A 114,683-nucleotide genomic window follows, 5' to 3' on the forward strand; every position below is an offset into this window, starting at 1 on the left:
GATCACCGCCAGCAGGTTGTCCCAGCCACCACGGATGCCGCCGCAGTGCCGGTCGATCAGCTCGCGGAACGGGATCGACATGCTCTCCTCGACCACACACGGCTTGTTCACGTGGCCGCTGATCTGGAAGAGCTTGGTGCCTTCGTTCTTGGGATTGCCGAAGCCGGCGAACCAGGCGGCGCCGCGACGGAGGATCGTCGGTACGACCGCGATCGATTCCACGTTGTTGACGGTCGTCGGGCAGCCATAGAGGCCAGCGCCGGCGGGGAACGGCGGCTTCAGGCGCGGTCGGCCCTGCTTGCCTTCCAGGCTCTCCAGCATCGCGGTTTCTTCGCCGCAGATGTAGGCACCGGCGCCGCGGTGAACGAAAACGTCGAAGTCGTAGCCCGACTTGGCCGCATTCTTGCCGAGCAGGCCGGCAGTGTAAGCCTCCTTGACCGCTTTCTCCAGCGCCGCCGCCTCGACGATGAACTCGCCGCGGACGTAGATGTAGGCCGCGCGGGCGCGCATGGCGAAGCCGGCGATCAGCGCGCCTTCGACCAGCTTGTGCGGGTCGTGGCGCAGGATTTCGCGGTCCTTGCAGCTGCCGGGCTCGGATTCGTCGGCGTTGATGACGAGGAAGTTGGGCTTACCAGGCTTGGGCTCCTTGGGCATGAAGCTCCACTTCATGCCGGTCGGGAAGCCCGCGCCCCCACGACCGCGGAGGCCCGAGGCCTTCACCTCGTCAATGATCGTGTCCTGCCCGCGCGCCATTAAGGCGGCGGTATTGTCCCAATCGCCACGGGCCTGCGCCGCCTTCAGGTCGGGCGACTGGAAGCCGTAGAGATTGGTGAAGATGCGGTCCTTGTCCGCGAGGGGCGTCACGCTGCCCATCAGATCCCACCCTGGCTGAGGAAATAGATGACCGCCAGCACGATCAGCGCGATCACGCCGAATTTCACGAGTCCGGCGATGAAGCGGAACGCGAGGAAGGCGGCGACGACGGCGATGATGATCAGGACGACGTCGCTCATGCGTTTTCGCCCGCCGCCGCATTCCATTGCGGACGATAGTCGTAGTTGCGCTCGGCCATCTTCTTGAGCGTGGTCGGTCCGCCCTCCGGGCAGCTGGTCTGCCGGTCGATCTGCGGGCCCGGCTTCGGCTTCTCCCCGCGAGCCAGCGCGTCGAGGATCGCGCCCATACTCTCCTCGGTGAGGTCCTCGTAATTGTCGTCGTTGATCTGGACCATCGGCGCATTGGCGCAGGCGCCAAGGCACTCGACCTCGGTCAGCGTGAACAGCCCGTCGGGCGTCGTGTAGCCCTTCTTGATGCCGCGCTTCTCGCACGCCGCGAGCACGTCGTCCGACCCGCGCAGCATGCACGGCGTAGTGCCGCACAGCTGGATGTGGTGACGGCCGACCGGCACGAGGTTGTACATGGTGTAGAAGCTGGCGACCTCCATCGCCCGCATCGGCGCCATTTGACACTCGGCGGCGACGAACTCGATCACCGGGATCGGCAGCCACCCTTGGGTGCCCGTCTCCTCCCCGACCTGCCGCTGGGCGAGATCGAGCAGCGGCATGACGGCAGAGGCCTTGCGGCCCTCCGGGTAACGCGCGAGGATCTCCGCCGCGCGGGCCGCATGCTTCTTGTCCCAGGTGAATCCACCCCAGCGCTCACGCAGCTCGGGGACGTCCGGGGCGAAATGACGCTCGGCCATTAGCGGTCACACTCCCCGAACACGATGTCCATCGCACCGAGCACGGCAGTCGCGTCGGCCAGCATGTGGCCCTTCATCATGAAGTCCATCGCCTGCAGGTGGCTGAAGGCCGTCGGGCGGATCTTGCAGCGGTACGGCTTGTTGGTGCCGTCGCTGACCAGATAGACGCCGAACTCGCCCTTGGGGCTTTCGGTCGCGACATAGACCTCGCCGGCGGGCACGTGGAAGCCTTCGGTGTAGAGCTTGAAGTGGTGGATCAGCGCTTCCATCGACTGCTTCATCTCCGCGCGGGCCGGCGGGAAAACCTTGCGATCGAGGGTTCCGATCGGGCCTTGGGGCATCTGCTGCAGGCACTGCCGGGCGATGCGCCAGCTCTGGCGGACCTCCTCCACGCGGACCATGAAACGGTCGTAGCAGTCGCTGTTGGTGCCAACGGGGATGTCGAAGTCAATGCGGTCGTAGACCTCGTAGGGCTGCGCCTTGCGGATGTCCCACGGCAGGCCGGTCGCGCGGATCATCGGGCCGGAAAAGCCCCAGGCGATCGCGTCTTCGCGGCTGACCACGCCGATGTCGACGTTGCGCTGCTTGAAGATGCGGTTGTCGGCCACCAGGCTGATCGCGTCCTCGAACAGCTGCAGCCGGTTGTCGAGGAAGTCGCCGATGTCGGCGAGAACGCTCGGAGGGATGTCCTGGTGGACGCCGCCGACGCGGAAGTAGTTGGCGTGCATCCGCGCGCCGGACACGCGCTCGTAGAGCTGCATCAGGTCTTCGCGAATCTCGAACAGCCACAGGTTGGGTGTCATTGCGCCCACGTCCATGACGTGGCTGCCGAGGTTCAGCATGTGGTTCTTGATGCGGGTGAGCTCCGCCATCATCGTGCGGATGTATTGCGCACGGATGGGGATCTCGAGGCCCATCAGCTTCTCGATCGCGAGCACGAAGCTGTGCTCCATGCACATGGGCGAGCAGTAATCGAGCCGATCGAAGTAAGGGATCGCCTGCGCGTAGGTCTTGTACTCGATCAGCTTCTCGGTGCCGCGGTGGAGCAGGCCCACGTGCGGGTCGACGCGCTCGACCGTTTCGCCGTCCAGCTCCATGATCAGGCGCAGCACGCCGTGGGCCGCCGGGTGCTGCGGACCGAAGTTGATCGTGTAGTTGCGGATCGCCTCGTCGCCGAGGTTCTGGTCGCCCATCTCGGGCAGGACGCTGACCTCGACGCGGCGAGTCTGCTTGCCCTCGCGAGTGATCTCGGTGGCGGCTTGGGTCGTGGTGGTCATCACTGGGATTCCGGGCCGCCCTGAGAGGCAGGCTTGTTGTTGCCGGGCAGCGGCTCGGGAACGTCGGTCTTCACGCCGCCGAGTTGCGCTTCCTTGGCCTCATTGGGCTTGCGCGCCTCGGCCTGCGCCTGACCAGCGCCCTTGCGGGCGCCTTCGTCATGGTCGGTCGTGTACGGCTTGGGATCGCGCTTTTCGGTTGAGGCCTTGGCTTCCACGCGGGGCGCCTGCCCGGTAGCCGGCGCCGGGGAAGGCGCGCCTGCGGCCTGAGGCTCGGCTTTCTCGTCTCCGGGCAGCCGATACTCCGGCCCGTTCCACGGGGTGAGGAAGTCGAACGCGCGGAAATCCTGGGCCAGTTGGACTGGTTCGTAGACGACGCGCTTTTCGGCTTCCGAGTAGCGCATCTCGACATGCCCCGTCATCGGGAAGTCCTTGCGCAGCGGATGCCCCTCGAACCCGTAGTCGGTGAGGATGCGCCGCAGGTCCGGGTTGCCAGCGAAGCCGACGCCGTAGAGATCGAAGACCTCGCGTTCGAGCCAGCCTGCGACCGGCCACAGGGTGGTGACCGTCGGCACGGGCGTAACCTCGTCGGTCATGACCTTCACCCGGATGCGGCGGTTCCGCGTCAGCGAGAGCAGGTGGTAGTTGACCTCGAACCGCTCAGGCCGGCTCGGGTAGTCGACGCCAGCGATCTCCATCAGCGACTGGTACTCGAGCCCGGGAGTGTCGCGGAGCAGGCGGCAAGCCTCCTCCACTCCGTCGCGGCGGACGGTGACGGTGATCTCGCCGACGTGATCCTTCACGTCGAGGATCAGCGCGCCGAGCGCCGCCTGGACAGCCTCGATCACGCCGTCGTCGGACGCGGTCTGGGGCACGTGGGGGGCGAGTTTCTGGGTCATGTCAGCAAACCCCCGACGCGCTCACGCTGAGCTTGTCAAAGCGTGGCTCAACACCCTTGCCCTTACGGTCTCTTCGATCCGACAGGCTCAGGGTGAGCGCAAGAAGCGTCCTGAACATCACCGCTCGATCGTCCCTTCGCGGCGGATCTTCCGCTGGAGCTGGAGGATTCCATAGAGCAGCGCCTCCGCCGTCGGCGGACAGCCCGGCACGTAGATGTCGACCGGGACGATCCGGTCGCAGCCGCGAACGACGGAGTAGCTGTAATGGTAGTAGCCGCCACCGTTGGCGCACGACCCCATGGAGATGACGTAGCGCGGCTCGGCCATCTGGTCGTAGACGCGGCGCAGTGCCGGAGCCATCTTGTTGCACAGGGTGCCGGCGACGATCATGACGTCGGACTGACGCGGGGAGGCACGCGGGGCGACGCCGAACCGCTCGAGGTCATAGCGCGGCATGTTCACGTGGATCATCTCCACGGCGCAGCAGGCAAGGCCGAAGGTCATCCACCACAGCGAGCCGGTGCGCGCCCAGTTGAACAGGTCCTCGGTGGACGTGACGAGAAAACCCTTCTCGTTCAGGTCCTTCTGCATCTGCTCAAGCTGCTGGTGCTGGGGCGAGCCAGGGACGAGGCCGGCCGCGCGGGCCAGTTCCTCTTCCGTCGGGTGAGGATTGGCCGCCGGATCGAGCATCACTCCCATTCGAGCGCTCCCTTCTTCCAGGCATAGGCCAGACCCAGTGCCAGCTCGGCAAGGAAGATCATCATGGCGCCCCAGCCGACCCAACCGGTCGTGTCGAGCGTCACGGCCCATGGGAACAGGAACGCCGCCTCGAGATCGAAGACGATGAACAGGATCGCGACCAGATAGAAGCGCACGTCGAACTGCGAACGGCTGTCCTCGAAGGCTGGGAAGCCGCACTCATATTCGGTCAGCTTCTCCGGATACGGGCGGTCCGCACCGGTGAACTTGGACGCGATCATCGGCAGGACGACGAAGGCGACCGACAGGCCCAGCGCGACTGCCAGGAACAGCAGAATGGGCAGGTAATTGGCAGCTACGGCGGCCAAGGGAGACTCCCGGGATAAAGGCTTGGCGGCGCTCTAGAGCAGCGCCGCCGCAGAAACAACAGGGTCGAAAGGCGGCTTGTTCCCGTTTTTGCCTATCGCAGGGCCCCGGCGAGCAGCTTGTGCAGGCGGCTGTGCAAATCCCCGTTCGCCGCCAGATACTCGCGCCGCTCCACCATCCGGTCCTGGCCACGATAATCGCTGACGAACCCGCCCGCTTCCTTGACCAGCAGCAGCCCGGCTGCGCTGTCCCACGGGTCGAGATCGTCTTCCCAGAAACCATCCATTCGCCCCGCGGCCACCCAGGCGAAATCCAGAGCGGCGGAGCCGAAGCGCCGGATGCCCGCGACCTCGGGTGCGATCGCGTTGTAAATCTTGGTCCAACGGGGTGCATCCGACCGGCCAAGGTGCGGAATGCCGGTTCCGATCACCGCTTCGTCGAGATAGCGCCGCGCGGACACTCGCAGGCGGCGGTCATGCAACCAGCTGCCCCGCCCCTTCTCTGCCCAGAAGCTCTCGTCGGTCAGCGGCTGATAGACGAGGCCGTGCGTGATCTCCGCCTGCCCGTTCGGCTTGCGATCCTCGACGGCGATGGAGATGGCAAAGTGCGGAATGCCGTGGAGGAAGTTGGTGGTCCCGTCGAGCGGATCGACGATCCAGCGGGGCTTGCTGGGATCGCCCTCGACCTCGCCGCGCTCTTCCAGCAGCATGCCCCAGTCCGCACGCGCGTTCCGAAGCTCCTCCACGATCGACTGCTCGGCGCGCTTGTCGGCCATGCTGACGAAGTCGCCCGGGCCCTTCTTGCTGACCTGCAGCTGCTCCACCTCGCCGAAGTCGCGGCGCAGACGCGGTGCGGCCTTGCGAGCCGCGCGCGTCATGACGGTGATCAATCCTGAATGACTTACCAAGGCTTCCTCTCGCGCTCACCCTGAGCTTGTCGAAGGGTGCACCCACGCTTCGACAGGCTCAGCGTGAGCGCGGTAGGATTTAGTCCGCCCGCCGGACATATTCCTGGTTGTAAACGTCGACCACGATCCGCGTTCCCGACGAAATGTGCGGGGGGACCATGACGCGAACGCCATTGTCGAGGATCGCGGGCTTGTAGGACGACGAGGCCGTCTGGCCTTTCACGACCGCATCCGCCTCCACGATCGTGGCTTCGATCTGGTCGGGCAGCTGGACGCTGATCGCCTCGTCCTCGTAGAGTTCCATCACGACGTCCATGCCGTCCTGGAGGAACGCCGCGGCGTCACCGAGCAGGTCGCGTGGCAGGCTGACCTGGTCGTAGGTCTCCTTGTCCATGAACACCAGGTTGTCGCCCTCGGCGAACAGGAACTGGAAGTCCTTGGTGTCGAGGCGGACGCGCTCAACCGTCTCGGCGGAGCGGAAGCGGACGTTGTTCTTGCGGCCGTCGCGCAGGTTCTTGAGTTCCACCTGCATGTAGGCGCCGCCCTTGCCCGGCTGGGTGTGCTGGATCTTCACCGCGCGCCAGATGCCGCCTTCGTACTCGATGATGTTGCCGGGACGGATGTCCACGCCGCTGATCTTCATGGGATCGCCTGCTTCCGCTTGAACTGTGAAAAGAGCCACGCCGGGCGCGCCTGGACGCGTCCGAAACGATGGCCGCCCCTAGCGCGAAGCGGTGCGACCGGCAAGCAGCGGGTAGGGGTTGATTGGCTCGCCCTGGTGCCAGCGCCATCCCGGCTCCATCCGGTTGATGGCGAAGTGGAGGTGCGGGCCCGACGGATTCGCGTTGCCCGAGATGCCGACCGTTCCGAGCGGGGTGCCCCGGGTAACCTGCTGGCCTTCCTTCAGCCCTGGGGCGTAAGCATCGAGGTGCGCGTAATAATATTGCCAGCGCTGGTCGGGGGAGCGGACGTAGACCGTAATGCCTCCGCCCCCGTTCGAGTAGTAGAGCTTCTCGACGGTGCCGGGGGCGGCAGCCACGACCGGCCGGCCTCGGGGAGCCATGATGTCGATCGCGTTGTGCACGCGCGCGCCACCCGCGCGGGACTGGGTGTAGGTGTCCACCAGTTCGGTGGGACGAACGCCGTCAACCGGCACGGCCAACCCGGTCGGACCCACGGTCACCTGTGCGGGCCGGAGCTGACCGGCTCGCGGGGCTCTGGCGGCGCGGTCATATCCGACCTCCTCTGCGGCATCCGCCAGCACGGCTTCGGCCGAGGATGGCTTGTCGGCGGATCGGGTGGCGTTGCTCCAGACAAGCCACCCGCCCCCCGCGACCACTCCCAGGACGACCAGGTTGCCGGCGATGCTGAGACGACTGGCCAACCCGCCCCCTCTAGGCCTGGAATATGGCCGTGAAGCCCGGCTTCAGCATGCGGGACAGTCGGATCACATCCCAGTTGGCCAGCCGAATGCAGCCGCTCGACTCCGCCCGGCCGATGGTGCTCGGCTCGTCGGTGCCGTGAATCCCGTAATGCTCCTTGGTGAGGTCGAGCCAGGCGACGCCGACCGGGCCGTTCGGCCCGGGCGGAAGCATCTGCTCCTTCTCGTCCTTGCTCTTGTTGATGAGAATGTCGGGCTGATAATGAAACGGCGGCAGGAACGCGTAAGTGGTCGCTTTCCAGCGGCCGATCGGCAGCGGGTATTGCTCGGACCCCATGGTCACCGGGAACTGGGCGACGAGCTTGCCGGCAGTGTCCGGCAGGCGCGGGGCCGGGCCAGCATCGGCGTTCGTGCTCTCGCGGCCTTCGGGCACCTCGCCCTCATAGACCTTGAGGACGCCTTCGCTCTTGTCCACCACGACGAACGTTCCCTGCGGCTGCTGCGCGTTCACGTTGAACAGGTTGAGCAGCTGCGCCTGCTTGTCATCGGCCGTGTCCCCATAGTCCCGCGACGCCGGGAGCACGTTCGGCAGGCGGAGGGCCTGCCCGCGCCCGATCAGCTTGTCGGGGCCGTTCAGGGCCACGATCGTCCGCGGGGTCGTGTGGAACCGTTCGGCAAGCTTCTCGAGCATGTTGCGGTAGTGGAGGCCGTTGAGCTTGGCCTGCTGCTCCGCATCTTCGGGAAATGGGTAGACGAACGGCCCGCCCACGTCCTGCTCCGTCAGCTGGAGCATCCGCGTGGAGGGGCGCTTGTCCTGCAGCAGAGCTGCCCGGGTGGGTCCGTCGAGCTGGCCCGTGACCTTCAGCCCGCGCGCCTGCTGGAAGCCGCGCAGCGCCTGCTGGAACACCATGCCCTTCTTGCCGTCGATCACTCCCGTCGGGAACCCGGCGACGTCCAGCAGCACCTGCGCATGGAAGATCTCGCCGTTGATCTCGGAGCCTGGCGTTCCAGGCGGAACCCAGCGCTGCTGCTGTTGCTGCTGCTGCTGGGCAGGTTGGGGCTGAGCCGGTGCCTGCGCCATGGCCACCGCTGCTGTGGTAACCAGCGCGGTTCCGACCGCCAGCGACATCATCTTCTTCGTCACGCAACTCTCCATTGAGCGAACTGTTGGGTCCGTAACGATGGAAACGGCGCTTCTTTCCCGCGAGCCCCGACAGACCGTTCATGTCGGCTGCTCGGGCTGGGTGTACCGGCACTGGAAGGAAATCTTCTACCCGGTTGGTCTGCCGCAGAAGCGCTGGTTCGAGCATTACGCAACCGAGTTCGACACCGTCGAGATCAACGCGAGCTTCTACCGTCTGCCCCTGCCCAGCACCTTCGAGGGCTGGCGGATGAAGGCGCCGCCGGGGTTCCGCTATGCGGTGAAGGTCAATCGCTTCATCACGCACAACAAGAAGCTGCTCGACTGCGAGGAGCCGCTCGAGCAGTTCATTGCGCTGGTTCGACCGCTTGGGCCCGCGCTTGGTCCATTGCTCTACCAATTGCCGCCAAGTCTGCACCGGAACGACGGGCGGCTGGCCGCCTTCCTAGAACGGCTCCCTTCCGACCTCGAGCACGTAGTCGAGTTCCGCCATGCCAGCTGGTACGACGAGGAGGTCCTGTCCTTGCTGGATCGCCATGGCATCGGCTTCGTGGCGCATGACCTCGCCGGGCTGATCTCACCGAAGTGGGTGAGCGGCCGGACCGCCTACGTGCGCTTTCACGGGACCGGGGGCAAATATTGGGGCCGCTACTCACCAGAGCAGATGGGAGGATGGGCGGAGTGGCTGCTTCGGCAGAGCGAGGCAGGACGGAGCTGCTGGGCCTATTTCAACAACGACATCCATGGTCATGCGCTGGAAGATGCCCGCACCCTGAAAATCGCTCTGGGGCGGCTGCAAGCGGGCGCTGGGACCTGACCCGCAACGCGGGCGTTGGGCTTGCCATGCCTTATACCGCCATCCTGTTCGACATCGACGGCACGCTCGTCGACAGCAACGACTATCACGTGCTCGCGTGGGACCGGCCGTTCCGCGAGGCAGGTCATGATTTCAATCGCAAGACGCTGCACGATCAGGTCGGCAAGGGATCGGACAATTATGTGCCGTCCTTGCTGCCGGGCATATCGGACGCTGAAGCGGAGCGGCTCGGCGACGCGCACGGCCGCATCTACAAGCAGGACTATCTTTCGGCCGTGCGCCCGTTCCCCGGTGCGCGGGAGCTGTTGCGACGCTGCAAGGACGAGGGCATGAAGGTCGCCCTGGCGTCATCCGCGTCCGGGCCGGAGCTCCAGCACTACCTGACATTACTGGACTGCAAGGACGTCATCGACGGCTACACGAGCGCGGACGACGTCGGCTGCAGCAAGCCGTGTCCCGACATCTTCGAAGCAGCGCGCGAGAAGCTGGGAGTGCCGGCGCCGGAGGCGCTGGTGATCGGCGACACACCGTATGACATCCAGGCAGCGTGCCGTGCGGGCATGCAGGCGATCGCGGTTCGCTCGGGAGGGTTCTCGGACCCGGCATTGCAGGGCGCGATCGCCATCTATGACGATGTCGCAGCCCTGCTCGCGCGGTTTGATGCTTCGCCGCTCAGCCGCATCGAGGAAGCCGTATAGGCCACCTACTCCGTCGGCGAGTTCGGGGTCCCGGTCGGCTGCTCCTCACCGAGCTGGCCGCCGCCGTGGTAATCAATGCGGGTCTGTCCACCGTGTCCGCCGAACTTGTCGGGACCGTCCGGATTGTCACCCTTGCCTGTGTGCGGATTCGGATAGGCTCCGCCGCCGGACTCACCGGTATTTTGCAGGCCGCCAGCCTGATCGTCATCGCGGCGGGACGCGAGTTCGCCATTTTCGTCCGCCATCTCTCGACGGGTCGCGCCGCCATCGGCCTGCATCGGCTGCTTGGTCATGAAAACCTCCATGTCTGAACGACTTGAAGGCAGAACCCGAGGAGAGGCCTGGCTGTTCCCCTAGCGGGCGAGCAGCGGGCCGAACCGGGCGACGGCGGCGGCGGGATCGTCCTCTCCCCACACTGCCGAGCAGGTGGCCAGAAAGTCCGCTCCGGCTTCGACCAGCGGCCGGGCGTTGGCCGGGGTGATGCCGCCGATTGCCACGCAGGGGATGGTGAACAGGGTGGACCACCAGCTCAAGATGGAGGGCTCCGGCCGATGCTCCGTCTCCTTGGTGCTGGTCGGATAGAAAGCCCCGAACGCCACATAATCGGCGCCGGCCTCCCCCGCTTCCATGGCGAGGTGGCGACTGTCGTGACAGGTCACGCCGATCTGGGCGGAAGGGCCCAGGATGGCGCGGGCTTCGCGCGGGTCGCCGTCACCCTGGCCGAGGTGAACGCCATCGGCCCCGATCCGCTTGGCGAGGGCTACGCTGTCGTTGACGATGAACGCGACCTCCCGCTCGGCACAGATCGCCTGGAGCGGCTCCGCCAATCGGGCGAGCTCATGCTGGTCAACGTCCTTCACCCGAAGCTGGAAGGCGCTGACCAGCCCGGGTTCGAGCGCGGCGCGTAGCCGGTCCGGAAACGCGCCGCCCACCTGCTGAGGGCTGATCAGGTAGAGCCGGCAGGGGCCCTGCCCGTCCGCTTCGAAGCGCTCGGCAAAGCCGGAGAGGTCGGGAAGGTCGGTGTCGTCAGTCATGGCGGTGACCCCCGCGAAGGCGGGAGTTCGTCTCCCAGCCGTCGGCGCCGCTGGAACGTCCAGAGCTGGATTCCCCCCTGCGCGGGAATAAGGGCGTGGTTCCGCACCAGGTCAGGCCGGAACCTTGTCGGTCGAAGCTGCGTGGATCTCGTCGATGGCGCCGCTCAATGAGGTGTTGAATTCCTCGTCGCTCATCTGGTGGCGGAGATCGGAGAGCAGCGCGCGGGAGAAGCTGGCGATCATGCCGGGGTTCTTCGCCAGCTCGCGGCAGGCCTCTTCGCGGCTGAAGCCACCGGACAACGCCACCACGCGCAGCACGCGGGGATGGTCCACCAGCGGCTGGAACAGGCCGGGCTCCGCCGGAATGGAGAGCTTGAGCATGACCTCGCTGCCTTCCGGCAGACGATCCAGGTGGCGCAGGATCTCGTCCTTGAGGATGCGGTCGGAGGCGGCGCGGTCGGCGCTCTTGATGTTCACTTCGGGCTCAATGATCGGCACCAGGCCGTGGCGCAGCACCTGGGTGGCGACCTCGAACTGCTGGCCGACGATCTCGGCGATTCCCGCTTCGTTCGCCTGGTTGATGACCGAGCGCTCCTTGGTGCCGAAAACGCCAAGGCTCTTGGCGCGGGTCAGGAGGGCGTCGAGGTCCGGCATCGGCTTCATCAGCTGAACGCCGTTAGCCTCGTCCTCCAGGCCCTTGTCGATCTTGATGAACGGCACGACGCCGCGCTCGATCAGCGCCTGCGGGGTCGGCTTGCCCTCGACTTCGCCGTCCATGGTGCGTTCGAACAGGATGGCGCCGATGACCTTTTCGCCCGTGAAGCAGGGCGAGGTGATGATCCGCGAGCGCATCTGGTGGATGAGGCCGAACATCTCCTCGTCGTTGCTCCACGCGCCGTCCTCGATGCCATAGCCCTTGAGCGCCTTGGGCGTGGAGCCGCCGCTCTGGTCGAGCGCGGCGATGAAGCCCTGCCCTGCCGCGATCTTCTCGCGCATCTGCTGGTTGTTCATGGTCATTCCCCTCAGTTCTGCATCAGGGCTGCAACGCCAGGCAGCGTGCGCCCTTCCATCCACTCCAGAAATGCTCCGCCTGCAGTCGAGACGAAGCTGAAGCTGTCGGTCACGCCGGCATGGTTGAGCGCCGCGACCGTGTCGCCGCCGCCTGCGACCGAGACCAGGCTGCCGTCCTGGGTCAGCGCGGCCGCGATCTTTGCCAGCGCTACCGTGGCAGTATCGAACGGCCGGGTCTCGAAAGCGCCGAGCGGGCCGTTCCAGACGAGCGTGCGGCAAGTCTTGAGCGCGTCGCCGAGCGCCTCGACCGCGGCCGGCCCGACGTCGAGGATCATCTCGTCAGGCGCGACTTCGTGCACGTTGACGGTGCGGAGGCTCGGCGGATTGGAGGCGAACTCCTTCGCCACGACCACGTCGTACGGGAGGTGCACGGTGCAGCCGGCCTGATCGGCACGGTCGAGGATGCTCTCGGCCTCGCCGGTCAGGTCATGCTCGCAGAGCGACTTGCCGACATTGACCCCGCGCGCGGCCAAGAAGGTGTTGGCCATGCCGCCACCGATGATCAGGTGATCGACCTTGCCGACGAGGTGCCCGAGCACGGCGAGCTTGGACGAAACCTTCGCCCCGCCCACGACGGCCGCGACCGGTCGTTCAGGGTTGCCGAGTGCCTTCTCGAGCGCGGTGAGTTCCGCTTCCATGGCCCGGCCGGCGAAGCTCGGCAGGAGATGCGCGACGCCCTCGGTTGAGCAGTGCGCCCGATGCGCGGCGGAGAAGGCGTCGTTGACGTAAAAGTCGCCGAGCGCCGCCATGGCACGGCTCAGCTCGGGGTCGTTCTGTTCTTCCTCGGCATGGAAGCGGGTGTTCTCCAGTACGCCGATCGAGCCGGCGGTCATGGTGGTGACGGCCCGCTCCGCGTCCGGGCCGGCGCAATCCTCGATGAAGCGCACGGAGCGACCGGTGAGGTCGGTCAGCGGCTTCACCAGCAAGGCGGTGCTCATGTCCGGGCGGCGCTGACCCTTGGGCCGGCCGAAGTGGCTGAGCAGCAGCACGATCGCGCCGCGATCCGAGAGTTCCAGAATGGTCGGAAGTGCAGCCTTGAGGCGGGTCGCGTCGCTGACGGCGCCGTCCTGCATGGGCACGTTGAGGTCCACCCGGACGAGCACGCGCTTGCGGGTGAGGTCCGGGGGGAGGTCGTCGAGGGTCTTGAAGTTAGCCAATCGTCGTTCCTGTAAATCGCTCGCCCTGAGCGGAAGGCCATTAGGCCTGCAGTCGAAGGGCGCCCTTCGACTTCGCTTCGCTCCGCCCAGGACGAGCGGATTTCAACTACCCTACCCCAGCTTCGCCATCGCGCAGGCGGTGTCGACCATGCGGTTGGAGAAGCCCCATTCGTTGTCGTACCAGCTGACGACGCGGACCAGCTTGCCCTCGAGCACCGCCGTTTCGAGGCTGTCAACGGTCGAGCTCGCCGGATTGTGGTTGAGGTCGATCGAGACCAGAGGCTCGTCCGTGTAGGCGAGGATCCCCTTAAGGGGGCCGCTTTCGCTTGCGGCCTTCAGCGCACCATTGACCTCGTCCAGCGTCGTGTCGCGCTTGGGCGTGAACGTCAGGTCGACGAGGCTGACGTTCGGCGTCGGCACCCGCACGGCCGATCCGTCGAGCTTGCCCTTGAGTTCCGGCAGCACCTCACCGACCGCGCGTGCCGCGCCTGTGGTGGTCGGGATGATCGACATGCCCGCAGCCCGCGCACGGCGCATGTCGCTGTGGATCTGGTCCAGGATCTTCTGGTCGTTGGTATAGGCGTGGATGGTGGTCATCAGGCCACGTTCGATGCCAATGACATCGTTCAGCACCTTGGCGACCGGCGCCAGGCAGTTGGTCGTGCAGCTGGCGTTGGAGACGATCGTGTGCTCGGCCGTCAGCTTGTCATGGTTCACACCATAAACCACAGTCAGGTCCGCGCCCTTGGCCGGGGCGGAGATCAGGACGCGCTTGGCACCCGCGTCAATGTGCTTCTGGCCGCCCTCCTTGGAGGTGAAGAAGCCGGTGCATTCCAGCGCCAGCTCGACGCCATGCTCGCGGTGCGGCAGGTTGGCAGGATCGCGCTCTGCGGTGACGGCAATGCGCTTGCCATTGATGACGATGTCGTTGCCCTCGGCGCGAACTTCGCCCGGGAATGGGCCATGGACGCTGTCCCGCTTGAACAGCAGCGCGTTCGACTTGGCGTCGGCGAGGTCGTTGATCCCGACCAGCTCCAGCCCGCAGTCCGGACGCTCCAGGATGGCACGCGCGACCAGGCGACCGATGCGGCCGAACCCGTTGATGGCAACTTTGGTCATCTCATCTCCCTTTGATCAAGGTGGCCGAGGATGCGATCGGTGATCGCGTCCGGCGTGAGCCCGAAGTGGGCGTACAAGTCCTTGGCGGGCGCCGAAGCGCCAAAGCCGTCGATGCCGATGCGCAGGCCATGCAGGCCCGTGTAACGCTCCCACCCGATGGTGCTGCCTGCCTCGATGGATACGCGCAGGATCTGGCGATTGGAGACGTCCGGGAGGATGTCCTCCCGGTAGTCCGCCGGCTGCGCGTCGAACAGCGTGGTCGACGGCATGGACACGACGTCCGCACCGATCCCCTGCGCTTCCAGCTTCTCGGCCACCCCCAACGCAATCTCCACCTCGGAGCCGGTGGCGAGCAGGATCACTTTCCGCTCGCCCGCAGCGTTACGGAGGCGATACGCTCCACGCGCGCAAAGGTTCTCGTCGGCCATTTCGGTCCGCACTGGCTTCAGATTCTGACGTGACAGCGCCAGCAGTGATGGGCCGTCGTCCTGCAGGGCGAGTGCCCAGCACTCGGCCGTCTCCACAGCATCCGCCGGGCGATAAACGTGCAGGCCCGGCATGCAGCGCAGCGATTGCAGGTGTTCGATCGGCTGGTGGGTGGGACCGTCCTCGCCCAGGCCGATGGAGTCATGCGTCATCACGTAGATGACCCTTGCGCGCTGAAGTGCGGATAACCGGATCGCGGGGCGGCAATAGTCGGAGAAGACCAGGAAGGTCCCGCCGTACGGGATCACGCCGCCATGCAGCGCCATGCCGTTCATGGCCGCGGACATGCCGAACTCACGGATGCCGTAGTAGATGTAGCGGCCGGAATAATCCTCCGCCGTCAGCGGCTGCAGTGCCTTGGTCTTGGTGTTGTTAGAGCCGGTGAGGTCCGCCGAGCCCCCGATGGTGGCAGGGATCGCCGTATTGATCACCTCCAGCGCCATCTCGGACGCCTTGCGGGTGGCGACGGTCGGCGGGTTGGCGATCAGCGCATCGACGTAAGGCTTGAGCCAGCGCTGGTCCGCCTTGCCACTGATGCGGGCGAGGAACTCTTCCTTGCGGCTGCTGGCGTTCAGCCGCTGCTCCCATGCCAGGCGGTCGGCCCGGCCGCGTTCGCCCGCCTTGAGCCAGGCCGAGCGCACGTCCTCGGGAATGGTGAACTCGGCGGGTTCGAGACCGAGCTCCTTGCGGGCGGCCTCGACCTCATCCTTGCCCAGGGCCGCCCCGTGCGTCGCGGACGTGCCCTGCTTGTTGGGCGCGCCGAAGCCGATGATGGTCTTGCACCGGATGAGGCTCGGGCGGTGATCGGCCAGCGCCTTCTCGATGGCCTGGCCAACCTTGCCGCCATCCATGCCGTCGCACTCGACGGTGTGCCAGCCCATCGCGGCATGGCGGGCCATCACGTCTTCGTTCCGGCTGAGGTCCGTCGAACCGTCGATGGTGATCTGATTGTCGTCCCACAGGACGATCAGGCGTCCGAGCTTGAGGTGCCCGGCAAGGCCGGCCGCCTCGTGGTTGATGCCTTCCATCAGGCAGCCGTCACCCGCGATCACGAAGGTGCGGTGATCAACCAGTTCGTCGCCATAGATGGCGTTGAGGTGGCGCTCGGCAATCGCCATGCCGACGGCGGTCGCGAGCCCCTGGCCTAGTGGGCCGGTGGTGGTTTCGATGCCGGGAAGCTCGAAGTTCTCCGGGTGACCGGCGCATGGGCTGTGCAGCTGACGGAAGCGCTTGATGTCCTCCATCGTCGGCCGCTCGTAGCCGAGCAGGTGCAGCAGCGCGTAGATCAGCATGGAGCCATGCCCGGCGGACAGGACGAAGCGGTCGCGATCGGGCCACTTCGGATCGGCCGGGTCGAACTTCAGGTGCCGTGTGAAAAGCGCCGTCGCGGCGTCGGCCATTCCCATCGGCATGCCCGGATGACCACTGTTGGCGGTCTCCACCGCATCCATCGCCAGTGCGCGGATGGCATTGGCAAGGCGGCGCTGCGTCGGCTGCATCGGGGCTCCAGAAATCGTTGCAGCCCTGCACCGGAGTCGGGGAGGGCCGATGGGAAGGCCCCTTTGGGCGGTGAGCCGAGAGGCGTCAACCTTCGCGCCGCTTGCGAGCGGCTGCGGACAGGCCTAGCTGCTTCATCATGACGCAAGAGGCACTGGAAGCCGCGCTGGTCCGCGCCGAGCGCGCACTGGCCCGGATCGAACGCATCGCGGAAACGGCGAGCCATGGCCGCGGACGGGACGAGGCTTTGCGCGAAAAGGTCCGGGCGGCGATTGCGCAGCTCGACGAACTCATCCAGAAGGCGGAGGCCTGAGCCATGGCCGAGGTGGAACTCAGCATTGCGGGTCGCAGCTATCGCGTAGCCTGCCGCGACGGCGAGGAGCAGAACCTCCGCCGCGCCGCCGAGATGGTCGACGCCAAGAGCCGGGAGGCGCTAGCCGGGCTGGGCGCCTTGTCGGAGGCGCGCCAGCTGCTGTTCGCTTCCTTGCTGCTGGCCGACCAGATGATCGAGAAGAACGGGGTTACTGCCCCGCCGCCGCCCCTGCCGCCCGATCCCCAGGTGGTTCGCCGGGTCGACGCGCTGGCGGAGCGGCTCGAACGGCTCGCGTCGCACCTTGAGAGTGAGGCCGCGAACGCCTAGATAGGCTCCGACGGGTACTGTCAGGCACGAGCTCTTCGATATCCCTGAGGCTATTCCCGATCCAAGGGAGCTGTCCCTGCCCGGACCCTGGTCCGGATCACATGGTTCCCACCTGACGTTGTTGGCGTCAGAGGATTTCTGAGCAACGACCTTATGGCGGTCCCGTCACCCTCCTTCCTTCCCGACAAGGCCGACTTGCGCAGCGCCATGCGCCAGCGGCGGCGCGACTATGCCGCAAGCCTTGCGCCCGAGACCCGCGAAGCTCTGGAAGCCGCTCTCGCGCAAGTGCTCGAAGCACTGCTGTTCAAGGCGACGGTCGTTGCCGGCTACTTCCCCATGAAGGACGAGGTCAGCACCCTGCCGGCCCTTCGCCGTGCCCAGGCGATCGGCAAGACCGCCGTCCTCCCCGCCTTCGTCGACCGGGACGCCCGCATGACGTTTCGGGCGGGGGAGCCGCTCGATCCGGGACCATGGGGCATCCTTCAGCCGGAGATGTCCGCACCCACCGTCTCGCCCGACCTCGTCCTGGTGCCGCTGATCGCGGTGGACCGCGCCGGCAATCGCATCGGCATGGGCAAGGGGCATTACGACCGGGCCTTGCCCGGTCTGCGACAGGCCGGCGCGACCCTGGTGGGGGTCGGCTGGGACTTCCAGCTGCTCGACGGAGCGCTCCGTCCCGATCCCTGGGACATTCCTCTCGATGCCTTCGCCTCGCCCGGCGGACTGCAGGAGTTCAAGGCATGAATTCACGGTGGCGGACGGTTGCGGGCATCTTCCTGATCATGGCCATCATCATCGTATGGGCCGGGCTGGTCGCGAGCCTGGCCGGGACGGTGAGCCGTTGGCCAGCCCTCGTTCAGGCACTTTTCTATACCGTCGCTGGGATCATCTGGGTGCTGCCGTTGAAGCCGGTCCTGCGCTGGAGCGAGACCGGCCGCTGGCGGGCAGATCGTACCCGGACTTGAAATCCGTTGGTGATTTGCCTAAGTAATACACCTCAGCTTATGACCTTGTCTGCAACTCTCACGCGGCCGGACGTGGCCCGGCAAGCGCTCCATTGGGTGCGCTCCAACCCGCGCTATTCTGCCGCGGGTGCCGTTGCCGCGCTCCTGCTGACCGTGACCGCTGCGGTTGTTGCGGATCCGGCCGGTTCGCTGCCGCGCCTGCTGACGCCGGAGGAGCGGGCGCTGGCCGAAGCGCCGCCGCCCACGCCCGAGCCGATGCTGGTCAAGGCGGTCGCGCCCGACCAGGCCCTGCAGATCAATGCCGCCATCCCGGTTGCCGGAGGACCGAACCCCGCCGCGAGGCCGTTCAACCTCTCGGCCGGCAACACAGCAACCTACTCCCGCGCGCTCGAATGCCTGACGGAGGCCATCTACTACGAGGCGGCGACGGAGCCGACCGACGGACAGCGCGCGGTCGCGCAGGTGGTCCTGAACCGTGTCCGGCATCCAGCCTATCCGGCTAGCGTTTGCGGGGTCGTCTACCAGGGGCACGAGCGCCCGACCGGTTGCCAGTTCACCTTCACCTGTGACGGGTCGTTGAACCGGGCGCCGATGCAGTCCTACTGGAACCGTGCGCGGGAGGTTGCCAAGGCGGCCCTCGACGGCTCCGTCTACGCGCCCGTCGGCAACGCCACGCACTACCACACCAATTATGTCGTCCCTTATTGGGCCTCGTCGCTGGTCAAGGCGGCGGTCGTCGGCACGCACATCTTCTATCGGTGGTCGGGCGGTTGGGGCCAGCCGGCGGCCTTCGGCCAGCGCTATGCTACTTCCGAAGCGGACCCGGCCGCGCTGCGCCGCAACGCGCTCGCCGCAGAGGCCCGTTACGCCGCTCTGGCTCCCAACGACACGGTGGCGGAAGCGAAGCTGAAGCAGGAGCTTCCGCCGGAACTTGCCAAGCTGGTTGATGCGGAGATCGGGCCTAAAGGTCAAACCCGGGTATCGCTGCGCGCATCGCCGGCCGCAAAGGTCGCGGCGCGCAAGGCGACCGAGAACCTCGTGGTGGAGCGGGAGCAGCGCTCGTCGAACCTCGACTGGGCCCTGACCGGCAGCGGTGCCGAGCAGAAGGGCCTGGGCGCTCAGCCCGCGAACACGTCCGCGCCGGCGACAGCACCCGGCGCGCAGTAGCTCTTACGGCTGTCCTCGCGCGAGCCGGTCTTCGGCCCGGCGAGCCGCCATCCGGATCCGGGCCTGCCCGAGCACATGCGTCCCCATCAGCGCGTCCGCGGCGGCCGAGTAGTCCGTAGGCTTGTCCTGCGCCCCGCCTTGCAGAAGTGCGAAAGCACGCTCGAAAGCGACGCAGTGGTCCAGCAGCGACCGCCCGCCGAGCCGCGCGAAGTCCGCGGCGCAAGTGGCGGCATAGCCCTCGGCATCCTTCCACTTCTGCGCCTCGGCATAAGCCACCGCTTGATCGACCGCAGCGGAGATCGCGTCCTCATCAACCGAACTCGGCGGCCCGGGGGTTTGCGGCGCGAGCGGAACCGCCGCACTGCCGCTCGGGCCCGCCGACAGTATCCGGGCGGCACCTGTGTCCCGAGGCAGCCACCAGAGGGCTGCACTCAAGACGGCTGCGACGATCACGACAGGGAGCCAGAAGAGTGTGCGTTTGCGTGCCCGGCGCTTGCGCAGCTGGATGGGACTGGGCGTCGCCGTGTCTCCCCGAAGCAGGGCGTAAGCGTCGTTGATCTCGGCAGCCCGGTTCGGGTCGCCACCCTCACGATCCGGATGGTGGCGCTTCATCAGGCGGCGATAGGCATCCTCGACCGCCTTGCGATCGGCTCCCGGTCCGAGCCCGAGCACGGCATAAGCGGATGCGACGTCCCCCACGCGGCCACCCTAGGGGCTCGCCCGGCACTCGCAAAGATGGGGAAAATGGCGCGAGTGACGGGGCTCGAACCCGCGACCTCCGGCGTGACAGGCCGGCGCTCTAACCGACTGAGCTACACCCGCGCTTTGGCGTGGCGCGGGCACTAGGGGAGGCAGCCGAGCCCGTCAACCGGCTTGTTGCGCGCCCCGTGGAGATTCTTCCTCCTCCCCGTCATCCTCCTCGCCCGCGTGCGTCAGGGTGCCGTGTTCGAACAGAAAGCCCGCGATATCGGGGGTGCCGGCTGCCGCGAAGATGGTCTTGAGGATGATCAGGAGCGGGATGGCGAGCAATGCGCCCGTAGTCCCCCACACCCACGCCCAGAAGCTCAGCGACAGGAGGATCAGCAGCGGGTTGATGTGCACCCGCTTGCCGACGATCAGCGGAGTGATCGCATTCGCCTCGATGGTGTGCAGGCCGATGAAGATCGCCGGCGGCAGGATGGCCTGCCACGGATCCGCGAAGGTAATGAGGCCGCCGACCGCCAGCAGCAGGGCGGACGCGATCGGCCCGAGATAGGGGATGTAGTTCAGCACCGCGACGATGCCGCCCCACATGAGCGGAGAGTCCATCCCCAGCCACCAGAGGATCGCCGCCATCAGCGCTCCTAAGCTGACGTTGATGAGGGTGATGGTGCCAATGTAGGTCGACGTGGCGGCCACGACCTGCTGGATGACCCTGGCGGTGGTCATGGCCCCCTCGAAGCTGCCGCGCCGGGTGATCGTGCTCTTCCGCATCGCCGTCCAGCCCGACAGGAAGAAGAAGATCACGAGCAGGGCGAAGAACAACTGGATCAGGGCGTGCGGAGCCGACGTGGTGAGCAGCCCGAGCATCGAGTTCGGGGTTTCGATGCGCACTGTGCGCCCACCGGTTTCGGACGACGGCAGCGCGGCGAAGATCCGGTCGATGAACCGCTCGAGCGACTGGTAGAGGTTCAGGACGGGCTCCAGCGCCTCGCGGACGCGGTGGATGCGTTCCGGAAGCAACGCGACCCAGTCGATGGCCGGAATGACGATCGAGAGAACCGCGAATGCGGTGATCGCCAGGAAGATGATCACGCACAGGCCGGCGGACAACGCGGACGGTACGCCGCGCCGCTCGAACCATTCCAGCAGCGGGACCAGCGCGATGGCGATCACCAGCGCCGCCGTCACCGGAAGGAAGAACTCCGCCCCGGCCCGCAGTGCGAACGGGAGCGACACGACGAAGCCGGCCCCCGCAATGAGGACCAGGGATGCGAGCAGGCGGTCGCGCTTGATGGCGATGGCTTCGGCAATCGCCGACGCCTCGTCGTGCAGCTCGTCGCTGTCCTTCCGGCTTGCGGGAACGTCCATGAGGAACGTCATATCACGCGCACGGCCGGGTGCCAGCGCTGTTCCGTGATGGTGCCCCCGGTCCGACTCGAACGGACACGTCTTGCGACAATCGATTTTGAGTCGATCGCGTCTACCATTCCGCCACGGGGGCCCGCCGCCTGACTAGCGGCGCGCGCCCGCGGCGGCAATGGCTTCGCTCAGGCGAAGACTTCGTGGAGGTTGTCGGGTCCGTACGGGTCAGGGCCGTAGCGGTTTGAGCCCTTGGTGCCGGGGAGGAGCGTGAACACGAACACCACGAGCGCCAGGATAAGGCCGATGCCGAAGAAGATCATGCCGACGCCGAAGCCCCCGCTGGCAGCAATGCCTTCCGGATTCGTGAAGACCGCAGTGCCGATCATTGCGAAGCCCAATGCGTAGGGCACGACGGGCGCGAGCAGCCACCAGCCGGTGCGATCGATGTCGTGCAGCCGGCGCACCCCGACAGCAATGAAGGGGATGATCAGCACCAGCGAGGCAAGGCTCAGAACCATCCCAAGAATGGCGCTGATGTTGGTTATGATGTTCAGCAGGACGGACAACACGATGTAGCCGAGGTAAAACCACCAATATTCGGCCCGCGGCGATCTGCCCGAAAACTCCGCGAAGCGCTTCAGCGGGCGCATCGCCCAATCCATTGGCGTCATTCCATTTCCCCCTTGTTGAGACGCGCGAAGCTAACACCTTCTTTCCCGACCGCAAGCCGGGGAAAGGACAACCGTGATCGCGCGTTGAACTGACATGCGCCTGATGGTCCTGCTTGCTCTTGTGCCCCTCTCCGGTTGTGCAACAGCCGTGCTGCTTCCGGCCGACAGCGGGTCCGAGTTCAGTCCTATCGACTTCTTCGAGAACTCGTCACGAGGCGTCGGCACCTTCCACCGAGTCTTCGCCGCACCCGCTCGCCTTGAGGTGGCAAGCACCGGTACTCGTCGCCCGAACGGAGAGCTCGTGCTCACCCAGCGCATTCGGCAGGGTGGAGACGCTCCTCGAACACGGACATGGACCATTCGTCCGGTCGGTCCCAACCGCTACACCGGAACCCTGACGGAGGCGGTAGGACCGGTGCACATCACCACCGACGGCCCGCGTGCGAGCGTGCACTATGCCATGAAGGATGGCCTGACAGTTCGGCAGCAACTCGCACTGCAATCGGACGGCACCCTGCTCAATCACCTGGAAGTCCGCAAATGGGGCCTTCGGGTCGCCAGGGTGAACGAGAGGATTCGCAAGCTTCCCTGACGCTTGCGCCTGCGAGCCGCGCCGCTATCCACAAAGCGGGCACAAGGGGGAGAAGTCATGCCGCATCACTCGACGGACAGACCATGGTCGATGGCGCGCGTGGTTACGGCATCCTCGGCCGGGACCGCGTTCGAGTGGTACGACTTCTTCATCTTCGGAGCGCTGGCGGGGGTCATCTCCAAGGTGTTCTTCACCGGGCTCGACAGCACCGCGGCCCTGATCGCCGCTCTGGGCCTCTTCGCCGCCGGGTTCGCCTTCCGGCCGCTCGGAGCGATCATCTTCGGGGCCATGGGGGACCGGGTCGGCCGCAAGGCCACCTTCCTGGTGACCGTCAGCCTGATGGGCGGAGCGACATTCGCGATCGGTCTGCTGCCGACCTATGAACAGGCTGGGATCGTCGCGCCAATCCTCCTGATCTTCCTTCGCATCCTGCAGGGCATGGCATTGGGCGGCGAGTATGGGGGCGCAGCGATCTACGTCGCCGAGCATGCTCGGGACGATCACCGCGGCGCCTCGACCGGCTGGATCCAGTCCTCCGCCGCGTTCGGCCTGCTCGCGGCGCTTGCCGTCATCTTCGCCACGCGTACCGCGCTCGGCGAGGCGGACTTTGCCGCTTGGGGCTGGCGTATCCCCTTCCTGGTATCGCTAGTGCTGCTGATCGCGTCGGTCTGGCTGCGGACCAAGCTGAACGAGAGTCCGGCATTCCAGAAGCTGAAGGAAGAAGGGGAAACGACCAAGACCCCGCTCCGCGAGGCTTTCGCCCAGCGGGACAACCTCAAGCTGGTGCTGATCGCCTTCTTCGCCATCATGTGCGCGCAGGGCGCGGTCTGGTACACCAGCTTCTTCTACATCCAGGTCTTTTTGGAACGCTCGCTGGCGGTTCCGGGAGCGACGGTGAACCTGATTGTCATGGTGATGACGATCGTTTCCGCGCCGCTCTATGTCTTCTTTGGCTGGCTGTCCGATAGGGTCGGCCGCAAGCCGGTCATGATCGTGGGCATGCTGATCGCCCTGGTCGCCTATTTCCCGGGCTTCCACGCCATTGCGGAAGCCGCGAACCCGGCGCTTGCCCGGGCGCAGCAGGTCACGCCCATCACCGTCTACACCGCTCCCGACAGCTGCGCGGTCCAGTTCGATCCGGCCGGCACGCGGCGGTTCGACAGCGCCTGCGACATCGCCAAGAGCCTGCTCGTGGCGAAAGGGCTCAAGCACCAGACCGCGACGTCGCCGGATGGCAGCACGGTTGTTGCGGTCGGGCGCGAGCGGGTGGCGATCCCCGGCGGCGAGCGCCTGTCGGACGCCGACCTGAAGGAGCTCAAGACCTCCCAGACGGAGCGCCTCCGGGCCGCACTGACCGCCGCCGGCTACCCCGCGGCAGCCGATCCCGGCCAGATCGACTTCGTTCGGCTGGCCTTCTGGTTGTTCGTGTTCGTGGCTTCGGCCTGCGCCCTGTACGGCCCGCAGGCGGCGGCACTGGTGGAGCTCTTCCCGACCCGGGTCCGCTACACCGCCATGTCCCTGCCCTACCATGTCGGGACCGGCTGGGTCGGCGGCTTCCTCCCGGTGACCAGCTTCGCGATCGTAGCCATCACGGGCGATATCTTTGCGGGCCTCTGGTATGCGGTGGGCTTCACCGCGTTGAGCGTCGTCGTCGCCCTGCTGTTCCTGCCCGAAACGCGGGGCCGCCGGATCGACTAGAAGTTCACCGGGCTCTGCACATAGCCATACCAGTCGACATATGGTCGGCCCTGATCGTCGCGCGCGGGCCGAAAGCGGACCTTCTGCTCGACCAAGCGGCAGGTCCACTGATCGACCACTGCGTCGCCGCTCGAGCGGTCAACCGTGCAATCCGTCGCTCGTCCGTCGAGCTGGACCCGGACCCGGACGAACACCGGCGCCCGACTGGGCCAGTTCTGGATGACCGCGCGGGGGTAGTCCCGGCCGCGCAAGGTCGTGCGTCGGATCACCGATGGACGCTGTCCCTCTCCGCTACCGCCGCCGCCCGGACCGGCACCGCTTCCGCCGCTCCCCGTGCCCGTGCCCACTCCGCCCGCGCCGGTGCCCGGCCCGGGTAGTGGCGCTGCACCCTGGGTTGCGTCGCTCCCTGCTCCAGGCGTGGGAGTCGCCACCACCGGAGTCTCTTGCGGGACCTCCAGGGCCGGCTCGGGCACGACGACCGGCGTAGCTTCGCTGCGGATGTTCGGCGGACTGGCTGCCCCTTCCTCCTCCGGCGACGCATCCTCCTGCGGTGGCTGCACCGGCGGGGGTGGAGGCGGAGGCTCCTCCACGTCGAAGATCTCGATCGGTGGCGCGCTGAGCTCGTCCACGCCCTGCCCGGAACCACCCGAGGCAAGGACGGCAAGCAGGATCAGCGCGTGAACCACCGCAACGCCGAGCATCGCCACGCCCCTGTCCCTGCCGCTGAGCGAGGATCGTTCCATCACCGAACCAACGCGATCCGCGCGCCGCGGCTCCCTAGCCGAAGATCCAATCCAGGCTCATCATCACGGCCAGCCCCACCATCAGGGCACCCGTTGCGACACCCTCCTGACGGTCGCGGTGAGTCTCGGGAATGATTTCGCTGGAGACGACCCAGATCATGGCTCCACCCGCGAAGCCCAGCCCCCAAGGCAGCAACTCGCTCGAGGCCGTCACGGCCGAGATGCCGAGGAACCCGCCGAGCGGCTCGATCAGGCCCGTCAGGACAGCCACCACGAACGAGAAGAACCGGCCATAGCCCACCGCGGCCAGGCTTAGCGCGACGGCCAGTCCTTCGGGGATGTTCTGCAACCCGATGCCCGTGGCGGTCGCGAAGCCGGCTGTCTGGTCCGGACTGCCGAAGCTCACACCTACCGCGAGCCCTTCCGGGAAGTTGTGGAGACTGATGGCGATCACGAACAGCCAGATGCGTGACAACTTGGACCTCTCCGCTCCGGCCATCGGTCCGGAGATGAAATGCTCGTGCGGTGCAACGCGGTTCAGCAGGTGGAGCGTGCCGGCGCCCAACAGGATGGCGGTTCCGACGATCAGGGCGGCGATGACCTTGCTGCCGTCGTGCAAGTCCCCCGCGGCTCGAAGGCCCGGAATGATCAGCGAGAAGAAGGAAGCCGCCAGCATCACCCCCGCGGCGAACCCCAGAAAAGCATTCTGCGTCCGGACCGACATTCCGCGCATGAAGAAGACGGGGAGCGCGCCGAGAGTGGTGGCCTGGCCGGCAAGGAAACTCGCAAGCGTGCCCGCACCGATCAGCATCCAGTCCATGCGGCCTCATAGCGGAGTCCCGGCTGCTGCCAAGACGTGGGACTCGTTGCCGTGCGCCCGATGGTCTAGGATGGCTTAACCCGAGGGTGGACACGCGATGGCACGCCAGCTTGTTTCCGAATGGCCCGGCCGAGAGACCGAGATGGCTCGCCGGGTGCGCGCATTCGACTGGAGCTCGACCTCGATCGGTCCGCGGGAAAGCTGGCCCTCGGCATTGCGCACTGCGGTGGAGCTAATGCTGGCCTCGCCCCAGCCGGCCTATGTCGGCTGGGGGCCAGAGCTCATTTCCTTCTACAACGACGCTTATGCGCCGCTGCTCGCGGGGAAGCGCCAACCCGTGCTCGGCCAGCCGTTCCGGAGTGTCTGGCCGGAGTTGATGGACCGTCTGGAGGAACCGCTTTCGCAGACTCTAGCGGGAGAAGGCTGGGCGTTCGAAGACGAACTCTTTCATCTCCCCGCGAGAGTCGACCGGCCCCAAGGCTGGTTCAGCGGAAGCTGGATCCCGCTGCGTGACGACGAGGGCGGCGTGGCCGGCTTCCTTTCCATGTTCATCGAGACCACGGGCCGCGTGCTCGCCGAGCGGCACCTGCGTGAGAGCATCGAGCAGGTTGAACGCACGCAGTCGGCGTTGGCCGCGAACGAGGAGCGGCTGCGGCTCGCGACCGAATCCGCGCAGATCCTGGCCTGGGAGATCGACGAGGCGAGCGGACAGGTGCGCTATTCGTCGACCATCGCCCGAACCTTCGGCTTCGAACCGAGCGGCACGTTCGACCAGACGCAGCTGATCGAGTTGGTGCACCGCGAGGATCGCGCTGCTGTCGCCGCAGGCATGAAGGCGGCAAGGGACAATTATGCCCGCTATGAAGGGGAATATCGCGCTCGAACGCCGGACGGGTGGATCTGGGTCGCCACCGTGGTGGTGCCGCATTTTGCACCTGACGGATCGGTCGAACGGTGGATTGGCATCTCGCAGGACGTCACGCGGCAGAAGCAGGCCGAGATGCGGCAGGCGACTTTGCTCGCCGAACTTCAGCACCGCGTCCGCAACATCCTGGCGATGATCCGCTCCATCGCCCGCCGCACGGGGGAGACCAGTCGCAGCGTCAGCGACTACGCCCAGCATCTGGAGGGGCGGATTAGCGCTCTGGCAAGGACCCAGGCGCTGCTCACCCGAGACCCCGGCACCGGCGTCGACCTGCGCAACATGATCCTCGAAGAATTGCACTCGCAGGCTCCGGGACGGGAGCGGGATGCCCGCATCTCCGGACCGGATATCCGCGTCGCGCCAAAGTCGGCCGAAGTGCTGACCCTCGCCTTGCATGAGCTCACGACCAACAGTGTGAAATATGGGGCGCTAGGGTCCGCCGAAGGCCAGCTGACCATCCGGTGGAAGCGCCGCTCTGCAGAGAGCAGCGACTGGCTTACGCTCGAGTGGGTGGAAGAGGGGCTCGAACTCGGCGACACACCCGTCCGACAGGGCTTCGGGACCGAGTTGATCACGCGCCGTGTTCCTTATGAATTGCGCGGAACAGGCGAGATGCAGTTCCACTCGACCGGTCTGGTCGCGCGCATCCGCCTGCCGTTGATCGAGGGGGAGTCGGTCCTCCAGACCTCCAGCCGGGAGGTCGAGCCCGCCTAGCGCGGCACGACGTCCAGTCGCATCGTCAGCTCGGCCTGCTGGCCAGGCTCAAGCACCTCGATCCCGAGGGTCGACCAATCCTCCTCCGGCGCGTTCAGCGCTGCATTGGCATGGCTGACGGGCTCGGCGACGAAGATTCCCCCACTTTCGGGAGAGTAGAGCTGGAAGAAGCGGGCCGCGGGTGAGGACAGGACCACGTCCGCCGGCCAGGCTGGGTCGCTCATTCGCGCCTCGCCCCCCCAGCCACCGAACCCATGATCGAGCCCTTGGCCGCAGACCTTTCGGTTCCGGAGGTCGAACCGTCCGCTGGCGGGGATCTGTTCCACGGGCAGCACGTGCTCGTCGATCGTCCAGACGGTTTGGACTTGAGTGTCCAGGCGGGTGTCCGGCCCGCAGGGAAAGTAGGGGTGCTGCCCAAGCCCGCACGGCATCGGCTCACTGCTCGTGTTGCGGCAGCGGAGCGACACAGTCAGTCCACCTTCGTCCAGCTGGAAGTGCTGGACGGCCTCGTAGGACCATGGCCATTCGCCTGCGGGATGAACGAAGCGCAGGATGGCATCGCGGTCACCCGCCGATTCGACGCTCCAGGGAGCCAGCCACCCCTGACCGTGCAGGGGGCTGATGTCGCCCGGCATGTTGGGGCTGAGTCGCACGTCCCGACCGCGGAAAGTGAAGGCGCCTCCGCGAATTCTGTTCACATATGGGACAAGTGGGAAGCTGGCCATGTCGAGCACCCCTGGTGCGTCCGCGATGCAGGGGCGGGTGATCGGCAGCCTGGCTCCATCGCCCTGAACAAAGTGGAAGTCGCGAATAGAGCCGCCGATCGATGGACTTAGAGTCAGCTCCAGCGAACCGGCGTGAAGAACAAGCTGCTCTGCTGACACCATAATCTGAACCCCGCGCTTCTGTTGCATTCAGGACGCGGCAAGATCGCCGCGTGCAAGGACCTTCATAAAGCGGTTGCGCCCGGAATTAGTCGAGCGCAATCACCCCGGACGGGTTGGGGAGGTCAGGATGCGGTCTCGCGTCAAGGATTTCATCGAGATCAGCGATCATACGTCGCTTGATCGACTGATTACGACATTGGTCGCCATTCGCGACAGCTTGCCGGACGATGCCGAGCCGGAACTGAAGATGCGCGGCGACGACGTCTTCGGTCGCCGTCTGTCGATCAGCTACTTTCGCGAGTTGAGCGCGCGCGAGGCGGAGCTGGAGGCGAAGTATAACGGCACCTCGCCCGATGCCGCCGAGATCGAGCGGCTCGCGAAGGAGCTCGACAAGGTCAAGTTCGAGCGAGCTCCGAAAAAGAAGCGAGCGGCCTAGCCCTTCTCGTCATCCCCGCGCGTTCTTTTTCATCCCGCGCGTACCTCGTCATCCCCGCGAAGGCGGGGATCCATCTCCGAGCTGTTCGTCGTTTGAAAGGGTGCGGGACGAACTCCCGACCAGGCGGGAGTGATGCACCCGGCTCTGCTGCGCCCACTCACCACTCGGCGAAGCTGCCGTCATGCTGCCGCCAAACCGGGTTGCGCCAGCGGTGCCCTTCCCTGGCGGCGTCCCGCACGGCCGCCTCGTCGATCGTGACTCCTAGTCCAGCCTTTTGCGGGATCGGCAGGTAGCCGTCCTGCGGGGTCAGCACCTCGGGATCGGTGATGAAGTTCAAGAGGTCGTGGCCCACGTTGTAGTGGATGCCGAGGCTCATTTCCTGAATGGCCACGTTGGGCGTGCAGGCTGCCAGCTGCAGGCAGGATGCCAGGGCTAGCGGTCCCAGCGGGCAGTGCGGCGCGACCGCTACGTCATAGGCTTCTGCCATCGCGGCGATCTTGCGGCACTCCAGGATGCCGCCAGCGTGGCTGAGGTCGGGCTGGATGATGTCCACCGCGCCCTTCTCGAAGAACGGCTTGAAGTCCCAGCGCGAGTAGAGCCGCTCGCCCAAGGCAATCGGCGTAGAGGTCAGTTCGGCGATCTGGGCGAGGCCCTCGGGGTTCTCGCTGAGCAGGGGCTCCTCGATGAAGAGCAGGCCCAAGGGCTCCAGCACCTTGGCGAGTTGCTTGGCCATGGGCCGGTGCACGCGGCCATGGAAGTCGAGGCCGACATCCATGCCCTGCGCCTGCGCCGCCTGGACCCGTCTGACGACGTCATCGAACAGCTTGGGAGTGCCAATCCAGTCCAGCTCCGCCGTGGCATTCATCTTCACCGCGGAGAAGCCCTGGCCCTTGCGGGATGCGGCCGCGCTCTCGATCTCGTCGGGACGATCGCCGCCGATCCACGCATAGGCTCTAACGCGATCCCGGACGCGGCCACCCAGCATCTCCCAGGCCGGCAGTCCGACCGCCTTGCCCTTGAGATCCCACAAGGCCTGTTCGAAGCCGGCCAGCGCGCTCATCAGCACCGGGCCGCCCCGATAGAATCCGCCGCGATAGGCGATCTGCCAGATATCCTCGATGCGCCGCGCGTCGTGCCCCAGGAAGCGATCGCGGATCGCCTCGAATGCGCCGAGGACGGCTTCGCCATGCCCCTCCAGGCTGGCCTCGCCCCAGCCGACGGCGCCCTCCTTTGTCTCGATGCGCACGAACACCCAGCGGGGTGGCACGAGGAAGGTCTCGATCCGGTCGATCGTCAGCTCGCCGATCATTCCGCGGCCTCCGAGTTGGCGGCCTGCTGTGGCGGCATGCTGAGTCCCTTGTCGATGGGTTCGGACGATCGATCGCCCCGCGGCGGCCAGCAGGCTTCGCCCGGCGGGACCACCGGCACGGCCAGGCACACCGAGGACGCCGGCAGCACGTCGCGCCAGTCCTTGATCAGCTGCTTGTAGGCCCGCCCGACGTTGCGGATGTTCCGGTCGAGGTCATAGAGGCCGAGCGGGTTCACGTTCCCGTTCTTCTCCCGAAGCGCAGTGTCCCAGTCGACCTGGTCGGTCAGCGAATACCAGGTGAAGCCTACCGTGGGGATGCCCACGTTGCGGAGCCGGAGCACGTTGGCCCATTCCTTCCACAGCCATTGCACTGCTTCCTGGCCGGTCGGGCCTTCGCGCAGGTTGGTCTCCGTGTGCATGATCGGGAGCCGGTAGCGGTTGTGGTACTGCCGCGTGATCTCCGAATAGCCAAACGTCTCGCCCGCCGCCTCCGTCCGCCCGTCGGCGTGTACCCGGTGCTCGTTCGTCCAATAATAATCGTTCCCGAGGATGCAGTGCTGCTTCAGGCGGTTGTGCAGGAAGAAGTGATATTCCTCCCGCGTCATCCCGTTATCCATCAGATATTCGTACATCTCACTGTCGACCCGCCGCCCGTAGTTGAGGTCGAGGCTGAGGAACCGTCGGGAGTTCAGAACCTCCGCTGGCCCGATCGCCGCCGGCGAGTCCGCGTGGAAGTATTCCGAGCTTTCCGACTGGATGAAGATGGCGTCCGACCGCCGCTTCAGAATTTCGATCATCGCCAGCACGTTGCCGCGGACGAGGTGCTTCAGCGCGGTGACGAACCCGCGGTCCGTCTTCATCTGCTCGTTCCACCAGCCGTACTTCGCGGAGAAGGCCGCGCAGATGAACATCTCGTTGACCGGCGTGTACAGCTGGATCCACGGATAACGCTCGGCGAAGGCGGAGGCGTAGCCGGCGAACAGGTCCGGGAAGTCGGGGTTCTGGAAGTTGCCGATCCAGTCCGGAACCCCGAAGTGGCACAGGTCGACGATCGGCGTGATCTCCCGCCTCCGAAGATCGTTCAGCGTAAGGTCGGCGAACTCCCAGTCGTAGCGGCCCGGCCCCAGAAACGTCCGGTGCAGCGGCGGACCGAAGCGGAGGTACTGGATGCCGATCTCCTCGACGCAGTCGAAGTCCTCCTGCCAGCGCCGATAGTGGTCGCTGGCCTCCATCTGGTCGACCCGGGTCTTGCCGTTGTGGATGGTCGGGATGCTGTTCTCAATCCCGGTGGCAAACATGAAATTAGCGATGACGGCCTCCTTGGGGCTCGTGCCTGGGTGGTGAAATCGTCAGCCGGCGAACGGGCGGTCGGCAATGCCCTGGACGCCAGGTGACAGTAGAAAGAGCCCGCCCGCGTTCGGTTGCGTCTCGAGTTCCTTTTCGGACAAGCCGATGCTTGCCGAGGTGACGTACAGCCGATCCAGCGACGATCCTCCGAACGCGCAGCTGGTGGGACGCGCCACGGGCACCTTCACCTCGCCGATGATCTCTCCATCGGGCGACAAGCGGCGCAGGCACCAGCCGTCCCAGAAGGCGATCCACAGGCAGCCTTCCGCATCCACGGTCATCCCGTCGGGATAACCCTGCCCGTCCTCGAACCGCGCAAACTCGCGCTTGGCGAGCGGTGTTCCATCCGGCGCGACGTGGAAGACGTAGGTCACCTGCAGCGCGCTATCGTTCGCGTACATCAGCTTGCCGTCCGGGCTGAAGGCCGGGCCGTTGGTTACCCGATAGCCGTCGTCGACCCGGGCACAGGTGAGATTCGTGTGGAGCCGATAGAAGGCGCCAGTCGCCTCCTTCTCCTCATCGTCCATCGTTCCGGCATAAAACCGCCCGTGCCGATCGACCTTGCCGTCATTGAAGCGATTGGTCTCCCGGTCCTCCTCGGGATCGAACATCAGCTCGAAATGGTCGAGCTCCGGGTGGATGTGGGCAAAGCCATGCTCCGTCCCCGCGATGAATCCGCCGCTCTCCCGCGGCGCGAGCGAGCCCACCCGCCAGGGGGCCAACCAGCTGGTCAGCTGCTCGTCCTCGCTCAGCCGGAAGATCTTCCGGCCCTTGATGTCCACCCAGTAGAGCGCGCGCTCCCGCACCACCCACACGGGCCCCTCACCCAGGATGGCGTGCACGTCGGCAACACAGCGCACTTGCGAGTCCGCGATCATGGGCGCGTGGAATAGCGACGTTCGACGCACAAAAACAGCGGAGCCAGTCGCCTCCCCGCGCTTTCTTGTGCAATGAGCGGCGGCATGTGGACTGGCAGCATCATCGCGGTGGATTGGGGTACCACCAACCGGCGGGCCTATCGGCTATCGCCGTACGGCATCTGCGAGGACGAGTTCGAGGACGACAAAGGCATCACCTCGGTCGAGCGCGGCGGCTTCCCGGTTGCAGTGGCGGAGATCCGGGCGAGGCTTGGTGACCTTCCGCTCCTGATGGCCGGAATGATCGGCTCCAACCGGGGCTGGGTCGAGGCGCCCTATGTGCCCTGCCCCGCCGGTGCCGACGCACTCGCCGCGCGTCTGGTGATGGTTGACGGGCAGCGCGCGGCGATCGTCCCCGGCCTGTCCTATCTCGCGCCGGGCCGCTCGGACGTGATGCGCGGCGAGGAGGTGCAGCTGTTCGGCGCGGTGGCCAAAGGCCTTGTCCCGCCGACCTGCCTCGTCTGTCACCCCGGGACCCACAACAAGTGGGCGACGGTCGAGGACGGGCGCATCCTGTCGTTCCGCACGGTGATGACCGGCGAGTTGTTCAACCTGCTGCGTGAAAAGAGCATCCTGTCGGACTGGCTCCACGAGCCGGTGGCGATCGGGCCCGCTTTCCTCGACGGCGCACGACGGGGACTCGAGGGCGAAGCGCTGACGGCGGAACTCTTTTCCGTTCGCGCGGGTGTGCTCCTGGGTCAGCGGAGCAAGGACGAAGCCGCGAGCTTCACCAGCGGGCTGCTGATCGGGGCCGATATCCGCACCGGGCTCCATGGTGAGGACGAGAAGGAGATCGTGGTGATGGGCCGCCCGGAACTGACGTCGCTGTACGCCGCTGTGCTGGGCGAGCTGGGCCGAACGGCGCGTGAGATCGACGGCGAACGCGCATTCATCGCCGGCATCCTCCAGATCAAAGGGCAGATCGCATGAGCGCTGTTGAAGACTTCCGCCGCTACCTCGCCGAGTGCCCACTGGTCGCGATCATCCGCGGAGTGACGCCCGGCGAAGTGGAGGACATCGGCGAAGCAATCCTGTCCGGCGGCATTCGCATCATCGAGGTTCCACTCAACTCGCCCGAGCCGCTGGAAAGCATTCGCCGCCTGTCGGCTCGCCTGGGCGAACGGGCCCTGGTCGGCGCGGGAACGGTGCTCAACCCGGCCCAGGTGGGTGACGTCAGGGGCGCGGGCGGGCGGCTGATCGTCTCCCCCAACACCAACCCCGACGTGATCCGAGCGACAGCCACAGCCGGACTGGTGTCCTCCCCCGGCTATTTCACGCCGTCCGAAGGCTTCGCGGCGATCGAGGCCGGGGCGCACGCGCTGAAGCTGTTCCCCGCCGAGGGCGCTTCTCCGACCGTGGTCAAGGCTCAGAAAGCCGTCCTGCCGAGGGACATCCCGCTGCTCGTCGTGGGCGGGGTGACGCCGGACAACATGACGCCTTGGCTGGAGGCCGGTGCGACCGGCTTTGGCCTCGGGTCGGGCCTGTACAAGCCCGGCCAGTCGGCCGACGAGACCGCCGCCAAGGCCCGCGCCTACGCGGCGGGGGTGCGCCGCTGATGCGCCCGCTGCGAACCGCCATCATCGGCTTCGGCAAGATCGCCGCCGACCAGCATGTGCCGGCGATCGAGGGGAACCCGCGCTTCGAACTGGCTGGCAGCGTCAGCCGCCAGGGCAACGGCCCGGCGCCGAATTTCACCAGCACCGAAGAGCTCCTGCGGACGGTCCGCGATCTGCAGGCGGTCGCCATAACCACTCCACCCGAGCCCCGCTTCGACATCGCCCGGGACTGCATCGCCGCCGGACTCCACTGCATGCTCGAGAAGCCGCCCACGGTCACGCTCGGCGAAATCCAGGAACTCCGGGAGCTTGCTGAAGAGAAAGGCGTGACCCTGTTCACGACCTGGCACGCGCAGCACAATCCCGCGGTGACGGCTGCGGCCGGCCTGCTCGCCGGAAAGCGCATCCGCGCCATGCAGATCACCTGGCATGAGTCGGTCCATAAGTGGCACCCCGGCCAGCAATGGATCTGGGAACCGGGTGGCTTTGGCGTGTTCGATCCCGGCATCAATGCCTTTTCCATCGCCACGCGGATCTTCCCCGGCGCCCTGTTCGTCAGCGATGCCGAACTGAGCTTCCCCGAGAACGCCCAGACCCCCATCGCCGGCGAGATCACCTTCGCCAGTCCGGCTGCGGACGGAGCCTTGCGTTGCAGCCTCGACTGGCGCCGAGAGGAGGGCGAGGAATGGACCATCGCCATCCAGACCGCCGAAGGGCAGGACATCCGGTTGGAAGCGGGCGGCTCGCGCTTGCTGGTCGACGGCCGGGAAGAAGGCGCCGAGGGCCCCGGCGAGTATCCGGACCTCTACCGGGCCTTCGCCGACCTCATCGACTGCCGGCAGAGCCTGGTCGATGTCGAACCTCTCCGCCTCGTCGCGGACACCTTGCTGGTCACGCGGCGAACGACGGTTGAAGCGGTCAGCGTCTGACGACCGGCGCCGGCTGAGGCGTGCTGCTGGGCGCCCTGCCCTCGACCTCCGGCCAGCCGTCGCGCCAGACCAGCCGGTCCATCAGCATCACTCGGCGCGTGTTCACGTCGTCCACCGGTTTCGAGCGGGGTTTCTGGCGGTCCACGGCGTGGTAGAAGAACCAGTCGGAACCTGCGTCGTCTCGGATCACGCTATTGTGTCCTGGGGCGTTCCACCGCTCGTTCGCCTCGACGACCAGATAGAGCGGCCGCGGACGCACCTCGAACGGCCCCGTCGCGCTCCGCGAACGCGCCACCATCGTCGCGTAATGGGCCTTGGGTCCGCAGCAATTGTCGCCTGAGAAGAACAGGTAGTACCACCCGTCGCGCAGCGTCACCCACGCACCTTCGACCAGCCTGCGATACTCCGCCTCATCCTCCGTTTTGATAACCGGAACGAGATCGATCGGCTTGCTCCCGGCAGCGAAGGACATGCGGTCGGCCGCAAGTTCCTGGACCTTGATCGGCCCGAAGCCCGACCCCCAGTAGAGCCACGTCTTTCCGGTCGCGGGATCGTCGAAGGCGAACGGATCGATGTTCACGAAGCCTTCCCCACACTGCAACGGCTCGCCCTTGTCTATGAACGGGCCCTCGGGCCGGTCCGCTGTGGCGACGGCCAGGCACAAGCCCCGGCTCTGGTTGGTCAGGGCGGCGTCCGGCTTGGCGCTATAATAGAGGTAGTAGCGGCCGCCCGCCTGATGCACGTCCGGAGCCCAGAAATCCTGCGTCTTGCTTGCCCAGGCCGGCTTTTCGGGCAGCGCATCCCCGAGGAGGCTCCAGCGCACCAAGTCCGAAGACCGGGCGACCTGGATGTTGCGGATCGGGTCGCCGCCTTGCGTCGCGTAGACGTAGAACTGACCGTCGGCGGCGCGGATCACGGTGGGGTCCGGCAAATCCTGATCAATGACGGGATTGCTGTAGAGGGCAACCGGCGGAGCCACCGGGGTGGCGCAGGCGGCGAGGCCCGCCAGGAGCGGCACGGCGAGGAGCTTCGGCATGGTCATCGGACACGTTGGTAGCCATGTTTCGGTGAAACAGCGACACAGGGGCGCAAACTCTTTGTAGGTGCCCTTCAAACGCGCTCGCGATGCCCTATCATGGGCTTCCATGACCTCCCCCGACACCCCCCCGTTCGTCGTCGACGCTACCGCGTCGGGCGAGGCCACCCGCTTTTCGGTCTCGGCCGGTGGCAAGACGCGCGACTACTTGGTGCGCAAGGGGGAGCAGGCGGACTACACCACCTTCTTCGGCGAACTTGCGGAGGATTTCGGTATGCGGCTCCCGCACGCTGCCGACATTCCGCAGATGGATCGGCATCCCGCGGAGTGGAAGCCGTTGATCATCCACAACCTGCATCCCGGAACTCACGCCGGCTATGGCGATCCAGCGGTCCTTAAGGTGGACGATGGCTGGGTTTTGACCGCCACCTCGAACGACGCGGCAGACGCCTTCCCGGTCCTCTTCTCGCCCGACCTGCAGACGTGGGAGCACCGCGCCTTTGTCTTCCCCAGCGGCCACGCGCCGGGCTGGACCGCCACGGGCCACCACGTCGGCGATTTCTGGGCGCCCGAGATGCAGAAGGTCGGCGACGAATACTGGCTCGCCTATACCGCGCGTGAGAAGTCGAATGCGCTCGCCATTGGCCTCGCAAGAGCACCGTCCCCGTTTGGCCCCTGGACCGACAATGGCGAGCCCATGATCACCGGCGGCAAGGTGCTCTATCCAGGCAGTTCCGCCAGTGGCGGGGTGATCGACAGCCATATCTTCAAGGATGCGGATGGCACGCCCTACCTGTTCTCGAAGAACGACAGCAACGGGCTTTGGCCCCGCCCGCTCGCCGGCCTGCTGCGCGAACACCCACAGCTCATCCCCGAACTTTACGCGCGCGAAGAGGACCGCCGGTCGGCCGCCTTCGCCGCGGCGGTGCAGCCATGGGCGAACACGCGCCGGCCAATGGAGCGCTTCTTCCTGATGCAGCCGCTGATTGAGGCCACGCTCGACAACTGGCCGCTGATCAAGCCCGCGCTCACGACGTTCGGTCAGGCCGAGGAGATCGTGGAGGCGCTGAGCACTCCAATTCACGCCCGCCGGCTCTCCCCGGATGGCCGGGCCCTCGTGGGCGAGGAGAAGAAGGTCCTGGTCAACGACCTCGACTGGGAGGGCCATCTGATCGAGGGTCCGTTCGTCACCTTCCAGGAGGGCCGCTACTGGATGTTCTATGCCGGGAACGACTTCTCGACCCCGGCCTATGGCATCGGCGTCGCTGTCGCCGACCATCCGCTCGGCCCCTACACCAAGCAGCCGGAGCCCTTGCTCAAGTCGACCAAGGAGTGGTGGGCGCCGGGCCATGCGTCCGTGGCTCCCGGTCCCGACGGGCAGCCGCAACTGTTCTTCCACGCGTTCTTTCCGGGACAATGTGGGTACAACGTCTTTCGCGCCCTGTTGACTGTGCGCCTCCGCTTCTCCCACGCCGGTGTTGACATCGTTTAGGACACCCCCACGCGAGTTCCCGTCATGCGCACCCTCCTTGTCGCCTCGCTTCTGGCCCTCGCTTCCGCTCCAGCGCTCTCCGCGGAGCCCGCCTTCGTGCCGGTGTTCGAGCGCAATTTTCCGGATCCGTTCATCACCGAGCATAACGGCGAGTTCATCGCCTACTCCACAAACGATGGCCCGAACGTGCCCATGGCGACCAGCCGGGACCTTGTGACATGGGCCTTCGTCATGGATCCTGCGGATGCCACCAAGAAGCGCGACGCAATGCCGACCCTGGCCCCTTGGGCGAAGGCTGGATCGACCTGGGCACCTGAGGTCATGAAGGTGGGCGACCATTGGATTCTCTACTACACGGCCGCTTACCGGAAGCAGAACATCCAGTGCCTCGGCGCGGCGGTCGCAAGGGACCCCAAGGGACCCTTCGTCGACACCTCACCCGAGCCCTTCCTCTGCCAGCGCGAGCTGGGCGGCACGATCGACGCCAACCCGTTCCGCGATCGGGACGGCAAGCTGTATCTCTACTTCAAGAACGACGGAAACCGGGTACGCAGACCGACCCGGCTGTGGGGAGTGCAGCTTTCGGCCGACGGCCTGAAGCTGCAGGGTGAACCGGTCGATCTGGGCATGACCGACAAGGACAGGTGGGAGGGCGGCGTCATCGAAGCGCCGACCATGGTGCTGACCCCGCAAGGCCACACGATGTTCTACTCGGCGGGCTTCTTCGGCTGGGACGCGAAGGAGCGGTTCTCGCCCTACGCCATGGGCTACGCCAGCTGCCAAGGCCCGCTTGGACCCTGCAGCGACGCGAAAGAGAATCCCATTCTCTACAGCTACAGCGACCCGGGCTCGACCGGATGCCTGAGCGGACCAGGGCACCAGAACATCTTTCGGGCGAACGGCGGAACCTTCATCTCTTTCCACGCGTGGGCGACGACCCGCAGCTGCCGACCTCATCGGGAGTCGCGGTACCTCTACATCGCCCCGTTCGGCTGGGAAAACGGCAAGCCGGCCATCGCACCGAGCTTGCGGGGGAAGTAGGAAGGGCCGATGCATGCGACCATGCTGACCCTCACCGCCCTCGCCGTCGCCGCCGCCATGCCGGACCCCAGCCTCTACCGTTTCCCTTCGGATCAGGAGACGCGCTGGATCAGCCCGGAGAACCCCACCGGGGCGAAGGGTGCCGGGGCGCGGGAAAACAAGGGCGCGAAGGGGCATGCCTTCGACACCATTCCGATCGACGGAACGCTCGAGCTGGCCAACATCGCTGGCGGCGGCGTCATCGACCGTCTATGGATGACTATCGAGGACCGCTCACCCGAGGCCCTGCGCGGGCTGGTGCTGCGCATGTGGTGGGACGGAGCTGACCGGCCTGCCGTAGAGGTCCCGCTGGGCGACTTCTTCCTCCACGGAGCCGGCACGATGGTGCCGATGGAAACGGCCCTCTTCTCTTCACCCGAAGGGCGCAGTTTTGTGTCCTATGTGCCGATGCCCTTCCGGAAGGGCGCACGCATCAGCATCGCCAACGAGAGCGGAAAGCCGGTCAACCTCATCTTCTTCGACGTGAACTACCGCACCGTCCGGAGCCAGCCCGAGGACATACTCTACTTTCACGCCTGGTGGAGCCGTGATCGTGCGACAAGCCTTGGCAAGGACTTCCGCGTGCTGCCCCGTATCCAGGGCCGTGGTCGGTTCCTCGGCGCGAGTGTCACGGTGAACACGAATCCCGTCTATGAAAGGACCTGGTGGGGCGAGGGCGAGGTCAAGATCGCGCTGGACGGGGACCGCACCGACGCTCCCACGCTCGTTGGCACCGGCACCGAAGACTATATTGGGACAGCCTGGGGCCAAGGCGCCTACATCAACCACTACCAGGGCGCTCCGATCGCGACCTGGGACGACGAGGGACGCTGGACCTTCTACCGCTTCCATGTCCCGGATCCGGTCCTGTTCCATCGCGACATCGAGGTGTCGCTCCAGCAGATGGGCGGTGCGCGCAAGAACGTCGTGCTTGGCCTGCAGAAGAAAGGCGTGCCGATGATCCCGGTCACCATCGACCCGGGCAGCCGCACCAACTTCCAGAAGCTGCTGGAGAGCGGAAAGCGCCCGGATGACCCTTCGCTTCCGGACGGCCACACCAACTATTACCGGAGCGACGACGTGGCGGCTGTGGCTTATTTCTACTTGGATCGGCCGCAGGGTGTGCTGCCTCCCATCGCGCCTTCTGCCGAGCGCCTCAAAGCACTACGCGTTCCCACCAAGAAGTAGGGCGGCTCCCAAGCCAAGGAAGCCGCCCCAATAGCAACAGTTTAGCCGCGCCTAGTAGCGGAAGCGGATCCCGATCGAATAAACGCGTTCCAGGTACTTGGTGATCCAAGGGAACGAGTCTCCGCCGCCACCCGCGTAATCGCGATATGTCCGGATCGGCTCCTTGCCCGCGAGCAGATTAAGAGCATCGAACGCGATCGTCAGATTTTCGACGGGGGTGTAAGAAGCCGAGAAATCCAGCTGACCGAGGCTTCGCTGCACGGTCGGCGACTGGAACCCTTGGAAGTCGTTATACTCGATCACGAACTTGGAGCGCCAGTTATAGGCGAGTCGAGCAGAGAGGTTGTTGCGCTCGTAGAGTCCCACCAAGTTGAAGGCATGCTTCGATACGCCCGGGAAGTCCTGTTGCCCGGGCAACTGCGCGCGGAAATTGGGCGCAAGTTCGGTCGATGCGTCGAGATAGGTGTAGTTGGCCTGCACGCCAAAGCCCCGCGACCAGGTCGGTAGCCAATCATAATCGAAGAAGGTGGTAAACGCCGTTTCGATGCCGCGTATTTTCCCCTTCCCCGAGTTAAAGGGTGCACTGAGGCGAATGAAATTGATCCCGCCTGGGACGTCCTGAGTCGAACCAAAGATGAAGCCGCGGATGTCTCTCCTGAATAGGGAGAGAGTCAGGCTCCCCTGGTTGGCGAAATAATACTCCAGGGTCGCATCGTAGTTCTTGCTGTTGATCGGCTGCAGGTCAGGGTTTCCACCGTTGGCATTCTGGAAACAGTTGGGACTCGTCGGGCCTTCCGTGGAGCACGCGCCTGTCGGCGGAAAAATCGTGATGGAAGGCCGCAGATCTAAGAAATTCGGACGCGTCCTCGTCTCCGTGTAAGCAAGGCGCGCCTGCAAGCCGCGCGTGAACTCCATGCGCATGCTGATATTGGGCAGGATGTCGGTATAAACGTTCGCTCGCTGGATCGGAGTCAGGACGTCCGGCTCCGGCGTCACATCTAACTGGTTACCCTCAAGCTTGGTCCTGGTTCTAACAACACGCACGCCGATGTTGCCATCGATGGGGAACCCGGCGTCGAACTCGTAGCGGAGCTGGGCGTAGCCGGCGCTAGCCTTTTCGTTCGCATCGAAACGGGCGAGCGGGTCGAAGGAGGGCTCGCCCAACGGAACTCCGCCCGTGGCGGCAGCGGCTGCGGCACGAAGCGCATCAAGATTACTGAAAACTTCATCAAAGCTAGAACCGACGAAGCATCGCTCGGCTTGCAAGTTGTCGTAGGCAAAGCCGCAACCGAATGTCCCTAGATTGATGCCGATCGTCGAAAGCGCGGGTCGGTTTGCAGGATCGATGCCGCGATAAAGACCACCGGTATCACGCCGTGCATCGCGATTGTTATGACGAAGTCCGAACTGCAGACGAGGAACATTCGTCCACCCGGTTTCCCATTCAAGATCGACACGCGCCTGGATGTCCTTGCCAGTCGCCCTAATCCGGTTCTGGAAGAGGCCACGGTAAACATAGTTAGACGGGTCGGTCGTATCGAAGTCGATGAAGTCGAAAGACGCGCCGCCAGGATGGCGCGGATTATCAAAGAATACGATCCGCTCTGGCGAACTGGTCAACGCATAGTCGATGTTGACCTGATCTTCCCGATAAGTCGAGCTCGTGTACGCGATATCGCCCGTCAGGCGGAGGTCGCTCGTAACATCGTAGATCACGCCTCCACCAAGCTGATAGGTATTGGTTCGCGCCTTACGGAACACTTGAAATCCATCAGGAGCATTCGGACTGTTCACCCGCACGCTGATGGGCTGCCCGTTCTCGTCCAAAACAACATCTGACAAGGTCGAGTTGTCGAATAAGGGCACAAACATCCAGTACTCGCGGTCGTTGCCGCGATACCCCTGAAAAAGACCATCAACGTAAAATTGAAGGTCAGGGTTCGGCTTGTACTGGATCGCCGCGTTGACTGAAGGCCGCCAGCGTTCTCCCTGTTGGTAGAAGAGGCCACTGCCATTCGGAGCGATGAAGCCGGGTGTGTCTGCTGTGGCTGGGCGCGGTGAAACGAAGCGATCATTCTCCCGCGTGGAGTCGAGGAAATCCAGGTTCGTCAGCGCCGCATTGACGAGAACGCCAAACTCGCCGCCGTCCCCAACCTCCCAACGATTGCTGACCAGAAGATTGCCGTTCCAGTCCCATTTTCCGTTCTGTTCGAAGCGGACCGCATTCAGCGATCCGGACAGCTCGAACTTCGAGAAATCGAAGGGCCGTCGCGAGCGGACGTTGACCTGCCCGCCCAAGCCGCCCTCAATCTGATTGGCGGTTCCGGACTTGAAAACTTCCAGAGCGGCGACGCCACCCGCAGGGAAGTCCTGAATGGCAACAAAGCGGTTCTCCGCAGTGAAAATCTCGCGTCCGTTGTAGGTCGTGCTGATGTCGGGCAGGCCACGGATTTGGACTTGAGCCGCTTCGGCGGCTGCGCGATTGACCTGAACACCGGTGACTCGTGCAAGCGCCGCGGAGGCGGTTACGTCTGGCAGCTTGCCAATATCTTCCGCGACGATCGCATCCACAATCTGCTCGCTGTTGCGCTTGATGTTGCGAGCGGATTGGATGCTTCGGCGAAGCCCTGTGACGACGATCGCTTGATCGTCAGCAGCGGCCTGATCCGCGCCGCCAGCGGTCTGTACCGCGTCATCTGTCTGAGCGCTTCCAGCTTCAGCGTCTGCAGGCTGCTCCTGACCCTGAACCGTCGGGTCGGGGGGCGTTGCGGGCTGCTGATCTTGGGCGTTTGCGGGTGTTGCGAACAGCAGCGCGGCCAGAGAGGCCGAGCAAAGAGCAAAGGACTTGAAGCGCATCGAAACCCCCGTTGAAATGCGCAGGGCATCCGCCTGCGCGGTCACAGCCACATAGGCTCGTTGCCGAAACGGAATACAAGCGGCAATGTTCAGCAAGCGGTGACGAATCCGTGACGCTGTTGCCGCAACGCTACGCCGCAACCATCATGGCAATTCCGCCAAAAATTCGGTGACTCTGCGGTCGGCATCGCCAAGCGCGCGGGCGGTTGGCTTCTGACTGGTGAAGGCGGCGGCGGCTTCTTCACCGACAATGCCCTCGATCGCGCTCTGGCGCTGCACGTAGCTGGGTAAGGTGCGGCCGATCTCAGCGAGCGGTGCGATGTCCTCCCGGTGCGGCAAGGCCCTGAACCGTGAACTGTCGATGATGGACTGGAATGCGGGCAGATGACCCGTCCTCGCCCAGTCGAAATTGTGCTCCGCCATGAAACGGAAGAAGCGCGCGATGGCGCTGCGCTCCTCTGCCGTCCGCTCGCGTTTGGGGACAACCCATGCATGACCGCTGACGAACACGACATGCTCGCCCCAGAGGCGCGGATAGTTCAGCACGGCGTAGCTCCGGTACAGCGGTCGCCCGCGCGTTTTCTCTTCCGTTTCGAACTGGCCGATCATCCACGTGCCGGTGGGATAGATGCCTCCTTCGCCATTCATGAAAGCGGCAATAGCCGCAGGCGTGTCCATGTTGCTGGTGCCGAGCCCCTCGGCCGTCATGCGGCGGAACAGGTCCGCAACGCGACGTCCCTCCGGCGTGTTCGTCCGCATGTGCTTGGGATCCGGAAAGACCGCTGCCCGTTGCGCCATCATGTAGGTGTACATGTTGCGGGCCGCGCCAGCCGGGTCACCGACAAGGCTCTGGATCAGGTACGGCTTGCCGGTCCGCTCACGGAATTGGCGTGCGTGCGCGACAAGCTCCCCGGGCGAGTTCGGCAGCACCGGCTTGCCGCCGCGCATCAGCCCCGCTTGCTCGAACAGCCTGGTGTTGATGTGCCATAAGCCGCCGTGTGTATCGAGCGGCATGCCGAAGATGCGCCCGTTGACGGTGACTGCACCGCGCGCGGCATTGGTGAAGGTGCCGGGCTCGATGCCTGCTTCCCGCAGATAAGGCTCAATTGGCTCCAGCAGCCCCTGTGCCGCATAGTCGGAAATGACGGCTCCGTGCATGGTCACGATATCCGGCGGATCGCGCGCCGCCATCTGTGCCGTCAGCTGCGGATAGCCGGGCCAGGCAACCACGTTCTGGCTGACGGACAAGTCGGGATGTTGCGCCTGGAACGCGTTGATCATCGTAGTGATGATCCCGCATTCGCCTTCCGCCTTGGAAATGTCCGTCGCGGAGCCGTATTGCGACCCACATTCTCCGAAGAACCGTTGGATGTAGAGACCCGTGCGCTCCTCCGCCTGCGAACAGCTGCCGAGCACCACGGCCGCGATCAGGGCGAGCATCCACCTCATCGAACGGCGGTGCCCGCCATCGCGCGCACGATCTGCTTCTGGAAGATGACGTACACGACGAAGATCGGAATGGACGCGAAGACGGCCTGGGCCATCAAGAAGCCGAGTCCGCTGGTTTGCGCGTAGTTCATCTGACTGGAAGCCAGCCCGACTGTTAGCGTGTACATGTCACTGCGGGTCGCGCTGATCAGCGGCCACCAATAATCGTTCCAGGACCCGAGGAAGGTGAACACCGCGAGGGTTGACTGCGCAGGCACGGTGAGCGGCAGAATGACCTTCCAGAAGATGGTGAACCGGGAGGCCCCGTCGAGCATGGCAGCCTCATCCAGCTCCTTCGGGATGGCGCGCATGTAGGTCGTCATGAAGAATACGCCGAAACTCGTGATCAGGCCCGGCAGGATGAGGCCTGGATAGCTGTTGTGCAGGCCCAGCGTCGCGAACAGCTGATGCTGTGGCAGGATCACGGCTTGGCTTGGGATCGCGAGGCCCAACAAGACCAGCGTGAAAAGGGTGCGACGGAACGGAAAGTCGAGGCGGGCAAAACCGTAGCCGGCGAGACTGCACAGCACCAGCACGCCAACGGTGGTACCCAGTGATACGATCACGCTGTTGAGCAGCCAGCGCAGCGTGCGGTCGTTGCCAAGGATCGCGACATAGTTTTCGAGCGTGTACGGGCCGCTGAGTGCCGCCCCGCTGTTGCCGACCAGCTCGGCATTGTTCTTCAGCGACAGCAGCAAGGTCCACACGAGCGGTGCCGCCATTATCGCGGCACCCACCACCAGGCCGATCCAGCCCCACCATGGGAGCCTGCCACGCTGTATGCTAGCGGCCACTTTCGCGATCCCTCCCGGTCAGCCAGTACTGGGTGAGCGTCACGCCCAGGATGATCAGGAACAGGATTTCCGCCGCCGCGCTGGCATAGCCCAACTCCCACCGGCCGAACGCCACCTCGAACAGGAACAGCACCGTCGTACGCGAGGCGCCGCTCGGCCCGCCCGCGGTGAGCAATTGCGCCTGGCCGAACATCTGCAGCTGCGCCGCCGTCTGCAGCATGACCACGAGGATCAGCGTGCGGCGGATCGAAGGTAGGGTCACGCGCCAGAAGGTCGTCCACTTACCCGCATTATCGAGTGCCGCGGCTTCATACATGTCCTCCGGGATCTGCTGCAGACCGGCCAGAAACAGCATCATCGGCAGGCCGAGAGACCACCAGATTGTGGTGATCGCGAGCGCCGGCAGGGTGAGGTCCGGATGGCTGAGGAACGGCAACGGCTCCCAGCCCAGCCCCTGCCAGATCTCGCCTAGCAGGCCGGCATCGGGCGCAAGGATGAAGCGAAAGATCAGGGTCACAATGGTGACGGACAGCACCGACGACGAGAAGAAGATGCCGCGAAAGATGGCCGCGTCCCGCGTCGCGCGATTGAGCGCCAATGCCAGTGCCAGTGCGAGCACCGTCAACACGGGCACCACCATCAACGTGACGAGGAAAGTGTTGATCAGTGATTGTCCAAAGGTGGGATCGCCGATCAGTCGGGCGTAATTATCGAAGCCGACCAGCGTTCCCTGCCCAAACAGGTCCACGCGGTGCAGGCTCAGCCAGATGCCCTTGAGCAACGGGTAGATCAGGATGGTGCAATAGAGCAGCAAGAAAGGCGCAACGAACAACAGCCCGTCCCAGCGTCGGGCAGCTGCCCTCATGCGTCCTGCCGGTGGTATCCGGTACCGTCCGCTCCAAACAGATGGGCTGCGGCTCCGTCGATCTTGAGGCCGATTTCGTCTCCTGACCTTGCCGTCGACAAACCGGAGTCTTCGGCTGTTATCTCGGTTCCATCCTTCAGCTGCGCATAGACCAGGGATCGCTCGCCGAGCCGTTCGACCAGCACGACTTTCGCCGTCGTGGTTGCGACATCGCCGTCGCGCGTCACTCGCACGCTTTCCGGACGCAAGCCGATCTCGATCCGCTCGCCGGGCGGCAAGCCGTCGCGCGAAATCGCGGTCTCGATCAGGGCGCCGTCGCCAAGCCGAACCGCGGCATGACCGCTGCCGTTCTGCAGCTTGCCGGGGATTATGGTCATGGCTGGCGAGCCGACAAACCTTGCGACAAAGGTGTTTGCGGGGCGGCTGTAGATCTCCATGGGCGGAGCGACCTGCTGGATTCGGCGATCGTTGAAGACGACGATCCGGTCAGCCAGCGTCATCGCCTCGGCCTGATCGTGCGTCACCATAATCACGCCCGCGTCGACACGCTGCCGAAGCTGCGCGAGCTCGACGCGGGTGCGCAGACGCAGTGCCGCGTCTAGGTTCGACAAGGGTTCGTCGAGCAGGAACAGCTTGGGCTTCTTCACGATCGCGCGCCCGATCGCCACGCGCTGGCGCTGGCCACCCGACAACTGCCCCGGCTTGCGGTCGAGGAGTTCGTTGATCTCCAGCACGCGCGCGGCATCTTCGATCAGCCCGTCGATCTCCGGCTTGGGCACGCGCGCGTTCTTGAGGCCGAACGCCATGTTCTCGCGTACCGACATGTGCGGGTAGAGGGCGTAATGCTGGAACACCATCGCCACCCCGCGGTCGCCTGGAGGCAGCGTGTCGATCCGACGCCCCTCAAGAATGACTTCGCCGTCGTCGGCCGTTTCAAGACCCGCGATGATCCGCAGCAACGTGGACTTGCCCGATCCCGACGGGCCCAGAAAGGCGATGAATTCACGCGGGGCGACGGTCAGGTCTACGCCATCCAGGACCTGAACGCCCTTGAAGGCCTTGCGAACGCCATGAAGCTCGAGACCTGCCACGCACTCTCCTCGTCGCCAATCCTTACAGCAACAAAGCGGCCCCGCAACTAGTTGCGCAGCAACTTCAATGCTTCTTCGAACAGAGCTGGTGTCGCAGCCGCGATCACGTCTCCGCCGCTCAGGTCCGCACCACCTTGCCAGTTGCCGATGACCCCGCCCGCGCCGCGCACGACCGGCACCAGCGCGTTATAGTCGTGCGGCTTGAGCCCACTTTCGATGACCAGGTCGAGCGATCCGGCCGCGAGGCGGGCGTAAGCAAGGGCGTCGAGCCCGTATCGCGTAACCGGAGCAGCGCGGCGGACGCGGTCGAATGCGATCGCCTGCTGCTCGTCGAACAGGAACGGATCTGTTGTTGCGAGCCGGGCTTCACCCAGAACCGAGCAGCTGCTCACCTGCAGCGGCCTGATACCGGCCGATGAGATAAGGAGACTGCGCCCTTCCAATCCAAGTGCCAGTTCATCCAGAACCGGTGCGTCGATCATCCCGGCGAGGGCCTTGCTGCCGTCCAGTAGAGCGACCAAGGTGGTCCAGCTCGGGAGACCGCAGATCAGCGCCCGCGTTCCGTCGATCGGATCGAGGCTCCAGCGGCGCTTCGCATCCGCGCGAGTGAGGCCGAACTCCTCACCTTCAATCCCGTCACTCGGGAATCGCCGCTCGATGGCAGCACGCAACGCTTGCTCCGCTGCCCTATCGAGGTGAGTCACGGGATCGAAGGCGCCCTCGCCAGCCTTGTTCTCCGCGACCGGCACAGCTGCTCCGAGCGTGACGGCGCGCGCTGCTGCGGAGAGCTCCTGAAAGAACGCAAGGTCCGGCATCACTTCCCCTTGTCACCGGGACCACCAACGCGCAATGACAGCCTCAATTAGAGGGTTCACCCTCTTCGCTGTCCTTGATCCGCTCCAGCACGGCTTCCGGTGCGACGGTTCGCTTCAATTCCTGCAACTCGGGGTTTTTCGCTTCCTCGACGCCGAGCCTCTGCGCGATCTCGGTCACGAGCGTGATCAGGTGCGTGACCTCATGCTCCGACAACAGGCTGATCTGAAGATCGAGGTCGGCACGCCGGTCCGCGAGCGCTGCTGCGCGGTTCTGACTGATGAGGATGAAGGTTGACAGGAAGATGGCTTCCACGGACGCCACCGTGGCCAGGATAACAAAGGTGGGGTCGAAGGGCCGAAGGCCGGGAACGAGCCCCGCATTCACCACGATCCACCCTGCAACAAGCAGGGCGTGGACCACAACGAAAGTGATCGACCCGGCAAATCGGCTGATCGCCTCCGCGATGCGATCCCGAAAAGATGCATCGGCTTGCTCGTGACGCCGGCGCTCGGCCAGCGCCGAGATGTTGCGTTCCAGCGCGGAGGCGAGCCCGTCGGAGGGCTCGACCGTAGGCGTGCTAATGGAACTGCTTCTTCTGCTCACCGCGAATGAACGCCTCAGTGGCGTGGAGCGCCTCATCGTCCGTCATCTGAATGGGAGGATGCTTGCAGAAGTAGGCGGCCGGCGGATGGATCGCGCCGCCCTGACCGCGGTCCAGCGCCAGCTTGGCGCAGCGGATCATGTCGATCGCGACGCCCGCGCTGTTCGGTGAATCCTCGACCGACAGCCGCAGTTCCAGATTCATCGGCACGCCGCCGAACATTCGTCCTTCCATGCGCAGGAAGCAGACCTTGTTGTCGTTCTGCCAGGCGACATAGTCGGACGGGCCGACATGGATGTTCTCGTCGTCGAGACGGCGCTCCGCGACCGCCTGTACGGCTTCGGTCTTCGACTCCTTCTTGTGCTTCAGGCGCGAGCGCTCGAGCATGTTGAGGAAGTCGGTATTGCCGCCCGTGTTGAGCTGATAGGTCCGGTCCAGTCGCACGCCGCGCTTGGCGAACAGGTCGGTCAGCACGCGGTGGACGATCGTGGCGCCGAGCTGCGCCTTGATGTCGTCGCCGATGATCGGCACACCGCGCTGCTCAAAGCGCTTCGCCCAAGCAGGGTCTGACGCGATGAACACGGGGATGCAGTTCACGAACGCGACGCCGGCTTCCAGCGCGCACTCGGCGTAGAACTCGGTCGCCTGCTGGCTGCCGACCGGAAGGTAGTTCATCAGCACATGCGCGTTCGTTTCCTTGAGGACGCGGACCACGTCTTCCTGGCTCGGCTCAGCCTCGTCCGCGACCACGAACGTCCGCTCGGCCGGGTAGTCCGCCATGTGGTCCGCAACCCCATCGAGCTTGCGGCCCATGCGCACCACGGCGCCCGTGGGCTTCACGTGATCGCAGAACACCTGCGTGCAGTTGGGCTCGGCAAAAATCGCCTCGTCGACGTCCCGGCCCACCTTGCGCGCATCCACGTCCCAGGCGGCGACCACTTTCAGGTCCTTGGGCCGGTAGCCGCCCAGGTCCCAGTGCATGAGTCCGATCTGCTCGTTCGCGCCGCCGTTCTGATAGTAGGCGATGCCCTGCACCAGGCTGGACGCACAATTGCCGACCCCGGCGATGGCGATGTTGATGTCCGGGTTCATGGCGGGCTCCTTATTCGGCGGCCACGCGCGCCGGCTCCTGCACGGCGGAAGCGGGCGCGTAACGTTCAATCATCGCCGCGCAGAAGTCGGCGAACTGGTTGGGGTCCTGGGGCGGACTGGTATGGTGCGGCGCGATGCCGAGGTGCTCCGGCGTGAAGCAGAAGGTCACCGTGACGTCGAAGTCCTGCAGCGCTTCCATCTGCCGGTCGAACCAGCCGATCGCATCCTCGCGGAAGCTGTCTGCCCAGCTGAGGCCTGTGCGCAGTTTCGTGACGCCTAACCGCTTCAACCACGCCACGGCTTCATCCAGCCTCGGGTCGCGATAGTGGAACCACTGCATCAGCCCGAGATCGGCGGCGTATGGCTCGAACGCCTTCAGACCCAGCTTCGGCGTGCCGTCTTCCTTCAGCAAGCCCATGTAGAAGTGCCGATAGTAACTTGACCCTTCGGCCTCGCGGTGGCGGGTGGTTGCGCCCCACGCCTGGGGAAGGTCGTAGAGCGAATACCAGAAGATGCGCGGCACCTTGCCGATCAGCAGTTCGGCGGTGCGCTTGACCCCGAACTCCTGCACTTCCTCGGCGCCGAACGAGCCGACGCCGACCTCGGTCACCCACAGCTCGTGGTTCGGCGCGACGGCGGCGATCTCGTCGATCTTGGCAGGCCACTCGTTGATGTTCCACAGGTTCCAGTCGAGCGGAAACCCGTGAACGGCGATCACGTCCAAGTGGTCGAGTACCCCATGCCCTTCTAGCCGCTGGATGTACTGCGGATCGATCGGCGAAATGCCACCGAGCACGCGCTTGACTGCCGGGTTCACGCTTTCGATTGCCCTCGCCGCGGCGATCGTCATCTCGGCGAACTTCGACCAGTCGGGGTCGATCTCCGGGTCCCAATGCGACTTGTTGTTGGGCTCGTTCCAGATCATCGCAGCTTCGATCACGCAGCACTTCCCCTTGCTGGATAAACGGCGCCCGGCACGTCGGAGGGCTTCTCCTGGCGGCGGCACATGAACACGTCGCCGATCGGCTGGGCGAGGACCTCGAACCCGGCCGAGCGCAGCATGGCAGCGCTGCACGCGGCGTTCGGCACCCACCAATTGGTCGGATCGCCCGCGTAGCGGTGCTCGATGAAGTGTAGCCTCGGCCAGCCCGGCTCATTGAACACGCCGAGGTTGGCATGGAACTCGTAGTCGGGCTCCGGCTCGAACATCGCCTCGGAGCCGGCCTGCAGCGACTGGAACAGCAGCAAGTCATCCGCGACATGCTCGTGGAGCAAGTCGAGCGCCAGCAGCGGATGGCGCAGATGATAGAGCACACCCATGAAGATCACGAGGTCGAAGCGCTCGCCGAGCGCGCCCACGTCCCATACCTCGCCACGGCGGAACTCAATGTCGTTGAAGCCAAGCACCTCGGAGGCGAACCGCGCCTGTTCCAGGTAGCGCTCGTCATGGTCGATGCCGAGCACACGACCAGCGCCACGGCGCTTCATCTCGAAGCTATAAAAGCCCGCATTGCAGCCAATGTCGAGGACGCTCCGGCCCTCCAGGTCGGCGGGCAGCACATGTTCAAACCGCCGGAACTTGCTGTTCGGATAGCCCCACAGGAAATGATCCGGCGCAGTATGGACGCCTTGCAGGTCGAGGTCGTGAAACCACGGCTTAAGTTCGTCGATCCTTCTGCGGATCGAGGCCTCGTCCAGATGCCTGGATGCGAGCATCAGGCAGGCGCCCGCTCATTGAGACGCACCAGCCGAGCGCCCCACTCGCCCACGACGATGTGGGTGACCGAAGCCGGATCGACGTCGAAGCTCAGGATGCGGTTCAGCGACAGGCCGAGCACCCATGCGACGACCGCGCGGATGATGTCGCAATGGCTGACCAGCGCCACCATTCGGCCGGCGAACTCACGCGCGACCTGCTGCACGTGGGCAACCGCCCGCTCCTGGGCTTCGGCCATGCTCTCGCCGCCCGGCACTTGCGCCGTTGAGCGCTCGGAGTTCCATCGGTCCCACGCAGTGTTGCCTTTCAGCGCATCGTAGCGGAGGCCGGTCCATTCACCGAAGTCCACCTCGTCCAGCGCATCGGCCGTGACCACGTCCGACCGGATCGCCGCAGCCGTCTGCTGCGCCCGTCCGCGCGGACTGGCGTGCACGGCTGCGATCTCCTGGTCAGCCAACCAGCGCCCAAGCCGCCGCGCCTCCTCGACCCCGGCTGGCGCAAGCCCACCATCCAGACCGCGGCCGGTGAGCCGCTGACCCAGGTCCGAATGTGAAGCGTGACGCACGAGTAGAATCGACGCGGTCAGTGTTTCCTCCCTGTTGTTTCGGTCGCTCAACAGTGCCGAGGAAGCTTTGTTCCCTTGGGGTTCAACAAAGCTGGAAGAGCGCGGCCCTCAAATCACACTCCGCTTCGCAGCTTCTTCTTCCGGAACAAAGCTGACTCACGATCATTGAGCGGGCGGAAGGATCGCGATGTTGGCGTAATGATCTGCGCTGGCCCGTGGTTCCCAAGAACAACAAGGGGCCGAGCATTGAGCGAGACTGTTCTGATCACGGGAGGCGCCGGGTTCATCGGCCGTTTCGTCAGCGAAGAGCTGCTTCGTCGCGGGCACCGGGTCCGGGTCCTCGATAGCCTGATCGAGCAGGTCCATGGCGTGGTCGACGGCTCCACCATGCTCAACAAAGAAGCGGAACTCGTCCGCGGCGATGTCCGCGACGGCGAGGCGGTTGCACAAGCGCTCAAGGGCGTCGACAGCGTGATCCACCTTGCTGCCGAAGTGGGCGTCGGCCAGTCGATGTATGCGGTCGAGCGCTACACCAGCGTCAACGACGTCGGCACCGCCGTGCTGACGGAGAAGCTGATTGACCATCCCGTCCGCCGGATCGTCACGGCCTCGTCGATGAGCATCTATGGCGAGGGTCTCTACCGCGATGCGGACGGCGAGTTCGTCCAGCATGCCGTGCGCCTTCCGCGTGTTGGTGCCAACACCAGCTGGGATCCGGTCGATGGAAAGGGGCGGCCGCTCATGCCTGTCGCCACGCCCGAATGGAAGCAGCCGAACCTCGCCTCCATCTACGCGCTCAACAAATACGTTCAGGAACGCACCACCCACATCATGGCCGAGGCCTACGGCATGGAGGGCGTGTGCCTGCGGCTGTTCAACGTCTACGGTCCCGGCCAGGCGCTCTCCAACCCTTATACCGGCGTGCTCGCCATCTTCGCCTCGCGCCTGCTGAACGGGCAGAAGCCGATGATCTTCGAGGATGGCGAGCAGCGTAGGGACTTCGTCTATGTCGGCGACGTCGCCCGTGCGTTCGCCGATGCGTTGGAGCTGCCGCAGGCCGTCGGCGGCGTGTTCAACGTCGGCTCGGGCCGGGACCGTTCGGTGACCGAAGTGGCGCAGAGCCTCGCCCGGGCCATGAACCGCAACGACATCGAACCGGAGATCGTCGGCAAGACCCGCATCGGCGATATCCGCCATTGCTTCTGCGATGGCACTCTGGCGGCCGACCGGCTCGGCTTCCGGGCCGAGAAAGACTTCGAGGAAGGTCTCGCCGAACTCGCCGGCTGGGTCGCCGAGCAGGAGGCGGTCGACCGCGTCGAGCAGGCCCGCGGCGAGCTTGAAGCGCGGGGACTGGTCGCGTGAGCGGGCCAGCGCTGGTCGCGCGCTCGCCAGTGCTGGTGACCGGCGGCGCCGGGTTCATCGGCTGCAACATCGCCAACCGCCTCGCCACTGAAGGGCACGACGTGCTGGTGTTCGACGCGCTCTCCCGGCCCGGGGTCGAACGCAATCTCGCTTGGCTCCAGTCCCGTCATCCGAAGCGGATCAGCTTCGTGCGCGGCGACGTGCGGGACGAGGACAGCCTTGCTGGCGCGGCGCGTCAGGCCAGCGCCGTCTTCCACATGGCCGCGCAAGTGGCAGTCACCACCTCCATGGTGGACCCGCGCGAGGACTTCGACATCAACATTCGCGGCACACTGCACCTGCTCGACGCATTGCGGCAGTCCGGCCGGCGGGTGCCGCTGGTCTTCGCGTCCACGAACAAGGTGTACGGCGACCTCGCCGACCTCGACTTCACTCTTGGAGGCGAGGCCTATCACCCCACTGATCTGGTCATCCGCGACCACGGCATCTCCGAGGCCCGGCCGCTCGACTTCCACACGCCCTACGGCTGCTCCAAAGGTGCGGCCGACCAGTACGTCCTGGACTATGCCCGCAGCTTCGGCCTGCCGACAGCCGTCCTGCGCATGAGCTGCATCTACGGCGAGCGGCAGATGGGCACGGAGGACCAGGGCTGGGTGGCCCATTTTCTCATCCGCGCGCTCGAGGGCGAGCCGATCACGCTCTACGGCGACGGCCACCAGGTCCGCGACATTCTCGACGTCAGCGATGCCGTAGATGCCTACATGGCGGCATGGAGGAACATCGACCGGATTGCCGGGCGTGCGTTCAATCTCGGCGGCGGGCCGTCCAATGCGATCAGCCTGCGCCAGCTTGTCGCTTTCATGGGGAAAACGATCGGCCGCGAGCCCGCCCTGCACTTCTCCGATTGGCGCGCGGGCGACCAGCGCTACTTTGTCGCGGACACGCGGCACATCCGGCAGACCCTCGGCCTCAACGCGCCGAAGCCATGGCGTGAAGGTGTCGCCAACCTCGCGGCCTGGCTCGCGCAGGAACGCGGCTTGCCGCTGGCGACCGAGAAGCCGCTGCTTCGGGCGCACGCATGACCGGCCGGCTGAAGCTGCTCCTCACCACTGATGCGGTCGGCGGGGTGTGGACCTATTCGCTCGACCTTGCACAGGCCTTGGCCGACGCTGACGACGTCATGGTCTATCTGGCCGTGCTTGGCCCCTCCCCCACGCCCGAACAGCTCGACGCAGCAGCCGCGACGCCTGGCCTGCAGCTGATCGACACCGGCCTGCCGCTCGACTGGCTGGCCGATGATCCTGCCCACCTTCGCGACGCAGCGAAGGTCCTCAATGAATTGGCCGTCGGTGCCGGGGTCGACCTCGTGCAGCTGCACACGCCAGCGCTGGCGGCCATCCCGTTCGACGTTCCGCTGGTGGGAGTGGTTCACAGCTGTGTCGGCAGTTGGTGGTCCGCGGTGAAGGACGGCCCGCTGCCGAGCGATATCGGCTGGCGCGCCGAACTCGTGAGCGAGGGGCTGCGCAGGCTCGACGCGGTCCTTGCTCCGACCCATGCTTTCGCCGCCGCCGTGCGGGAGACCTACGGCCTGCCGAGCCTTCCCGTGGCCGTGCACAATGGGCGCGCGGCTGCCGGCCTTCCCCCCATTGCGCGGGCCGATGTGGCGTTCACCGCCGGGCGCCTGTGGGATGAAGGCAAAGACATTGCCACCTTCGACCGCGCTGCGGCGCTCTCGTCGGTTCCGTTCAAGGCGGCAGGCCTACTCAAAGGGCCGAATGGTGCGAGAGTGGTCCTGAGCCATGCTCAGGCACTCGGGCGCCTGGACGGAGCTGCGCTCAAGGAGCAGCTGGCCGCGCAGCCGATCTTCGTGTCAACCGCGCGCTACGAACCGTTCGGTCTGTCGGTCCTCGAGGCCGCCCAGGCCGGCTGCGCACTGGTGCTGACCGACATTCCCACTTTTCGCGAGTTGTGGAACGAGGCCGCCTTGTTCGTCCCGCTGCACGACGAGCATGCAGTCGCAGCCGCGGTCGACCAGCTGATCGCCGATCCGGCGGCTCGCGCTCGCTTGAGCGAAGCGGCCCGCACGCGCGCCGAGCAGTTTACCCCGGCCGCCACAGCGAGCGCCATGCTGGAGCAATATCGCACCCTCCTCAGCGTAGACCGGAAAGTCGCTGCGTGAGGATCGTCTACTTCACGCATTCGCTGCAAAGCTGCTGGAACCACGGCAACGCCCATTTCCTCCGCGGTGTGCTGCGGCAGCTGATCGCCCGCGGTCACGACGTCATCGCTTACGAGCCGCGCGGGGCCTGGAGCCTCGACAACCTGCTGAAGGACCATGGGCCGAGCGGCCTCGACGCTTACCGCAGCGCCTATCCGGAGCTCTCGTCGACCGTGTTCAACGCCGGCACCGACCCGGCCGAACTGGTGGACGGCGCCGACCTTGTCATCGTCCATGAGTGGAACGAACCGGCTCTCATCGCCGCGATCGGGGACCTCCGCAGGCGCGCCGGGCGCTTCACCCTTCTCTTCCACGACACGCACCATCGCGCGGTCAGCGACCCGGACGCGATCCGCGCCTTCGACCTGTCGGGCTACGACGGCGTGCTCGCGTTCGGCGAGACTCTGTCGGAGGTCTACCGCCGCTGGGGTTGGCAGGGCCGCGTGTGGACCTGGCACGAGGCAGCCGACACCCGCCTGTTCCACCCGCCGGAGCGTGACGGCGAGCGCGAGGGTCTCGTCTGGATCGGCAACTGGGGCGATGGCGAACGCTCGTCCGAACTGGAGCAGTTCCTCTTTCGCCCCGCCCAGCAGGCCGAGCTCCCGCTCGACATCTACGGCGTGCGCTACCCGCCCGAGGCACTCGCCACGCTCAAGCGATACGCCGTGAATTTCCGCGGCTGGCTCCCGAACGCGCGCGCGCCAGAGGTGTTCGCCCGCCACCTCGCGACCGTTCACGTCCCCCGGCGCTTCTACACTACCCTGCTGCCGGGTATTCCGACCATCCGCGTGTTCGAGGCGCTCGCCTGCGGCATCCCGCTGGTCTCCGCCCCATGGAACGACAGCGAAGGCCTGTTCACGCCCGGCGAGGACTATCTCGTCGCGGCCGATGGCGAGGCCATGACACGCCACCTGCGTTCGCTGGCTTCCGACCCGGACCTCCGCCGCTCGCTCGCCGAGCACGGCCTCGCCACCATCCGCGCCCGCCACAGCTGCGCGCACCGCGTCGATGAACTGCTGGAGATCGTGCGGAACCTGAACCGCCGCGCTCACCCTGAGCCTGTCGAAGCGTCAGCACCGACCCAACGCGCTCACCCTGAGCCTGTCGAAGGGTGCTCCCCGCCGTTTCGACAAGCTCAGCGTGAGCGCAATCGCTTTCCCGCCGAGGTCACACGATGAAAATTGCCTTCTACGGCTCCAGCCTGCTCTCCTCCTATTGGAACGGTGCCGCCACCTACTATCGCGGCATCCTGTCCGAGCTGGCCAAGCGCGGATACCAGATCCACTTCTACGAGCCGGACGCATTTGACCGCCAGCAGCACCGCGACATCGACCCGCCGGAGTGGGCCGAGGTCACCGTCTACCCTGCGACCGTCGACGCTGCACGAAACGTGCTGGCCGAGGCGGCCAAGGCCGACATCGTGGTGAAGGCGAGCGGCGTCGGTGTGTTCGACGACGAACTGCTGGAAGGCGTGCTCGACGAGGCCGCTCCCGGCGCTACCCGTATCTACTGGGACGTGGACGCCGCTGCTACGCTGGAGGAGATCGGGCAGGCCGCCGATCACCCACTCCGTCGACGGCTACCGGAGTTCGATCTGGTCCTGACCTATGGCGGCGGTCCGCCGGTCGTGAACAACTACCGCCAGTTCGGCGCTCGCGACTGCATCCCCATCTACAACGCCCTCGACCCCCTCACCCATCATCCGGTGCGCGCGGAGGAGCGCTTCGCCGCTGACCTGTCGTTCCTCGCCAACCGCCTTCCGGACCGGGAAGCCCGAGTGGAGGAGTTCTTCCTTCACGCTGCCGCCCTGACGCCGGAGAAGAAGTTCCTCCTCGGCGGCAACGGCTGGGAAACCAAGGCCATGCCGGCGAACGTCCGCGCGATCGGCCATGTCGGCACGCGCGACCACAACGCCTTCAACTGCACCCCGCTGGCAGTCCTCAACGTCGCGCGTGACAGTATGGCGAACATCGGCTTCTCCCCCGCCACCCGCGTGTTCGAAGCGGCCGGCGCCGCGGCTTGCCTGATCACGGACGCATGGGAGGGCATCGAGCAGTTCCTGAAACCTGACGAGGAAGTGCTGGTCGCCCGCGATGGCCAGGACGTCGCCGAGCATCTCGCCCGCCTCACGCCGGAACGCGCCCGCGCCATCGGCCAGGCGGCGCTCGACCGCGTGCTCCAGGAGCATACCTATGCCCACCGCGGAGCCGAAGCCGACCGCGTGCTCCGCGCTCAGGTCTCCGCCAAGCGCGAGATGGTGGCTGCATGAAGCTCGTCGTCCTCGGCCTCAGCCTTTCGTCATCCTGGGGAAACGGCCACGCCACCACCTTTCGCGCGCTGCTCGAAGCCTTCGCGACACGTGGCCACGACATCCTTTTCCTGGAGCGCGACGTCCCCTGGTACCGCAGCCAGCGCGACCTGGAGGACCCGAGCTATTGCCGGCTGGAGTTCTACGCCGACCTTCAGGAGCTGGAACGCTGGCGGACCGAGATCGCCCGCGCGGATGCGGTGATGGTCGGCTCCTATGTTCCGGAGGGCGTGGAGGTTGCCCGCTGGGTCCAGTCGAGCGCGGAAGGCGTCACCGCCTTCTACGACATCGACACGCCCGTGACCCTGGCCAAGCTGGAGCGCGGAGATTTCGAATATCTCTCTCCCGAGGTCATCCCCGGCTACGATGTCTACCTCAGCTTCACCGGCGGTCCCACGCTGCGCCACATCGAGCAGCACTTTGGCTCCCCCGCGGCTCGCCCGCTCTACTGCTCGGTCGACGCGCACAAGTACCAGCCGCTGGACGTGCCCACCCGCTGGGATCTCTCCTATCTCGGCACCTACAGCGACGACCGTCAGCTCACGGTCGAAAAGCTGCTGAACGCCGCCGCCCGCGCCCTGCCGCACCGCCGCTTCTGCGTTGCGGGACCACAATATCCGGACAGCATCGAATGGCCGGCGAACGTGGAGCGGATCGACCATGTTCCGCCAGCTGAGCACCCGGCCTTCTACGCCGCGTCTCGCTTCACCCTGAACGTGACGCGCGCAGACATGATCAAGGCCGGCTGGTCGCCCTCCGTCCGCCTGTTCGAGGCCGCTGCCTGCGCAACACCGGTTATATCGGACGTTTGGGAGGGCCTGTCGGACCTGCTGGAGCCTGGCCGCGAAATCCTGCTGGCGCGCAGCACGGACGATGTGATCGCGGCGCTCGAAGGCCTGACGGAGAAGCAGGCCCGAGCCATCGGTGGAGCGGCCCGCGGGCGGGTGCTAGCTGCCCACACCGCCGAGCATCGCGCCGCCGAACTCGAACAGCATCTGGAAGCCATGATGAGCAGACCGGCCGGCGCGCTGGCCTCAGTGGGGCGGTAGGAGAAACACGTGCCGACAACATCCCACGAAACGAAGCGCGCGCTGGTCGCCGGCGGTGCTGGCTTCATCGGCTCGCACCTGGTGGATCGGCTACTGGCCAGCGGCTACGAAGTCGTCGCGCTGGACAATCTCCAGACCGGCCGCACCACAAACCTCGAGCACCTCGCCGGTGACCCACGCTTCAGCTTGGTAGAGGGTGACATCATTGACCCGCTCCCCCGCGCAATCACGGGCAAGCGCTTCGATCGGATATACAATCTCGCCTGCGCCGCCTCCCCGCCGCACTACCAGGCGGACCCCGAGCACACGATGCTCACGAACGTGCTCGGCACCCGCAACCTGCTGCGCCTTGCCGAGGAGCAGCGCGCCCGCTTCCTCCTCACCTCCACCAGCGAGGTTTACGGCGACCCGGAAATCCACCCGCAACCCGAAAGCTATCGCGGCTGGGTCAGCTGCACCGGCCCGCGCGCCTGCTACGACGAGGGCAAGCGCGCCGCGGAAACGCTCACCTTCGACTTCGCCCGGCTCGGCCGCGCCGACGTCCGCGTGGTGCGCATCTTCAACACCTACGGCCCGCGCATGGACCCGCAGGACGGGCGCGTCGTCTCGAACGTCATTTGCCAGGCGCTCACCGGCGAGCCGATCACGGTCTATGGCGACGGCAGCCAGACCCGCAGCTTCTGCTACGTCGATGACTTGGTAGAAGGCATCGAACGCCTGATGGCTTTTGAGGGCGAGCAGCCCGGCCCCGTCAACATCGGCAACCCGCACGAGTTGACCGTCTGCGACCTGGTCGAGCGCGTTCTCACTCTGACCGGCTCCGGCAGCGAGATCATCCGCCTGCCATTGCCTCAGGACGATCCCCGCCGCCGCAAGCCGGACACCAGCCTCGCCCGGGCGCTGCTCGGATGGGAAGCAACCGTCCCGCTTCAAGCGGGCCTCGAGGCCACCACCGCCTACTTCGCGGCGGAGATGAAGCGGCATGGCCCCATGTTCCGCTTCGGCGCCACTTATCGTGAGCCGACCCTGGCCGCGGCCGAGTGAAGGCTGCATGGCAATGCTGGTCTATGGCGACCACGACCAACAGCTGAGACCCCGCAACCGGCTTGCCGAGCTGGAGCGTGAGCGACGCAGGCTGGAAGCCTTACCGACCGGACTGCAGCGCCATGCCGCGCTGACCAGCCTGTTCATCGATCTTGCCGGACTGGTCCAGGGTGTCGCCGATGCCTGCTTTGCGGAGCACGAACAGGACTCGACATGGCCGGCCGAGCGGGCGCTCATGCGGCAATTGGTCGACATGGCCGAGGCGGTAGTGCTCTCGTGGCAAGGCGGCACGCCGGCGCTCGCTCCGATCTTCGCTCCGGCCGGTCTGCCCCGAGAGGTGCGCGTGCGACTGCCGGAAGGCTATGCCTTCTACGCCCTGTATCCGGAGGCATACGCAATTGCCGCCCGCCAGCTGAAGCTCAGCGGCCCGGCCAAGGTCATCGGCCTGCGCAGCATCGGCACGGGCCTCGCCGCGGTCGCCGCCGCCACCCTCTGCGCTCCGCCGCCGGCGACCCTGAGGCCGGTCGGACACCCATTCGACCGCAAGCTCTCGCTGTCGCCGGCGCTCGCCGCCGAGCTGCTCGATGACCGATCCCATTACGTGATCGTCGACGAGGGCCCCGGCCTCTCTGGCAGCAGCTTCGGGGCGGTTGCCGACTGGCTGGAGAACCATGGCATTCCGGCCGAGCGCATCGCCTTCCTCCCCGGGCACGGCGGACACCTCGGGCCGCAGGCGAACGAGCGTCACCGCGCGCGCTGGGCCAAAGCGCAGCGGCCTGTCGCCGCTCTGGACGATCATCTGCAAGGATGGAACGAGGATTTGCTCGGGCCGATCGACGGATCGCTGGCCGACATTAGCGGGGGTCAATGGCGCCCTCTCTGGTCTGCCGCCGAGGCTGCGTGGCCTCCCGTCAACCCGGTCTGGGAGCGCCGCAAGTTCCTCGCTCGGCGCGGCCCCGACAGCTGGCTGGTCAAGTTTGCCGGCCTCGGCCGCATCGGTCAGGAGAAACTCACCCTCGCGCACCACCTGCACGATGCCGGCTTCGGCGCAGAGGTTGCGGGGCTCGCGCATGGCTGGCTGATCCAGCGCTGGCACGAGGACGCAGCACCGACCCGGCCCACATCCGAGGAAGTCGCCCGCTACCTGCGCCTGCGCTCCTTCCTGCCCGCCGAGCAGGGCGCCTCGCTGGCCGATCTCCTCGCAATGGCTCGGCACAATGTGCCCGCCCTGGGCCGCTGGAGTCCCGACTTGGACACGCTTCAGCCGCGCCTGAGGCCGGTGCGCATAGATGGCCGCATGGCCGCACACGAGTGGTTGCGGCTGCCGTCAGGCCAACTCCTCAAAGCCGACGCCTTGGACCATCATGCCAGCCACGACCTCGTCGGCTGCCAGGACCTCGCCTGGGACCTGGCAGGTGCGGCCGTCGAGCTAGACCTGCCCGAAGACGAGGTAACGAGCCTTCAGCAACAGCTCGGCACCGACCCGGACCTGCTCGCCTTCTACCTGCCTGCTTACACCGCCTTCCGCATCGGCGCGCACCGGATCAGTGCGTCCATGCTCGCGCACTGGCCAGAGGAGCAAGCTCGCCACAAGGCCGCTGCCGATCGGCTGGAGGCGCGCCTGTCAGCGCCCGTAGATGCGATCGAGCACATGCGCCACGTCGCCTAGCCGCTCGGCCTCAGGGTCGAACCGCGCGCCGGCCGCAAGCCGTCGCGCCCAGTCCGCCGCTGCGCGGCCGCCCCAATCGTCCTCGCGGTCGGCCAGCGGCTCGTTCGCCGTGCCGCGCATCCGCACCGCGTCGAAGGCATAGAAGCTGCCATCCACATTTCGCAGCGCCGCCGCGCCCTCGGTCCCATAGAAGTCGGCGGCGATCACCGCCTCCTGCCCTGCAGGGAGGCGCCAGGAGCAGGCCAGCCGCAGCACCGCGCCGCTCGCCAGCGTCACGGTCGCGACTGCATAGTCCTCGACCTGCTCGGCAGGGTCACGCAGCGGCGCGCCGTCAGACAGCAGGTGTGACTCGATCCCGACCACTTCCGGCCAGTCCAGCGCCCACAAGGCCAAGTCGACGAGGTGGACGCCTAAATCCATCACGCACCCGCCGCCCGACAGCGCCGGATCGTAGAACCACGGCTTGTCCGGACCATAGGCGTTGTGGAACGTCAGATCGGCCGCGAATGACTGCCCCAGCTCGCCAGCCCGCAGCATCTCACGGATACGCTGCATCCCGCTGGTGAAGCGATAGCTCAGGTCCACCCCCAGCAGCCGATCCGCCGCCCGCGCTGCCTCGACCACGGCGCGCACCTCTGCCTCAGTCCGCCCGAGCGGCTTCTGGCAGAAGACCGCCACGCCCGCCTCCAGCGCCCGGATCGACTGCTCGGCATGAAGCGCGCTGGGGCTTGCGATCACCAGCCCGTCCAGATCCTGGGTCAGCAGTTCGTCCAGCGTATCCACCGCCGCTGCGTCCGGCGCGAGAGCGAGTGCAGCGGCGCGCATGTCGTCGTTGGGGTCGGCCACCGCCGCGACGTCGATCGCGCCCGTGTTCACCATCGCTTCCATGCGGTGCCGGCCGATCCAGCCCACACCAAGGAAACCAAGGCTTGGGCGCTCGCTCATGGGACCACGATCGCCTTGAGGAAGCCCATGGGCCGGTCGCGCGTGTCGTCCAGCGCCTGCGCGAGTTCGTCGAGCTTGTAGCGGTGCGTGTACAGCGGCGAGGGATCCAGCCGCCCGCTCGCCACGGCCTGAACCGCCTCGCGAATGCCCTCGACGTACACTGCGGGGTCGCGCTCATGGGCGTTGATCACGTCGATCCCCCGCCAGTTCCACAGCCACATGTTTACGGTCCGCGGCCCGTCCTGGTGGTAGCCCGCTACGATCAGCTTGCCGCGTTCGGCGGTGATCTCCGTTGCAAGGTCCAGCGGCCACTGCTTGCCAACCGCCTCGATGACGCGCTCGCAAAACTTGCCGTCAGTCAACTCTTTGACCTGCTCAACGATGCGCTGGTGGTCGTCCATCGGGATGACCTCCGCGGCCCCGAATTGCCGAGCCACGTCGAGCGAGTACTCCCGGCGTGAGATGGCGATGACCCGCGCGCCGGCATCGGTCGCCAGCCGGGTCAGCAGCGCTCCCAGAAAGCCGATCCCCACGATCGCGACGGTCTGGCCGGCGCGGATGTCGGCCCGCTTGAAGATGTTGAAGGCACAGCCCAGCGGCTCTCCGGGGAACGGCTGGTCGGCCAGATTCGCCGGCAGCTTCACGACCTTGTCCGCCTCTGCCAGGTCATGGCTGGCGTAGCTGTTGTAGCTGAGCGCAGCCACACGGTCGCCGACCTCCAGCCCCGCAACTCCCTCGCCGATCGCCTCGATCACCCCCCAGCCCTCGTGCCCCATGCCGCCGGGCTCGCCGGGGTAGGTTAGCCACTCCGGCCCGCTCCATGGCCCAAGGTTGGAAGCGCACACGCCGCAGCCTTCCAGCTTCACCCGAACCTGCCCGGGACCAGGCTCTGGCAGTGGCAGCTGCTGCATGGTGATCTTCGCCGGACCGCTCAGCACTGCCGCGCGCATGGTCCGCTCACCTGTCAATTGGTCCGCCACTCGCCCCCTCTTTTCCAGTCGTTGCACCGGCAGAACGGCGCAGACAGACGTTGGTTCAACAAAGCTCAGCGCAGGTGCGAATAAGCGATGGCGGCGAACTGCTCGAATGCCGGTGGACGGTGCCCATGCGCCCGCATCCACGCAGCCCAGCCGTCGAACTGCCGAGGGCTCGGCGACACGTGCATTCGCCGCTGCTTGGCCTGTGCGAGCGCCTGGAGCGGCTCCATGCCCCTGTCCACCATCACGCACAGCGCCAGCATGGCGGAGCGGCCGATGCCATGCTGGCAGTGGATCAGCACCCGTTGGTCGCGGTCGAGATGCTGGGACGCGAAAGCCACGCCCTGATCCAACATCTCCAGGGTTACCGGGTGCAGATCCGGTGTCGGCAGGTGCAGGAACCGCAGGTTCGCCCGAGCCAGCGCCTCGGCGTCATCGCGATCCTCCTCGCGCATGTCGACCACGGCTCGGATCGAATGATCACGGGCCAGCGCCGGGGCGCTCTCAGCCGGAAAGCACCCACCTACCGCCAGCCCATCCATGACCCAGTGGAAGTTCCTCAAGCCGCGCGATCTCCCAGCCGCTTCTCCACCCGGTCGAGCCACTCGCCCATCGGCCCGCGCGAATAGGTCAGCGCCTGATAAACGGTCAGCGCCCACCGGCCCCAGCGGGTGTAGATTGCCGGCCGTCCGGTCCGGTGGGCCACCGCCGCCATCCGGTGGCTCCAGGCCGCGATGTGCGCCCGCATGCGATAGACCAGCTTGCGCCGCCACGGCAGCCCCCCCGCGCTCGGCGCTAACCGCTTGCGCGGCCTGACCCCACGCCGCCACCAGGTCAGCCGGTAGGCCAGTCCCTCGCGCCGTTGCCGAAAGCCCGCGGCCTGTGTTTGCTCGATGAACGCTGCATCGACCGGCGTCAGCTCTAGCCGCCCCGCCGCACGCGCCTCCTCCACCATCCGGTGCAGATCGGGCGAGCGGACCACCACGACGTTGGTCCCGCGCCCATCTGAGGAGTAGGGCTCCACCCACGCATCTCCGAACGCGATGTCCGCCGTTTCTGCCACCACATCGTCGCAGAAGTTGCAGGCAGACGCCTGGAAGAAGCCTGCCCCCCAATCGCCGTCGACCAGGTGCCACCAGTCCTGCGCAGCGGCGCTGCCGTCCTCCATGGTCAGGTGTGCACGATACCAGTTGGCCGGCCGCCCGGCGTCCTTGATGCGGTAGTCCACCGCCCTCACCCGCTCCAGCTCCTGCCCGAGCTGCCACGCAAAGCTCTCCACGAAGCGCGCGCTCTTCATGTGCCCGCAGAACAGGCCCAGCGTATGCGTCACCCGCTCGGCGATGATCGGGTCTGAGCGGCGCAGCAGGTGAATGGCCTTGATGAAGCAGGGCACGCCCACGACGGCATAGCGACCCGGCACCGCACGGATCTCGCGCAGCACTTCCGACAGCTCGATCGGATAGTAGCGGGACTTTGCACCGTTCCCGAGCTCTTCCACGGTGCGTGAGATCCCATAGCGGAAGAACCGGCCATCGTTTGCCGGGTTCGCGGGAGCGACATGCGCCACCGCATCGATCCTGCCCGTCCGCAGCAGCTCGGCGGCGACCCAGGTGACCATGCCGCCCGAGCTGCCGTTGGCCCGGAACTCCTCTTCCGCCACATGGCCGACGTAAGCGCCATCGAACCGCCCGACCTTTCCATCCGCCACCTGCGCGTGCGGGAAGCGGCTGAGCGCAATTGCATCCTCATTCGCGGCAGCCGGAGAGAACGGACAGCGCCGCGCGAAGTCAGCGGTTCGCTCACGATACCAGTCGGACGGACCATCGGGCTTCAGCAGTCCATGCTCATCAAAGCGCATCGCCGCGCCGGGCACGTCCGCGACGCAGCTGCCGCAGCCGATGCACAGCCCCGACCGGACAATGTCGCGGGGGCTGAGGGGCTGCTCTCGTGCCAGGGGGTCAGGAAAGTGCTGCATCGAGATAATCTTGCGAGCGGGCACGATAGGAGCGGATGTTTGCCTCTACCGCCTCGCTCACCGGCTCAGCCATCAGGCGATCGAACTCCGCAGATTGCGTACCATCTGTCACCACTCGGTCCGTCGCATGGAGCTTCGCTGTGAGATCCCGGATCTTGTTGAAACGATAGTCGCTGGGGCTCGCGACAAAGGGCTTTCCGTTCAGCAGGGCGAACACGCAGCCGTGGAAGAAGTTCGTGACCACGGCGTTCGCGCCCGCCATCCACCGCGCGAACTCCATCGGGCCCTCGTCGATCCGCTGCTCGTGGGTCCACTCGTTTGAATAGCCAAGGCTTATCAGCCTCGTGCCGGTCTCGTCTGCCCAGCGGCGCACCTGCTGGACAAGCCACCACGGCAGGCCATGGCCATAGACGACGGCGTACGGATGCTCCGCGGGCATCGGCTCGGCGCGCGCGAAATCGGGCCACTGAAGGCAGGGATCAAGCACCACTGCAGGATCCAGGCCGGTGGCTCCCTTCACCAGCGACCGGGAGTTCGCGTCGCGCACGGAAATCGCGTCGAACCGGCGCAGGCGCTCGGCCCAGTGTGGGTGAACCCCATCATCCGCATCGTGATTGCCAAAGCTCGCGGCGTACGAGACCAGCCGCTCTGTCTGCAGGCCGGAACCGAAGAAGATCGGCTTAGCCCGGTACCAGGGATGGCGGAAGTTCCAGACCTCGTCACTGCCGACCACGACCGCGTCATAGCTGCCGGCAGCTTCCGGGCTTTCGAGCGGAAACGCTCTCGATCGCGGCAGATGATCCCACGCATCGAAGAAGCGCCGAGCCTTGCGCTTGTACTTCTTCAACTCGGGCCGACTGGACCGTTCGGGCAGGCCGGGCTGAAGCGAGCAGCGCCACTCCGCCAGGTTCACTTCCGGGGAGTCGTGGTCCAGCAGTTCGGCCTGGACGCCTCGCTGCTGCAGCCCTTCCACCAGGCAACGCGCTTGCCAGTAGGAACCGTAGTTGATGCAGCGATGAAAGGTGAGAACCCCGATCGAGCCCGATTGCGCCATTGCCCGACAACATGCCGGAAGCGTCACGGTTCCTCCGAATGGCCGTGTGCCAGGCCGTGACCCTCAGCTAAGCGTGTGATAGGTGCCGACTATGGGTGCGAAGGGATTTGAATGATCTTCGACCGGTACGATAGGATCAGGATCGTCAACCTTCCGGCCCGCACCGATCGGCGAGCCGAGATGATTGCTGAGCTCCAAGCCATCGGCCAGGCCACGAACCCGACGCTCGCCTTCTTCGACGCGATCCAGGTTGAGGACGCAGGGCTGTTCCGGTGCGCCGGTTCGCACGGCTGCTACCTGAGCCACCTGCAAATTTTGGAGGAGGCGTCGCGTGCAGGGGAAAGCGTCCTCATCCTTCAGGACGATTGTGAGTTCCTCCCCGCGGTTCACGACGACAACCTGCCGACCGACTGCGACATCCTGTACGGCGGATATCTTGCGTCCGATCCGTCGGACCTTCACGGCAGCGACATCATCGGTGCGCATTGCATGGGGTTCAGCGCCCGGGCAGCAGCGAAGGCAGCAGCCTACCTGAGGAGCTTGCTCGATCTATCGACATCGCCGGACCCGAAAGCAGCTGCCCAACCCGGCTTCAATCCGTCCATGCGCCCACCGATCGACGGCGCCTGTGTATGGTTCCGTCGTGCCCATCCGGAACTGACGACGGTCTTCCACCTCGTCGCGAACCAGCGTTCCTCACGGTCCGACATTGCACCGCCGCGCTTCTACGATCGCGTCTGGGGTTTGCGCTCTCTTACAGCATTGGCCCGGAGCCTAAAGCGCCAGCTCCCTCACCCGGACCCGGTGCGCGAGGCCAACCCGAGCTTCGTCAGGAAACCGGCGTCGCCGCGTCGCTGATCGGCTCGTGCTGCTCCAGGTGTGACAGCAGCAGCTTGGGCAGAGCCGTCGCTCCGAGCGGCCCACCATGTGCCATCTGAACGACTTCGGCACACCAGTTGGGGTTAGCCTCCAGCAGCAGGGGTCCTTGGTCCGTCAACGCGATGTCCCATCCAATGGCCGCGCTTTTGGGGAACGCCTCATGGACCTTCAGCGCGAGCGAACGCGCCTCCTCCCAGAACGGCAGCCGCTCGCCGGTGATAGGAGCACCGGAGTCCGGGTGAGTATCCAGATCGGCCTTGCGGATGTCCTTGTACACGGCGCGTCCGAGAACACCGGTGTGCAGGTCGATCGGCGCTGCCAGTCCGCCTGCAGCGAAGTTGTCGACGTGGCTTGATCCGGTTGCCATCCGCAGCGCCGCCGTGATGATCTCGGGAGGGCCGACCACGGAACGGGCGGTGACGATCCTGACGGTGCACAGCGCCCCATTACTGAAGCGCTCGACTTGGGGGTGGTTGCGTAACTCACGCTGTATGACGTGCGGGCGGGGTTCCTGCAGAGCGCGTTCACCCTGCACCATCAGCCGCGGAATGCGTGCCGCCAGGCGCTTCCACAACGGCAGCGTAACGCCTTCCGCCGAGAGTGTCGCAACATGTTGAACGAGCTGCCCGGCGGTAAGCTGTCGACCGTCGGACCGATAGGTTTCGGTTCGTTCATCGAACACCCAAAGCTCAGCCCCCCGCCCGCACAGCAGATTGGTCGACTTCACGAACAGGTTCGCGCGCGGCAAGGATGTTTCGAGCGGCCCGCCTACCGCTCGGCCATTCTCGAAAAGCGCAACGGTGTTCACGTGCGGCAGGCCGGCCCTTCGGCATGCGTCTGCAAAGCGCACCTTGTCGTCGAGAATGAGCATCTCCTTGCCATCGTTGGCAGCAAGGAGGATCGGCTTGAGCAGCCGAGAAGACAGGAACCGCCGGGCAAGAGCAGCCCGCTCGGGCAAGTACAGCTTGAACCGGTAATAGCCCGCTGGCCAATAGACCTGTTCGACGCAAGTGCGGAGGCAATCCAGAAGCACTGCCGTGAAGCTTCTCCCCGACGTCCACGCTGCGTGCCTGCCGTAGATTGCAGTCTGGCGAACCACTCCCGGAAAAACCCTCAGGTACCAGGCTCTCGGGCTTCGAGCGCTCAGGACGTGGGCGGCGAAGTAACGGCGGAGTGCCTCTTCCGCTTGGGTCGTCTCCATCGCGGCCGATGCTTGGGTTGAGGGTTCCGGCACGCTCGAGGCCGCGCAGCTTCCAGTCGATTGCGCTTTGGCCGGGCGGATCATCAGATACTCCCACACTCGGTCGCCATGGCTCGTGCTGGCAGCCTGTCACCTGCCGCGACCGCAGACCGGGTGGGAGTATCAGACTTGTGCGAGCAGCCCAAGCGGAGGAAAGGCAGGGGCACCGCCCTTAAGCAAGGACTCGCCCGATGACTGCTCCCGCCATCCTCACCGTGATTGGTCCTGACCGACCGGGACTGACCCAGGAGGTAGCCGCGGCGGTGATGGAGGTCGGCGGCAACTGGCTGGAAAGCCACCTGTCGAGCATGGCCGGCATGTTCGTCGGTGCTGTCCACGTCGAGCTGCCGGGCTCGATGCTGACCGCCTTGGAGGAGCGCCTTGCCGCCCTTCAAACGGACCGTCTCAAGATCACCGTAGTTCCCGTGAGCGAAGTTGCTGGTTTGCCAGATGCGGAGCAGCTCCTATTCCTCGAACTGGTGGGCCAGGATCGACCCGGCATTGTCCAGGAGGTGACCAGTGCCCTCGCTGGTATCCGCGTCAACATCGCGACCTTCGAGAGCGCCGTGGAGGACAGCTCCTGGTCCGGAGCCAAGCTGTTCCGAGCGACCGCCGAACTGCTCCTGCCACCGGAAGTCAGCGAAACCCAGGTGCGGGAGGTGCTGGAGGGCCTTTCCGGGGAGATCATGGTCGACCTTGATGCCGTGGAGGACGGGCCGATCATTCCGCGCCCCGATCCGACGCCCGCGTCGACAACCTGAGCTTCAGTCGGCGTGCGACATCAGAAGTTCGGGCAGCACCGTCATGCCCAGCGGCTTGCCCTGGGCCATCTGCACCACGTGAAAACCCCAGCCCGTATTCGCTTCAAGCAGCTTCACGCCTTCTTCGGTGATGGCGATGTCCCAGCCGACCGTGGCGATACGGGGAAAGGCGCGGTGAGCACGAAGGGCAAGATCCTGCACCTCGTGCCAGAACGGCAGAACCGCACCCGTGATTGGTTCGCCTGAATCCGGGTGCACGTCTCGATCGGCGCGCCTCGGGTCCATGTAGACCGCGGCGCCCAAGGTCCCGGTCCCGAGATCGACCGGACTGGCAAGTCCTCCGGCAACGAAGTTGTCGACGCTGCTGGTCCCCGTCGGCATGCGGAGTGATGCAACAATGACCTGCGGCTCGCCACCCTTCGCGCGTGCCGTGACGATCCGCACCGTGCAAAGCGCTCCATTGGTGAAGGCGGACATGCGGGCATGGTTCCGCATGGACGGCTGAATGATATACGGACGCGCGTCCCCTCCCTCTTGCACCTTCTCGTTGCTGAACCAGCGGCGCCAGAAGGGTGGTCGCTGCGGAACGAACGTCTGCTCCTCGCCCCTCGACAAGTTGCGAATGAGCTCGATCAGCTCGGCTGAGGTCCGCTCCAGGTTCTCGTTCCGATAACGGTCGGTCGCCGGATCGTAGATCCACCGCTGCACGCCCCAGCCACTGCGCAAACTGGTGGATTTCACGAACAGATCACGGCGCGGCAGGTCGTCCGGTCCGGCAAAACTCGCCTGCACGAGCTGGCCATCTTCGATGTAGGCGAGCACCTCCACATGGGCGAGACCGAGTTCGGAGCATGCTTGCGCGAACCGCAGCTTGTCGTCGAGCACCGCGACGTCCCCAGGATCGTTGAGCTTCATCAGCAACGGAAAGCCAAACCGTTCGTCGATGAACCGGCTGGCGAACGGACGGCGCTCTGGTCGGAACAGGCGGTAGCGATAGTAGCCCGCCGGCCAGGATTGCTCCCGCATGCAGGTTGACCAGCAGTCTCGAAGCAATTGCCAGCGGGACATGCCGGTTTCCGCTTTCACGACCTCCGCATGGAGCATTGTTTGCTTGAGGAGCGGGGGAATGACGCGAAGCGGCCAGAGTCGGTTGTCGAGCGGCGATGCGACCTTTTCGCGAAAGTAGCGCCGCATCGCGAGCTCGGCCTCGCCTGGCGGTGAGCGCCTATCGTTTATGCGGGTGGTCGTCCTGTCTTGCCGTGCCGACTTCCGTTCCGTCATGAACGCTCACCCGTTTTGGCCGCGATCCGGACGGTATCACGCCTTATACGGCGCTTGAAGCTTCGGTCGCGCTAGAGGCCTTGCGGGTCGGGGAAGGTCGGCGGCCAGGGCCAGAGGCGCCCTAGGTCTTCATCGACGCTGGACGGTTCGAAACGCATCAAGCCGGATTCCGGAGTGAAGGTCATTTCGCCGAAAAGAACACGACCTTGCACTTCGTAGAAGTCCACGCGAACAAAGCCGAAGCCATGTGCAAGTTTACGCGCGAGTTCGAGCATGTGCTCCAGGTTGATGGGCCGAGTAATCGGCCGTGGATCGTCGGGGTAGCCGAGACGGATTGGCAGGCGGTTCCAGTCACGATCGAAGAAGACGCGCTTGTGTGCATGTTCCCGATCGGTGTCGACCTGGATGAACTGTGGCTCGCCGCCGCAGACAAAGATCTTGTAGTCGAGCGGTAGGTCCGGTCCTTCTGCAATGAAGGGCTCGACGAGGACTTGCCGGTTGATGGTGCCATAAAAGGTTTCGCCCGAGATCGCCGAGAAGTCACAGGCGAGCATTTCATTGAGGCGAACTTCGATTGTGTCCCAATCGGGTGGTTCGCGGACGAAGATATTGCCGCCGCTGCCATGATTAGTCTTGATTACGTAGGGCAACGGCCAGTTCCGCTCGGCTCGCGGCGGGAGCTGGGGACCGGCGAAGAGTGTAGGAATGACACGTTGAGTGCCAATTCGGCGCTCAACAAATGCCTTTACCGCCACCTTATCGACGTAAATTGCCAAGTTTGGACGCAAAAGCTTCAGCGCCTGACATTTTTCGCTGAAGAGGACGGGTTGGTCGAGCCGAGGCCAGCGCTGGTAGGATTTGAAGTAGCGGATCTGCAACGCGGTCCTCAGCGGAAGGAGCTGCAACGCGTGCGTATACCCGCGGTCGATGACCTCCTGCACCGGTCCGGGAGTGATTGCCTTTGCCGCGCGGAAGATGGTCTTCAACATGTCGGCTCAGGCCTCGCGATCAGGAAACCTCAACGAAGAAAGGGGCGGAACCGAAGTTCCACCCCTTCCCTGTTCCAGTCGGAGAGAGCTGTCCAGCAACGCCGGGCAGTCTCCCGAACCGCTTAGCCGCGCTCCGGAGCGGGCGGCGGCGGCGGCGGCGGAGGCGGCGGGACCGGGCAAGCGTCGGTCGCCAGGATCACGGAACCGTCCGGGCAGGTCTGCGTCGCCGGAGGCGGCGGAGGCGGCGGAGGCGGCGGGGGCGGCGGAGGCGGCGGAGCCGCTTCTTGACCACCGAAGTTGAAAGCCAGCGTCGCGAGCAGCGAGTGAGACTTCCAACGACCGATCACTTCCTCAGAGCCGTTCTCGAGGTTGAACTTGGTCGTGAAGTAACGATACTTCAGGCCAAGATCGACGTTCTCGGACACCGCGGTGCGGACGCCAGCGATCACCTGATACGCCAGGTTCGAGTCCGACTCGCTGCCGAAACCGTCAAGGCTGTACTTGGTGCGAGCGACACCGGCGCCACCGCCGATGAAGCCGCTGAGGTTGTCGTCACCGAAGTCGACGAGGGCGTTCACCATGCCCGAGAGCACGCGGCCCTTGCCGTCAACGTCGACGACCGTCGAACCCGGAATGTCGAGCTCGGCACCCTTGATGCCGGCGCGCTTCCACCCCAGCTCACCCTCAACGCGGAACAGACCGAAGTCGTAACCGGCGTTCAGGTCGAGATCGAGGCCACGCTCATGATCGAGATCGATCGTGCCATCCTCAGCGCCCGTGGGACCCTGATAATCGAGCGTGATGTCCTGCGCGATCATGGGACCACCAGAGACGCCAACATAAGCGGCGCCATCCTTGGCAAGAGCCGGCGTTGAAATTGCCATGGCTGCGGCAGCGGTTAATAAATATTTACGCATTGATACCCCTTCTTGGTATTCAGCTAGAACTCGAATGCGACGCGATGGTTTCTATCATGCGTCCGTAACGAAGCCTAGATAGCCATCTGTGACATGCTTGCAACAATCTTGACTGTCGACCTGCCAGTCTACTGGTAGCCGAACGCACGCTGATACGCAGAACAACATTCCACAATACGCTCGGCTAAGCGACACTCCTCCGTTCGCAATGCCCGCTCGCCTCGGGAACGCAGGCGACCCGAGAAAGCGGGACCGTGACGCAACGCTTCGAACCCGCGGTCGAATTCCGCAAAATTGCTGTCGACACGGCCATCGCCACGCCAGCCTACAAACGAAGCCACGGAGCGCCGTACGTCCGGCGACCGGGTGAGTTCCTCGTAGCGGATGACATAGTGCGGAATTCCGCGAATCTCCAGAAAGTTTCTGAACGCTACGAGTCCGGCGCTTTCCCGGACGCAATAGTCTTTGACCCACTGATCGCTGAACCGGTTCAGATTGTCCTGGATCCGATGCTTCTCGAAGAAGCTCAAGGCGATGTCGTGGATGTCCCTGACGGTGAGGAGGACGCGTGGCGGTGCGAACATGTCGAGGACTAGCGCATGTTCCTCACAAAGCACCTCCTTGAGGGCCCAACGTTTCCCCTCGAGCCGGGGTGCCATTAGACGTTGGAAGCGCGCAATCGGCGAAGGGTCGGCGAACGCCAGCTCCTCGTCCGATGCGGGCATGCCGAATGCGGCGAGCTGGATCGGGAGCAGCCGCGGGTTGCGGAGGCGGGTGAACGACGGCTCGGAAAAGACCAGCTCGGACGGCGGGCTGGTCAGCCAGTTGCACAGGGCAGTGCTGCCCGAGCGCCCGATGGCAGCGATGTAGAAATCCGGACGGGCGGAGCCGGCTTGAGCACTGGTCATGGTCGACTGGCAGCCTCCGACAGGAGCTCGAGTTCCTGTTCTATGATCCGCTGGTGCCCGGTTTGCAGCCGGATCCGCTCGGCGGCCGCGACGGAGCGGGCCTGAAACAGCGCCGGCTGCTCCACCATCTCCCAGAGCCGCTCCGCGAGCCCTGGAGCATCCTCTGGGCCGGCAAGAGCGGCGCAGCTGTCGTCCACGAACTCCGGCACTGCGGCCACCCGGTTGGTGATTGGCACCAGGCCCGAGGACATGGCCTCGTCACGCGAGACCCCCTGAGTGTCGAGCCGGGTGGGAACCAGGAACAGCCCATGGTCACGATGCAGCCGGGCAATCTCGTCCTGGCGCAGGAATTGCCGCCGAAGCTCGACATTGCCCAGGTGACCCAGCGGCTTCACCGTTTCGGAAAACAGCGGTCCGTCGCCGACGATCGTGAACTGCAGACGTTCGAACCCTGGCCGGCTGCTCAGCCGCACGATCGCGTCCACGGCCATGTCATTGCCATAGGACGGATGGTCGAACGGCCTGATCATCAGCACGCGCAAACGCTGCTCGGCCGGCTTGAGAGTATAGGAGAACAGGTCCGTGTCGATCGGGTTCGGGATCACCCAGAAGCGATCCTCCGGCAGATCGAAGTCCTTGCGGGCAAGTTCGGCGGAGTGCCGGGAGACGAGAACCAGCCGGAAGCGGTCGGGCCATCGTTTGGCGAAGGCACGCCAGAACTCACGACGCACGTGGACGGCCTCGAGCGCCGCTTGCCGCTCGGATGCATAGGGTAGCAGCAGGGCCTTGGTTCGAAAGAAATCGGGGATTTCGGACCCGTGCAGCCACGCGCACACGGGCAACCGGCCCAGCATGCCGTCGAGCATGCCGACCATCTGCTCACTGAAGCCATGAACGGCGACCACTTGCGGCCGAACCTTGGCGCTCAGGCGTACGAGTTCCTCGGCGCCGCCGACGTGGCAGGTCACCCCTTCATGGTCGTAGGCGAACGGCTGCGGGCCGGGACCGGGCCGGAACACGGTGACCTCATGCCCTTGTGCGGCGTAGGCCAGCACCCGCCGGTGGACGAAGGGGTATTGATAGAGATCCCCAGCGCGAGGGTAGGACCGCGTCAGCAGCAGGATGCGCAGCGGATCAGTCATGCGAGAAGGTCAGGTAGCTCAGCGCATATGGCGCCAGAGCCCACCGCTCAGGCGCAGGTTCTCGGGCTCGCCAGAAAGGTAGGTTCGGACGGCGCTCAGAAAGGCGTCACGCCACCGGTCGGCGTGACTGTCGGCGGGCTCATCCGGCAGCGGATCGGGCATCCGCTCCAGCACGAACCCGATCCGATCCCCTTCCCACCGAGGCGCGCAGAACAATGACGGCACCCCCATGCGATGGGCAGTCCGGGCCGCGAAGCTCGAGTAGGTCATTTCCTGCCCCGCGAATTCGATCCGCGGAGCGCCGAGGTTGATGGCGCCATCGACCGCGAGCACCAGGGCGTGCCCCTGCTTCAGCGCCCGCACGAAGGCGCGCGCGACCTGGGCGTCGTCCTGGTCGCTGGTCGAGATCAGGGAGCTGGCATAGGCGGTCCGGGCGACGCTGGGGGTCGATGCGAGCCACTTGGAACGGATTCCCAGCAGTTCCAGCGCCAGAGGTCCCGCATACATGGGGCCGATGTGGGCCGACGCGAGAATGATCCCGCGGCTCTGGTCGATGCCGTTGAGGATGCGCTCGGGCTCGGACAGGTCGGCAAGCCGGAGCATGGCTTCGTGCACCCGATCGTCGCGGCATTCGAGCCAGTCGAGCAGGTAATGGTCGGCGAGATGGCCCCATTTCGCGCGCCGTTCCCACTCGTGCCGGTCTTCCCCTTCCCGCCCCTTGAGGTTCCAGGCCCAGTCGAGACGCGCCCTGGGGATGTCGAGGCTGTCCACCCGCTCCCACAGGGCGTTCAGGCCCTTTTCGAAGTTCTTCGGGAGCGCCTTGCGCCGCTCGGCGACGAAGCCGGCGAACAGGCTTGCCGCTTCCTCGCGGTGACCCGCCTGGCTCAGGGCGCCGGCCGCATAGCGCTGCCAGCGGGTCGATGAAGGCTGCATGGCGACCAGCTTGCGGAACTGCGCCGCGGCCTCCGCATGGTGGCCGTTCTGCTTGAGCGCGCGCGCATGGAGCGCCAGCACCTGCGGGTTGCGCGGGTAGTGCCGGACCGCCAGTTCGAGGTGACCCAGCGCCTCGGCATAGTGACGGGTGCGAAGCAGGACCTCCCCGAGGGAAAGGTTGAGCCGCCCGTCCTCCGGCGCGAGCCTCAGGCCCGCACGCAGGTGCACGGCGGCGCGCTCGTACCGGTCGGACCAGGGTGCGCCCATGTACGCCTGGCCGAGGGCGGACCGCACGGCTGCATCGTCCCAACCTTCGTCGATCAACTGCTCGCCGACCGAGACCGCTTCTTCCAGCCGATCGGCCTGGAGCAGGGTTCGGACGATCGCGGCGGCAAGCACCTCATGGGTGATCGTCCCCTCCGACAGCTCAGTTGCCAGGTCTGCGGCCAGGGCCGTGCGCCCGCTGCGGGTGAGCGCAATCAGCGCCACGGCGGCAAGCCGCGAGTCCTCTCCCAGCAGGCCTCGGAGTCCCTCGGCATAGGCTCCAGCCTCCTCCACCTCTCCGATACTCAGCAGGAGTTGGAGACAGGAGGTCTTCGCCGGCAGGTCCTCGGGATCGAGTTCGACGAGGCGGCGGGCGGATCGTGCGGCCTGGTCCAGCTGGCCCTGTTTCGCGAGGAGGTTCGTCAGCAGCCGGTGGTCCGCCGTGGTGGCTCGTCCGGCGCGGGCGAGATCGTCCAGCAACTCCGCCGCTGGCCGGACGCGGCCACGGTCCAGCAGGTACGGGATGACGAACTTGCGGACGTCGTCACGCGCACCGGGGAGCGAGAGCAGCCCGCCTTGAAGGAGGCGCAGGCCCGACGTCTCCTGCCCTGTCCGGACTTGCGCAATGGCATAGGCCAGCTGGCATCCGGGCAGCCGCTTCTCCTCCGGAGACGCGTCCGCCTGGTAGGTCGCAATGACCTCATCCCACCGCTCACGGATCACGAGGGAGCGGAGCCGGTCGAGGGCCCCTCCTTCCAGAGCGACGGTCACCGGTCTACCGGAGGGTCCAGGCACGAGAGCCAAGGCCTGCGCCGACCCCGCTGCGACGGGCCACGAAGAACAATCCGTACGCCAGCGCGAGGGCGAGAAGGATTGGCCCGGTGATCCCGAGCAGGTCGCGGACCGCCGGGAAGGTCGCGACCGACATGCCGACCACGATCACGAAGTAGCGCCGCTGGTCGAGGATCCGCTGATACGCCTGCTGCAAGGTCGTGAGGGTCGACTCCCACCGGGCCTGCGCGATCTCCTTGCGCACCTGCGCGCCTTCATATTCGTTGAGGGTCCGCTGCAGCGACCCGCCGGCCGGGCTGACCAGCCGACGCCGCTGCTCCGCGATCTGAGCGCGCAGTTCCTCGACGCGGGCGTTGAGGCGGGGCAGCAGCGGGCTTTCGGTCAGGCCCTGGTCGAGCAGGCCGTTCCGCTCCCGCTGGGCTTCGGCCAGTTGCAGCTCCAGGTTGCTGATCAGCTGGTAGACGGCCGTGGTGGTCTGTTCGGGGCTGAGCTCCCCGCGGCGCGCCTGCACCATCGCCAGCGAACGCCTGGCGTCCGCGACCTGCCGCTCGGCCGCCTGCGTGTCCTGCGTAAGCGCTTCGATCTGGTCGTCGCTGATCTTCTGCGAGAAGGCGTTCACGTGCGCCTCCGCAGAGGCGAGGATCGCGTTCCCGAAGCGCGTGGCGTCTTCCGGGGTGCGCGCCTGCACGTAGAGGCGGAGGATGCCCTCCTGGACGTCGACGGCCACCCGGACCCGCTTGCGATAATAAGCGTAGGGCTCCTGGTTGAGGCCGAACGGTCCCTTGAACCGGGTCAGCGGATCCATCTCGGTGGAGGTGAAGTGGCTCATGAAGCCGGTTCGGCGCTCCAGCTGGTCCATCATCGGCCGGGAGAGGATGAACTCCCGGGCCTTGAAGGCGTCGGCGATGGTGCTGTTGCCGGAGCCCAGAGTGAAGAAGCCGGCGCTTGGCGAGGGGGCGGACTGGGAGCTGGTCTGCACGGTGAACACGGCCTCGCCCTGGTAGAGCGGCGTGGCGATCAGCAAGATATAGGACAGGATAACCGCCAACGGCACTGCGACCAAGAGCATGAAGCGGCGGATCAGGCGGCCCCATTGCGCCTGCCGCCGGGCGACGATCGCAAGCTGCGCTTCCTCGATGCTGGCCATGCCGGATGCGGCAGCGTCCGACCCATCGGACGTGATCGAGCCGGGTGTTTCGGCGCGCTCGGTCGTGACCGCCTTGTCGCGGAGCTTCGGGCGCTCGATGACGGCGGCCGTGTCTCCGGCTGCCCTTCCCTGACGCCAGCGGCGGATGCGCTCGTCGTTGTCCATCACGTCCACCTTATCTCAGTTCATCACGCCGCGCTTCACGCGAGGTCGAACGAGGCGAGTTCATCCTCGCCGACATCGTCGCTCTGGGGATCGGATGCGCTGGCCGCGAACAGCTCCGCCGCTTCGTCATGGTCCCCGCAGAGGATGATCTTGCCATTCACGAGGACTGCGTGCCGATCGCAAAAGTCCTTCGTCGCCTTAGGGTTACTCGCCACCAGGATCAACCCGGCGCGGTCCAGCCGGCTCTTCAGGGCGGAGGCGCACTTGCGCTTGAACGCGTCGTCGCCCGCGACCAGTTTCTCGTCCGCGAGGTAGGTGGTGGCCGGCATGCCGAAGCTGGCCGCGAACGCCAGTTGAGCGCGCATCCGACCGGTGTAGAGCGTCAGGGGTGAGAAGTAGGCTTCGCCGAGCTCGGAGAAGTCGGCGCAGAAGGCGGAGTAGCTCAACGGCTCCAGACCCACCATCTCCGCGATGTTGACGATGTTTTCCTCGCCCGTGAGCTGCGCCTGGAAGGCTCCGGGATAGCCCAGCGGCCATCCGCCCTCGTCGCGGAGGACGTGCCCCTCGTCCGGCCGGTCCACGCCGGCGAGCAGCCGGACGATCGTCGACTTGCCCTCACCGGCCCGGACGAGCAATCCGAACCGCTCGTCCGTCCGGACCGCGAGGTTGGCCTCATGGAGAACGACCTTGGGTGCGCCGAAAGACTGGTAGTAGCGCGTGCAGTTGACGAAGCCCCACATGACTACCTCCGCTGCAGCGACCGGACCACGGTGGCCGCCAACAGGAGACCTGCAATCCACGCCAGCGGGTAGAAGGCCGAGGCCACCCGGGACTGGTAATGAAACAGCATCCCGTCCCGCGCGATCTCCACCGCATGGAGGAGCGGATTGAGCGCGAGCACGTCGAGCACCCGGTCGGGGAGCTCATTGCCCGTGAAGAAGACACCCGAGATGAAGAACGTCGGCCGGAGCAGAGTCTGGGACAGCGGGTAGGCACCCGAAAACGACTGCGCGAGGACCGAGAACAGGTAGCCGTAGCTGAGCCCCAGGGCCCAGGCGAGCGACACGCCGGCGAGGAAATGCAGCGGCCGGTCGAGCTCCCAGTCGCCGAAGACGAGCAGGTTCAAGCCCGCCACGATGACGAATACGATGCCGACGTTCACATATTCCACCAGCGCAGCGCTGATCGTTCCGTGCGCGTGCGTGACGGACGGGAAGATCACGAGGCCACGCAGACCGGAGTTCACGCGGCCCACCCCGTTGATCACGCTGCGGAACGCCACGTAGGGGATGAGGCCGGAGATGATGAAGGTGACCGTGTCGGTGTAGACCGGTGAGCTTCGGCCGAAGATCATGAAGCCGACGTAGGTCACTGCAATCCACGCGAGCGGCGTCACGTAGGTCCAGGCATAGCCGATGGCATGCTGGCCGAAGCGGGACTGGACCTCCCGCTTTGCCAGCGCGAGGATGACATGGACGTGATCGTAGAGCCGGTCGGCGATGTTCTCGCTGCGCGGAGCGACCTGGCCCTGCCGGAAGCTGCTCATGGAATCGTGGTCGTCGCCGCTCGTACGGCCCCCAGGCTCTGGGAAAAGGCGGACAGCACCTTGCGGGTCTGGGCAAAGGGCGCCGTCGAGATCAGGACCGCGTCCCCGTCCTGGACCACCAACCGGTTGGCCAGATCGATGTTGCCGGGCTTGCGCATGTCGACCTGGTACACGGTCGGGACGCCTGACCCGTTCTCCGGCTGGCGCATCAGGAACACCGCGCGCGGATCCGCGGCGTCTTCACTGAGGCCTCGGGCCTGACCGATGACGTCCATCAGGCTGAAGTCGCGGCGGGCAATCGGCACCTGACCCTGAACCCCGGCGGCGCCGAGCACGGTGACGCTTTCGACGACGTTGCTCAGGATCACCTGGTCGCCTGGCTGCAAGGCGATATTGAGCGCAGGGTCGCGATAGATGTCGCTCAGGCGGACCTGTCCGGACGCATTGTCCCGGCGCACGGTGACCTGGAGCATCTCCGCGTTCTTCTGGTTGGGCGCCACTTCCGCCAGCATCGAGGAGAGACGCGTCCGCCCCTGGTCGATCGGGTAAACGCCCGGCTTCGCGGCGTCACCCTGAACGCTCACCAGCGCGCTTCTCCGTTCTGCCGGCCGGATGTCCACCTGCGGGCGAAGGACCACGCGGCTCAGCCTCGCGGTGATGGCTGCGCGAAGCTGCGACACCGTCAGTCCGGCCGCCTGGACCGCCCCTGCATAGGGCAGGAAGATGCGGCCGGTTTCGTCGATGGTCAGTTCGCCAAGATCCGCCCCGCCCGCGGTCGTGAAGAGGGAAGGAGTGCCGCCCTCCCAGATGCGCACTTGCAGCCGGTCCCCGATCCCGAGGCGGGAGAAATCGAATTCCTGCGACTGCGTCAGCTCCGGTGGGAACCCGGCCTCCAGCGCTCGGCCGGGCTGCGGCAGCGTCGCGGCGGTCAGCGGCACGAGGCGCACGTCGCCGGCCGTGGAAGCGTCCTGAACCTCGGACAGGGACGAAACGGATCGCGGCAGGGTCGAGCAGCCGGAGGCCACGACCAGGAGAAGGCCAAGGGTCGCGGCCCTATCTACCTTGCGCAGGAGTCCGTTCATGCGACCCGCCGGCCTTCCGGAACCTGGATCGTCCCCGGTGCCAGCGAGGCCAACCGACCGGCCGTGCACGTCACATACTCGCGCAGCATCCGGGGGATGGAGAAGTTGCTGTCCAGGAACTGGCGCCCGACTCCGCCTTCCCCGAACAGGGCCCGGTCACCCGCCCGCAACGCGAGGTTGCGCGTGCGTTCGGTAGCGAGGTCGAGACATGGTTTTTCGGCGCATTCGAGAACATGCCCGGTGGTCCCGTCGATCAGGCACTCGGCCGCGCCGCCCGCCGGAGTAGTGACCACGCGAACGCCCATGTACTGGGCCTCGATCAGGACGTTGGGCAGCCCCTCGTAGCGCGACATGAGGATCAGGACGTCCATCTTCGACATCCAGAACCCCACGCGGGAGGAGCGGCCGACGAAGAGGATGCGCTCCGCGATGCCGAGCTCCGCCGCGAGCTGCTGAGCGCTTTCCAGCAGGCGCCCGCCGCCAACCAGGAGCACTCGGGTGTCGGGGTGCTTGCGGAGGTAGCGTGCGGCGAAGCGGATCCACTGCAGCGGCTGCTTGTCGGTGTCGAAGCGGAACACGCCGCCGATCGTGTGCGTGGCATCCGCCGTCCGCTTCACGAACGCGTCCCACTGGGCTGCGCATGTGTCCGACGGTTCCGGGCGCATCGGCTCGACGCCATTGTAGACGATGTCAAACCTGCCCACGGGCAGTTCCAGCCACTCGGCATAGGCACGTGCCGCGGACAGACTGTTGCTGATGAAACTCACGCCCGGAACCTGCGCCAGGGCCCGATAGAGCACCTCATATTCCGGCCGGAACATGTGGCGGCGCATGCTTGGCGGAAGGCCCCGGATCGCCAGCTGCACGTGCGGCACTCCGGCCACCAGCGCTGCAAGCCCGGCGAAGAGGCAGGCGCCGTCCTGCCAGATGGATGCGGTCTCGGTCCCGGACTCGCGGAAATGCCGGGCCAGGCGCTTGACGCCATAGTTCACGGCCGGAGGGAGATAATCGAGCAATAATAGAAGCTCGGGATCGGTCACTCCCAAGGCCTTGGCGGAAATCGGGTCGAACAGGTTGATCTGTTGTAATTCGCAACCCGACGCCTGCAGCTCCGCCAGGTAGAAGTCGTTCTGCCGTTCGGGGCCGTGCGAGCGGACGAGCACTTCCACGGGACGGTCCAGCTGCACTCCGGCGACCTTGCCGTGGTTCGTGCGGAGGCGATTGAGCTCGATCGCCAACCGCGTGAGTTGCCGCTCAGCGCCGCCCGGACCCAGACTGCCGGTGATCAAGCTCAAGCGTCCGAGCCCAATCCCTTCCCGCACGTCGACCTGGCGATTGCGGAAGTGGAGGATGGCATGCTTCATCGCAATGATGCGCGCGTCTTCCCCTGCGCGCGGAGGCGTGCCTTCGAGGCGTTCGAGAAGGGCGTGAAGGTCCAGGGTCTTTGTGACGAGCTGCTGGGCCTTGGTGCCGTCGGTGAAGCTATGCTCCACCGGAAGGAGGATCGTCCGCGCAGCCGCGAGATCGCCTTCCGCGAGCAGGCGCTTGGCATATTCCGCCCGGAACTCGCGTCGTTCCGGATGGTCGGCGATCAGCGACTGAAAGAGTTCTGCCGCGCGGCCATGCTCGCGAGCATCATGGAGCAGTTCCGCCTTCACGAGCATACCGGCGCCGTCGAGGTCCGGATCGAATGCATGGGCATCGATCAAGGCGACCGCAGAGGCGAGGTCCTTGCGCTTGATCAGACGCTGAACCCGAACCTTCAGTAGGTCGAGCGCCGAACAGGCAAGCGCGGCAGCCGCGCACTTCCGCTCGAACTCGCCATCATCCTCGATCAGGTGCAGCGCCTCGATCAACCCCTCCGGATTGGCCGACGCATCCACCGCCGCCGAACTAGCCGGAGTTGTTTCGCCAGCAGCGGCCGGCGCACTCCTATGCGCTGTTAAACTCATCATGTTGAAGGACTTTTCAACGCCCCCAGAACGCCAAGCATGACCTGTAGGGCCGCAAGCCGCTACGTCAATGCGCCGCTAAATGAATGGTTAACGGATTCCTGCACGTCGCTTTGCAAGTGTGTCGCACCGGTCACGATTGCGAGCGGCCGACTCGTCTTCCGGCATGAGGGCCTGAAGTCGGCCCCAAGCGTCCGTTGCCTCCGCGAACCGAAACTGCCGCATGAGGTCTAGGGCCAATCGCCGCAGCGCCCAGGCATCGTCCGGATGGATGCGCAGGAGGCGCCGCAACACCGCCTCGCGATCCTCCCCCTCGAGTTCGCGTGCGTGCACTCGGAGCAGGCGCTGGAGTCGTTTCAACTCCCGCTCGGTGCGTTCCAGACGACCGAGGTGGCGGTCCATGGCTTCGGCGAGGTCGACGGCGTCTTCGACCTTCCCGGTGTCGACCAGTTGGCGCAATCGTTTCGCAGCCCCGCGCTCGGCGGTGGTGAAGAAGCGGTCCGCCTCCGCGCGAAAAGCTTCCGCTTCCGGCTTGGGAGATTGCCGCAGCGAACCATAGGCATCGAGCGCGACCCGGTAGTCACCGGTCGCCACTCCGAACCGGCCGGTCCATCGCTTCAGGGCAGCATGGTCGGGGAAGTCCTCGCCAGCGGTCAGGAGCAAGGCGAGGGCTTCGGGCAGCCGGTCCTCGGCATGGAGGGCCCGCGCCACCATCACGACCGCATCCGCGTCCGCCAGCAGCGCCTGCCCCATGTCCTCGCCGAGCCGCGCCACGTCCGCCATGTCGCCGGCCAGGTACGCGGACCGGACCCGCAGCCGCGCTTCACGGGTCACCTGGATCGCAAGGCGGTGAGCCCGGGTCTGCACGGCTGGCGGAATCACAGGCTGTCCCGACCCGGCCTGCGGCTCCGCGAGCGCACGGGCGATACCGAATGCGTCGGCTGCCCTTCCCTGCTCGGCATAGTCATGGGCGAGTTCCAGCATGCGGTTGATGGTCGCAGCCCGGCGCTTCGCCAGCCCGGGAACGAGGGCGCTCATGCGGGTGAGCACCCTGACGCTGTTCGCGGCAGCCGCCGGGAGGTCGCGCTCGATCGCCTCGTCGATGAGGTCGAGACTGCTGCCCTTGTCCGAGGTCGCAAGCACGGCGAGCGCGGCCCTGAACAGGTCCTCGTCGCGGTTCTGGAGAGCCCAGCTGGCGAGCTCGAACGAGCCGGCGGCCGAGCCCTTCATGGTGTCGATCAGCTCGTGCCGCCAATCCTCGACCGCGTCCGCATCGCCTGCAGCCATGAGCAGCTTCAAGGCCTGAAGCCCCGTGCGCAGGTCGGTCCGGTCGAGCCGGAACGCCTGCTTGGCGTGCGCAGCGGCCAGCTCGGCCCGGCCAAGCTGCTCGGCGAGCGCTGCGCCGGTGCGGTAAAGCTCCGCGCTGGTGAACTCCTCGTCCAGCATGCGCTGCGCGGCGGCCAGCGCATCCGCGGTCCGGCCAATGGCATGCAGGGCCTCGGCGCGGACGATGCGCACCGGCTGGGACATGGCGGAGTCGTCCTGGTCGGTCAGGTCCTGGGCAGCGGCAGCATAGTCCCCGATCCGACCGCGAACGAAGCCGCGCAGGTGGAGGAGCGGAGCGGAGTCGGGATGCTCCTGCAACGCGGCGAACACCTGTCGGGAAGCGGCGAAGAAATCGCCCGATTGCAGTTCAGCCTCGAGCCTTGTCGCCAGCCGGACCGCCTTGCTGTCGGCGCTGTCCTCCTCCGGGCCGCCATCGAGGGACATCCGCCTTTCGAAATATCGCCGGTAAAGCTGGTCGAACACCTGGTCGGAGAATGCCGGCTCATAATGCGTGAGGTCCAGGCCCTCGTTCTCGAGCGCCTGCTCCTGCCCGACATCCTGCATCAGCGGCGTCGGGTCGAAGCATGCGGCGCCCAACTGTTCGGCGGCGAGCTTGACCCAGCGAATGAGCCGGTCCCGCGATGCGATCAGAGTCCCGTCCGGCAGAGCCGCATTGACGTGGGTGACGAACAGCACCTTGTCCCGGCCAAGTCGCTCTACGATCTCCGCCATGTCCGACTTCACGGTGCGGAACGACTGCTGCTCCATCGACAGTTCCGTCAGGAGCCGACGCTCGTCCGGGGTCATGCGGCGATACGAAGGCTGCTGCGCAACGAACTCCAGCACCTCCGTCCGATTGCCCATCTTCACGATGTTCCAGAACTGCCGCGCCCGCTCGTTGCTGGCGAAGAAGTCGGGGAAATGGCGCTGGAGGTAATTGCCCTGCACCTCGTCGGGACCGCAGCGGATGCGCTTGGCCGAGCTGATTTCCACAACGTGGAGGTCCGACGGCTCCCAGCTCTGGGCAGTCAGCTCGGAGAGTTCATCGGTGCGGAAGACGAGCGGCACGACATCGGGACGAAAGGCCTTCTCGCCCATGAGGAAGCGCAGCTGCTGAAGGGCCTCGGCGCTGGTGTGGACGAAGCCGTAGTTCCGCCGCAGGTCCAGTTCCACCGACCGGTGCGAGGAGCCGCGACGCAGCGGTGTGTGGATCCGGCACGTTCCAATGGGTGTGACCCGGAGTCTGCTCAAGACCTCTTCCTCACGACGGCAATCGGCAGGAGCTAGAGGCTCCAGTGGTGGATGTCATCCCGCAACGATCCGGGGCTAACCGCGGATTTCACGTCGATGAAGACGCCATTCTCCACGATCATCCCACTCAGCTCCGACGCTCCGAGCACCGCGAAGTGAGCGTGCGGCACGGCCAGGACGAGGGCCGACAGGTTCGTGAACTCCGACAGGTCGGACAGCTCGACACCATATTCGTGCCGGACGACGTCGGGCTGCGCCATCGGATCGTGAACGACCGGAGTAACGCCGAATTCCTGCAGCTCCGTGTAGATGTCCACGACCTTGGAGTTGCGGACGTCGGGGACGTTCTCCTTGAAGGTGAAGCCGAGGATGCCGACCCGCGCCTGGCGGATAGCGAGGCCGCTTGCGGCGAGCTTCTTCACCAGCCGCTGAGCGATGTAGGCGCCCATGCTGTCGTTAACGCGTCGGCCCGAGAGAATGACCTCCGGGTGGTAGCCGAGCTGCTCGGCCTTGGCGGTCAGGTAATAAGGATCGACTCCGATGCAGTGCCCGCCGACCAGACCCGGGTGGAACTTCAGGAAGTTCCACTTGGTGCCGGCTGCTTCCAGGACCTCGGCGGACCGGATGCCGAGCAGGTCGCAAATCTTCGAGATCTCGTTCATCAGCGCGATGTTGACGTCGCGCTGGGTGTTTTCGATGACCTTCGCCGCCTCCGCAACCTTGATCGAACTCGCCCGGTGAATGCCTGCAGTGATGATCGAACCATAGACGCTGGAGAGCGTGTCGAGGGTTTCCGCGTCCTGGCCGGCGACCACCTTCACGATCTTCTCGATCGGATGCTCCTTGTCGCCTGGATTGATCCGTTCGGGGCTGTACCCAAGCTTGAAGTCGGAACCAGCCCGCAGCCCGGATGCCTTTTCCAGTGCCGGCGCGCAGATTTCCTCTGTCACGCCCGGGTAGACGGTGCTCTCGAAAACCACGATCGCACCCGGCTTGAGGACCGGCCCCAGCACCTTGCACGCGGCGAGGATGGCACCGAAATCGGGCCGGTTCGCCTCGTCGATGGGCGTTGGAACCGTGACGATGAAAATGTCGCAACCGCTTAAGTCGGCGGAAGACTTGGTGATGGTCAGGCGGGCGCTGGTCAGCTCCTCCGGTGACACTTCGTTGGTCGAATCCACCCCCTGCCGAAGAGCGTCGACCCGGGCCTCGCTGATATCGAAGCCCACCACGTCGAACTTGCGCGCGAATGCAACCGCGAGCGGAAGTCCAACATACCCCAGACCAATAACGCCGATCCTGGGCTCAACCATATCGCGCTGCTCCAACTCTTTCTGATCGATCCTGATCCGCCTTGAAGTTCGTGGACGAACTCGAGCGGCGGCTAAGCTCTCGGACTACGACGCTCGCAAGCAAGCGCGTTTCCACCCGCGGTCGGCAACCGCGGGAAGACGGCGCTCCTAAACGATTCTGGCGCACTGGCAAGCTTGGCGGAGTCCTGTGACGCCGGCGCCTCTCCCGCCCAGCACGACCCTGCCCCAGGGCGCCGGAAGACTGGACGCGGCGGGCACCGGACGGTAGTCGGACCAGCGTCTGCGCCGGAGAGCGCTTCCACAATTGAGAGCGAAGTCAGTGCCTTCACCGGAGCGTCCGGACTATGTCGATCGGTTCCTGAGGGTCGCCGCCGAGCATCCCGAGGCGGTCGCGATCCGCGCCGGGAAGACGGACGTGCGCTATGCGGAATTCGAGCAGCTGGTGCGGCGTTACGCGCAGGTCTTCGTGGAGCGCGGTGCCGACCGGGTGTTGCTTGCCTTGCCGCCCGGCGTTGACGTCTATGCCGCCATCCTCGGCTCCGGGCTTGCCGGTTGCACGCACACGCCGCTGAACCTCGCGTCGCCTCCCGAGAAGGCAGTCCGGATCGTGGATCTGCTCCAGCCCACCGTGATCGTGGGAGACGATCTGGCCCGATCGCTCGCCGACACGACTCAGGGCGCCTACCACCTCGCTCCGTCCGAGCTGCCGGAGGAAGAATATCGGGGAACGCCGCGGCAGGGTCACCTGGCCTACATCCTCTTCACCTCTGGCTCGACCGGGCTTCCCAAGGGCGTGATGGTGCCCCGCGCCGCACTGAATCATTATGTGGGCTGGCTCGAACAAGACCTCGCCTGCGGTCCCGGGGATCGCGTGTCCCAGCATCCAAGTCTCGCCTTCGACATCAGCATGACCGACATCTTCGGCGCGCTCTGCTTCGGGGCTACCCTGGTCCCGCTGATGAACGATGGAGATCGGCTTCTTCCGGCACGGTTCATCGCCCGGCAGAAGATCACGGTCTGGAACAGCACGCCGTCGGTGATGAGCCTGATCATGCAGGCCGGGGAGGCGCAGGAGCGGTTCCTGTCTTCCGTGCGCCTGTTCAACTTCTGCGGCGAGCCGTTGCTGCCCGTGCACCTGGAGGCCATTTTCGCGGCGCGACCGGACGTCCTCGTGCACAATACGTACGGACCGACCGAGGCGACAATATCGGTCACCAACATGAAGCTTCGCGCGGACGATGTGCCTGCGGATGCCGGCGGGTCGGTGTCGATCGGCCCGGCCATCGAAGGCATGGCCCTGCACCTGGTCGGGGGCACCCACCCGGACGAGGGCGAGATCGTGATCAGCGGCCCGCAGTTGGCGGACGGCTACCTGCAGGACTCGGCGAAAACGGCCGAACGGTTCCGCGAGCTGGAGGTCGAGGGCCAGGCCGTGCGGGGCTATTTCACGGGCGATTGGGCGGAGCGCCGCGACGGGCTGATCTACTTCAAGGAGCGGATCGACTTCCAGGTGAAGATCCGGGGTCACCGGATCGAGATGGATGAAGTCGGCGGCGCGATCCGGAACCTGGGCTGGCCGATGGTCGTGGTGTTTCCCGTAAGCGGCAACGACGCGCTGGCCGCGGTGGTCGAGCGGGTCGAAGGTCGTCCATTCGATGAGCAGAAGTTGCGGCGTGACCTTGCCGCGAAGCTCGAGCCCTATGCCGTGCCGCAGCACATCCGCTTGATCGAGCGGCTGCCCCGCAACGAAAGCGACAAGATCGACCGCCGCGCCACCATCGACTGGTTCGCGGCCCAGGATTAGCAGAGCTCCAGGAGTAGATGACCACATGACCAGCGAAGCCGCGGTGCTTGCCCGCTTGCAGCCCTTGTTCGACACCATCTTCGGCGAGGACAGCGTGCCGCTGACGATGACCACCACCAGCGACGATATCGCCACCTGGGACAGCGTGGCGCACGTCAGCGTGATCGTGGGCGTCGAGCAGGAGTTCGGGATCATGTTCGACCCCGAGGAGATGATGGAGATGGAAAGCGTCGGCGCCCTCGTCGGATCCGTGCAGGCGAAGATGGCCGATGCAGCCTGAGGCTGCCACCCGCTTCGTTCCGGTTGCCGCGTCCGAGCCGCCACTCGAAGCGGATCCTCAACTGCGGGCTCGGCTCGGCGCGCTGATCGTCGAGGCGGTTCCCGCCTTCTACGCCCTTCTGCCGTTGCCGAGTGAGCGGATCGCGCAGCTGCAAGGCGACCTTCTGGGCGTGGCCGGTACCGAGTTCGAGAGCGCCGCAGCGCTGCTTGGGGATGAACCGCTCGCGCTGGTGACGTGGCTTCCGACCGAGCGGCTGGCTGGAGCGCAACGATCCGCAACCGTGGCGCTGATGCGCCATCTGGATCGAGCGGTTGTTCCGAAGTTCCTCGCGGACGCTGCAGGATATGGCCGGGGAGTGGAGCCGGTGGAGGGCAGCGGCCTTTACCTGTCCCGCGTCGCCGTTGCACCGGCGGGGCGCGGTCGAGGCCTCGGCCGTGCGGCGGTGCAGCAGGTCATCGATGCGGCGGCCGGCAGCGACGTCTGGCTGCACGTCGCGCGCGACAATGATCCGGCGATCGCACTCTATCACTCGCTCGGTTTCCAGTTCCACTCCGACGCCCCCTTCGCATCGCGAGCGATGAGGCGTGCGGGGCAGACGACCTGAGCAAAGGGGGCAGGCGCCCGTGGCGAAGTTCAAGATCACCCCGATCGGCACCTGCCGGATCCACAACGTCCTGCGGAGTGCGGCCGCGAAGTATCCGGTCGAGATGCACGTGCCGCGCACCTACGGCTACACGCACACCAGCCTGGAGGCGCTGCAGCAGCTGGCTTTCCTGGAGGGGCGGGTCGACTTTCCCGATCACCTCGTGCCGGTCATCTTCCGTGGCGAGACGCGACCGGAGGAACTGACGGACCCCTGGCATGGCGCAGACCTCGTCATGGTCGAGCTCAGCTCGCTCAAGCTGATCGAGGCCGAGGGCTATGCGCTTCAGACCCGGTACCTCAGCACGCATTTCTCGGACTTTTTCGGCAGCCCGGGCCGCAATCGGACTTACTGGCAGCTGGCGGAGCGCGACCGTGCCGGGCTGCACGCGTTCCTGGAGACGGACGAAGCCTTTCACCGGTTGCCCGAGATGCAGCAGCAGCTGCTGAAGTCGATCAGCCTGCGCCAGCAGAGCTTCGACGAGTTGCGCAAGGACGTGGAGGAGCTTGTCGAGCGCATCGGGCCTGACCGAATCCTGTTCGTCACGCACGTCAACGCCCTGGACCCGAACGGCAAGCGCTTGGCCGCCCGAGACAAGATGGTGCGCTGGGTCGAGCAGGCCGCCCACGAACTCGACGCGCCGTGCTTCAATCCCACGGACGTGATGCTTGCGTTCGGCCAGGAGCGCGCGATGGAGCGCCAGGGGCTCGACACGACGCATTATACCGAAGCGTTCCACGGCACGCTCTATGCGCACCTGCACCAGCACTATCTTGCCCCGCGTGCCCAGCGCGTGCTGGGCAGTGACGCCGCTCTGAACGGCGAAGTCCAGTTGCAGATGCTGGCGGATACGATCAGCGCGACCATCGACCAGGTGGACCTGGTTGGGGGCGCCCGGCAGCTCCACGCTGCTCTTCGCTCGCATCCGAACGCGGGCGCATTGGTCGAGGTCCGCGGGCGCTTTCGCGAAAAGGTCGGGGATCACGAGGGTGCGCTCGAGGACCTCTCGCCGCTGCATGCGCAAGGGCAGCTTGGCACGGGCGGGCGGGAGGCCCTGATGCGCTCCCTGTTCGAGATGGGGCGACCGGAGCAGGCGCTGTCGATCGCCTTGAGCCTGCTTCACGAGGAACATGAGACCGAGAGCGTCCGGCTCGTTGCCGCAAGCGCGTCCGAGCAGCTGGGCCGGATCGACGACGCCCTTGCGCAGTGGAAGGCGCTTTGGAGGCTGGATCGCACCAACCTCGATGCGGCGATGAAGGCCATGACCCTCGCGTCGCAAGCGGGTTCGTCCTCCGAGCCCGAGTGGCGGGAGGAACTCGGCTACTTCTCACGGCGTGACGCTCGCCTTGCCAAGGCGCTCACCCGCCATGCCCTGAGCACGAGCGACGGGCCCTTGTTCGCGGATGCCGTAACGGCCCTGGCCGCGGCCGAGCCGGGCACCGCCGCGGACCTTCTGCTGCAGGCGGACGCCTGCGGGATGGCCGTCCCCGCGAGCAAGGCGGTCGGCCTGATCCTGGAGAGGACGGACCTGCCCACCCGAACGGTCCGGGCGCTGAGGGACCTGGCCCGCGCCTGGGGCGAGGCCGCGATCGCCGCAGCCGAGGAGCACCGGTTCGAGGAAGCGGCCCGCCTCGCGACAGCGTCCGCAGAGGCGCTTGGCAGTCACAGTGGCGCGAGCAAGGCCTTGCGCACGGTTGGCGCGCTGATGCTCCCGGTTGCGCGGGAACTTGCCGCCGCTGGCCGGCCGGAAGAGGTTCTTGTGCTGCTCGACGACAAGCGGCCGGTGGTCCTGTCGCGTCCGCGGCTGGCCCTCGAACTGCTGCGGGCGCAGATCGCGCTTGAACGGGCTGACGATGCGCGCGCCCTGGCGCTGGAGGCGACGGCCCTGTTCCCCGACGACATGGTTCTGGCGCTCGCCGCGGCACGCCACCTGAAGACCTCCGACCTGGCTGAAGCCGCGTTGTTGTACGGGCGCGTCGGCGAAGCTGACGCGGAGGGCCGTCACGCGGCGGAGGTCGCGCGCTTCCGGGCAGCTGCGGCCAGCGAGGCCCCGCAGCACATCCGTGCAGCGGTCGAGCAGCTCAACTTCCGGACGGCATTTGGGCTGCTCTCGATGCTCAGCGAGGAACCGGCCGCTGCCGAACGCGAGCGTGCCGAGATCATCGAGGCGATGCGCCGGTTCCTGAGCCAGTCGGCTGCGGATCGGTCGGGAAGCCAGGTCGCGGAAACACGCGAACTGCTTCTGCAACTCGTGCCTACTGACCCGGTGGCTCTCGCCCAGGCGGCGACCACCGCCATGGAGCGCCACGATTACCCGGAGGCGCTCAGCTACTGGGAACGCCTTGCTGAAGCCGACCCGAGCTCGACGGAAGCGCGGAACGGGATGGTTCGTTGCCGCCTCCTGCTGGGCGAGCCGGCTTCGGAGGCGAGGGTCGCTGCCGGGAGCTAGGTCGCTCGGGGCCGATCCGGCCACTCGAGCGGCTGCCATTCGAGGAAAACGGCGTCGCATCCCTCGTGGACCGGATCGGCTGCTCGCCGAACGGGCAGCGGGCGCCCCCGTTCGTCGAACACGCGCACTTCGGGGGCATGCCGCGGCACGGTGAACGCCAGTCCGTTCAGTTCCGCCGCCTGCGCGTCGCGCGTACCGAGCACCGGACATTCCACGCCGGAGATGCGGACGGTCCATCGTTCGTCGTTCTGCTCGACCTGGTACCGGAGTGCGTCGCGCATCCACACCCAAGTCAGGAGCCGGCTGGTGGTGGCCACGAACAAACTTCCGCTGCGCTGACGTTCGGCGATGAGGCGCCAGGTGGCGACGCTATGCTCGTCGAGCGCGGGAATGGGGGAGCGCTTGCGGTGTGGGCGTGAGGCGGCAGGCAGGCGTCCGCGCGGGCCGAAGACGCCGAAGTGCTGGTACACCACCACGCTGCCCCGGGCCTGCTCCAGGGCGTCAAGCTTGGCAGCCGTCACCTGCATCGGGAAGGTGGGGCCCACGGGCTGGTCGATGTCGCGGTAGCGCTTGAACGCCAGGATGCGGCTCCCGTCCTGGGCGTCGACCGGAAAGATCAGGCGATTGAAGATGCCGACCAGCAGTTCACGCTGCTCGTCGGCACCGTCCGCCATGGCCACGGGGTGCGGCCGCCGGTCGGCGTCGACGCGCCGAAGCCAGTGGAACCACCGGAACCGATTGAGCGCCCGCTGGAGGTGCCATTCGTCCCCGAAGTCCAGGTCTTCCCCGAACTTGTCCAGCTGCGTGCAGCTGTCGAGCCAGAAGTAGCGGAACCCGAACTGCTTCAGCAGGTCGAGAGAGTACAGGCCGTGAGTGGGATCGTCGGCCTTCTGGTACCAGCCCCAAGGCCCACCCACGTTGCTCGGAGAGCCCGAGTGATTGACGTAGACGGAAGGCTTGAGCCCGAGTTCGTCCATGCGCTCCAGCCCGCGGGCGATCTGATCGCGCGAGTGGATGGACGGGTCGTCCTTGCGATCGGGGGGAACGAAGCGAAGGCTCCAGTTGCCGAAGCTGTGCAGAGTATCGAACCAGCCGGCGCGACCCAGCTCCACGAGTTCGCCGAGGGCATAACCATCCGCGTGGGAGGCGTCGAACGGGTTGCCCTTGAACAGGTGCGGCTCGACGGACCCCCCGTAGACCCAGAAACTGTCGCCGACCTCCAGGCCGAGGCCGTCGCCATAACGCGTCGATGCTCGGCCGTTCACGAAATCATGCCAGTCGAACAGGCATTCGAGCGACTGGCTGTCGCAGTCGTTGCTCATCGCCAGCCCCGCCCGGTAGGGGAACGGGAAGCTGCGCACGGCGACGCCGCTGCGGTCCGGGCGATGCGCTCCGCTGCCCTCGATCGGCAGGCCTTGCAGCAGCTGGCCGGGCAGGGCCTGGAGTTCGGCCAGGCTCAGCACGGCGCCCACGCGCGGTTCTCCCAAGGCAGGTGGATGCAGTGGTGGCCGTCCACCGATGGCTCCGGCGAGCGCTTCATGGGCAGCGGCTGGTCATTGCCTTCGAAGATGACCAAAGCCTCTGGACCATCTGCCGGCAGGGTGAAGGAGAGACCGTCGACATCGGCCAAGCCGAGCGGATTGGCGCTACCGTCGAGGCCGATCAGCCGGATCAGCCACCGGTCCGCGGTTTCGTCCACTTCGAAGCGGAGAGTGGATTGCAACCGGACCCAGTCCAGCAGGCGCCCCGGAGTGGTCACCAACAGCTTCTCTGTGGCCCTTTCCGCGAGCTCATCCAGCGCGACCTCTTCGTGCAGCGACAGGGCCGGTCCGTCCAGCCGGCGGCGTTGTTCCTGCTCCGGCGCCTGGCCGATCAGCGCCGTTTCGCCAAGCCGCTGTTCGATGACGATCGCCCCCTGCCCCGTCTCGAGCGCATCCAGGAACATGGACCTCAGCTGCAGCGGCAGAGTGGTGAGGGCCGGGCGCTGACCACCCCGATAGCGCTTGAAGACCGAGCTGCCGAGGACGCTGCATGAGGGAAGCGGCAGCAGCACCGAGTTGAAGAGGTCGACCGCGAACTGCCGGCGCTCATCGTCCTTCGCCGCATCCCAGATGCTATCGAGATCCGTCCCGGCCATTTCACCCGCGCCGAGATCGTCATAGTCGAAGCGTCCGAAAGCCTCCTGCAGCCTCGCCGTGGAGCGCAGATCCAGGCCGTCGCCGAACTTCTCGCCGACAGCAAACGATGGATCGGTGAAGTACCGCACCCCGGCAGCGCGGAGCGGAACGGCGGTGTCCAGGCCTGCGTCGCCGATGAAGCACTTTGGCCTGAAGCCCGCCTCCGCCAACTGTCGCGCGGTGTCTTCCGGTCCTGCGGCGCTCAGGCCCGCGACGCTGTCGGCGAGCCCGGCCGCGTGCATGTCGCGCGCAAGCGGTCCGCGCGCGTTGCACACGTCGCCCTCACCGAAGCTGAGCATCGCCCCAAGCTCGAGACCCCTGCCGGTGAAGGCGGAATGAAGCTCGTCGAACACGCTTCGCGTCATGGTTCGCGTGTCGTTGCTGATGGCGAGGCCGGCGCGATAAGGGAAAGGAAAGCGGCGGATGGAGAGCGCAAGCGGTGCGGCGGGCGAAGGGCCGACCTCCCGGACGTTGATGGGTCGGGACTGGAGGACTTCGCGGAAACGCCGGTCCCGGCCGGTTGGCCGAACGGCAGGTGAGGTCATGCGGCGACCGCGGACTTGGCCATGATGTCGGAAGCGAAGCCCACGTACAGGGCAGCGATCTCCGGAATGAACTCTTCGCGATAGTGGCGCAGGTCCTCCTTCAGCACGGGCTGGCCGCCGCGTTCCAGAACCAGCTTCCACGGCTCCAGGAAGGGCAACTGGAAGCGGGCTGCCGCAGCCTGGATATGCTGCTGGAAGTCCGCGGGCCAGAACACCGGGCGGCCATCAGGCATGTGCTGATAGGCATAGGAGATCATGCCGATTGGCAAGGGAATGCGACGCACGATCTCCCCGACATCCGCGATCGTGTCGCGGGGAACGCCGCGTGCGCGCTCGAGCACCGCAAGGATCAGCTCGCGCCCCTCGATATCGGCGGGGACCTGCGGGATCAGGGCTTCCGCCGCTTCGCTGCGCACGGCCTCGTTGTGGCCCAGAATACCCTTGATGTACCAGCTGTTCGTCAGCTTCGCGACGTCCCGGCCGAGCGGTTTCAGCGGCGTGGTGACGTAGCGCAGCACCTGCGCCCGATTGAGCTTGAAGCCGTCGAAATCGATGTCCACGATCCCGTTCGGCTGCATGAGGCAGACGTCGGCGCCGGTCATCCCGGGATAGCCCGGGCCTGGAGCATAGTTGGCGTGATAGCCGCAGATTTCCCGCAGTTCCGCGGGGATCTCACGCTCGCCCGCCAGGAAGTCGAGCAGCTGGAGCATTTCGCCAAAGCTGTAGGTGCCGGGAGTCGAGCCACCGCGGCCAATGGTCGCTCGTCCAGCGAGGCCCGTCTTGATCGCCACGGTCATGGGTCCGTGGAGCAGACATGCTCCCAGGCCGAAGATGCGCGGGGGCGCCATTTCCTGTTCCTTCAAGTGATGCTCCGGACAGCCGACAAATGCTTGTGATGGGGATCGAGGAGGAGGTCCAAGCCGCTCCTCCATTGAGCCTGTTTAGCTCTGCTCCGAGAGGCGGGAAAGGCCAAACCGGCACCTTCTCGGTCCTATTGCTCCCGCATCGCGCTCCAGAGGTGATGCGAGATGGGTTCGAACAGGTATTGCAGTGCCGTGCGCTTGCGGACCGCCATGACCAGTTCCACGGGGAGGCCGGGGCGCAGCTGGCCACGACCGAGCACGTCCCGGACCTTGTTCAGTTCCTGCGGACTGACCTCGACTTCGGCCCGGAAGTAGGAGCGCCCAGTCTTCTCGTCCGTGAAGCTGTCGGCGGAGATGGTCCGGACGCGGCCGCTGAGCAGCGGCAAGGTGCGGTCGTCGACGCTGGTGAAGCGGACCTGCGCCTTCTGCCCCTGGTAGACGTCGTCGGCACCGCGCGGATCGACCTGGGCCTGGATGACCAGCATCTTGTTGGCCGGCACCACTTCCATCAGCGTCTGCCCGGGCGAGACCACGCCTCCGACGGTGAATACCGTCAGCCCGACGACCGTGCCCGTCGCGGGCGAGCGGACCCGCGCCCGCTGCAACTGTTCGCGCGCGGAGATCAGCTTGGGCAGAACCTCGGACAGCTTGGACTGGGTGTCGCGCAGTTCCGCCGCGACCTCCTCCAGCTTGCCGCTCGACAGGCTGAGCGACTGCATGCGCGTCTCGCCCATGCCTTCGCTCGCCCGCGCCATCTCGGCGGCCATCGCCGCCTCGCGCCCGCGCAGTTCCTCGAGCATCCGTTCGCCCGCGCGGATGCGGTTGGTCGCGGCGAAGCCCTTCTGCTCCAGCTCGCGCAGGCCCTTCACCTCGTCGTTCAGGATGCGTTGCTGTTCGCGCAGGGACGCACGCTGCTCGGCATAGCCGACCTGTTGTTCCCGCAGCTGACTCGAACGCTGACCGAGGACTGACTGCTGCGCCTGCAGCGATGCCTGCTTGGCCCTCAGCTGCGCCCGCTGCAGCTCCAGGGCCTGCGTCGCCAGCGGCCGATCGTCGGGGCTGATGCTCGCGAATTCCGGTGGAGGAGCGAAGGTCGACTGACCGGCCCGCTCGGCCAGCAGCCGGGCGCGCTGCGCCAGCAGGGTCAGGTAGTCGCTCGTGAGCGCCCGCTCCGCCGCGAGCAGATCCGGGGCGGACATCTCGACCAGCAGCTGGCCGGCCTCGACCTTCTGGCCTTCCCGGACGTGGATGGCCGTGACCACCCCGCCTTCACGATGCTGAACGGACTGGCGGTGACCGGAGACGGCGACGACGCCTTGCGCATGGACACCCGCGTCCAGCGGGACGAACGCTGCCCAGCCGAGCAGCACCACGAAGAACAGGAAGGCGATGGCTGACCCGATCCGCACATCACGTCGCGGATCGTCGATGGTGGCACTGGCGACCTCCGGGGGAGCCGCGAAGTCGAGAACCTGGACTGCGGTCACGCCGCACTCTCCGATCCCGGTGGCGACAGGCGCACCACCACGTCCTTGGCCGGCCCGAGCATCTTGGGCTTGCCCGCTTCGAGCACGAGCAAGCGGTCGGCCCGGTCGAGGACAGCCTTGCGGTGCGCGATGAGCAGTACCGTGGCGCCGCGGGCCCGCGCACCCGCAACGGCCCGGACCAACGCCGCCTCACCCTCCGCATCCAGAAAGGCGTTGGGCTCATCCAGGATCAGCAGGTTGGGGCTGCGGTATAGTGCGCGGGCCAGGGCGATGCGCTGCGCCTGTCCGGCGGAGACCCCGGCCCCGAGCGGTCCGAGCGGCGTGTCATAGCCCCGCGGCAGCTGCAGGATCAGGTCGTGCACACCCGCCTGTCGCGCGGCGGCCACGGCTTCCTGATCGACGCTCGCATCCGCCCCGGCCGTCCAGGCTTCGAAGCGGGAGATGTTCTCCTTGATCGTGCCTTCGAACAGGCTGGGCTCCTGGGGCAGATAGCCGATGTAGCGGCCGAGCTCGTCCGGGTCCCAGTCCGATCGTTGCGCACCATCGACCCGAACCGTGCCGAGGTCGGGGTTGATGGCGCCGGCGATCACCTTGGCGAGCGTGGTCTTGCCCGAGCCGCTGGGTCCGACGATCCCCAGGATCTCGCCCGGGCCGGCCGAGAAGGTCACGCCCTGCAGGATCACCCGCCCGTCGGCGCTGCGCACGGCCACTTGCTCGACGTCCAGCTTGCCGCCGGGTGACGGCAGCGCCGTGCGGATCCGGTCGGCATCGCTCGGCTGGGCCATGGCGTCCGAAAGCCGCAGCAGCGCGGCACGGGCGGAGGTCAGGGTGGACCAGCCGCCGACCAGCGCATCGATCGGCTGGAGCGCCCGGCCGAGCAGGATCGAGGCGGCGATGATCGCGCCGGCCGAAATCTCCCCCACGATCGCCAGCAAGGCGCCGACGCCGAGGGCGGCCGACTGCACGAAGAGCCGGAGGAAGCGGCTCAGCGCGGAGAAGCGGCTGCCGATGAACTGCGCCTCGGCCATGGTGCGGATGCCGGAGGATCGCAGGTTGAGCTGCCGGTTCACCATGGCACCGACCATCCCGAGCCCGCGCAGGGTGCCGGCGTAGACGGAGGCGGCCTGTTCGGACGCGTGGGAGGCCGCCAGGGCCTGCGTCGACTGCTGCATCGCCTCCCGCGTGATCCGCTGGTTCCGCCAGGCGATCGCAAGGAGCAGGATGATGGACGCGACCGCGAGGATGCCGAGCCAGAAGTGGAGCATGAAGCAGACAACCACGAACAGCGGGGCCCAGGGCAGGTCCATCAGCGCGGAGGCCGCCGGACTGGCCAGGGCCTGCCGGATCATGTCGAGATCGCGCATGGCCTGCACATTCCCGCGGCCGCCCTGTGAGAGCATGCGCTTCAGGATCTGCGGCGCCAGGATCGCATCGATCCGCGCGCTGGCGCGGACGAGCAGTCGGCTGCGGATGCCGTCGAGTGCGGCAAGGGTGAGCAAAGCCACGGCCAGCGCGAGCGTCACGAACAGCAGGGTGATCCGCCCGCCTGTGGTTAGAACGCGGTCGTAGACTTGCAGCATGTAGATGGCCGGCGCCAGGAACAGCATGCTGATCAGCACGCTGAAGCCCCCAGCCGCCAGGAAGTGCGTTCGGCAGGCACGCGCCGCATCGGCCAGCGGCGGTGGCAGCGTCACGCCCGCAATCTTCACACGCACCCTCCCCTATCCGCCTGTGTTTGCTGCAATAAGTCACCCGCGGACACTTGGCCAACACCCCTTAGTCGCACTGCGCCATCTTTGCACATGCGAAATCGGACAATAGCATTTTCCGGCGAAAAAGGGGATCAACAGGCGTGAACCGCGTCCTACGTCCCATCGGCAACGCACTCGCGCGTTTCCTGGCAGAACCCCGACCCGAGCTGGTGACCGGCATCTGCACGCCGGTGGAGCGCCTGCGCGCCTGCCTGGAACCGGGTGATGTGCTGCTGGTCGAAGGCACCTCGAGGGTCAGCACCGCCATCAAGTACCTCACCCAGTCCAGCTGGTCGCATGCCGCGCTCTATGTCGGTGAGCTCGCTGCCGGGCGGTTGCAGGATCCATCGCACAAGCTGATCGAGGCGGATGTCGTGGAAGGCGTCCGGAGCGTGCCGCTGGACGAATATGGATCGTTGCCGACCCGCATCTGCCGTCCGGTTGGGTTGTCGACGAAGGATCGCCAGCTGCTGGTCGATTATGTCGTCAATCGGCTGGGTCATTCCTACGACACCAAGAACCTGCTCGACCTCGCCCGTTACCTGATGCCGACCCCACCGGTTCCGGCCTGGTTTCGCCGGCGCCTGATCGCACTCGGGTCGGGCGATCCGACGCGGGCCATATGCTCTACCCTGATCGCGCAGGCGTTTGCGGCGATCCGCTACCCGATTCTTCCGACGGTTGAGTACCGGGAGGAGGCCGGCCCGTCCTCGGCAAGCCGCAGGCGGGAAATCCTGCACATCCGGCACCACTCGCTCTACACGCCGCGAGATTTCGACGTGTCCCCCTATTTCCAGATCGTGAAGCCGACGGTGGAAGGTCACTTCAACTTCCGCCGGCTCCACTGGGCGGAAGACGCGGGTGCGCCGGAGATCCCTCCGGAAGCACCGAGCATGCGCAAGCGCCGTGCATAATCGTACCAGTTCGGCACAGGCCTGACCAAATCGTCCTCGCGGGCTCAACCTGTGGGAACCTCGGTGGTATGAACCGGTTGAACATTGCTGGGTCCTCGCCGGGACCGCACGACAACCGGGGGAAGATGGGCGCTCCACAACCGTTCAGATCCTTGCAGTCACGACCTCCCGAGGGAGGAACGAGCACGGCTTGGATGACTGGACTGGATGCCGCGACGAATGATCCGGTTCCCACTCCAATCCCGATTCCTGTTCCGAATCCCTGAAAACGCGCTCGCGTACGGAGAGAAGCATGCCAGACCTGATTGCAGAGGCAGACGAGTTTACCTTGAACTCCCAGACGGGCCAGGACCAGACGGAAGTCCGGTTCGTCGCGTTGCAGGACGGTGGCTTTGTCGCAATCTGGCGCAACAATCGCGAGGACAACGGCAGCTCCGGACAGTACGACCTGCGCGCCCAGCGCTACGACGCGGACGGGCAAGCGGTCGGCAGCGAGTTCGAGGTGAGCGGCGCCCTGACCGGGACCGCCTACAATCATACGGCGGTCGCGCTTTCCGACGGGACCTTCGTGGTCGCATGGGAGGACACGTCGGACTCGACGATCGTGGCGCGCCTGTTCAACGCGGACGGCACCCCAGCGGGCGCGGAGTTCCAGCTGACTTCGGGCGCGCGCTTCGATGTTTCTCTAGCCGCACTGGATGCGGGCGGCTTCGTTGCAACGTGGACGGACTTCGGCACGTCGGACATCCGGGCCCAGCTCTACGATGCCAGCGGGAATACGGTCGGTACGACGTTCACCGTCAACGCCACGACTTCCGGCAGCCAGGTCAGCTCGGACACGGTCAGCGCACCCGACGGCGGCTTCATCGTCGTCTGGCAGGACAATAGCGGGGTCGGAGGTGACACATCCTCCTTCGGGGTCAAGATGCGCCGCTTCGACGCCAATGGTCAGCCGGTCGGCGGAGAGACGCTCGTCAACACCACGACGACCGGAAATCAGGGCACGCCCAAGGTGGCGTTCCTCGACAACGGCGGCTTTGTCGTGACCTGGGTCGACAGCGCTGCGGGCGGCGCCGGTGCGGTGAAGGCGCAGATCTTCAATGCTTCCGGTCAGCCGGTGGGAACCGAATTCTCTGTGTCTGCCTCGCCGGGTACGGACGAGACGCTGCCAACGATCATCGGCACCGAAGGCGGCTTCTTCATCAGCTGGTCGGAAGGCCTGACTGGCGGCAACGGAGATATCCGCGGACAGTTGTTCACCAACGCGGGAGCCCGGGTCGGGGGCGAAGCCGTGATCAACGCCAGCGCAATCGGAAGCCAGACCTCGCCTGCCTTGGCGTTGCTCACCTCGGGCGAGATCCTGGCGGGGTGGTCGGACGACAACCGGACCCAGGCGCTGACCGGGGTTGCCATCAACGACATCGAAGCGAGGCTGTTCTTCAATCCGGCCGAGGTTCAGACCGGCACGAACCTGGCGGAAACCATCAACGGCACGGCCAATGCGGATGTGATCAGCGGCCGGTCGGGTGACGACCTGATCTTCGGGTCCGGAGGCAACGACTTCATCCACGGCGGGCGCGGCGCGGACGCCATGTACGGGGGAACCGGCGACGACATCTATGTCGCGGACAACGTCAGCGACTCCCCACGCGAACGGGTTGGCGAAGGGATTGACCTGGTCCAGGCCTCGGCAAGCCATACGCTACGTGTGAATGTCGAAAACCTGACCCTCACCGGACAGTTTTCCATCACCGGCCGCGGCAATGATCTGGAGAACACCATCACCGGCAACTCCGGTTCCAACCGGATGTGGGGCATGGGCGGGAACGACACGCTGATCGGCAATGCCGGCAACGACTTCCTCGACGGCAGCGAGGGCGGTGACACGCTGATCGGCGGCATCGGCAACGACGTCTATTATGTCGATACGCTCAGCGACACGATCGTGGAGGCCGCGAACGAGGGCTATGACACCGTCCGCACCACGCTCGACTGGACGCTGGGTGCGGGGCTCGACCGGATCGAGCTTCTGGGCAGCGGCGACCTCGATGGCACCGGCAATGGGCTGGCCAACATCCTGTCGGGCAATGCCGGGGCCAACGTGCTGTCCGGCATGGACGGCAACGACCGGATCTTCGGCAAGGAGGGCAGCGACACGGTTGATGGCGGCGCCGGCGGCGACTGGCTGGAGGGCGGCACCGGGCAGGACACCTTCATCGGCGGCGCGGGCTCGGACCGGTACGTCTTCCGCGAGGGCGACTTTGGCGGCGCGACCACCGACACGGCCGACCGGATCATCGACTTCGGTGATGCGGAGAACGACCGCATCCGCCTGGACCTCATCGACGCCAACACCAATGTGGCGGGCAACCAGGTGTTCAGCTGGCTGGGCGACACCGCCTTCACCGGCGTCGCCGGCCAGCTGCGCTACGAGCAGATCGGCGGCAACACCTATGTCCAGGGCGACACCAACGGAGACGGCGTCGCCGACTTCATGATCCGCGTCGATGGGCTGATCGACCTCGGAACGGACGATTTCCTGTTCTGACGACAAAAGGCGCCCGGGCCGCATTTGCGACCCGGGTCCTTGCCCTTCCTAGAACTTCACTCCGGCACCGACCCCGAACACCCGCGGCTCCAGCGTGAAGACGTTGGTGTAGAGCCCGGAGGATTGGTCACCGACATATTGGCCGGTGATGGCGTCGTTCTTGGTCAGGTTGGTCACGAAAGCGCGCGCAAACCAGCGTTCGTCCGCACCATTCAGCTGGATCTGGGCGTTCACCACCTCGTAGCCGTCCACACGGTCGATCGGGCGGTTGAAGCTGCGGGCATAGTATTTGCCGGTCCAGGCGAAGTCCGCCCGCGGGACCAGGGTCATCCCGCCCCCAAGCCGAATGGTATACTGCGCGCCCGCGGAGAACTTGAAGTTCGGCGACTGCGGCAACTCGTTGCCGGTCAGGTCTTGTTCGATCCCCGTCGTGACCGTGAATGGCAGCGGGCCCGTCGGCACACCGAACAGGCCGCGAAGGACCGGATCGGGATTGGCGGCGGTCTGCGCCAGGATCTCGCATAGCGAGTATGCGCCAGTCGTGTTCGTTGCCGGCACCGGCGTCGGCGGCGCCAGGCCAAGCGCCGAGTTGACCGCGCCGACGTAGAGGTTGGCGGCGGCCGCTCCTCCCGCACCGGGAACCACCACGCAGTTGGCGGCCGTCTGCAGGTCCTTGATGATGACGACGTCGGATCGACCGCCGGACGGATCGCGGGGATCGACCAGGCTCAAGCCCTTGATCTTGGACTTGAGGTAGCTTGCCGACAGGTTCAGCTGCAGGTCGCGGGTTGGCCGGAACAGCGCCTCCGCCTCCACGCCCCAGATCCGCGCATCGGTATTGTCGTTGACCGAGGTTCGGCCGACGATACGGCTGAGCTGCAATCCCTTGTAGTCGTAGAGGAACCCCGACAGGTTCAGCCGCACTGCGCCACCGGCAAAGGTGTTCTTGGACCCGATTTCGAAGGCGTTGATGGTTTCCGGATCGAACTGCGGATTGATGTCAAAGGTGGGATCGATCGGCGGGTTGATCCCGCCCGACTTGTAGCCGCGCGAATAGGACGCGTAGACGAGGTTGTTGGGGGTAATCTGGTAGTCCAGAACCGCGCGTCCGGTGAGCCTGCCGAAGCTGACCTTCCCGACCGCGTAGGTCTGGTTCCCAGCCACGGATTCATCCGCGTCATATTCTCCAAGGAAGGGGGAGTCGTTCGCGTTCGTCAGCGGGAACGGCGTCAGCCAGCTGAGCAGCGGGGCCCGGGCCACCTGCCGCTTCTTGTCATGGCTGAAGCGAAGCCCCGCGGTGAACTTCAGCTGGTCGGTGATGTCGTAGTAGGCCTCGCCGAAGATGCCGTAGCTCTTGAGGCGGAAGTTCTCGACTTCGCTATTGAAGAAAGGCGGCGCAAGGAAGCTGCTGGGGAAGAAGAAGTTGCCCGCCTGACGCTGGCCGAGCGTCTGCAGCGCACCCAGCACGCCTGATGCATAATCGAGGCCGAAGGACGCCACGAAATAGTCCGACTTCTCGAACTTGTTATCGAGGTAGATCGCACCGGCCAGGAAGTTCAGCGGCCCCTCGAAATCGGAACTCACCTGCCCTTCCAGCGACCATTGCACCGAAGTTGAACGGGAGCGGTCGTACTCGGTGCCCGCGGCCGTGCAGCGGTTCACGAAGCCGCCGAAGACGCCGGTGTAGTAGAGGTTTGTCTCGGACGTGCAGACCGCTCCGGTGGGTCCGTTCGGAATGAGCGCCCCCGCCACCGGAGTGAACGGGTTGGTGCCGCCGAACAGCGCGCCCGGCTGCGCTGCCAAGGCGGCAAGTGTCAGCAGGCCGGTATTCCCCGCCAGACTGTTGCCCGCCACCAAGCTGTAGTCCGTGCGGCTGTCGACCGTGTTGCGGGCATAGCCGCCCGTCACCGTTGCGCTCAGGCCCGACCCGAGATCCTGCTCGACACGGGCCATCAGGTGCGTTTCGGTCGCCTTGTACTGCGGCTTGAAGTCGATGTTCACGGTTCGCAGGTCGTTCGGGTTCTCCACGCCCCCGAAGAACTGGTCCGGGCCATATACATTGGTGAGGCCGATCGTGCCGAACAGCGGGTTGCCGCCGCTCGCGATGTTCAGGAACTGCTGAGAAGACAGCGTTGCCGCCAGCGTCGAGTTTCCATTGACCGTCTCGAACGCCAGCTTGTCGGGAAGGCAGCCGAGGATGCCCGTCGGGTCGTTGTGACAGAGCTGCTTCTGGATGCGGCTGCGGTCGTCGTCTTCGCTGAAGTGATAGCCGACCACGTCCACGGTCGTGCCGCTTGCCGGCCGCAGGCGGATCGAGCCGCGCAGCGCAAACAGCTCTCGTCCGTCGATGCGGCTGTCGTCGGCGATGTTCTTGGTGAACCCGTCACGTTTCAGGTAGTAGCCGGCGAGGCGGAAAGCCGCGGCATCGGCGATCGGGATGTTGACCATGCCGTTGAGCTTCACGCTCTGGTAGCTGCCATATTCCGCCGAAGCGCTGGCGGCGAAATTGTCGAGCCTTGGCCGCGCCGTGATGAAGTTGACCACGCCGGACGTGGCGTTGCGCCCGAACAGAGTTCCCTGCGGTCCGCGCAGAACCTCGACACGGTCCAGGTCGAAATATTCGGTCTCGAACAAGCGGGTGGAAACCAGCGGCATGTCGTTCACATGAATGGCCGTGGCCGTGTCGCACGAGAAGCCGACGCACAGATCGCCGATGCCGCGGATCGTAAAGCTGGATGAGGTGAAGTTCGTCTTGGTGAAGGTGACGTTCGGCAGTGAGAGCTGAAGATCGGAAGCATTGTCGATCTGCTGCCGCTCCAACGCTTCTCCGGTAAAGGCCGACACGGCGATCGGCACCTGCTGCAGCGCTTCGGACCGGCGCTGAGCGGTGATGATGATGTCACCCTGCTCGTTGGTGCTTGCATCGGCGCTGCGGGCGGTTGTGCTCTGGGCCTGACCCGCCTCACCCTGGTCAGCACCGGCGCCCGTCTCGATCTCACCCGCCGGCGGTTGGCCTGCAGGCTCAGGAACGGACTGAGCCATGGCCGGTGCACTCGCGACCAGCGCGGACGCAGACACGCCGGCCGTCAACAGGATTGCTGCCTTCATTGTACGAACCCCCTCCCTCGCAAAAGCGAGCACATCCACACGGGGGTACCGGGACGCCCTGTCACGGCACTCCCACCAACGGTGCGTCCTCCTCCAGGTCGCGAAGTGAGTTTCCGCTTGCGTAAGGCTCCCTGTCAAGGGCAGCATCCACCGGCAAATGGCTGACCTAGAACGAGTGCGGAAGCGCTACACCAGCAGCGCACCCGAGGCGCATGTCGACGTCCTGATCGTCGGGGCTGGCCTGTCCGGGATTGGCGCAGCGTGGCATCTTCAGCGGCATTGTCCCGACCGCAGCTACGCCATCCTTGAAGGCCGGCCGGCGATCGGCGGGACGTGGGACCTGTTCCGCTATCCCGGCATCCGGTCGGACAGCGACATGTATACGCTCGGCTACAGCTTCGAGCCGTGGACGGACTCCAAGGCCATCGCGGATGGGCCCACCATCCTCAACTATGTCAACCGGGTCGCCGACAAGTACGACATCCGCCGGCACATCGGGTTCCAGCATCATGTGACCCGGGCCGACTTCGACAGCGAACGCGCATTGTGGACCGTTGAGGCGACCCGCAAGGACACGGACGAGACGGTCACCTTCACCTGCAACTGGCTGCACATGTGCAGCGGCTACTACAATTACCGCGAAGCCTATCTGCCGGACTTCCCTGGCACCGACCGATTCAAGGGCCGCTTTTTCCACGCGCAGTTCTGGCCCGAGGATCTGGAGATCGGGGGCAAGACGGTCGTGGTCATCGGCAGCGGGGCGACGGCCGTCACGATCGTTCCGGAGATGGCGAAGGCCGGCGCGCAAGTGATCATGCTGCAGCGCTCGCCGACGTACATGATCAGCCGCCCGGCGATCGACAAATTGGCGAACCGGCTGCGCAAGCTGCTGGGCGACAAGGCGAGCTATGGCCTGATCCGTTGGCGCAACGTGCTGGTGCAGCAATTCTACTTCCAGCTTGCCCGCAAACGGCCCGAGTACATGAAGCAGTTCCTCCGCAAGGAGCTGCTGAAGGAATTGCCGCCCGGCTATGAGGTCGACCGTCACTTCAAGCCGACCTACAATCCGTGGGATCAGCGGCTCTGCCTGGTGCCGGACGCGGACCTGTTCGGCTGCATCCGGGAAGGCACGGTGGAGGTCGTCACCGACACGATCGAGACCTTTACGGAAGATGGCGTCAGGCTGGCGTCCGGACGGGAACTGGTTGCCGACGTCGTGGTGGCCGCGACCGGCCTCAAGCTCCAATTGCTAAGCGATGTGCAGTTCACGGTCGATGGCGCCACCAAGAAGCTTGGCGATACCATGACCTACAAGGGCATGATGTTCGGGGACGTGCCGAATCTCAGCTATAGCTTCGGCTACACCAACGCCTCCTGGACGCTGAAGGCCGATCTCACGGCGGGCTACCTGTGTCGGCTGCTCAACCACATGAAGGCCACCAACACCCAGGTCGCCGTTCCGCGTCGCGAGGCCGACGTCAGGGAGGTTCCGTTCCTCGATTTCACTTCCGGTTACGTGCAGCGCGCGCTCGAGATCCTGCCGAAGCAGGGTGATCGCGCGCCGTGGAAACTGCACCAGAATTATGCCCGGGACATGGCTTCGTTGAAGCTGGGCAAGATCGAGGATGGGGTGATGGAGTTCCGGCGGACCGCGGTCGCCGCACCGGCCCGCAGCCTCACGAAGGAGAACGCATGAAGCTTCCCGGCCGGGTAGCCGTCATCACGGGGGCCGGAAGCGGCATTGGACGGGGAATTGCCCTCGCCTGCGCCAGGCGCGGCTGCAACCTCGTGCTCGCTGACCTGAACGAGGCGGGGCTGGCGGAAACGGCGGGCATGGCTCGCGGGGTCAAGGCCACGACCATCAAGCTCGACGTGACGGATGCGCTCGCGACGTCCAGCCTGCCTGCACAAGTCCTGGCGGAGCATGGCCGGGTGGACCTGCTCGTCAACAATGCCGGAGTGGCGATCGGGGGCACGTTCGAACAGGTCGCGGAGGAGGACTTCGACTGGCTGATGGCCATCAACTTCCATGCCGTCGTCCGACTGACCCGCGCCTTCCTCCCGCACCTCAAGCAGAGTGACGCGGCACGGATCGTCAACATCTCCAGCCTGTTCGGCCTGATCGCTCCGCCGGGCCAGACTGCCTATTGCGCCAGCAAGTTCGCTGTCCGTGGTTTTTCGGAATCCCTGCGCCGCGAACTGGAAGAAGAGCGCTCGACGGTGGGCGTCACCGTGGTCCACCCGGGCGGCGTGAACACGGCCATCGCCAGGAATGCTCGCCCGCCGCGCCTCGCCAATGACGTGGACGCGAGGATGATCGAGGAAGAGAAGGAGCGGTTCCAGAAGTTCCTCAGCATGTCACCGATCAAGGCTGGCGAAATCATCGTGAGCGGCGTGGAGAACCGAAAGGCGCGCGTGATCGTTGGCAATGACGCGAAGCTGGCCAGCCTGTTCGAGCGGGTCTTTCCGGTCGGCTATTGGAACATCCTGAAACGGAGCATGTCATGAGAAAATGGCTTGCGGGCAGCGCAGCCTTGGCCGCCGGTACGCTCGGCGCGACCGCCTATACGATCTTCGCGGCTCGCAAGGCGGAACGATCGGTGCCCATGGACGGCCATCTCGTTCAGGCAGGCAAGCACGTCTTCCATGTCGCCGAAGAGGGTCAGGGACGCCCCCTGCTGCTGATCCACGGACTGGCGGGGCAGATGCGTAACTTCGGTCGCGCGATGATCGAGGATTTGGCGCGCGACTATCGAGTGATCCGGATCGACCGGCCGGGTTCCGGCTACTCCCCGCGCCTGCCCAGCGGACGGGCTCATCTCGCGGAGCAGGCCGACGCCGTGGTCGCGCTGATTGACGAGCTCCAGCTGGAAAAGCCGGTGCTCGTGGGCCACTCCCTCGGTGGCGCCTTGAGCCTGGCGATCGCCATTCGGCATCCGGAAAAGGTCGGCGCTCTGGCCCTGATTGCGCCCGCCACGCAGCGGATCGGGTCTGTCCCGGAGGTCTTCAAGGGACTGGTCGTGCCGCCAGCCATTCTCCCGCTGGTCGCCTGGACCGTTGCCGTCCCGATCGGCGTCGCCACCCAGAAGAAGGTGCTGGCAGAGGTCTTCAAGCCTGATCCCGTACCGCCAAACTTCCTGATCGATGGCGGAGGGATGCTGGGCTTCCGTCCGGGCGCGTTCGAAGGTGCGGCGACGGATCTTGCCGACGCCAGCAGCGAGGCCGAAGAGCTTGTCGCGGGGTACGCCGACCTCAAGCTGCCGGTGGGCATCCTTTATGGCCGCGAGGACAACCTCCTCGACTATCGCCTGCACGGCGAGAAGACCGTCAGCGAAATCCCGGGTGCGAAGCTGACGCTCACGGATGGTGGGCATATGCTCCCCTTCACCGTTCCCGAAGAGTCCGCCCGCTTCGTCCGGAGCGTCATCGAGTAAAGGGAGGGACCGGAGGATGGCGGGACGGGAGCTCGAAGCGGACTATGTGATCGTCGGCGCGGGGTCCGCAGGCTGCGTCCTTGCCGGTCGCCTCAGCGAAGACCCGACCGTTCGCGTCCTGCTGCTCGAAGCCGGAGGCGACGACCGGCCGCTCAAGGAGCCGTCACAGTTCCTCAGCAACCTGTGGATCCACGTGCCAATCGGTTATTCGCAGACGCTGAAAGATCCCAAGGTCAACTGGCTCTATCAGACCGATCCGGACCCCGGGACGAACAACCGCCAGCACGTCTGGCCGCGCGGCAAGGTGCTCGGGGGATCGTCCTCGATCAACGCGATGCTGTATGTGCGCGGACAGCGAGCCGATTACGACCATTGGCGGCAGCTAGGGTGCGCGGGCTGGGCGTGGGATGATGTGTTCCCTTACTTTCGCCGGGCGCAGCATCAGGCGAAGGGCCCCTGCGACACGCATGCGACCGGAGGACCGCTGTACGTCGACGACCCGGCGGACACGCACGAGGTCTCGGAAGCCGCGATCAAGGCGTGCGAGGCGCTTGGCCTGCCGCACCGCGACTTCAATGGAGCCGAACAGGAAGGGGTCGGCTGGTTCCAGGTCAACATCCGCGATGGCAAGCGTTGCTCGGCCGCGGTCGCTTACCTGCACCCCGCAATGGAGCGGCCCAACCTGCGGGTGGAAACGCGCGCTCTGGCGAGCCGCGTTCTGTTCGAGGGCAAGCGTGCGACGGGCGTCGAGTATCGTCAAGGCGGCGAGACGTGCGTCGTCCGCGCCCGGCGCGAAGTCATCCTTTCCGGGGGAGCGATCAACTCGCCACAGCTGCTGGAACTCTCCGGCATTGGGCAGGGCGAGCGCCTCCGCAGCCTTGGCATCGACGTGGTGCATGAACTGCCGGGCGTCGGCGAGAACCTGCAGGACCATTTCGTGGTCGGAGAGACCTATCGGCTGAAGAAGGGCATCGTTTCGGTCAACGAGCTTGCGCGTGGGGGGCGCTTCTTGCGGGAAGTTGGGCGCTACATCACGCAAAAGCGAGGCCTGCTCACGTTATCAGCGGCGCACATCGCCGTCTTCTGCAAGTCGCGCCCGGAGCTCTCTGGCCCGGATATCCAGTTCCACATCCTTCCCGCCACCATGGACCCGGACAAGCTGGCGAACCAGCAGAAGATGGAGCTGGAGAAGGAGCCGGGCCTGACCATCGCGCCTTGTCAGCTCCGACCCGAGAGCCGTGGCTCAATCCATGTGCGATCGCGTGATCCGGGCGAGCATCCGGCGATCCTCCCGAACTACCTTGCGGATCCGGTTGATCGCCAGGTGGTTGTCGCGGCTCTCAGATGGGGTCGCCGCATCGCTGCTACGGAGCCTCTCGCCGGCTACATCGACCATGAGATGAACCCTGGGGCCGGCGTCCAGACAGACGAGGAGCTACTCGCATTTGCGCGGGAGATGGGGACCACGATCTACCACCCGGTCGGGACTTGCGCGATGGGAACGCACGACCATGCGGTAGTCGATCCGGAGCTTCGGGTGCACGGGGTGGAAGGGCTGCGGGTAGTCGACGCCTCCATCATGCCGCGGCTGATCAGTGGCAATACCAATGCTCCGACCATCACGATCGCGGAGAAGGCCGCGGACATGATCCGGGGGCGAGCGGCGCTGAGTGCGGCGTCGGCCTAGCGGTTCAGCATCATCTGGGCGACCTTGCGGGCGGTCTTGCCCCAGGGTGGCCCGAGTTTCTCGAACACGTTGATAAAACCCACTTTATGGACCGCCCGGGCGTGGCTGAACCGCTTGAAGCCCTCCTGTCCGTGGTAGGCGCCGATGCCGCTAGGACCCACGCCGCCGAAGGGCAAACTCTCCTGCGCGATGTGCAATAGAGTCCCGTTGAGTGTTACTCCGCCGGACAGAGTGCGCCCCAAAACGCGCTCTTCGCACGCCTTTTCGTCGGTAAAGCAGTACAAAGCCAGCGGTCTGTCGCGCGAATTGACGTGCGCGATCGCATCGTCGAGCGTGCGGTAGGGAACCACCGGCAGGACCGGTCCGAAAATCTCCTCGCTGGCCAGGATCGCTTCTTCGGGAGCGTTCAGGACCACGGTGGGCGGAACCTTGCCGGCCTCGACCGCCGCTTCTTCTTCATAGCTGAGCACGGTCGCACCCTTGTCCCGGGCGACCTGGACCGCATCGAGCAATCGCTTGCGATGCCGTTCGGAGATGACGCCCGAGTAGTCCGGATTGTGCGCGAGGTCCGGATAACTTTCCCGCACCCGCGCCAGCAGCGCCTGGGCCATCGCCTCGGCCTTGTGCTCCGGGACGAGAACGTAATCCGGCGCGATGCAGGTCTGGCCAGCGTTGAGCCACTTGCCGAAGGCGATGCTCTTGGCGGCCTTCTCGAGCGAGTAATCGTCGCAGACGATCGCCGGGGACTTGCCGCCGAGTTCCAGGGTGACGGGCGTCAGGTTCTTCGCCGCCGCCTGGTAGACCAGGCGGCCTACCGCGGTGGAGCCGGTGAACAGCAGATGGTCGAACGGCAGGGAAGAGAAGGCCTGGCCCACGTCCACCCCGCCGGTGACCACGGCGGCTTCCTCTGGGTCGAAATGCTGGGCCATGACGTCCTTCAGCAGCTCGGCGAAGGCGGGGGTGAGTTCGGAGGGCTTCAGCATCGCCCGGTTCCCGGCGGCGAAGGCATCCACCAGCGGGGAGAGGGCCAGCTGGAGCGGGTAATTCCATGGCGAGATGATGCCGATCACGCCCAAAGGCTCGTGGCGGACCCAAGCCTTGCCGGGCTGGAAGTTGACGCTGACGTGCCGCTTCTCCGGCTTCATCCAAGCTGGAAGGTTCTTGCGGGCATAGCGGATCGCCCCGAGCGTCGGCACGAGTTCCATCAGTTCCGTTTCGATCCGCGCGCGAACGCCGAAGTCGCTGGAGATGGCGTCGGCGAAGCGATCCCCGTGCTGCTTCACCATCGCCGCGAGGCGATCGAGCCGATCGCGCCGGAGCTTCAGGTCGGCGGGCGGATGGCTGCGAGACTTGCGGTGCTGGAGATCGAACAGGGTCCGCATCTCCGAAACATCGGCACTGAAGGGCTGGCGAGCGTCGGCATCGGCCATGAGCAATTACTCCGCGGATATCCGGCGACACTATACCTGCCAGAACGATGGAGAAAGGCCGGGGCGAGCAAAGGGACTTGCGTTGGCGTTACAAATGTAGCACACGCTACAAATGTAGCTCTTGAGGTGAGTCGTGCTGAACCGTTTGCCCCCGAAAGAACGCCAGATCGTCGACCTGCTCTACCAGCGCGGGTCCATGACCGCGGCGGAAGTCACGGACGCCTTCCCCGACCCGCTCAGCGGCTCGGCGGTGCGGACCATGCTCCGGCGGCTGGAGGACAAGGGTTACGTCACGCGCGCCGACAGCGAGCGCGGGTACCTCTACAGCCCGGCGGTCCCGGATCAGACTGCGCGCAAATCGGCGCTGTCCGAAGTCGTCCGGGTGTTCTTCAACGGTTCCGCCACCAGCGCGGCAAGCGCCTTGCTGGGCATGTCGGAGCGGATGGACGCCAAGGAACTGGATGAGCTCGAGAAGCTGATCGCCCAGGCGCGCAAGGCCAAGGAGGCTTGAGATGGAGTTGCTGATCCCCTTCGCGCTCAAGTCGCTGTTGATCGCCGGAGTCACGCTTGGGCTTCTGCACCTCCTGCGCTCCCGCTCCGCGGCCGAGCGCAGCATGGTCGCGCACTTCGGGCTGCTCGCGCTGCTGCTGCTGCCGATCGGCTCCGTGGTGCTACCACAGCTGGTGGTCGAAGCGCCGATCGCGGCGCCGGTGGGTTCGAGTGACACCCCGGCCGTGACGCCGGCGCCGAGCTCGCCAGCGACAGAGGCCCCTGCCGCCGCGCCGGCGAATGTCGCCGCTCCCAGCTTCGACCCGGTCAGCCTGTGGCCTCTCTTCTATGGGTTTCCGGCGGCCGTGCTGCTTGCCGTGACGCTGCTGGCCGTGCTGCGCCTGCTCGCGTTGCGGGCAAAGGCCACGGTGCTGGTCGAGCCATCATGGCTGAGCGCCATGGCCCATGCGCAGCGGCGAATGGGGTTCAAGCACGGCACCGCCCTGCTGACGAGCAGCGAGCTTCATTCGCCGATCAGCTGGGGCGTGCTGCGACCGGTCATCCTGCTCAACGACGAGGCACTGGAAGCGCGCCACGAAGCCGAGGCCATCATTGCCCACGAGCTGGCGCACGTGCGCGGCCTGGACTGGGCCAAGCTGCTGATGGCGCGCGCGGTGACCGCAATCTTCTGGTTCAATCCGCTGGTCTGGATCCTGGCCCGGGAAGCGCATCAGCTGCGCGAGGAAACGGCGGATGACGCGGTGCTGGCCGCCAATGTCGAGAGCGCTGACTATGCCCAGCTGCTGGTCGGTGTCGCCCGCCACGACTGCAAGGGCCTGCTGCTGGGCGCGCATGGCGTCGCGCCGGGCAAGGGTAGTCTGACCCGCCGCGTCCGCCGGGTGCTGGACGCCAGCCTGCCCCGCACGCCGGTGGCCCGTGGCTTCGCAGCCGGCATGGCGATGGGAGTGATCGGCGCGGCTGCTCCGCTGGCGGCGGTCACCTTCGCTCCCGCCGCTGCTTCTGACACGAGCAAACCCTATTACGTCAGCGCTCCTCAACCGGAGCGGTCGCTTCCGTCCGTGGTCGCCCAGTCCGTCGTGGGTGCGACGGCCCTGACGGGCGAAGTGGTCAGCGCGCACGTGAATGCCGCACTGACCGGCAAGCCCGTGCCCACCGACGTGCTGGAGCGGCGCATCGAGCAGCAGGTGGAAACGCGGCTGGCCTATGTTCATCCGCATCCCCCTGCCCCGCCCGCCCCGCCTGTGCCGACTGCCGACATCGAGCGAATCCGCCACGCCGCCGATGCAGCGGCAGACCGGGCGATCGAAAGCGCGATGGCGGCAAAGGCCCTGGGAGTGAGCCCCGACTATGCCGCCCGCATCCGGAGCGCCGCACCGGGGCTGCGGATCGACGACGACGACCTGCTGGGAATGAAGGCGGTCGGGGTCACGCCGGAGTGGCTGGCCGCGATGAGCCGGGCCGGTTACCGGCCACGGGACGTCGGCGACCTGACGGGTGCGCGAGCGGTCGGGATCAACCCCGCATATGTGGCCGAGATGGCGGCCGTGGGATACCGGGGCATCGACCTTGGCGACCTCACCGCGATGAAGGCCCTGGGAGTGACGGGGAGTTACGTCCGGGAACTCAGGGCTTCGGGGATCACCGGCCTGTCGCCTGAGAAGCTGATCGAGCTTCGCGCCCACGGGATCAAGGCATCGGCGCTGCGGCGCAGCCCGCGGCCACCGGCTCCGCCGGGGCACATCGGGCCGGAGCCGCCCGAGCCGCCGGAGGTCGATGCGCCGGAGCCCGATCCGACCGACGACCAGTAAGCCGAACCGAAACCAACCCGATTGCAGCGCTCATCCAACGCCCATCGTGGGCGAACGGACGGGCCTTGCCCAAGCAGACCGGAGGAGTTCGCCATGAACCGCCCAATTGCACTCCTGATCGCCGTCCTGTTGACCTGCCTCGGAGTCACGTCCGTCGGCTTCGCGGCCGAGATGGGGCAGCTGCGCTTCCAGCTGGCCAAGAGCAGCCGGGACCGGGTGCAGCTGACCCTGTCGGACGGCAGTCGCAGCACCTTCTCCAGCAGCTACCGCAGCGAGGAACTGCAGGGCCTGGTGCCCGCCGCGGCCTTCGGCCCGGCGGCGGGACCGGTGCGCTTCGCCCTGGTTCGCGAGCCTGGACGGCTGGACTGCACCGGGACCGCGAGCGCCGGAGCGTCATCTGGCGATTGCCGGTTCACCCCGGACCAGGGGTTCGTCGATCTGCTCACGCGGCGCGGGATCGGACGACCGACGGAGGACCAGTCGCTGGACCTAACCATGGTAGGGGCGAACCGTGCCCTGGTGGAGGCGATCGCGGACGCAAGCTATCCGGCGCCATCGATCAGCGACCTTACGGGGCTCGCCGCCCTGGACGTGGATGCCCGCTACATCGCCGACCTGTCGGCGGGCGGCTACCGGCCCGAGAAGATCGCCGACCTGCTCGCGTTCAAGGCGCTGGGAGTGACGCCGGCCTATGTCGCGGAGCTGCGCCGTGCGGGTGCAGGAAGTCTGAGCGCCGACATGATCGTACAGCTGAAGGCGCTCGACGTCTCCCCCGCCTACATCGCCTCGCTGCGGCGTGTCGGTTACGGTGACCTGTCCGCAGACGAGATCGTCCAGCTGAAGGCCATGGGCGTGACGGCGGACTATATCGCGAGCTTCGGACGGGATGGTGCCCGCCTGCCGGTGGGCAAGATCATCGAGTACAAGGCGCTGGGCATCACCCCTCAGGACGCGCGGTCGGCCCGGAGAGGAGCGCAGGTCTCCATCTCGACCGATGATCTGATCCGTCTGAAGGTTGCCGGCCTGCTGCCCTAGGGCCCGCCGTCAGCCGCAGTACGGCCCAAGGCTCAAGACCTGCAAAAATGGCGCGGCCGGTTGCGGATGTTGGACAACGTGATTGTAGCCGCAAGGCTCCTGGCATAGCGCCTGGAGACTTGCGGCCTTCTCCTTCGGGAACGCACTGCCTGTTTTTCTTGAGCCAGACGCAGGCAACCCGGCTTCTTCCCCTAGTATTCCTCCGGATCGGACCAGTCAGCATGTTGACGGTCGGTGCATTGCTGGCGATCGATAATTCGCGGTAGCCGACGAGGAACAGCGAAGAATTCGCAAAGCATCATGGAAGTCGAATAGCTTGGCTCGCTGAGCGCTAAGTCTCTCTCCCACCTCGATCGATTCAACAAAACTGATCAGCAGCATCGCTGATGAGGGGGCTGTGCGTGAACGAACGTCA

The 114,683-nt window shown here is 65.9% G+C and carries 105 protein-coding genes and 2 tRNA genes (2 of these 107 cut by a window edge); 41 read left to right on the top strand and 66 right to left on the bottom strand.

The genetic code is table 11. The features are described 5' to 3' along the window. The 11 genes from nuoF to JT720_RS08365 form a co-directional block, all read right to left on the bottom strand. Window positions 1-873: the 5' portion of an NADH-quinone oxidoreductase subunit NuoF gene (nuoF, locus tag JT720_RS08315; RefSeq protein WP_205480734.1), read on the bottom strand. It extends 435 nt beyond the left edge of the window; the window shows 873 of its 1,308 coding nt (coding positions 1-873); its start codon is at window positions 871-873; the stop codon falls past the left edge of the window. Beyond that, entirely contained in the window at window positions 873-1,013 is a 141-nt protein-coding gene (locus tag JT720_RS08320) for a hypothetical protein (RefSeq protein WP_205480736.1), read from the bottom strand. The genes nuoF and JT720_RS08320 overlap by 1 nt, the downstream gene beginning before the upstream one ends. Next, complete coding sequence (locus JT720_RS08325; RefSeq protein ID WP_205480738.1) at window positions 1,010-1,699, bottom strand: complex I 24 kDa subunit family protein; 690 nt, start codon at window positions 1,697-1,699, stop codon at window positions 1,010-1,012. Before JT720_RS08325 ends, JT720_RS08320 begins: the two co-directional genes overlap by 4 nt. Next, window positions 1,699-2,892, bottom strand: a complete 1,194-nt coding sequence (locus JT720_RS08330) for an NADH-quinone oxidoreductase subunit D (protein WP_205481380.1) — start codon at window positions 2,890-2,892, stop codon at window positions 1,699-1,701. Before JT720_RS08330 ends, JT720_RS08325 begins: the two co-directional genes overlap by 1 nt. Window positions 2,893-2,975: 83 nt before the next feature. Continuing rightward, window positions 2,976-3,872, bottom strand: a complete 897-nt coding sequence (locus JT720_RS08335) for an NADH-quinone oxidoreductase subunit C (RefSeq protein ID WP_205480739.1) — start codon at window positions 3,870-3,872, stop codon at window positions 2,976-2,978. 117 nt (window positions 3,873-3,989) lie between these two features. Beyond that, window positions 3,990-4,571, bottom strand: coding sequence for a NuoB/complex I 20 kDa subunit family protein (locus JT720_RS08340; RefSeq protein ID WP_205480741.1), 582 nt, complete (start codon window positions 4,569-4,571; stop codon window positions 3,990-3,992). Then, window positions 4,562-4,939, bottom strand: coding sequence for an NADH-quinone oxidoreductase subunit A (gene ndhC / locus JT720_RS08345; protein WP_205480743.1), 378 nt, complete (start codon window positions 4,937-4,939; stop codon window positions 4,562-4,564). Before ndhC ends, JT720_RS08340 begins: the two co-directional genes overlap by 10 nt. Window positions 4,940-5,031: 92 nt before the next feature. Then, window positions 5,032-5,844, bottom strand: coding sequence for an inositol monophosphatase family protein (locus JT720_RS08350; RefSeq protein ID WP_205480745.1), 813 nt, complete (start codon window positions 5,842-5,844; stop codon window positions 5,032-5,034). Between the two features lie 79 nt (window positions 5,845-5,923). Further along, window positions 5,924-6,487: an elongation factor P gene (efp, locus tag JT720_RS08355; RefSeq protein ID WP_205480747.1), complete on the bottom strand. Its 564-nt coding sequence runs from the start codon at window positions 6,485-6,487 to the stop codon at window positions 5,924-5,926. A 78-nt stretch (window positions 6,488-6,565) separates the two neighbouring features. Further along, window positions 6,566-7,228 carry a M23 family metallopeptidase gene (locus JT720_RS08360; RefSeq protein WP_205480749.1) on the bottom strand — a complete coding sequence of 221 codons (663 nt, stop codon included), beginning with the start codon at window positions 7,226-7,228 and terminating at the stop codon, window positions 6,566-6,568. Window positions 7,229-7,238: 10 nt separating this feature from the next. Beyond that, a complete protein-coding gene (locus JT720_RS08365) occupies window positions 7,239-8,369 on the bottom strand; it encodes a L,D-transpeptidase family protein (protein WP_336511973.1) in 1,131 nt (376 codons plus the stop codon). Window positions 8,370-8,406: 37 nt separating this feature from the next. On the opposite strand from JT720_RS08365, the gene JT720_RS08370 reads away from it, so the two are divergent. Both JT720_RS08370 and JT720_RS08375 read left to right on the top strand, forming a co-directional pair. Beyond that, entirely contained in the window at window positions 8,407-9,183 is a 777-nt protein-coding gene (locus JT720_RS08370) for a DUF72 domain-containing protein (RefSeq protein WP_205480751.1), read from the top strand. Window positions 9,184-9,209: 26 nt separating this feature from the next. Then, complete coding sequence (locus JT720_RS08375; RefSeq protein WP_205480752.1) at window positions 9,210-9,881, top strand: HAD family hydrolase; 672 nt, start codon at window positions 9,210-9,212, stop codon at window positions 9,879-9,881. Between the two features lie 5 nt (window positions 9,882-9,886). On the opposite strand, the gene JT720_RS08380 is transcribed toward JT720_RS08375, so the two are convergent. From JT720_RS08380 to tkt, 6 genes are all read right to left on the bottom strand, one after another. Further along, window positions 9,887-10,174, bottom strand: coding sequence for a hypothetical protein (locus tag JT720_RS08380; protein ID WP_205480754.1), 288 nt, complete (start codon window positions 10,172-10,174; stop codon window positions 9,887-9,889). A gap of 60 nt (window positions 10,175-10,234) precedes the next feature. Then, window positions 10,235-10,915, bottom strand: coding sequence for a thiamine phosphate synthase (gene thiE / locus JT720_RS08385; protein WP_205480756.1), 681 nt, complete (start codon window positions 10,913-10,915; stop codon window positions 10,235-10,237). Between the two features lie 111 nt (window positions 10,916-11,026). Further along, window positions 11,027-11,926, bottom strand: a complete 900-nt coding sequence (locus JT720_RS08390; protein WP_205480757.1) for a fructose bisphosphate aldolase — start codon at window positions 11,924-11,926, stop codon at window positions 11,027-11,029. Window positions 11,927-11,937: 11 nt separating this feature from the next. Continuing rightward, a complete protein-coding gene (locus JT720_RS08395; protein ID WP_205480759.1) occupies window positions 11,938-13,143 on the bottom strand; it encodes a phosphoglycerate kinase in 1,206 nt (401 codons plus the stop codon). A 111-nt stretch (window positions 13,144-13,254) separates the two neighbouring features. Next, window positions 13,255-14,262, bottom strand: coding sequence for a type I glyceraldehyde-3-phosphate dehydrogenase (gene gap / locus JT720_RS08400; protein WP_205480760.1), 1,008 nt, complete (start codon window positions 14,260-14,262; stop codon window positions 13,255-13,257). Next, a complete protein-coding gene (gene tkt / locus JT720_RS08405; RefSeq protein WP_205480761.1) occupies window positions 14,259-16,247 on the bottom strand; it encodes a transketolase in 1,989 nt (662 codons plus the stop codon). The genes gap and tkt overlap by 4 nt, the downstream gene beginning before the upstream one ends. 137 nt (window positions 16,248-16,384) lie before the next feature. On the opposite strand from tkt, the gene JT720_RS08410 reads away from it, so the two are divergent. The 5 genes from JT720_RS08410 (at window position 16,385) to JT720_RS08430 (ending at window position 19,017) form a co-directional block, all read left to right on the top strand. Continuing rightward, window positions 16,385-16,558 carry a hypothetical protein gene (locus JT720_RS08410; protein ID WP_205480762.1) on the top strand — a complete coding sequence of 58 codons (174 nt, stop codon included), beginning with the start codon at window positions 16,385-16,387 and terminating at the stop codon, window positions 16,556-16,558. A 3-nt stretch (window positions 16,559-16,561) separates the two neighbouring features. Then, the gene (locus JT720_RS08415; RefSeq protein WP_205480763.1) at window positions 16,562-16,885 is read left to right on the top strand and encodes a cell division protein ZapA; all 324 of its coding nucleotides are present in this window, start codon (window positions 16,562-16,564) and stop codon (window positions 16,883-16,885) included. 153 nt (window positions 16,886-17,038) lie between these two features. Beyond that, a complete protein-coding gene (locus JT720_RS08420) occupies window positions 17,039-17,629 on the top strand; it encodes a 5-formyltetrahydrofolate cyclo-ligase (protein WP_205480764.1) in 591 nt (196 codons plus the stop codon). Beyond that, window positions 17,626-17,850: a DUF2842 domain-containing protein gene (locus JT720_RS08425; RefSeq protein WP_205480765.1), complete on the top strand. Its 225-nt coding sequence runs from the start codon at window positions 17,626-17,628 to the stop codon at window positions 17,848-17,850. Before JT720_RS08420 ends, JT720_RS08425 begins: the two co-directional genes overlap by 4 nt. Window positions 17,851-17,895: 45 nt before the next feature. After that, a complete protein-coding gene (locus JT720_RS08430; RefSeq protein ID WP_237220040.1) occupies window positions 17,896-19,017 on the top strand; it encodes a cell wall hydrolase in 1,122 nt (373 codons plus the stop codon). Between the two features lie 3 nt (window positions 19,018-19,020). Here the strand turns inward: JT720_RS08430 and JT720_RS08435 are convergent, their stop codons facing one another. The 5 genes from JT720_RS08435 to JT720_RS08455 all read right to left on the bottom strand — a co-directional run bounded on the left by JT720_RS08435 (window position 19,021) and on the right by JT720_RS08455 (window position 21,752). After that, entirely contained in the window at window positions 19,021-19,716 is a 696-nt protein-coding gene (locus JT720_RS08435) for a DnaJ domain-containing protein (protein WP_205480767.1), read from the bottom strand. Window positions 19,717-19,762: 46 nt separating this feature from the next. Next, window positions 19,763-19,839, bottom strand: a tRNA-Asp gene (locus tag JT720_RS08440). Window positions 19,840-19,881: 42 nt separating this feature from the next. Continuing rightward, window positions 19,882-21,087 (bottom strand): AI-2E family transporter, encoded by a 1,206-nt coding sequence (locus JT720_RS08445; RefSeq protein ID WP_237219832.1) that lies wholly within the window; start codon window positions 21,085-21,087, stop codon window positions 19,882-19,884. 49 nt (window positions 21,088-21,136) lie between these two features. Next, a tRNA-Leu gene (locus JT720_RS08450) sits at window positions 21,137-21,220 on the bottom strand. Window positions 21,221-21,266: 46 nt separating this feature from the next. Further along, window positions 21,267-21,752, bottom strand: a complete 486-nt coding sequence (locus tag JT720_RS08455) for a DUF805 domain-containing protein (protein ID WP_205480770.1) — start codon at window positions 21,750-21,752, stop codon at window positions 21,267-21,269. A gap of 103 nt (window positions 21,753-21,855) precedes the next feature. On the opposite strand from JT720_RS08455, the gene JT720_RS08460 reads away from it, so the two are divergent. Both JT720_RS08460 and JT720_RS08465 read left to right on the top strand, forming a co-directional pair. After that, window positions 21,856-22,344, top strand: a complete 489-nt coding sequence (locus JT720_RS08460) for a DUF3833 family protein (RefSeq protein WP_272873199.1) — start codon at window positions 21,856-21,858, stop codon at window positions 22,342-22,344. Window positions 22,345-22,434: 90 nt separating this feature from the next. Beyond that, window positions 22,435-24,042 carry an MFS transporter gene (locus tag JT720_RS08465; RefSeq protein WP_237219831.1) on the top strand — a complete coding sequence of 536 codons (1,608 nt, stop codon included), beginning with the start codon at window positions 22,435-22,437 and terminating at the stop codon, window positions 24,040-24,042. On the opposite strand, the gene JT720_RS08470 is transcribed toward JT720_RS08465, so the two are convergent. Continuing rightward, on the bottom strand, window positions 24,039-24,785 hold the full coding sequence (locus JT720_RS08470) for an energy transducer TonB (RefSeq protein WP_205480775.1): 747 nt from the start codon (window positions 24,783-24,785) through the stop codon (window positions 24,039-24,041). The genes JT720_RS08465 and JT720_RS08470 overlap by 4 nt on opposite strands. A gap of 34 nt (window positions 24,786-24,819) precedes the next feature. After that, window positions 24,820-25,605, bottom strand: coding sequence for a ZIP family metal transporter (locus JT720_RS08475; RefSeq protein ID WP_205480777.1), 786 nt, complete (start codon window positions 25,603-25,605; stop codon window positions 24,820-24,822). Between the two features lie 97 nt (window positions 25,606-25,702). On the opposite strand from JT720_RS08475, the gene JT720_RS08480 reads away from it, so the two are divergent. Next, window positions 25,703-27,244 (top strand): sensor histidine kinase, encoded by a 1,542-nt coding sequence (locus tag JT720_RS08480; RefSeq protein WP_205480778.1) that lies wholly within the window; start codon window positions 25,703-25,705, stop codon window positions 27,242-27,244. On the opposite strand, the gene JT720_RS08485 is transcribed toward JT720_RS08480, so the two are convergent. Then, the gene (locus JT720_RS08485) at window positions 27,241-28,158 is read right to left on the bottom strand and encodes an aldose 1-epimerase (protein ID WP_205480779.1); all 918 of its coding nucleotides are present in this window, start codon (window positions 28,156-28,158) and stop codon (window positions 27,241-27,243) included. The two genes, JT720_RS08480 and JT720_RS08485, sit on opposite strands and share 4 nt — an antisense overlap. A gap of 100 nt (window positions 28,159-28,258) precedes the next feature. Between JT720_RS08485 and JT720_RS08490 the strand changes: the two genes are divergently transcribed. Next, on the top strand, window positions 28,259-28,567 hold the full coding sequence (locus JT720_RS08490; RefSeq protein WP_205480780.1) for a hypothetical protein: 309 nt from the start codon (window positions 28,259-28,261) through the stop codon (window positions 28,565-28,567). A gap of 157 nt (window positions 28,568-28,724) precedes the next feature. Here JT720_RS08490 and dgoD read toward each other — a convergent pair whose 3' ends face one another. From dgoD to JT720_RS08505, 3 genes are read right to left on the bottom strand one after another with little or no spacing between them, the layout of a single operon-like run. Further along, on the bottom strand, window positions 28,725-29,876 hold the full coding sequence (dgoD, locus tag JT720_RS08495; RefSeq protein ID WP_237219830.1) for a galactonate dehydratase: 1,152 nt from the start codon (window positions 29,874-29,876) through the stop codon (window positions 28,725-28,727). Then, the gene (locus tag JT720_RS08500) at window positions 29,873-31,174 is read right to left on the bottom strand and encodes a family 1 glycosylhydrolase (protein WP_205480781.1); all 1,302 of its coding nucleotides are present in this window, start codon (window positions 31,172-31,174) and stop codon (window positions 29,873-29,875) included. Before JT720_RS08500 ends, dgoD begins: the two co-directional genes overlap by 4 nt. Window positions 31,175-31,225: 51 nt before the next feature. After that, complete coding sequence (locus JT720_RS08505; protein WP_205480782.1) at window positions 31,226-32,101, bottom strand: SMP-30/gluconolactonase/LRE family protein; 876 nt, start codon at window positions 32,099-32,101, stop codon at window positions 31,226-31,228. Between the two features lie 84 nt (window positions 32,102-32,185). Between JT720_RS08505 and JT720_RS08510 the strand changes: the two genes are divergently transcribed. The 3 genes from JT720_RS08510 to JT720_RS08520 are packed head-to-tail and all read left to right on the top strand — an operon-like array spanning window position 32,186 to window position 34,625. Further along, entirely contained in the window at window positions 32,186-33,070 is an 885-nt protein-coding gene (locus JT720_RS08510; protein ID WP_205480783.1) for a 2-dehydro-3-deoxygalactonokinase, read from the top strand. Continuing rightward, a complete protein-coding gene (locus JT720_RS08515) occupies window positions 33,067-33,696 on the top strand; it encodes a 2-dehydro-3-deoxy-6-phosphogalactonate aldolase (protein ID WP_205480784.1) in 630 nt (209 codons plus the stop codon). The genes JT720_RS08510 and JT720_RS08515 overlap by 4 nt, the downstream gene beginning before the upstream one ends. After that, window positions 33,696-34,625, top strand: a complete 930-nt coding sequence (locus tag JT720_RS08520) for a Gfo/Idh/MocA family protein (RefSeq protein ID WP_205480785.1) — start codon at window positions 33,696-33,698, stop codon at window positions 34,623-34,625. Before JT720_RS08515 ends, JT720_RS08520 begins: the two co-directional genes overlap by 1 nt. Here the strand turns inward: JT720_RS08520 and JT720_RS08525 are convergent. Then, window positions 34,615-35,661 carry a glycoside hydrolase family 43 protein gene (locus JT720_RS08525; protein WP_205480787.1) on the bottom strand — a complete coding sequence of 349 codons (1,047 nt, stop codon included), beginning with the start codon at window positions 35,659-35,661 and terminating at the stop codon, window positions 34,615-34,617. The two genes, JT720_RS08520 and JT720_RS08525, sit on opposite strands and share 11 nt — an antisense overlap. 109 nt (window positions 35,662-35,770) lie before the next feature. Between JT720_RS08525 and JT720_RS08530 the strand changes: the two genes are divergently transcribed. Genes JT720_RS08530 through JT720_RS08540 form a run of 3 tightly spaced genes read left to right on the top strand, consistent with a single transcriptional unit; the run spans window position 35,771 to window position 39,421 of the window. Continuing rightward, window positions 35,771-37,153: a glycoside hydrolase family 43 protein gene (locus JT720_RS08530; RefSeq protein WP_205480789.1), complete on the top strand. Its 1,383-nt coding sequence runs from the start codon at window positions 35,771-35,773 to the stop codon at window positions 37,151-37,153. Window positions 37,154-37,177: 24 nt separating this feature from the next. Beyond that, window positions 37,178-38,194 carry a glycoside hydrolase family 43 protein gene (locus JT720_RS08535; RefSeq protein ID WP_205480791.1) on the top strand — a complete coding sequence of 339 codons (1,017 nt, stop codon included), beginning with the start codon at window positions 37,178-37,180 and terminating at the stop codon, window positions 38,192-38,194. Between the two features lie 21 nt (window positions 38,195-38,215). After that, window positions 38,216-39,421 carry a glycoside hydrolase family 172 protein gene (locus tag JT720_RS08540; protein ID WP_205480792.1) on the top strand — a complete coding sequence of 402 codons (1,206 nt, stop codon included), beginning with the start codon at window positions 38,216-38,218 and terminating at the stop codon, window positions 39,419-39,421. 51 nt (window positions 39,422-39,472) lie between these two features. On the opposite strand, the gene JT720_RS08545 is transcribed toward JT720_RS08540, so the two are convergent. From JT720_RS08545 to JT720_RS08595, 11 genes are all read right to left on the bottom strand, one after another. Next, complete coding sequence (locus JT720_RS08545; protein ID WP_205480793.1) at window positions 39,473-42,373, bottom strand: TonB-dependent receptor; 2,901 nt, start codon at window positions 42,371-42,373, stop codon at window positions 39,473-39,475. Between the two features lie 48 nt (window positions 42,374-42,421). Next, entirely contained in the window at window positions 42,422-43,726 is a 1,305-nt protein-coding gene (locus JT720_RS08550) for an ABC transporter substrate-binding protein (protein WP_205480794.1), read from the bottom strand. Then, window positions 43,723-44,487: a carbohydrate ABC transporter permease gene (locus tag JT720_RS08555; protein WP_237219829.1), complete on the bottom strand. Its 765-nt coding sequence runs from the start codon at window positions 44,485-44,487 to the stop codon at window positions 43,723-43,725. Before JT720_RS08555 ends, JT720_RS08550 begins: the two co-directional genes overlap by 4 nt. A 61-nt stretch (window positions 44,488-44,548) precedes the next feature. Continuing rightward, a complete protein-coding gene (locus tag JT720_RS08560) occupies window positions 44,549-45,424 on the bottom strand; it encodes a carbohydrate ABC transporter permease (protein ID WP_205480798.1) in 876 nt (291 codons plus the stop codon). Next, window positions 45,421-46,515: an ATP-binding cassette domain-containing protein gene (locus tag JT720_RS08565; protein WP_205480800.1), complete on the bottom strand. Its 1,095-nt coding sequence runs from the start codon at window positions 46,513-46,515 to the stop codon at window positions 45,421-45,423. Before JT720_RS08565 ends, JT720_RS08560 begins: the two co-directional genes overlap by 4 nt. A 47-nt stretch (window positions 46,516-46,562) precedes the next feature. Further along, window positions 46,563-47,330 carry an inositol monophosphatase family protein gene (locus JT720_RS08570; RefSeq protein WP_205480802.1) on the bottom strand — a complete coding sequence of 256 codons (768 nt, stop codon included), beginning with the start codon at window positions 47,328-47,330 and terminating at the stop codon, window positions 46,563-46,565. A 43-nt stretch (window positions 47,331-47,373) separates the two neighbouring features. After that, complete coding sequence (locus tag JT720_RS08575; protein ID WP_336511974.1) at window positions 47,374-47,934, bottom strand: DUF1003 domain-containing protein; 561 nt, start codon at window positions 47,932-47,934, stop codon at window positions 47,374-47,376. Further along, a complete protein-coding gene (locus tag JT720_RS08580) occupies window positions 47,909-49,024 on the bottom strand; it encodes an inositol-3-phosphate synthase (protein ID WP_205480804.1) in 1,116 nt (371 codons plus the stop codon). The genes JT720_RS08575 and JT720_RS08580 overlap by 26 nt, the downstream gene beginning before the upstream one ends. Before the next feature lie 10 nt (window positions 49,025-49,034). After that, the gene (locus tag JT720_RS08585; RefSeq protein ID WP_205480805.1) at window positions 49,035-49,964 is read right to left on the bottom strand and encodes a beta-xylosidase; all 930 of its coding nucleotides are present in this window, start codon (window positions 49,962-49,964) and stop codon (window positions 49,035-49,037) included. Then, complete coding sequence (locus JT720_RS08590) at window positions 49,961-50,740, bottom strand: TIGR04290 family methyltransferase (protein ID WP_205480806.1); 780 nt, start codon at window positions 50,738-50,740, stop codon at window positions 49,961-49,963. The genes JT720_RS08585 and JT720_RS08590 overlap by 4 nt, the downstream gene beginning before the upstream one ends. After that, window positions 50,740-51,357: a histidine phosphatase family protein gene (locus JT720_RS08595; RefSeq protein WP_205480807.1), complete on the bottom strand. Its 618-nt coding sequence runs from the start codon at window positions 51,355-51,357 to the stop codon at window positions 50,740-50,742. The genes JT720_RS08590 and JT720_RS08595 overlap by 1 nt, the downstream gene beginning before the upstream one ends. A 195-nt stretch (window positions 51,358-51,552) precedes the next feature. On the opposite strand from JT720_RS08595, the gene JT720_RS08600 reads away from it, so the two are divergent. From JT720_RS08600 to JT720_RS08635, 8 genes are read left to right on the top strand one after another with little or no spacing between them, the layout of a single operon-like run. Further along, window positions 51,553-52,668, top strand: coding sequence for an NAD-dependent epimerase/dehydratase family protein (locus JT720_RS08600; RefSeq protein WP_237219828.1), 1,116 nt, complete (start codon window positions 51,553-51,555; stop codon window positions 52,666-52,668). After that, a complete protein-coding gene (locus JT720_RS08605) occupies window positions 52,665-53,750 on the top strand; it encodes an SDR family NAD(P)-dependent oxidoreductase (protein WP_336511975.1) in 1,086 nt (361 codons plus the stop codon). Before JT720_RS08600 ends, JT720_RS08605 begins: the two co-directional genes overlap by 4 nt. Then, window positions 53,747-54,847 (top strand): glycosyltransferase family 4 protein, encoded by a 1,101-nt coding sequence (locus JT720_RS08610; protein ID WP_205480809.1) that lies wholly within the window; start codon window positions 53,747-53,749, stop codon window positions 54,845-54,847. The genes JT720_RS08605 and JT720_RS08610 overlap by 4 nt, the downstream gene beginning before the upstream one ends. Further along, window positions 54,844-56,064: a glycosyltransferase family protein gene (locus JT720_RS08615; protein WP_205480810.1), complete on the top strand. Its 1,221-nt coding sequence runs from the start codon at window positions 54,844-54,846 to the stop codon at window positions 56,062-56,064. Before JT720_RS08610 ends, JT720_RS08615 begins: the two co-directional genes overlap by 4 nt. After that, window positions 56,061-57,155, top strand: a complete 1,095-nt coding sequence (locus JT720_RS08620) for a CgeB family protein (protein WP_205480811.1) — start codon at window positions 56,061-56,063, stop codon at window positions 57,153-57,155. Before JT720_RS08615 ends, JT720_RS08620 begins: the two co-directional genes overlap by 4 nt. Continuing rightward, complete coding sequence (locus tag JT720_RS08625; protein ID WP_205480813.1) at window positions 57,152-58,243, top strand: CgeB family protein; 1,092 nt, start codon at window positions 57,152-57,154, stop codon at window positions 58,241-58,243. Before JT720_RS08620 ends, JT720_RS08625 begins: the two co-directional genes overlap by 4 nt. A 9-nt stretch (window positions 58,244-58,252) precedes the next feature. Next, a complete protein-coding gene (locus JT720_RS08630; protein ID WP_205480814.1) occupies window positions 58,253-59,287 on the top strand; it encodes an NAD-dependent epimerase/dehydratase family protein in 1,035 nt (344 codons plus the stop codon). A gap of 7 nt (window positions 59,288-59,294) precedes the next feature. Continuing rightward, window positions 59,295-60,956 (top strand): hypothetical protein, encoded by a 1,662-nt coding sequence (locus JT720_RS08635; protein ID WP_205480815.1) that lies wholly within the window; start codon window positions 59,295-59,297, stop codon window positions 60,954-60,956. On the opposite strand, the gene JT720_RS08640 is transcribed toward JT720_RS08635, so the two are convergent. The 5 genes from JT720_RS08640 to JT720_RS08660 all read right to left on the bottom strand — a co-directional run bounded on the left by JT720_RS08640 (window position 60,912) and on the right by JT720_RS08660 (window position 65,907). After that, window positions 60,912-61,901, bottom strand: a complete 990-nt coding sequence (locus JT720_RS08640; protein WP_205480816.1) for a Gfo/Idh/MocA family protein — start codon at window positions 61,899-61,901, stop codon at window positions 60,912-60,914. The two genes, JT720_RS08635 and JT720_RS08640, sit on opposite strands and share 45 nt — an antisense overlap. Next, on the bottom strand, window positions 61,898-62,881 hold the full coding sequence (locus JT720_RS08645; protein WP_336511976.1) for an MDR/zinc-dependent alcohol dehydrogenase-like family protein: 984 nt from the start codon (window positions 62,879-62,881) through the stop codon (window positions 61,898-61,900). Before JT720_RS08645 ends, JT720_RS08640 begins: the two co-directional genes overlap by 4 nt. A 65-nt stretch (window positions 62,882-62,946) precedes the next feature. Beyond that, window positions 62,947-63,441 (bottom strand): protein-tyrosine phosphatase family protein, encoded by a 495-nt coding sequence (locus JT720_RS08650; RefSeq protein ID WP_205480817.1) that lies wholly within the window; start codon window positions 63,439-63,441, stop codon window positions 62,947-62,949. Then, the gene (locus tag JT720_RS08655) at window positions 63,438-64,853 is read right to left on the bottom strand and encodes a Coenzyme F420 hydrogenase/dehydrogenase, beta subunit C-terminal domain (protein ID WP_205480818.1); all 1,416 of its coding nucleotides are present in this window, start codon (window positions 64,851-64,853) and stop codon (window positions 63,438-63,440) included. The genes JT720_RS08650 and JT720_RS08655 overlap by 4 nt, the downstream gene beginning before the upstream one ends. After that, window positions 64,837-65,907 carry a polysaccharide pyruvyl transferase family protein gene (locus JT720_RS08660; RefSeq protein ID WP_205480819.1) on the bottom strand — a complete coding sequence of 357 codons (1,071 nt, stop codon included), beginning with the start codon at window positions 65,905-65,907 and terminating at the stop codon, window positions 64,837-64,839. The genes JT720_RS08655 and JT720_RS08660 overlap by 17 nt, the downstream gene beginning before the upstream one ends. Before the next feature lie 111 nt (window positions 65,908-66,018). On the opposite strand from JT720_RS08660, the gene JT720_RS08665 reads away from it, so the two are divergent. Then, a complete protein-coding gene (locus tag JT720_RS08665) occupies window positions 66,019-66,765 on the top strand; it encodes a glycosyltransferase family 25 protein (protein WP_205480820.1) in 747 nt (248 codons plus the stop codon). Here JT720_RS08665 and JT720_RS08670 read toward each other — a convergent pair. Beyond that, window positions 66,737-67,987: a sugar-transfer associated ATP-grasp domain-containing protein gene (locus JT720_RS08670; RefSeq protein ID WP_205480822.1), complete on the bottom strand. Its 1,251-nt coding sequence runs from the start codon at window positions 67,985-67,987 to the stop codon at window positions 66,737-66,739. The two genes, JT720_RS08665 and JT720_RS08670, sit on opposite strands and share 29 nt — an antisense overlap. A 230-nt stretch (window positions 67,988-68,217) precedes the next feature. Between JT720_RS08670 and JT720_RS08675 the strand changes: the two genes are divergently transcribed. Next, window positions 68,218-68,787: a glycine cleavage system transcriptional repressor gene (locus JT720_RS08675; protein ID WP_205480824.1), complete on the top strand. Its 570-nt coding sequence runs from the start codon at window positions 68,218-68,220 to the stop codon at window positions 68,785-68,787. 3 nt (window positions 68,788-68,790) lie between these two features. Here the strand turns inward: JT720_RS08675 and JT720_RS08680 are convergent, their stop codons facing one another. The 13 genes from JT720_RS08680 to JT720_RS08740 all read right to left on the bottom strand — a co-directional run bounded on the left by JT720_RS08680 (window position 68,791) and on the right by JT720_RS08740 (window position 85,795). Further along, on the bottom strand, window positions 68,791-69,981 hold the full coding sequence (locus tag JT720_RS08680; protein ID WP_205480826.1) for a sugar-transfer associated ATP-grasp domain-containing protein: 1,191 nt from the start codon (window positions 69,979-69,981) through the stop codon (window positions 68,791-68,793). 158 nt (window positions 69,982-70,139) lie between these two features. Beyond that, window positions 70,140-71,054, bottom strand: coding sequence for an ATP-grasp fold amidoligase family protein (locus JT720_RS08685; RefSeq protein WP_205480827.1), 915 nt, complete (start codon window positions 71,052-71,054; stop codon window positions 70,140-70,142). A 125-nt stretch (window positions 71,055-71,179) separates the two neighbouring features. After that, on the bottom strand, window positions 71,180-71,974 hold the full coding sequence (locus JT720_RS08690) for an outer membrane protein (RefSeq protein ID WP_272873184.1): 795 nt from the start codon (window positions 71,972-71,974) through the stop codon (window positions 71,180-71,182). Window positions 71,975-72,102: 128 nt separating this feature from the next. After that, entirely contained in the window at window positions 72,103-72,882 is a 780-nt protein-coding gene (locus JT720_RS08695; RefSeq protein WP_205480829.1) for a sulfotransferase family protein, read from the bottom strand. Then, complete coding sequence (locus JT720_RS08700; RefSeq protein ID WP_205480830.1) at window positions 72,879-74,024, bottom strand: glycosyltransferase family 4 protein; 1,146 nt, start codon at window positions 74,022-74,024, stop codon at window positions 72,879-72,881. Before JT720_RS08700 ends, JT720_RS08695 begins: the two co-directional genes overlap by 4 nt. Before the next feature lie 18 nt (window positions 74,025-74,042). Continuing rightward, window positions 74,043-75,992: a tetratricopeptide repeat protein gene (locus JT720_RS08705; RefSeq protein ID WP_205480831.1), complete on the bottom strand. Its 1,950-nt coding sequence runs from the start codon at window positions 75,990-75,992 to the stop codon at window positions 74,043-74,045. 4 nt (window positions 75,993-75,996) lie between these two features. Further along, window positions 75,997-77,325 carry a hypothetical protein gene (locus JT720_RS08710; RefSeq protein WP_205480832.1) on the bottom strand — a complete coding sequence of 443 codons (1,329 nt, stop codon included), beginning with the start codon at window positions 77,323-77,325 and terminating at the stop codon, window positions 75,997-75,999. Between the two features lie 35 nt (window positions 77,326-77,360). After that, the gene (locus JT720_RS08715) at window positions 77,361-78,065 is read right to left on the bottom strand and encodes an ATP-binding cassette domain-containing protein (RefSeq protein ID WP_205480834.1); all 705 of its coding nucleotides are present in this window, start codon (window positions 78,063-78,065) and stop codon (window positions 77,361-77,363) included. A 2-nt stretch (window positions 78,066-78,067) separates the two neighbouring features. Then, window positions 78,068-78,871, bottom strand: coding sequence for an ABC transporter permease (locus JT720_RS08720; protein WP_205480836.1), 804 nt, complete (start codon window positions 78,869-78,871; stop codon window positions 78,068-78,070). Then, window positions 78,868-79,953 carry a polysaccharide biosynthesis/export family protein gene (locus tag JT720_RS08725; RefSeq protein WP_205480837.1) on the bottom strand — a complete coding sequence of 362 codons (1,086 nt, stop codon included), beginning with the start codon at window positions 79,951-79,953 and terminating at the stop codon, window positions 78,868-78,870. The genes JT720_RS08720 and JT720_RS08725 overlap by 4 nt, the downstream gene beginning before the upstream one ends. Further along, entirely contained in the window at window positions 79,950-81,836 is a 1,887-nt protein-coding gene (locus JT720_RS14160) for a glycosyltransferase (protein WP_205480839.1), read from the bottom strand. The genes JT720_RS08725 and JT720_RS14160 overlap by 4 nt, the downstream gene beginning before the upstream one ends. 159 nt (window positions 81,837-81,995) lie before the next feature. Further along, window positions 81,996-84,482: a hypothetical protein gene (locus JT720_RS08735; protein WP_205480841.1), complete on the bottom strand. Its 2,487-nt coding sequence runs from the start codon at window positions 84,480-84,482 to the stop codon at window positions 81,996-81,998. Between the two features lie 32 nt (window positions 84,483-84,514). Then, window positions 84,515-85,795: a nucleotide sugar dehydrogenase gene (locus JT720_RS08740; protein ID WP_205480842.1), complete on the bottom strand. Its 1,281-nt coding sequence runs from the start codon at window positions 85,793-85,795 to the stop codon at window positions 84,515-84,517. 319 nt (window positions 85,796-86,114) lie between these two features. On the opposite strand from JT720_RS08740, the gene JT720_RS08745 reads away from it, so the two are divergent. Genes JT720_RS08745 through JT720_RS08760 form a run of 4 tightly spaced genes read left to right on the top strand, consistent with a single transcriptional unit; the run spans window position 86,115 to window position 90,971 of the window. Then, complete coding sequence (locus JT720_RS08745) at window positions 86,115-87,599, top strand: AMP-binding protein (RefSeq protein WP_205480844.1); 1,485 nt, start codon at window positions 86,115-86,117, stop codon at window positions 87,597-87,599. Between the two features lie 25 nt (window positions 87,600-87,624). Next, entirely contained in the window at window positions 87,625-87,879 is a 255-nt protein-coding gene (locus JT720_RS08750) for an acyl carrier protein (RefSeq protein WP_205480846.1), read from the top strand. Further along, window positions 87,869-88,483: a GNAT family N-acetyltransferase gene (locus JT720_RS08755; protein ID WP_205480848.1), complete on the top strand. Its 615-nt coding sequence runs from the start codon at window positions 87,869-87,871 to the stop codon at window positions 88,481-88,483. The genes JT720_RS08750 and JT720_RS08755 overlap by 11 nt, the downstream gene beginning before the upstream one ends. A gap of 19 nt (window positions 88,484-88,502) precedes the next feature. After that, the gene (locus JT720_RS08760) at window positions 88,503-90,971 is read left to right on the top strand and encodes a hypothetical protein (protein WP_205480850.1); all 2,469 of its coding nucleotides are present in this window, start codon (window positions 88,503-88,505) and stop codon (window positions 90,969-90,971) included. Here JT720_RS08760 and JT720_RS08765 read toward each other — a convergent pair. The 5 genes from JT720_RS08765 to JT720_RS08785 all read right to left on the bottom strand — a co-directional run bounded on the left by JT720_RS08765 (window position 90,968) and on the right by JT720_RS08785 (window position 97,758). Further along, window positions 90,968-92,443 carry a hypothetical protein gene (locus JT720_RS08765; protein ID WP_205480852.1) on the bottom strand — a complete coding sequence of 492 codons (1,476 nt, stop codon included), beginning with the start codon at window positions 92,441-92,443 and terminating at the stop codon, window positions 90,968-90,970. The genes JT720_RS08760 and JT720_RS08765 overlap by 4 nt on opposite strands. Further along, entirely contained in the window at window positions 92,428-93,693 is a 1,266-nt protein-coding gene (locus JT720_RS08770; protein WP_205480854.1) for a hypothetical protein, read from the bottom strand. Before JT720_RS08770 ends, JT720_RS08765 begins: the two co-directional genes overlap by 16 nt. Beyond that, on the bottom strand, window positions 93,690-94,541 hold the full coding sequence (locus JT720_RS08775) for a hypothetical protein (protein WP_205480856.1): 852 nt from the start codon (window positions 94,539-94,541) through the stop codon (window positions 93,690-93,692). Before JT720_RS08775 ends, JT720_RS08770 begins: the two co-directional genes overlap by 4 nt. Window positions 94,542-94,684: 143 nt before the next feature. Beyond that, window positions 94,685-96,043, bottom strand: a complete 1,359-nt coding sequence (locus tag JT720_RS08780) for an HlyD family type I secretion periplasmic adaptor subunit (RefSeq protein WP_205480857.1) — start codon at window positions 96,041-96,043, stop codon at window positions 94,685-94,687. Beyond that, window positions 96,040-97,758 carry a type I secretion system permease/ATPase gene (locus JT720_RS08785; protein WP_205480858.1) on the bottom strand — a complete coding sequence of 573 codons (1,719 nt, stop codon included), beginning with the start codon at window positions 97,756-97,758 and terminating at the stop codon, window positions 96,040-96,042. Before JT720_RS08785 ends, JT720_RS08780 begins: the two co-directional genes overlap by 4 nt. 137 nt (window positions 97,759-97,895) lie before the next feature. Here JT720_RS08785 and JT720_RS08790 point away from each other — a divergent pair, with 137 nt between their 5' ends. Together JT720_RS08790 and JT720_RS08795 are read left to right on the top strand one after the other, a co-directional pair. Further along, window positions 97,896-98,708 carry a YiiX/YebB-like N1pC/P60 family cysteine hydrolase gene (locus JT720_RS08790; protein WP_336511977.1) on the top strand — a complete coding sequence of 271 codons (813 nt, stop codon included), beginning with the start codon at window positions 97,896-97,898 and terminating at the stop codon, window positions 98,706-98,708. A 292-nt stretch (window positions 98,709-99,000) separates the two neighbouring features. Further along, window positions 99,001-101,256, top strand: coding sequence for a calcium-binding protein (locus JT720_RS08795; protein ID WP_205480859.1), 2,256 nt, complete (start codon window positions 99,001-99,003; stop codon window positions 101,254-101,256). Between the two features lie 48 nt (window positions 101,257-101,304). On the opposite strand, the gene JT720_RS08800 is transcribed toward JT720_RS08795, so the two are convergent. Further along, window positions 101,305-104,364 carry a TonB-dependent receptor gene (locus JT720_RS08800; protein WP_205480860.1) on the bottom strand — a complete coding sequence of 1,020 codons (3,060 nt, stop codon included), beginning with the start codon at window positions 104,362-104,364 and terminating at the stop codon, window positions 101,305-101,307. A 157-nt stretch (window positions 104,365-104,521) separates the two neighbouring features. On the opposite strand from JT720_RS08800, the gene JT720_RS08805 reads away from it, so the two are divergent. The 4 genes from JT720_RS08805 to JT720_RS08820 are packed head-to-tail and all read left to right on the top strand — an operon-like array spanning window position 104,522 to window position 109,485. Further along, the gene (locus tag JT720_RS08805) at window positions 104,522-106,060 is read left to right on the top strand and encodes a flavin-containing monooxygenase (protein ID WP_205480861.1); all 1,539 of its coding nucleotides are present in this window, start codon (window positions 104,522-104,524) and stop codon (window positions 106,058-106,060) included. Beyond that, window positions 106,057-106,872 (top strand): SDR family NAD(P)-dependent oxidoreductase, encoded by an 816-nt coding sequence (locus JT720_RS08810; protein ID WP_205480862.1) that lies wholly within the window; start codon window positions 106,057-106,059, stop codon window positions 106,870-106,872. The genes JT720_RS08805 and JT720_RS08810 overlap by 4 nt, the downstream gene beginning before the upstream one ends. Then, the gene (locus JT720_RS08815) at window positions 106,869-107,798 is read left to right on the top strand and encodes an alpha/beta fold hydrolase (RefSeq protein ID WP_205480863.1); all 930 of its coding nucleotides are present in this window, start codon (window positions 106,869-106,871) and stop codon (window positions 107,796-107,798) included. Before JT720_RS08810 ends, JT720_RS08815 begins: the two co-directional genes overlap by 4 nt. A gap of 16 nt (window positions 107,799-107,814) precedes the next feature. After that, window positions 107,815-109,485: a GMC family oxidoreductase gene (locus JT720_RS08820; protein ID WP_205480864.1), complete on the top strand. Its 1,671-nt coding sequence runs from the start codon at window positions 107,815-107,817 to the stop codon at window positions 109,483-109,485. Here the strand turns inward: JT720_RS08820 and JT720_RS08825 are convergent. Continuing rightward, window positions 109,482-110,915 (bottom strand): coniferyl aldehyde dehydrogenase, encoded by a 1,434-nt coding sequence (locus JT720_RS08825; protein ID WP_205480865.1) that lies wholly within the window; start codon window positions 110,913-110,915, stop codon window positions 109,482-109,484. The two genes, JT720_RS08820 and JT720_RS08825, sit on opposite strands and share 4 nt — an antisense overlap. A 133-nt stretch (window positions 110,916-111,048) precedes the next feature. Between JT720_RS08825 and JT720_RS08830 the strand changes: the two genes are divergently transcribed. From JT720_RS08830 to JT720_RS08845, 4 genes are all read left to right on the top strand, one after another. After that, window positions 111,049-111,426: a BlaI/MecI/CopY family transcriptional regulator gene (locus JT720_RS08830; protein WP_205480866.1), complete on the top strand. Its 378-nt coding sequence runs from the start codon at window positions 111,049-111,051 to the stop codon at window positions 111,424-111,426. A gap of 1 nt (window position 111,427) precedes the next feature. Next, window positions 111,428-113,233 (top strand): M56 family metallopeptidase, encoded by a 1,806-nt coding sequence (locus tag JT720_RS08835; protein ID WP_205480867.1) that lies wholly within the window; start codon window positions 111,428-111,430, stop codon window positions 113,231-113,233. A 93-nt stretch (window positions 113,234-113,326) separates the two neighbouring features. Then, on the top strand, window positions 113,327-114,268 hold the full coding sequence (locus JT720_RS08840; protein ID WP_205480869.1) for a hypothetical protein: 942 nt from the start codon (window positions 113,327-113,329) through the stop codon (window positions 114,266-114,268). A 401-nt stretch (window positions 114,269-114,669) separates the two neighbouring features. Further along, window positions 114,670-114,683: the beginning of a hypothetical protein gene (locus tag JT720_RS08845; RefSeq protein ID WP_205480871.1), read on the top strand. It continues 430 nt past the right edge of the window; the window shows 14 of its 444 coding nt (coding positions 1-14); its start codon is at window positions 114,670-114,672; its stop codon lies off the right edge, out of view.

It is taken from the genome of Sphingomonas arenae (assembly GCF_016924655.1).
Lineage (GTDB): Bacteria > Pseudomonadota > Alphaproteobacteria > Sphingomonadales > Sphingomonadaceae > Sphingomicrobium > Sphingomicrobium arenae.

Coding starts and splice junctions, on each gene's coding strand:
- JT720_RS08330 (WP_205481380.1), bottom strand. CDS start 2,892: ATGGGCGACCAGAACCTCGGCGACGAGGCGATCCGCAACTACACGATC.
- dgoD (WP_237219830.1), bottom strand. CDS start 29,876: ATGATCGGCGAGCTGACGATCGACCGGATCGAGACCTTCCTCGTGCCA.
- JT720_RS08555 (WP_237219829.1), bottom strand. CDS start 44,487: ATGGCGGCACCGCTCGTGTGGACCTTGCTGCTGTCGCTGAAGAACAAT.
- JT720_RS08710 (WP_205480832.1), bottom strand. CDS start 77,325: ATGGACAACGACGAGCGCATCCGCCGCTGGCGTCAGGGAAGGGCAGCC.
- JT720_RS08800 (WP_205480860.1), bottom strand. CDS start 104,364: ATGAAGGCAGCAATCCTGTTGACGGCCGGCGTGTCTGCGTCCGCGCTG.
- JT720_RS08805 (WP_205480861.1), top strand. CDS start 104,522: ATGGCTGACCTAGAACGAGTGCGGAAGCGCTACACCAGCAGCGCACCC.
- JT720_RS08840 (WP_205480869.1), top strand. CDS start 113,327: ATGAACCGCCCAATTGCACTCCTGATCGCCGTCCTGTTGACCTGCCTC.
- JT720_RS08325 (WP_205480738.1), bottom strand. CDS start 1,699: ATGGCCGAGCGTCATTTCGCCCCGGACGTCCCCGAGCTGCGTGAGCGC.
- JT720_RS08370 (WP_205480751.1), top strand. CDS start 8,407: ATGGAAACGGCGCTTCTTTCCCGCGAGCCCCGACAGACCGTTCATGTC.
- JT720_RS08380 (WP_205480754.1), bottom strand. CDS start 10,174: ATGACCAAGCAGCCGATGCAGGCCGATGGCGGCGCGACCCGTCGAGAG.
- JT720_RS08820 (WP_205480864.1), top strand. CDS start 107,815: ATGGCGGGACGGGAGCTCGAAGCGGACTATGTGATCGTCGGCGCGGGG.
- JT720_RS08510 (WP_205480783.1), top strand. CDS start 32,186: ATGTGGACTGGCAGCATCATCGCGGTGGATTGGGGTACCACCAACCGG.
- JT720_RS08610 (WP_205480809.1), top strand. CDS start 53,747: ATGACCGGCCGGCTGAAGCTGCTCCTCACCACTGATGCGGTCGGCGGG.
- JT720_RS08670 (WP_205480822.1), bottom strand. CDS start 67,987: ATGGAGACGACCCAAGCGGAAGAGGCACTCCGCCGTTACTTCGCCGCC.
- JT720_RS08525 (WP_205480787.1), bottom strand. CDS start 35,661: ATGCCGAAGCTCCTCGCCGTGCCGCTCCTGGCGGGCCTCGCCGCCTGC.
- JT720_RS08500 (WP_205480781.1), bottom strand. CDS start 31,174: ATGTTTGCCACCGGGATTGAGAACAGCATCCCGACCATCCACAACGGC.
- JT720_RS08715 (WP_205480834.1), bottom strand. CDS start 78,065: ATGTGGGGCTTCGTCAACTGCACGCGCTACTACCAGTCTTTCGGCGCA.
- JT720_RS08625 (WP_205480813.1), top strand. CDS start 57,152: ATGAAGCTCGTCGTCCTCGGCCTCAGCCTTTCGTCATCCTGGGGAAAC.
- JT720_RS08480 (WP_205480778.1), top strand. CDS start 25,703: ATGGCACGCCAGCTTGTTTCCGAATGGCCCGGCCGAGAGACCGAGATG.
- JT720_RS08825 (WP_205480865.1), bottom strand. CDS start 110,915: ATGGCCGATGCCGACGCTCGCCAGCCCTTCAGTGCCGATGTTTCGGAG.
- JT720_RS08425 (WP_205480765.1), top strand. CDS start 17,626: ATGAATTCACGGTGGCGGACGGTTGCGGGCATCTTCCTGATCATGGCC.
- JT720_RS08390 (WP_205480757.1), bottom strand. CDS start 11,926: ATGAACAACCAGCAGATGCGCGAGAAGATCGCGGCAGGGCAGGGCTTC.
- JT720_RS08550 (WP_205480794.1), bottom strand. CDS start 43,726: ATGAGGTGGATGCTCGCCCTGATCGCGGCCGTGGTGCTCGGCAGCTGT.
- JT720_RS08475 (WP_205480777.1), bottom strand. CDS start 25,605: ATGGACTGGATGCTGATCGGTGCGGGCACGCTTGCGAGTTTCCTTGCC.
- JT720_RS08725 (WP_205480837.1), bottom strand. CDS start 79,953: ATGAACGGACTCCTGCGCAAGGTAGATAGGGCCGCGACCCTTGGCCTT.
- efp (WP_205480747.1), bottom strand. CDS start 6,487: ATGAAGATCAGCGGCGTGGACATCCGTCCCGGCAACATCATCGAGTAC.
- JT720_RS08415 (WP_205480763.1), top strand. CDS start 16,562: ATGGCCGAGGTGGAACTCAGCATTGCGGGTCGCAGCTATCGCGTAGCC.
- JT720_RS08420 (WP_205480764.1), top strand. CDS start 17,039: ATGGCGGTCCCGTCACCCTCCTTCCTTCCCGACAAGGCCGACTTGCGC.
- JT720_RS08320 (WP_205480736.1), bottom strand. CDS start 1,013: ATGAGCGACGTCGTCCTGATCATCATCGCCGTCGTCGCCGCCTTCCTC.
- JT720_RS08620 (WP_205480811.1), top strand. CDS start 56,061: ATGAAAATTGCCTTCTACGGCTCCAGCCTGCTCTCCTCCTATTGGAAC.
- JT720_RS08660 (WP_205480819.1), bottom strand. CDS start 65,907: ATGGCGCAATCGGGCTCGATCGGGGTTCTCACCTTTCATCGCTGCATC.
- JT720_RS08590 (WP_205480806.1), bottom strand. CDS start 50,740: ATGCTCGCATCCAGGCATCTGGACGAGGCCTCGATCCGCAGAAGGATC.
- JT720_RS08815 (WP_205480863.1), top strand. CDS start 106,869: ATGAGAAAATGGCTTGCGGGCAGCGCAGCCTTGGCCGCCGGTACGCTC.
- JT720_RS08755 (WP_205480848.1), top strand. CDS start 87,869: ATGCAGCCTGAGGCTGCCACCCGCTTCGTTCCGGTTGCCGCGTCCGAG.
- JT720_RS08635 (WP_205480815.1), top strand. CDS start 59,295: ATGGCAATGCTGGTCTATGGCGACCACGACCAACAGCTGAGACCCCGC.
- JT720_RS08770 (WP_205480854.1), bottom strand. CDS start 93,693: ATGACCTCACCTGCCGTTCGGCCAACCGGCCGGGACCGGCGTTTCCGC.
- JT720_RS08470 (WP_205480775.1), bottom strand. CDS start 24,785: ATGGAACGATCCTCGCTCAGCGGCAGGGACAGGGGCGTGGCGATGCTC.
- JT720_RS08465 (WP_237219831.1), top strand. CDS start 22,435: ATGGCGCGCGTGGTTACGGCATCCTCGGCCGGGACCGCGTTCGAGTGG.
- JT720_RS08455 (WP_205480770.1), bottom strand. CDS start 21,752: ATGACGCCAATGGATTGGGCGATGCGCCCGCTGAAGCGCTTCGCGGAG.
- JT720_RS08810 (WP_205480862.1), top strand. CDS start 106,057: ATGAAGCTTCCCGGCCGGGTAGCCGTCATCACGGGGGCCGGAAGCGGC.
- JT720_RS08700 (WP_205480830.1), bottom strand. CDS start 74,024: ATGACTGATCCGCTGCGCATCCTGCTGCTGACGCGGTCCTACCCTCGC.
- JT720_RS08515 (WP_205480784.1), top strand. CDS start 33,067: ATGAGCGCTGTTGAAGACTTCCGCCGCTACCTCGCCGAGTGCCCACTG.
- JT720_RS08795 (WP_205480859.1), top strand. CDS start 99,001: ATGCCAGACCTGATTGCAGAGGCAGACGAGTTTACCTTGAACTCCCAG.
- gap (WP_205480760.1), bottom strand. CDS start 14,262: ATGACCAAAGTTGCCATCAACGGGTTCGGCCGCATCGGTCGCCTGGTC.
- JT720_RS08530 (WP_205480789.1), top strand. CDS start 35,771: ATGACCTCCCCCGACACCCCCCCGTTCGTCGTCGACGCTACCGCGTCG.
- JT720_RS08750 (WP_205480846.1), top strand. CDS start 87,625: ATGACCAGCGAAGCCGCGGTGCTTGCCCGCTTGCAGCCCTTGTTCGAC.
- thiE (WP_205480756.1), bottom strand. CDS start 10,915: ATGACTGACGACACCGACCTTCCCGACCTCTCCGGCTTTGCCGAGCGC.
- JT720_RS08640 (WP_205480816.1), bottom strand. CDS start 61,901: ATGAGCGAGCGCCCAAGCCTTGGTTTCCTTGGTGTGGGCTGGATCGGC.
- JT720_RS08490 (WP_205480780.1), top strand. CDS start 28,259: ATGCGGTCTCGCGTCAAGGATTTCATCGAGATCAGCGATCATACGTCG.
- JT720_RS08835 (WP_205480867.1), top strand. CDS start 111,428: ATGGAGTTGCTGATCCCCTTCGCGCTCAAGTCGCTGTTGATCGCCGGA.
- JT720_RS08665 (WP_205480820.1), top strand. CDS start 66,019: ATGATCTTCGACCGGTACGATAGGATCAGGATCGTCAACCTTCCGGCC.
- JT720_RS08675 (WP_205480824.1), top strand. CDS start 68,218: ATGACTGCTCCCGCCATCCTCACCGTGATTGGTCCTGACCGACCGGGA.
- JT720_RS08535 (WP_205480791.1), top strand. CDS start 37,178: ATGCGCACCCTCCTTGTCGCCTCGCTTCTGGCCCTCGCTTCCGCTCCA.
- JT720_RS08560 (WP_205480798.1), bottom strand. CDS start 45,424: ATGAGGGCAGCTGCCCGACGCTGGGACGGGCTGTTGTTCGTTGCGCCT.
- tkt (WP_205480761.1), bottom strand. CDS start 16,247: ATGCAGCCGACGCAGCGCCGCCTTGCCAATGCCATCCGCGCACTGGCG.
- JT720_RS08520 (WP_205480785.1), top strand. CDS start 33,696: ATGCGCCCGCTGCGAACCGCCATCATCGGCTTCGGCAAGATCGCCGCC.
- JT720_RS08505 (WP_205480782.1), bottom strand. CDS start 32,101: ATGATCGCGGACTCGCAAGTGCGCTGTGTTGCCGACGTGCACGCCATC.
- JT720_RS08540 (WP_205480792.1), top strand. CDS start 38,216: ATGCTGACCCTCACCGCCCTCGCCGTCGCCGCCGCCATGCCGGACCCC.
- JT720_RS08410 (WP_205480762.1), top strand. CDS start 16,385: ATGACGCAAGAGGCACTGGAAGCCGCGCTGGTCCGCGCCGAGCGCGCA.
- JT720_RS08695 (WP_205480829.1), bottom strand. CDS start 72,882: ATGACCAGTGCTCAAGCCGGCTCCGCCCGTCCGGATTTCTACATCGCT.
- JT720_RS08580 (WP_205480804.1), bottom strand. CDS start 49,024: ATGAACCCGGACATCAACATCGCCATCGCCGGGGTCGGCAATTGTGCG.
- JT720_RS08335 (WP_205480739.1), bottom strand. CDS start 3,872: ATGACCCAGAAACTCGCCCCCCACGTGCCCCAGACCGCGTCCGACGAC.
- JT720_RS08690 (WP_272873184.1), bottom strand. CDS start 71,974: ATGCGTAAATATTTATTAACCGCTGCCGCAGCCATGGCAATTTCAACG.
- JT720_RS08445 (WP_237219832.1), bottom strand. CDS start 21,087: ATGGACGTTCCCGCAAGCCGGAAGGACAGCGACGAGCTGCACGACGAG.
- JT720_RS08460 (WP_272873199.1), top strand. CDS start 21,856: ATGGTCCTGCTTGCTCTTGTGCCCCTCTCCGGTTGTGCAACAGCCGTG.
- JT720_RS08375 (WP_205480752.1), top strand. CDS start 9,210: ATGCCTTATACCGCCATCCTGTTCGACATCGACGGCACGCTCGTCGAC.
- JT720_RS08720 (WP_205480836.1), bottom strand. CDS start 78,871: ATGAGCAGCTTCCGGCAGGGCCAGGTCGCTCCGCGCAGCGAGAACATC.
- JT720_RS08680 (WP_205480826.1), bottom strand. CDS start 69,981: ATGCGGCGCTACTTTCGCGAAAAGGTCGCATCGCCGCTCGACAACCGA.
- JT720_RS08340 (WP_205480741.1), bottom strand. CDS start 4,571: ATGGGAGTGATGCTCGATCCGGCGGCCAATCCTCACCCGACGGAAGAG.
- JT720_RS08740 (WP_205480842.1), bottom strand. CDS start 85,795: ATGGTTGAGCCCAGGATCGGCGTTATTGGTCTGGGGTATGTTGGACTT.
- JT720_RS08570 (WP_205480802.1), bottom strand. CDS start 47,330: ATGCCGGACCTTGCGTTCTTTCAGGAGCTCTCCGCAGCAGCGCGCGCC.
- JT720_RS08655 (WP_205480818.1), bottom strand. CDS start 64,853: ATGCAGCACTTTCCTGACCCCCTGGCACGAGAGCAGCCCCTCAGCCCC.
- JT720_RS08775 (WP_205480856.1), bottom strand. CDS start 94,541: ATGGCGCCCCCGCGCATCTTCGGCCTGGGAGCATGTCTGCTCCACGGA.
- JT720_RS08485 (WP_205480779.1), bottom strand. CDS start 28,158: ATGCAACAGAAGCGCGGGGTTCAGATTATGGTGTCAGCAGAGCAGCTT.